Origin of the sequence: Achromobacter sp. E1 (assembly GCF_037039475.1) — a bacterium.
In the GTDB taxonomy this organism is placed as follows: domain Bacteria; phylum Pseudomonadota; class Gammaproteobacteria; order Burkholderiales; family Burkholderiaceae_B; genus Achromobacter; species Achromobacter mucicolens.
On record NZ_CP146253.1, the window covers coordinates 3,117,050 to 3,229,115 of the forward strand.

At 66.4% G+C, this 112,066-nt stretch carries 105 protein-coding genes (2 of these 105 cut by a window edge); 49 read left to right on the top strand and 56 right to left on the bottom strand.

The window, feature by feature from the left end; translation table 11 throughout:
• On the top strand, positions 1-291 hold the 3' end of the coding sequence (locus V6V88_RS14395; RefSeq protein ID WP_056318536.1) for an alpha/beta hydrolase. 546 nt of this gene lie to the left of the window's left edge; 291 of the gene's 837 nt are visible here — the last part of the coding sequence; the start codon falls outside the window, past its left edge; the stop codon is at positions 289-291.
• Between the two features lie 96 nt (positions 292-387).
• On the opposite strand, the gene V6V88_RS14400 is transcribed toward V6V88_RS14395, so the two are convergent.
• Positions 388-1,218, bottom strand: a complete 831-nt coding sequence (locus tag V6V88_RS14400) for a DUF4189 domain-containing protein (RefSeq protein WP_223575717.1) — start codon at positions 1,216-1,218, stop codon at positions 388-390.
• A gap of 300 nt (positions 1,219-1,518) precedes the next feature.
• On the opposite strand from V6V88_RS14400, the gene V6V88_RS14405 reads away from it, so the two are divergent.
• On the top strand, positions 1,519-2,085 hold the full coding sequence (locus V6V88_RS14405) for a hypothetical protein (protein WP_280000926.1): 567 nt from the start codon (positions 1,519-1,521) through the stop codon (positions 2,083-2,085).
• 26 nt (positions 2,086-2,111) lie between these two features.
• On the opposite strand, the gene V6V88_RS14410 is transcribed toward V6V88_RS14405, so the two are convergent.
• The 4 genes from V6V88_RS14410 to V6V88_RS14425 all read right to left on the bottom strand — a co-directional run bounded on the left by V6V88_RS14410 (position 2,112) and on the right by V6V88_RS14425 (position 8,255).
• Positions 2,112-3,584 carry an autotransporter outer membrane beta-barrel domain-containing protein gene (locus V6V88_RS14410; RefSeq protein ID WP_338615360.1) on the bottom strand — a complete coding sequence of 491 codons (1,473 nt, stop codon included), beginning with the start codon at positions 3,582-3,584 and terminating at the stop codon, positions 2,112-2,114.
• Between the two features lie 56 nt (positions 3,585-3,640).
• Positions 3,641-4,912, bottom strand: a complete 1,272-nt coding sequence (locus V6V88_RS14415; RefSeq protein WP_102776314.1) for an IS256 family transposase — start codon at positions 4,910-4,912, stop codon at positions 3,641-3,643.
• Between the two features lie 11 nt (positions 4,913-4,923).
• Positions 4,924-6,876, bottom strand: coding sequence for an autotransporter-associated beta strand repeat-containing protein (locus V6V88_RS14420; protein ID WP_338615361.1), 1,953 nt, complete (start codon positions 6,874-6,876; stop codon positions 4,924-4,926).
• A 482-nt stretch (positions 6,877-7,358) separates the two neighbouring features.
• Positions 7,359-8,255, bottom strand: coding sequence for a LysR family transcriptional regulator (locus tag V6V88_RS14425; RefSeq protein WP_223575722.1), 897 nt, complete (start codon positions 8,253-8,255; stop codon positions 7,359-7,361).
• 88 nt (positions 8,256-8,343) lie between these two features.
• Between V6V88_RS14425 and V6V88_RS14430 the strand changes: the two genes are divergently transcribed.
• The gene (locus tag V6V88_RS14430) at positions 8,344-9,093 is read left to right on the top strand and encodes an SDR family oxidoreductase (protein ID WP_338615363.1); all 750 of its coding nucleotides are present in this window, start codon (positions 8,344-8,346) and stop codon (positions 9,091-9,093) included.
• A 266-nt stretch (positions 9,094-9,359) separates the two neighbouring features.
• Complete coding sequence (locus tag V6V88_RS14435) at positions 9,360-10,694, top strand: MFS transporter (protein WP_338615364.1); 1,335 nt, start codon at positions 9,360-9,362, stop codon at positions 10,692-10,694.
• 12 nt (positions 10,695-10,706) lie between these two features.
• Here V6V88_RS14435 and V6V88_RS14440 read toward each other — a convergent pair whose 3' ends face one another.
• Positions 10,707-12,620 carry a radical SAM protein gene (locus V6V88_RS14440; protein ID WP_280000917.1) on the bottom strand — a complete coding sequence of 638 codons (1,914 nt, stop codon included), beginning with the start codon at positions 12,618-12,620 and terminating at the stop codon, positions 10,707-10,709.
• Positions 12,621-12,688: 68 nt separating this feature from the next.
• On the bottom strand, positions 12,689-13,894 hold the full coding sequence (locus tag V6V88_RS14445; RefSeq protein ID WP_338615365.1) for a CocE/NonD family hydrolase: 1,206 nt from the start codon (positions 13,892-13,894) through the stop codon (positions 12,689-12,691).
• 135 nt (positions 13,895-14,029) lie between these two features.
• On the opposite strand from V6V88_RS14445, the gene V6V88_RS14450 reads away from it, so the two are divergent.
• The 3 genes from V6V88_RS14450 to V6V88_RS14460 are packed head-to-tail and all read left to right on the top strand — an operon-like array spanning position 14,030 to position 16,896.
• Positions 14,030-14,683, top strand: coding sequence for a hydrolase (locus V6V88_RS14450; protein ID WP_338615366.1), 654 nt, complete (start codon positions 14,030-14,032; stop codon positions 14,681-14,683).
• 13 nt (positions 14,684-14,696) lie between these two features.
• Entirely contained in the window at positions 14,697-14,996 is a 300-nt protein-coding gene (locus V6V88_RS14455) for a XapX domain-containing protein (RefSeq protein WP_062841409.1), read from the top strand.
• Positions 14,989-16,896 carry an amidohydrolase gene (locus V6V88_RS14460; RefSeq protein WP_062841410.1) on the top strand — a complete coding sequence of 636 codons (1,908 nt, stop codon included), beginning with the start codon at positions 14,989-14,991 and terminating at the stop codon, positions 16,894-16,896. Before V6V88_RS14455 ends, V6V88_RS14460 begins: the two co-directional genes overlap by 8 nt.
• A 58-nt stretch (positions 16,897-16,954) precedes the next feature.
• On the opposite strand, the gene V6V88_RS14465 is transcribed toward V6V88_RS14460, so the two are convergent.
• The 4 genes from V6V88_RS14465 to V6V88_RS14480 form a co-directional block, all read right to left on the bottom strand.
• Positions 16,955-17,965, bottom strand: coding sequence for a tripartite tricarboxylate transporter substrate binding protein (locus V6V88_RS14465; protein ID WP_056318517.1), 1,011 nt, complete (start codon positions 17,963-17,965; stop codon positions 16,955-16,957).
• A gap of 141 nt (positions 17,966-18,106) precedes the next feature.
• A complete protein-coding gene (locus tag V6V88_RS14470) occupies positions 18,107-19,219 on the bottom strand; it encodes a cyclic nucleotide-binding domain-containing protein (RefSeq protein WP_338615367.1) in 1,113 nt (370 codons plus the stop codon).
• A gap of 147 nt (positions 19,220-19,366) precedes the next feature.
• On the bottom strand, positions 19,367-20,284 hold the full coding sequence (locus tag V6V88_RS14475; protein WP_338615368.1) for an AraC family transcriptional regulator: 918 nt from the start codon (positions 20,282-20,284) through the stop codon (positions 19,367-19,369).
• Between the two features lie 108 nt (positions 20,285-20,392).
• Entirely contained in the window at positions 20,393-21,292 is a 900-nt protein-coding gene (locus V6V88_RS14480; RefSeq protein ID WP_338615369.1) for an alpha/beta hydrolase, read from the bottom strand.
• A gap of 88 nt (positions 21,293-21,380) precedes the next feature.
• Here V6V88_RS14480 and V6V88_RS14485 point away from each other — a divergent pair, with 88 nt between their 5' ends.
• The 4 genes from V6V88_RS14485 to V6V88_RS14500 all read left to right on the top strand — a co-directional run bounded on the left by V6V88_RS14485 (position 21,381) and on the right by V6V88_RS14500 (position 25,436).
• On the top strand, positions 21,381-21,767 hold the full coding sequence (locus tag V6V88_RS14485) for a MerR family transcriptional regulator (protein WP_056318505.1): 387 nt from the start codon (positions 21,381-21,383) through the stop codon (positions 21,765-21,767).
• Positions 21,768-21,817: 50 nt separating this feature from the next.
• Entirely contained in the window at positions 21,818-23,542 is a 1,725-nt protein-coding gene (sulP, locus tag V6V88_RS14490; RefSeq protein ID WP_223575739.1) for a sulfate permease, read from the top strand.
• Positions 23,543-23,775: 233 nt separating this feature from the next.
• Positions 23,776-25,047, top strand: a complete 1,272-nt coding sequence (locus tag V6V88_RS14495) for a sulfite oxidase (RefSeq protein WP_338615373.1) — start codon at positions 23,776-23,778, stop codon at positions 25,045-25,047.
• 14 nt (positions 25,048-25,061) lie between these two features.
• Positions 25,062-25,436, top strand: coding sequence for a cytochrome c (locus V6V88_RS14500; protein ID WP_338615374.1), 375 nt, complete (start codon positions 25,062-25,064; stop codon positions 25,434-25,436).
• Between the two features lie 132 nt (positions 25,437-25,568).
• Here the strand turns inward: V6V88_RS14500 and V6V88_RS14505 are convergent, their stop codons facing one another.
• Genes V6V88_RS14505 through V6V88_RS14515 form a run of 3 tightly spaced genes read right to left on the bottom strand, consistent with a single transcriptional unit; the run spans position 25,569 to position 27,701 of the window.
• Complete coding sequence (locus tag V6V88_RS14505) at positions 25,569-25,898, bottom strand: YciI family protein (RefSeq protein WP_128829279.1); 330 nt, start codon at positions 25,896-25,898, stop codon at positions 25,569-25,571.
• Positions 25,899-25,957: 59 nt separating this feature from the next.
• Entirely contained in the window at positions 25,958-26,509 is a 552-nt protein-coding gene (locus V6V88_RS14510) for a sugar O-acetyltransferase (RefSeq protein WP_280000896.1), read from the bottom strand.
• 49 nt (positions 26,510-26,558) lie between these two features.
• Entirely contained in the window at positions 26,559-27,701 is a 1,143-nt protein-coding gene (locus tag V6V88_RS14515) for a citrate/2-methylcitrate synthase (RefSeq protein ID WP_338615381.1), read from the bottom strand.
• Positions 27,702-27,830: 129 nt separating this feature from the next.
• Here V6V88_RS14515 and V6V88_RS14520 point away from each other — a divergent pair, with 129 nt between their 5' ends.
• From V6V88_RS14520 to V6V88_RS14535, 4 genes are all read left to right on the top strand, one after another.
• Positions 27,831-28,784, top strand: a complete 954-nt coding sequence (locus tag V6V88_RS14520) for a 2-hydroxyacid dehydrogenase (RefSeq protein WP_062841473.1) — start codon at positions 27,831-27,833, stop codon at positions 28,782-28,784.
• 27 nt (positions 28,785-28,811) lie between these two features.
• A complete protein-coding gene (locus V6V88_RS14525) occupies positions 28,812-29,510 on the top strand; it encodes a fumarylacetoacetate hydrolase family protein (RefSeq protein WP_338615383.1) in 699 nt (232 codons plus the stop codon).
• Positions 29,511-29,570: 60 nt separating this feature from the next.
• A complete protein-coding gene (locus tag V6V88_RS14530; RefSeq protein WP_142055077.1) occupies positions 29,571-30,335 on the top strand; it encodes an SDR family oxidoreductase in 765 nt (254 codons plus the stop codon).
• Positions 30,336-30,428: 93 nt separating this feature from the next.
• Positions 30,429-31,403: a tripartite tricarboxylate transporter substrate binding protein gene (locus V6V88_RS14535; protein ID WP_056318489.1), complete on the top strand. Its 975-nt coding sequence runs from the start codon at positions 30,429-30,431 to the stop codon at positions 31,401-31,403.
• An 83-nt stretch (positions 31,404-31,486) separates the two neighbouring features.
• On the opposite strand, the gene V6V88_RS14540 is transcribed toward V6V88_RS14535, so the two are convergent.
• The gene (locus V6V88_RS14540) at positions 31,487-32,197 is read right to left on the bottom strand and encodes an IclR family transcriptional regulator (protein WP_338615385.1); all 711 of its coding nucleotides are present in this window, start codon (positions 32,195-32,197) and stop codon (positions 31,487-31,489) included.
• A 128-nt stretch (positions 32,198-32,325) separates the two neighbouring features.
• Here V6V88_RS14540 and V6V88_RS14545 point away from each other — a divergent pair, with 128 nt between their 5' ends.
• The 10 genes from V6V88_RS14545 (at position 32,326) to V6V88_RS14590 (ending at position 42,376) form a co-directional block, all read left to right on the top strand.
• Positions 32,326-33,294, top strand: coding sequence for a tripartite tricarboxylate transporter substrate binding protein (locus V6V88_RS14545; protein ID WP_223575750.1), 969 nt, complete (start codon positions 32,326-32,328; stop codon positions 33,292-33,294).
• Positions 33,295-33,300: 6 nt separating this feature from the next.
• On the top strand, positions 33,301-34,167 hold the full coding sequence (locus V6V88_RS14550) for an amidohydrolase family protein (protein WP_338615388.1): 867 nt from the start codon (positions 33,301-33,303) through the stop codon (positions 34,165-34,167).
• A 25-nt stretch (positions 34,168-34,192) separates the two neighbouring features.
• Positions 34,193-35,188, top strand: a complete 996-nt coding sequence (locus V6V88_RS14555; RefSeq protein WP_338615390.1) for a tripartite tricarboxylate transporter substrate binding protein — start codon at positions 34,193-34,195, stop codon at positions 35,186-35,188.
• 44 nt (positions 35,189-35,232) lie between these two features.
• Positions 35,233-35,916 carry a methyltransferase gene (locus V6V88_RS14560; RefSeq protein ID WP_062841426.1) on the top strand — a complete coding sequence of 228 codons (684 nt, stop codon included), beginning with the start codon at positions 35,233-35,235 and terminating at the stop codon, positions 35,914-35,916.
• A complete protein-coding gene (locus V6V88_RS14565) occupies positions 35,913-36,869 on the top strand; it encodes an NAD(P)-dependent oxidoreductase (RefSeq protein WP_338615391.1) in 957 nt (318 codons plus the stop codon). The genes V6V88_RS14560 and V6V88_RS14565 overlap by 4 nt, the downstream gene beginning before the upstream one ends.
• An 11-nt stretch (positions 36,870-36,880) precedes the next feature.
• The gene (locus V6V88_RS14570) at positions 36,881-37,951 is read left to right on the top strand and encodes a cyclase family protein (protein WP_062841428.1); all 1,071 of its coding nucleotides are present in this window, start codon (positions 36,881-36,883) and stop codon (positions 37,949-37,951) included.
• A 75-nt stretch (positions 37,952-38,026) separates the two neighbouring features.
• A complete protein-coding gene (locus V6V88_RS14575) occupies positions 38,027-38,986 on the top strand; it encodes a tripartite tricarboxylate transporter substrate binding protein (protein WP_081101075.1) in 960 nt (319 codons plus the stop codon).
• Between the two features lie 26 nt (positions 38,987-39,012).
• Positions 39,013-40,020: a tripartite tricarboxylate transporter substrate binding protein gene (locus V6V88_RS14580; protein WP_223575756.1), complete on the top strand. Its 1,008-nt coding sequence runs from the start codon at positions 39,013-39,015 to the stop codon at positions 40,018-40,020.
• Positions 40,021-40,036: 16 nt separating this feature from the next.
• Complete coding sequence (locus tag V6V88_RS14585; protein WP_062841429.1) at positions 40,037-40,960, top strand: SMP-30/gluconolactonase/LRE family protein; 924 nt, start codon at positions 40,037-40,039, stop codon at positions 40,958-40,960.
• A gap of 402 nt (positions 40,961-41,362) precedes the next feature.
• Positions 41,363-42,376, top strand: a complete 1,014-nt coding sequence (locus V6V88_RS14590) for a hypothetical protein (protein ID WP_223575757.1) — start codon at positions 41,363-41,365, stop codon at positions 42,374-42,376.
• Between the two features lie 21 nt (positions 42,377-42,397).
• Here V6V88_RS14590 and V6V88_RS14595 read toward each other — a convergent pair whose 3' ends face one another.
• From V6V88_RS14595 to proP, 4 genes are all read right to left on the bottom strand, one after another.
• A complete protein-coding gene (locus tag V6V88_RS14595) occupies positions 42,398-43,570 on the bottom strand; it encodes a GGDEF domain-containing protein (protein WP_062841430.1) in 1,173 nt (390 codons plus the stop codon).
• A 224-nt stretch (positions 43,571-43,794) separates the two neighbouring features.
• Positions 43,795-44,274, bottom strand: coding sequence for a VOC family protein (locus tag V6V88_RS14600; RefSeq protein WP_062841431.1), 480 nt, complete (start codon positions 44,272-44,274; stop codon positions 43,795-43,797).
• Positions 44,275-44,442: 168 nt separating this feature from the next.
• Positions 44,443-45,321 carry a PhzF family phenazine biosynthesis protein gene (locus V6V88_RS14605; RefSeq protein WP_062841432.1) on the bottom strand — a complete coding sequence of 293 codons (879 nt, stop codon included), beginning with the start codon at positions 45,319-45,321 and terminating at the stop codon, positions 44,443-44,445.
• A 102-nt stretch (positions 45,322-45,423) separates the two neighbouring features.
• A complete protein-coding gene (gene proP / locus V6V88_RS14610) occupies positions 45,424-46,956 on the bottom strand; it encodes a glycine betaine/L-proline transporter ProP (RefSeq protein WP_056318474.1) in 1,533 nt (510 codons plus the stop codon).
• Between the two features lie 24 nt (positions 46,957-46,980).
• On the opposite strand from proP, the gene V6V88_RS14615 reads away from it, so the two are divergent.
• A complete protein-coding gene (locus V6V88_RS14615) occupies positions 46,981-47,172 on the top strand; it encodes a hypothetical protein (RefSeq protein WP_230964997.1) in 192 nt (63 codons plus the stop codon).
• 20 nt (positions 47,173-47,192) lie between these two features.
• On the opposite strand, the gene V6V88_RS14620 is transcribed toward V6V88_RS14615, so the two are convergent.
• The gene (locus V6V88_RS14620) at positions 47,193-47,597 is read right to left on the bottom strand and encodes a RidA family protein (RefSeq protein WP_062841433.1); all 405 of its coding nucleotides are present in this window, start codon (positions 47,595-47,597) and stop codon (positions 47,193-47,195) included.
• 142 nt (positions 47,598-47,739) lie between these two features.
• Between V6V88_RS14620 and V6V88_RS14625 the strand changes: the two genes are divergently transcribed.
• Positions 47,740-48,657, top strand: coding sequence for a LysR family transcriptional regulator (locus V6V88_RS14625; RefSeq protein WP_280000871.1), 918 nt, complete (start codon positions 47,740-47,742; stop codon positions 48,655-48,657).
• Between the two features lie 39 nt (positions 48,658-48,696).
• On the opposite strand, the gene V6V88_RS14630 is transcribed toward V6V88_RS14625, so the two are convergent.
• From V6V88_RS14630 to V6V88_RS14640, 3 genes are read right to left on the bottom strand one after another with little or no spacing between them, the layout of a single operon-like run.
• Complete coding sequence (locus V6V88_RS14630; RefSeq protein ID WP_280000868.1) at positions 48,697-49,848, bottom strand: acyl-CoA dehydrogenase; 1,152 nt, start codon at positions 49,846-49,848, stop codon at positions 48,697-48,699.
• 41 nt (positions 49,849-49,889) lie between these two features.
• Positions 49,890-51,989 (bottom strand): acetate--CoA ligase family protein, encoded by a 2,100-nt coding sequence (locus V6V88_RS14635; protein WP_280000865.1) that lies wholly within the window; start codon positions 51,987-51,989, stop codon positions 49,890-49,892.
• Positions 51,990-52,011: 22 nt separating this feature from the next.
• Entirely contained in the window at positions 52,012-53,367 is a 1,356-nt protein-coding gene (locus V6V88_RS14640) for an MmgE/PrpD family protein (protein ID WP_280000862.1), read from the bottom strand.
• 230 nt (positions 53,368-53,597) lie between these two features.
• On the opposite strand from V6V88_RS14640, the gene V6V88_RS14645 reads away from it, so the two are divergent.
• The 7 genes from V6V88_RS14645 to V6V88_RS14675 all read left to right on the top strand — a co-directional run bounded on the left by V6V88_RS14645 (position 53,598) and on the right by V6V88_RS14675 (position 60,302).
• Complete coding sequence (locus V6V88_RS14645; protein ID WP_280000859.1) at positions 53,598-54,491, top strand: NAD(P)-dependent oxidoreductase; 894 nt, start codon at positions 53,598-53,600, stop codon at positions 54,489-54,491.
• Positions 54,492-54,537: 46 nt separating this feature from the next.
• On the top strand, positions 54,538-55,515 hold the full coding sequence (locus tag V6V88_RS14650; protein WP_280000857.1) for a tripartite tricarboxylate transporter substrate binding protein: 978 nt from the start codon (positions 54,538-54,540) through the stop codon (positions 55,513-55,515).
• Positions 55,516-56,946: an NAD-dependent succinate-semialdehyde dehydrogenase gene (locus V6V88_RS14655; RefSeq protein ID WP_338615392.1), complete on the top strand. Its 1,431-nt coding sequence runs from the start codon at positions 55,516-55,518 to the stop codon at positions 56,944-56,946. It abuts the gene before it with no gap.
• A gap of 66 nt (positions 56,947-57,012) precedes the next feature.
• Complete coding sequence (locus V6V88_RS14660; protein WP_338615393.1) at positions 57,013-58,224, top strand: ABC transporter substrate-binding protein; 1,212 nt, start codon at positions 57,013-57,015, stop codon at positions 58,222-58,224.
• The gene (locus tag V6V88_RS14665; protein WP_280000851.1) at positions 58,203-59,036 is read left to right on the top strand and encodes an N-acyl homoserine lactonase family protein; all 834 of its coding nucleotides are present in this window, start codon (positions 58,203-58,205) and stop codon (positions 59,034-59,036) included. Before V6V88_RS14660 ends, V6V88_RS14665 begins: the two co-directional genes overlap by 22 nt.
• Before the next feature lie 13 nt (positions 59,037-59,049).
• The gene (locus V6V88_RS14670; RefSeq protein ID WP_338615394.1) at positions 59,050-59,436 is read left to right on the top strand and encodes a hypothetical protein; all 387 of its coding nucleotides are present in this window, start codon (positions 59,050-59,052) and stop codon (positions 59,434-59,436) included.
• A complete protein-coding gene (locus V6V88_RS14675; protein WP_338615395.1) occupies positions 59,433-60,302 on the top strand; it encodes an alpha/beta hydrolase in 870 nt (289 codons plus the stop codon). Before V6V88_RS14670 ends, V6V88_RS14675 begins: the two co-directional genes overlap by 4 nt.
• Positions 60,303-60,356: 54 nt before the next feature.
• Here V6V88_RS14675 and V6V88_RS14680 read toward each other — a convergent pair whose 3' ends face one another.
• On the bottom strand, positions 60,357-61,247 hold the full coding sequence (locus tag V6V88_RS14680) for a LysR family transcriptional regulator (RefSeq protein WP_280000843.1): 891 nt from the start codon (positions 61,245-61,247) through the stop codon (positions 60,357-60,359).
• A gap of 57 nt (positions 61,248-61,304) precedes the next feature.
• Positions 61,305-62,189 (bottom strand): LysR family transcriptional regulator, encoded by an 885-nt coding sequence (locus V6V88_RS14685; protein ID WP_338615396.1) that lies wholly within the window; start codon positions 62,187-62,189, stop codon positions 61,305-61,307.
• A gap of 159 nt (positions 62,190-62,348) precedes the next feature.
• Between V6V88_RS14685 and V6V88_RS14690 the strand changes: the two genes are divergently transcribed.
• Complete coding sequence (locus V6V88_RS14690) at positions 62,349-63,335, top strand: tripartite tricarboxylate transporter substrate binding protein (protein WP_223575765.1); 987 nt, start codon at positions 62,349-62,351, stop codon at positions 63,333-63,335.
• 69 nt (positions 63,336-63,404) lie between these two features.
• Positions 63,405-63,737 (top strand): cupin domain-containing protein, encoded by a 333-nt coding sequence (locus V6V88_RS14695; protein WP_223575767.1) that lies wholly within the window; start codon positions 63,405-63,407, stop codon positions 63,735-63,737.
• Positions 63,738-63,788: 51 nt separating this feature from the next.
• Here V6V88_RS14695 and V6V88_RS14700 read toward each other — a convergent pair whose 3' ends face one another.
• The 4 genes from V6V88_RS14700 to V6V88_RS14715 all read right to left on the bottom strand — a co-directional run bounded on the left by V6V88_RS14700 (position 63,789) and on the right by V6V88_RS14715 (position 66,969).
• Entirely contained in the window at positions 63,789-64,355 is a 567-nt protein-coding gene (locus V6V88_RS14700; RefSeq protein WP_338615399.1) for a type 1 glutamine amidotransferase domain-containing protein, read from the bottom strand.
• A gap of 78 nt (positions 64,356-64,433) precedes the next feature.
• Positions 64,434-65,747 carry a sorbosone dehydrogenase family protein gene (locus tag V6V88_RS14705; protein WP_280000830.1) on the bottom strand — a complete coding sequence of 438 codons (1,314 nt, stop codon included), beginning with the start codon at positions 65,745-65,747 and terminating at the stop codon, positions 64,434-64,436.
• A complete protein-coding gene (locus V6V88_RS14710; protein ID WP_338615400.1) occupies positions 65,744-66,172 on the bottom strand; it encodes a DUF2231 domain-containing protein in 429 nt (142 codons plus the stop codon). The genes V6V88_RS14705 and V6V88_RS14710 overlap by 4 nt, the downstream gene beginning before the upstream one ends.
• Before the next feature lie 89 nt (positions 66,173-66,261).
• Positions 66,262-66,969, bottom strand: coding sequence for an acetoacetate decarboxylase family protein (locus V6V88_RS14715; RefSeq protein WP_338615401.1), 708 nt, complete (start codon positions 66,967-66,969; stop codon positions 66,262-66,264).
• A 142-nt stretch (positions 66,970-67,111) separates the two neighbouring features.
• On the opposite strand from V6V88_RS14715, the gene V6V88_RS14720 reads away from it, so the two are divergent.
• The 3 genes from V6V88_RS14720 (at position 67,112) to V6V88_RS14730 (ending at position 71,290) form a co-directional block, all read left to right on the top strand.
• Positions 67,112-67,516, top strand: a complete 405-nt coding sequence (locus V6V88_RS14720) for a DUF2946 family protein (protein WP_338615402.1) — start codon at positions 67,112-67,114, stop codon at positions 67,514-67,516.
• Positions 67,517-67,723: 207 nt separating this feature from the next.
• On the top strand, positions 67,724-69,730 hold the full coding sequence (locus V6V88_RS14725; RefSeq protein WP_280000970.1) for a TonB-dependent receptor: 2,007 nt from the start codon (positions 67,724-67,726) through the stop codon (positions 69,728-69,730).
• Between the two features lie 12 nt (positions 69,731-69,742).
• Positions 69,743-71,290, top strand: coding sequence for a PepSY domain-containing protein (locus tag V6V88_RS14730; RefSeq protein ID WP_338615403.1), 1,548 nt, complete (start codon positions 69,743-69,745; stop codon positions 71,288-71,290).
• 70 nt (positions 71,291-71,360) lie between these two features.
• Here the strand turns inward: V6V88_RS14730 and V6V88_RS14735 are convergent, their stop codons facing one another.
• From V6V88_RS14735 to V6V88_RS14750, 4 genes are all read right to left on the bottom strand, one after another.
• Complete coding sequence (locus V6V88_RS14735) at positions 71,361-71,558, bottom strand: hypothetical protein (RefSeq protein WP_338615404.1); 198 nt, start codon at positions 71,556-71,558, stop codon at positions 71,361-71,363.
• A complete protein-coding gene (locus V6V88_RS14740; RefSeq protein ID WP_062841443.1) occupies positions 71,555-71,815 on the bottom strand; it encodes a hypothetical protein in 261 nt (86 codons plus the stop codon). The genes V6V88_RS14735 and V6V88_RS14740 overlap by 4 nt, the downstream gene beginning before the upstream one ends.
• A gap of 102 nt (positions 71,816-71,917) precedes the next feature.
• A complete protein-coding gene (locus V6V88_RS14745; protein ID WP_338615405.1) occupies positions 71,918-72,766 on the bottom strand; it encodes a c-type cytochrome in 849 nt (282 codons plus the stop codon).
• Entirely contained in the window at positions 72,763-73,191 is a 429-nt protein-coding gene (locus V6V88_RS14750) for a c-type cytochrome (protein WP_338615406.1), read from the bottom strand. Before V6V88_RS14750 ends, V6V88_RS14745 begins: the two co-directional genes overlap by 4 nt.
• A gap of 193 nt (positions 73,192-73,384) precedes the next feature.
• Between V6V88_RS14750 and V6V88_RS14755 the strand changes: the two genes are divergently transcribed.
• The 3 genes from V6V88_RS14755 to V6V88_RS14765 are packed head-to-tail and all read left to right on the top strand — an operon-like array spanning position 73,385 to position 77,216.
• Positions 73,385-74,341, top strand: a complete 957-nt coding sequence (locus V6V88_RS14755; protein ID WP_338615407.1) for a cytochrome c oxidase subunit II — start codon at positions 73,385-73,387, stop codon at positions 74,339-74,341.
• The gene (locus V6V88_RS14760; protein WP_338615408.1) at positions 74,338-76,872 is read left to right on the top strand and encodes a cbb3-type cytochrome c oxidase subunit I; all 2,535 of its coding nucleotides are present in this window, start codon (positions 74,338-74,340) and stop codon (positions 76,870-76,872) included. Before V6V88_RS14755 ends, V6V88_RS14760 begins: the two co-directional genes overlap by 4 nt.
• A 2-nt stretch (positions 76,873-76,874) precedes the next feature.
• Positions 76,875-77,216 (top strand): hypothetical protein, encoded by a 342-nt coding sequence (locus V6V88_RS14765; protein WP_223575787.1) that lies wholly within the window; start codon positions 76,875-76,877, stop codon positions 77,214-77,216.
• A gap of 30 nt (positions 77,217-77,246) precedes the next feature.
• Here the strand turns inward: V6V88_RS14765 and V6V88_RS14770 are convergent, their stop codons facing one another.
• On the bottom strand, positions 77,247-78,200 hold the full coding sequence (locus V6V88_RS14770) for a cation transporter (protein ID WP_223575789.1): 954 nt from the start codon (positions 78,198-78,200) through the stop codon (positions 77,247-77,249).
• A 169-nt stretch (positions 78,201-78,369) separates the two neighbouring features.
• Here V6V88_RS14770 and V6V88_RS14775 point away from each other — a divergent pair, with 169 nt between their 5' ends.
• Both V6V88_RS14775 and V6V88_RS14780 read left to right on the top strand, forming a co-directional pair.
• The gene (locus V6V88_RS14775; protein ID WP_223575791.1) at positions 78,370-78,966 is read left to right on the top strand and encodes an NAD(P)H-dependent oxidoreductase; all 597 of its coding nucleotides are present in this window, start codon (positions 78,370-78,372) and stop codon (positions 78,964-78,966) included.
• Between the two features lie 23 nt (positions 78,967-78,989).
• On the top strand, positions 78,990-79,595 hold the full coding sequence (locus V6V88_RS14780) for a TetR/AcrR family transcriptional regulator (protein WP_338615409.1): 606 nt from the start codon (positions 78,990-78,992) through the stop codon (positions 79,593-79,595).
• 15 nt (positions 79,596-79,610) lie between these two features.
• On the opposite strand, the gene V6V88_RS14785 is transcribed toward V6V88_RS14780, so the two are convergent.
• From V6V88_RS14785 to araD, 4 genes are all read right to left on the bottom strand, one after another.
• Positions 79,611-80,423: a class I SAM-dependent methyltransferase gene (locus tag V6V88_RS14785; protein ID WP_223575794.1), complete on the bottom strand. Its 813-nt coding sequence runs from the start codon at positions 80,421-80,423 to the stop codon at positions 79,611-79,613.
• A 127-nt stretch (positions 80,424-80,550) separates the two neighbouring features.
• Positions 80,551-81,540 (bottom strand): tripartite tricarboxylate transporter substrate binding protein, encoded by a 990-nt coding sequence (locus V6V88_RS14790; protein WP_223575795.1) that lies wholly within the window; start codon positions 81,538-81,540, stop codon positions 80,551-80,553.
• Positions 81,541-81,605: 65 nt separating this feature from the next.
• Entirely contained in the window at positions 81,606-82,316 is a 711-nt protein-coding gene (locus tag V6V88_RS14795) for a ribonuclease activity regulator RraA (protein WP_062841452.1), read from the bottom strand.
• A 53-nt stretch (positions 82,317-82,369) separates the two neighbouring features.
• Positions 82,370-84,103, bottom strand: a complete 1,734-nt coding sequence (gene araD, locus V6V88_RS14800) for an L-arabinonate dehydratase (protein WP_056318391.1) — start codon at positions 84,101-84,103, stop codon at positions 82,370-82,372.
• Positions 84,104-84,242: 139 nt separating this feature from the next.
• Between araD and V6V88_RS14805 the strand changes: the two genes are divergently transcribed.
• Entirely contained in the window at positions 84,243-84,932 is a 690-nt protein-coding gene (locus V6V88_RS14805; RefSeq protein ID WP_223575796.1) for a GntR family transcriptional regulator, read from the top strand.
• A 27-nt stretch (positions 84,933-84,959) separates the two neighbouring features.
• On the opposite strand, the gene V6V88_RS14810 is transcribed toward V6V88_RS14805, so the two are convergent.
• Complete coding sequence (locus V6V88_RS14810; RefSeq protein WP_223575797.1) at positions 84,960-86,378, bottom strand: hypothetical protein; 1,419 nt, start codon at positions 86,376-86,378, stop codon at positions 84,960-84,962.
• Between the two features lie 148 nt (positions 86,379-86,526).
• Between V6V88_RS14810 and V6V88_RS14815 the strand changes: the two genes are divergently transcribed.
• The gene (locus V6V88_RS14815) at positions 86,527-86,988 is read left to right on the top strand and encodes a surface-adhesin E family protein (protein ID WP_223575798.1); all 462 of its coding nucleotides are present in this window, start codon (positions 86,527-86,529) and stop codon (positions 86,986-86,988) included.
• 29 nt (positions 86,989-87,017) lie between these two features.
• Here V6V88_RS14815 and V6V88_RS14820 read toward each other — a convergent pair whose 3' ends face one another.
• Together V6V88_RS14820 and V6V88_RS14825 are read right to left on the bottom strand one after the other, a co-directional pair.
• The gene (locus V6V88_RS14820; RefSeq protein WP_223575799.1) at positions 87,018-88,313 is read right to left on the bottom strand and encodes an aminotransferase class I/II-fold pyridoxal phosphate-dependent enzyme; all 1,296 of its coding nucleotides are present in this window, start codon (positions 88,311-88,313) and stop codon (positions 87,018-87,020) included.
• Positions 88,314-88,349: 36 nt separating this feature from the next.
• Positions 88,350-89,489, bottom strand: coding sequence for an aminotransferase class V-fold PLP-dependent enzyme (locus V6V88_RS14825; protein ID WP_062841480.1), 1,140 nt, complete (start codon positions 89,487-89,489; stop codon positions 88,350-88,352).
• A 168-nt stretch (positions 89,490-89,657) separates the two neighbouring features.
• On the opposite strand from V6V88_RS14825, the gene V6V88_RS14830 reads away from it, so the two are divergent.
• Together V6V88_RS14830 and V6V88_RS14835 are read left to right on the top strand one after the other, a co-directional pair.
• Entirely contained in the window at positions 89,658-90,680 is a 1,023-nt protein-coding gene (locus V6V88_RS14830; protein WP_223575800.1) for an amino acid ABC transporter substrate-binding protein, read from the top strand.
• Positions 90,681-90,826: 146 nt separating this feature from the next.
• Complete coding sequence (locus V6V88_RS14835) at positions 90,827-92,998, top strand: ABC transporter permease subunit (RefSeq protein WP_062841457.1); 2,172 nt, start codon at positions 90,827-90,829, stop codon at positions 92,996-92,998.
• Positions 92,999-93,010: 12 nt separating this feature from the next.
• Here V6V88_RS14835 and V6V88_RS14840 read toward each other — a convergent pair whose 3' ends face one another.
• From V6V88_RS14840 to V6V88_RS14910, 15 genes are all read right to left on the bottom strand, one after another.
• Positions 93,011-93,475, bottom strand: a complete 465-nt coding sequence (locus tag V6V88_RS14840; RefSeq protein WP_223575802.1) for an SCP2 sterol-binding domain-containing protein — start codon at positions 93,473-93,475, stop codon at positions 93,011-93,013.
• A complete protein-coding gene (locus V6V88_RS14845; protein ID WP_223576508.1) occupies positions 93,472-94,365 on the bottom strand; it encodes a U32 family peptidase in 894 nt (297 codons plus the stop codon). Before V6V88_RS14845 ends, V6V88_RS14840 begins: the two co-directional genes overlap by 4 nt.
• Positions 94,362-95,378, bottom strand: a complete 1,017-nt coding sequence (locus V6V88_RS14850) for a peptidase U32 family protein (protein ID WP_056318371.1) — start codon at positions 95,376-95,378, stop codon at positions 94,362-94,364. Before V6V88_RS14850 ends, V6V88_RS14845 begins: the two co-directional genes overlap by 4 nt.
• 83 nt (positions 95,379-95,461) lie before the next feature.
• Positions 95,462-96,124 (bottom strand): response regulator transcription factor, encoded by a 663-nt coding sequence (locus tag V6V88_RS14855; protein WP_056318368.1) that lies wholly within the window; start codon positions 96,122-96,124, stop codon positions 95,462-95,464.
• 14 nt (positions 96,125-96,138) lie between these two features.
• Complete coding sequence (locus tag V6V88_RS14860) at positions 96,139-98,076, bottom strand: type IV pili methyl-accepting chemotaxis transducer N-terminal domain-containing protein (protein ID WP_338615411.1); 1,938 nt, start codon at positions 98,074-98,076, stop codon at positions 96,139-96,141.
• A 92-nt stretch (positions 98,077-98,168) separates the two neighbouring features.
• Entirely contained in the window at positions 98,169-98,666 is a 498-nt protein-coding gene (mobB, locus tag V6V88_RS14865) for a molybdopterin-guanine dinucleotide biosynthesis protein B (protein WP_338615413.1), read from the bottom strand.
• A complete protein-coding gene (locus V6V88_RS14870) occupies positions 98,663-99,328 on the bottom strand; it encodes a carbonic anhydrase (RefSeq protein WP_056318361.1) in 666 nt (221 codons plus the stop codon). Before V6V88_RS14870 ends, mobB begins: the two co-directional genes overlap by 4 nt.
• 1 nt (position 99,329) lies before the next feature.
• Complete coding sequence (gene moaA / locus V6V88_RS14875; RefSeq protein ID WP_062841460.1) at positions 99,330-100,328, bottom strand: GTP 3',8-cyclase MoaA; 999 nt, start codon at positions 100,326-100,328, stop codon at positions 99,330-99,332.
• Positions 100,325-101,086 carry a peptidylprolyl isomerase gene (locus V6V88_RS14880; protein WP_062841461.1) on the bottom strand — a complete coding sequence of 254 codons (762 nt, stop codon included), beginning with the start codon at positions 101,084-101,086 and terminating at the stop codon, positions 100,325-100,327. The genes moaA and V6V88_RS14880 overlap by 4 nt, the downstream gene beginning before the upstream one ends.
• 22 nt (positions 101,087-101,108) lie before the next feature.
• A complete protein-coding gene (gene narI, locus V6V88_RS14885; protein WP_063951844.1) occupies positions 101,109-101,792 on the bottom strand; it encodes a respiratory nitrate reductase subunit gamma in 684 nt (227 codons plus the stop codon).
• 18 nt (positions 101,793-101,810) lie between these two features.
• Positions 101,811-102,458 (bottom strand): nitrate reductase molybdenum cofactor assembly chaperone, encoded by a 648-nt coding sequence (narJ, locus tag V6V88_RS14890; protein WP_056318347.1) that lies wholly within the window; start codon positions 102,456-102,458, stop codon positions 101,811-101,813.
• Positions 102,459-102,473: 15 nt separating this feature from the next.
• Complete coding sequence (gene narH / locus V6V88_RS14895) at positions 102,474-104,039, bottom strand: nitrate reductase subunit beta (RefSeq protein WP_056318344.1); 1,566 nt, start codon at positions 104,037-104,039, stop codon at positions 102,474-102,476.
• Positions 104,036-107,779 (bottom strand): nitrate reductase subunit alpha, encoded by a 3,744-nt coding sequence (locus V6V88_RS14900; RefSeq protein ID WP_338615414.1) that lies wholly within the window; start codon positions 107,777-107,779, stop codon positions 104,036-104,038. Before V6V88_RS14900 ends, narH begins: the two co-directional genes overlap by 4 nt.
• Positions 107,780-107,998: 219 nt before the next feature.
• Positions 107,999-109,384: a NarK family nitrate/nitrite MFS transporter gene (locus V6V88_RS14905; protein ID WP_056318339.1), complete on the bottom strand. Its 1,386-nt coding sequence runs from the start codon at positions 109,382-109,384 to the stop codon at positions 107,999-108,001.
• 26 nt (positions 109,385-109,410) lie between these two features.
• Positions 109,411-110,670 (bottom strand): nitrate/nitrite transporter, encoded by a 1,260-nt coding sequence (locus V6V88_RS14910; RefSeq protein WP_056318336.1) that lies wholly within the window; start codon positions 110,668-110,670, stop codon positions 109,411-109,413.
• Positions 110,671-110,912: 242 nt separating this feature from the next.
• Here V6V88_RS14910 and V6V88_RS14915 point away from each other — a divergent pair, with 242 nt between their 5' ends.
• Positions 110,913-112,066: the 5' portion of an NnrS family protein gene (locus V6V88_RS14915; RefSeq protein ID WP_223575805.1), read on the top strand. 97 nt of this gene lie beyond the right edge of the window; only the first 1,154 of its 1,251 coding nucleotides appear in the window; it begins with the start codon at positions 110,913-110,915; its stop codon lies off the right edge, out of view.

The following is a 112,066-nucleotide window of genomic DNA, read 5'->3' on the forward strand; positions in this document are numbered from 1 at the left end:
ATCAACAACTGGTGGCGCCAAGGCATGAACGGCGGCGCCAAGGCGCATTACGAAGGCATCAAGGCCTTCTCCGAGACCGACCAGACCGAAGACCTGAAGGCCATCACGGTGCCCACGCTGGTGCTGCATGGCGACGACGACCAGATCGTGCCCATCGACGACTCGTCGCGCCTGGCGGTCAAGCTGCTCAAGAATGGCACGCTGAAGGTCTATCCCGGCTTTCCGCACGGCATGCTGACGACCCACGCGGATGTGATCAACGCCGACCTCCTGGCATTCATCAAGGGCTGATCGTCCGGTGAAAACAAAAAAAGGAAGGCGCCGCCTTCCTTTTTTTTCGCCTGTCGCTTCGGGCTGCCTGGCCGCCAGCAGCCTTGGCCAAGGCGCCTAGTTCGGCTTTTCGTCCAGGCCGGCATAGCCGTCGATATACGCGCGGCCCGAACAACGCACCATGGCGACGCAGGCCGGGCTGCCGGTCTTGGCCGTGCACGTCGCGCGCGACTCGTCGCGGGCGGCCTTCGGATCGGGGTTGAGCGCCGTGAAGCTGGTGCCGCGGCCCTTGGCCCCCTTGGCCCAGGCCATCCCCACGCAGCTGTCCGTGTACGTCAGCACCTTGCGGCAGTCCTTGCAGTCTTCCCAATCCAGCAGTTTGGACAGGGCGTCCTTTTCGTTGGGATAGCCATCCGAGTACACCAGTCCGCCGGTGTCGTTTTCGGCGATGGCGCCCCAGTATTCTCGTTGGTTCAACTTCGCGGACAGACTTTCCAGCTCGGCCTTCGAGGCCCGCAGGGGCGCCCGCATGTCCGCCGCGCTGTAACCCGGGCCCACGCACAGCGGCATGGTGGTCAATCGGCACTTCCCATCGGGGCTGCCGGCCGTGCAGCGGCGCATCGCCTTCTTGGCCGCCATCTCCGGCGAAATGCTGTTGCCCGGAAACAGATCCTGGACGGAATTGCGGGCGTACACCATGCAGCTGTCGGAAAACCAGCTCAGCACCTTGCACTCCTTGCCGCCCGCCTTGCGGCATTCGGCAAGCGCGGCCGCTTCTGCCGACTTGCCCCCGGTTTCGGGCAACACCCAGTAAATCCGCGAATGCTTGCCGTCGGTGGCAATACCGCCGTAGAGCTTTTCGGCATGCGCCGTCGGTGAGGCCAGCCCCGCCACCAGGGCCAGGGCGGCAAATGCGGCGCGGATCAGGAATTGAAAGCGAGCGAGCATGATCGTCACGAAGTCCAGTGGATTGGGCGGGGACGATCTTAGCGCAGCCTGCACCGGTTCTGTCCCTGTATGCAGCGACGTTGCGGCATATTAGGTAACAAAATTCACACATGGCCTGACGAAATCCGGCCCCTTTTTTCGGTAAAAATGTCGCACTTCACGACGCGGGGGATCGATGGCTCGACCTGCGTCACCCTGCGCAGCGGGCGCCCCTTCATCGGCGCTCCGTCACGAACAGAAACAAGCGGCCCACCCCTCATCCGATCGAGGCCGGTCGGCTCGGGAACCTGGACAACACACATGAAGTCGCCTCAGCATTCCAACCGAAACCGCAGACCGATTCTCCTGTTCACGGGCATGCTTGCCGCGATGGGTCTGGCCGGCTGCGCGCCGATGCCGACAGGCGGAAGCTCCACCCTGCCCTCGCTCAGCCAGGTGTTCAAGTCCGGGCTGTCGTTCTCGCCCAGCGTGAACGTGGCCAAGAACATGGAAGGCCGCTCCATCGACGACGCGATCGCGGCGCTGGGCGAGCCCTCCAAGGTCCATGCGGTCGGTAACACCATGGAGCTGGAATGGTCCGACTTCCAGTCGGCTCCGTACACGGAATGGGTCGTGGACAGCAGCAGCCAGCAGGTCGTGGGCATGATCCCCGGCAACAGAAATGCGGCGCCCACGCCGGTGTTCCAGACCAACACCACGGGCCACTATGCCAACCGCACGCGCATCTACGAATGCAAGGTGCTGATGCGCATGAAAGACAGCGTCATCGTCGACACCAGCGTGGACGGCAATGTTTGCCCGGAATTCATTTCGGCCCTGCGCAAATGGGCCGGCGAGGCCGAAGCCAAGAATTACGTGGTGAATTAAGTTCCGGGCGTGTTGATCCTGAATCGCTAGAAAATGATCTTGATCCCGGCGTTGAGGTTGTAGCTGCTGGACTTACGGCTGCCGATACCTTGCTCGGTGCCGGCTTGAACGTTCAGGAACGTGTTTCCGCCCAGCAGGCTGTCGTATCCCAGCGTCAGACCCGCTCGCGGCCCGCCAAGTTTGTTCTTGAAGGTGATGTCCCCCTGCGTGGCGGTGGCATAGCGGCTTGACGAGTGGCCGGCGGTGGTCAGCAGATTGACCGTCGCCCACGCCGTACTGACCTTGGCGGAATCGTCGTCCCATGTCTTGGACAGACGCATGCCCAGCCGGCCGGTCAAGCTGTTCACACCGGGAAACTCCACCGCGCTTGCCACGTCCTGGCTGTCCGAGAACCTGATCCGTTGATAGATCACCTGCGCCTGGGGCTCCAGCCGGAGGTTGCTGGCTTCGTCGCCAACGGCGAACGATTTTCCAGCTTCCGCCGAGATCAGGCCGCCCCAACCCGTGGTGTTCAACTGGCCTGCGCCGGCCGCCGAGTTTGCCTTGACGTCGTAGCGGCTGACCTGCGTGACCAGATCCAGATAACCGCCCTTTCCGTCCAGCAGCGTGTAGTAGCCGCCCAGGCTGTATGCCGACTGATCGCTACGCCCCGCATCGACGGTTTCCCTGCTGACGTTCAGATAATGGTCCACGTCGGTCTTCATGGTGCTGGCAGATGCAAACACCCCCGCACTGCGGCGCGACAAGCCTTGGAAATTCACATACACGTCGATTCCAAGCTGGACGCCCGCCAGGCTGGAGCGCGTCGCGATGTCCTGCGCGGCCAGTCCGGTGCTATTGCCGCGATTGCGCCCAGTGTCGGCCAGGGCGCGCGCCCACACAAAGGGGTAAACCTTGCGGGCCAGGCTCTCGGTGGATCCCATCCGTTCGTTCAGCGTGCCGACGGTCAGTTCGCCATGGCGCGCGGCCTGATTGCCCAGTTGGGAATACAGCGAAACCTCGGGCCGCGCTTCGGTGCGCACATACCAATTATGCGGAGACGCCTGTACGCCATTGACGACACTTGATCCGTGTTGCAACCGATAAAGAAAAGCCCCTCTGCGGTTAGCGCCCGGCGTTTCCTCCCGTTGCACGAACGCGTTGTCGGTCGGGCCATTTGCCTCGACCACCATCACGCCGTCGCCCGTAAGCGCGTCCCCAACGGAGGATTCACCCATTTGCAGAACCAGATGCGTCGTTCCGACGGCGCCGCCGTTGAGCCGAATGAGATCCGTGAACCCGGTTTCCGTCGACTGCACATGCAGCTGAACGATACCGCCCTGGCCGTTCAGATTGTTGGCGACCAGCACGGTGCCGCCAGATGGGTCAATGGCCGTGCCGGGCGGCATGAAGTTGATGCGGCCGGCAAGGTTGATCTCGCCAGCGAAGCTGATTGCGGTCCCGTGACTGGTGGTCGCGTATGCGGGGTTGAATGCGGGATTGTCCGGGTCCGTGAACATGTTCCAGCGGCTGGGAGCCTGTCCGTATTTTTGTGGGCGAGGCGTTTTAAAAGTTGTTATCCCCGGGCCGCAGTAAACCGTTCGCCGAACAGGATAGCAAACTGGTTCATGGCGACTTTCCAGTCGAAGGTCGCTCTGACGGACTTGGCCAGCACGTTGCGTAGCGCCAGCCATAGGAGCTTGATGGCGGCCTCATCCGTTGGGAAGTGGCCTCGCGTCTTGATGATCTTGCGCAATTGCATGTTCAAGCTCTCGATGGCATTGGTCGTGTAGATCACGCGCCTGATGTCCGGCGGGAACACGAAGAACGGCGTGACGTTCTCCCAGGCCCGCTGCCAGGCCGCGACGATGGTGGGGTACTTGGTTCCCCAGGGCCCATCGGCGAACGCCTGTAGCGCCTGCTCGGCTGCTTGTGCGCTGGCGGCTGCGTAGATCGGGCGCAGGGCGGCGGCTACAGCCTTGCGATCCTTCCACCCCGCGTAATCCAGGCTGTTGCGGATCAGATGCACGATGCAGGTCTGCACCGTCGTGCGCGGGAAGGCCGTGCCGATGGCGTCGGCCAGGCCCTTCAGGCCGTCGACCACGGCGATCAGGATGTCCTGGCACCCTCGGGTCTTGAGTTCATTGAAGACCTTGAGCCAGAACTTGGCCCCCTCGGTTTGCTCGACCCACAGGCCCAACACATCGCGCTGGCCGTCGGCCTGCACGCCCAGCGCCAGGTACACCGCCTTGTTGCTGACGCCGCCGTCGTCTCGGATCTTGACCCGCAACGCGTCGAAGAACACCACCGGGTACATCGCCTCCAGCGGCCGGTTCTGCCAGGCGATGGTCTCGGCCATGACCTCGTCGGTGACCGAGCTGATGAAGTCCGGCGAGACCTCGGTGCCGTAGCTCTCGGCCAGGAACGCCTGGATCTCGCGCACGCTCATGCCCCGTGCGTACATGGCGATGATCCGGTCATCGAACCCGGTGAAGCGTCGCTCGTGCTTGGGGATCAGGATCGGGGCGAAGGAGCCGTCCCGGTCACGGGGAAGCTCCACGCGCACCGGGCCATGCTCGGTCAGCACCGTCTTGCCGCTGGCGCCGTTGCGCTCGTTGGCCTGGCCTTCGGGCTTGTCCTCGCCTGGCCGATAACCCAGATGCAGGTTCATCTCCGCGGCCATCGTGCGTTCGATCACCGCCTTCTGGAACGACAGGAACAGGTCTTGGACCTCGCTGGGCGTCATCGGTCCCTTGACCAGATGATCCAGCAGTTCGGCTGGGACTTCAGGCAGCGGCCCACGGGCCGCCGCCTGAGCGGCTGCGCTGCGTCTCTTCTTCATCGGCATATCCATGGTCTTTAGTCCTCATGATATGCCTCGCACACAAAATTGCGGATAGGCCCGCGGCTGGAGGCATCCACATTCAACGTGTCCGGCAAATACATCCAGCCGTTCAACTCTGCATTGCGCAAGGTCAGCGTGTGTTGCGGCGGGAACTTTGCCATGACGCCCGCCACGCTAGACATCGAGCCCAGCGTCGTACCGTCAATGGCCAGTTCGCCCTGGTACAGGTGTGTCATGCCGGTGTAAGTCAGCGGACCCGTCAGCGTCGTCGAGCCCGAGCCCGCTTGCACCACGTCCCCCGTGCCCGCGATCGCGTTGCCGATCACAACGTCATCCGTGCGGTTGAAGACCAGCCTGCCGTGGTTGATGACGGCGCCGCTTCCGATGCCGCCGCTTGTGCCGCCCGCGCCGAGTTGCAGCGTGCCGGCGTCAATCTGCGTGACCCCGTGGAAGTTGCCGTCTCCTGCGATGGCCAGGGACCCGCCGCCCGTCTTGGCAAAGCCGCTGCCGTCTCCGGTCAGCACGCCATGCAGCACCGACTGCTGTCCGTCGCCGACGCTGATCGCGCCCGTGCTGTTGACGACCACGTCATGATGGAGGACCGCATCGTCCTGGAGTTGCAGCGTTCCGCCGTCCAGCGTCACGGCATCGAGCGTGCTGCCTAGACTGTCGCCGTTGGCGATGGCCAACGTGCCGCCCGTGATGCGCCAGGGTGTACGTGCCTGCGTGGGCGCATTGATCAATTGCCAAGTGCCTTCGGAGGTTTTCTCGAAAGCAGAGAAGCCCTGGTAGACGTCGTTGGTGGCGCCAACGCCCCCTGCGCCGCCCAGCTTCGACACGTCGAAGGCCATTGACGCGCCCGTGATCGGGTCAACGCCCGCCTCGCCATCGAGCACGAGCGTGTTGTTGGTGGATCGGGTGGCGTCCACCGTGCCTTGGATTTCGCTGCCGGCCTGCAACCGCAGCACCGAATTGTGGGCCGTGTCGGCGTACAGGATCGCCACCGATTGCCCCGACCCCGTGCCCGGGACAATGCGGCCGGCGTTCGTGATCACGGTGTTGGCGCCCAGGACGTGCATGCCATAGCCGCCCAACGACGTGCCGCCAGCGCTTGACCCATTAGGTCCGCCCACAGCGCCGCCGCCTCTGCCCCCCAAGCCGCCGGGTGCGCCCCCACCGCCGCCTCCGGCGCCGGTCTGGTTCGACACCGTGTGCTCGGCGTCTTTGCCATTCAGGTTGCTGGACGCGCCGGGCTGCCCGCCGGCCGCGCCCAGGTCCGTACCGCCGCCGTCCCCGGCCGCCCCCCCGCAACCACTATCGGCGCCGGGGCCGCTTCCGCAACCAAAGGGATTGATGCTGCCTCCCGCCCCACCGCCGCCCCCGCCATACCGATAGTTGCCCGCGGTCCCATCCAACCCTGGCTGACCGCCGTTGCCACCGTCGCCTGGCAGCATGGGCACTGATACTCCTTGTTCGTTGTTCCAGGGAATATCGCCGCCACCGCCGCCGCCGCCGCCCGCGCCGCCCACGCCATCGCCGCCTCGCCCTCCTGCGGCCGACCCCCGGTTGTACGAGCTGCCGCCGCCGCCGCCTCCTCCGCCTCCGGCCCCCCCTTGCAGCAGGTCGCGGTTTGTCAGCACCGCGCCGTCCGCGGCCAGCTCGACACCATGTCCGCCCTGGCCGCCATTGCCTCCGGCTCCGCCGCTGCCGCTTACCTGGCCCCCGCCCCCGCCGCCGCCGCCGCCCCCGCCACCGGCGCCGCCGATCAGGCGTTCCGCGTTCTCGAACGGCGTGGTGTCCGTGATCACGACCGCGGTATGCCCGGCGCCGCCATCGCCGCCCCGCATGCCGGTCGCGCCGCCCAGGCCGGCCACACCGCTTTCACCGATGATGTCCGCCAGCGCCGAGACCGGCGCCAGCAACGCCACGCCGGCGATAAAACACGTTGCGCGGCGGCGCTTGAACACACTTGGGCCAGCGGTTCCGGGATCGGTGAATAGCGATGTCGTTGTCTTGACGCGGCCGATTCCGGCTGAAACCGAATGCACACCATTTTCCACAAATTCGTACCGTGAACGCATTTGCCCCCCATGCACAGATTGGCTGATAAAACTGCATCGGAATCGCGTCGAAAGCCGGGAATGAAACCGCAATGTCCGCATTCTTCGGACGTGAACGACGCAAGACGTTTGCAACAGGGGCAAATACTAGGTAGCTGTTCGAATTAAATATTGAGCACAATTACTCTTATTTAATCGAGTTACCGATAAATTCACGTTTTTGTATATGGATCTTTTGATTGGCGCGGGCCGAAAATAATAATCCGTGATAACAGGCGATCTTTTTAAGATTTTTATTAATAGCATCACGTCAATCGAAATACTCGGACGCGGCCTGGACCAACGACAGCATGGATTTAGTGCATGGCGGCATGCCGTGACGACAGCCCCTACTGCAGTGTGGAAAGCTGTTCCGCCAGGAAATCAATGAATAGCCGCGCCCGCATGGGCGCATGCCGGCCAAAGGCGTGGAGGACGGAAACCGGCACCCGGGGAAGCGGCGCGCCGGGCAGCACCTCGGTCAGCCGACCCGCCGCGATATCCTCCGCTACCGCCAGGCGCAGGATCTGAATGATGCCCAAACCACCCAACGCGGCCGCGCGCAGCGCCGTCCCGTCGTCGGTGTCGAACACCCCTTCAGGCCGCACCACCTCTCCCGATGCAAACGTTATGGGAAATGCGCTTCCGGCCAGCAGGTAGCGCACGTGGGCGTGTCGGGTCAAATCGGCAATGCTGTGAGGCGTGCCGCGCCGCGACAGATACGCGGGCGAGGCCACCAGCGTGAGCGGCAGTTGCGCCAACTCGCGCACGTTGAGTTCCGAGTCCGCGACGCGGCCTGCGCGGATCGCCAGATCAAAACCCTCGCGGATGAGGTCGACATGCCGGTCGGCCAGACTCATTTCCAGGTTCAGCGTCGGATATGCGGGCAGGAAACGATCGACGATGGGCGTCATCAGCAGGCGTCCCAGCTCGCCAGGCGCGGTGATCCGCAGGCGGCCTTGCGCCGTCGCTTCCGGTCGCATGACCTCGCTGGCGTCGTCCAGTGCGCGCAGCAGCGGCGCGATGCGCTCGTAATAGGCCGCGCCCTCCGGTGTCAGCGACAGCACCCGCGTCGACCGCTGGAACAGTCGCGCGCCGAAGCGCTGTTCCAGCCGGGCAATGGCCTTGGACACGGCCGAGGGGGATGTTCCCAGAATGCGGCCCGCGGCGCTGAAGGAACCGGCTTCGGCCGCAGTGGAAAAGGCGACCAGGGCTGCGGCATGAGGCAGTACGTTCATTGAAGACATTTAGGCACAGGTGATTGTAGAAATAGCGTCTATTTAACTCCCGTTGGAATAGCTAGAGTGAACGTTCCTTCAATTTCGTGGAAACACTATGACTTCGCTAATGGGAAAAATCGCCCTCGTGACCGGCGGCAGCAGCGGCATCGGGCTCGCGTCCGCCAGCGCGTTCGCGCAGGCCGGCGCACAGGTCGTCATCGTCGGCCGCCGTCAGGACGCGGTGGACGCCGCCGTGCGCGCCATTGGCCTTGGAGCTGTGGGCCTGACCGGCGACGTGGCTGACCTGGACATGCACGGCGGGGTCGCGGAGGAAGTCCGGCAGCGTTTCGGAGGACTGGACATCTACATGGCCAACGCGGGCGTCGCCATCCTGGAGCCCTCGCCACAGGTATCCGTGGAACACTACGATCATCAGTTCGCCACCAATACGCGTGGCATGTTCTTCGGCGTGACAAAAACCCTGCCCATTCTGAACGACGGCGCGTCCATCATCCTTGTCAGTTCGATCGCCAGTGCCAAGGTGCTGCCAGGCCACGCCGTGTACGCGGCCAGCAAGGCCGCCGTCGAGGCGCTCGCACGCAGTTGGGCGCTCGAACTGCGAGCACGGCGCATCCGCGTCAATGTCATCAGTCCAGGTCCGGTCGATACTCCCATCCTGGAGAAACTCGGACTGGACGCGGAGGCACGCGCGGGTCTTGACGATGCCATGGCCGCCGCCATTCCGCTGGGCCGCATGGGTCGCCCCGACGAACTCGCGCGCGCCGCGTTGTTTCTTGCCAGCGAGGAAAGCAGCTTTGTCACCGGCGCCAACCTGCGCGTGGACGGCGCCATGGCGCTGACCTAGTCCTGCGCGCGCCATATCGGCCTGCGCCGCAGGCGTCCTGCAGTTCACGCCCATGTGGCCAGCCGGGCGCCCGCGGGCGCCTGGCAATCGGCGCTACAATCCGCGCCGGATTCCCGCCGCGTGCGCCTTGCGCCACCCGGTCCGCGCCCAAGCGCATGGCATTGCCCCCACAGGCCAGGCGAACCATGTCGCACTTTCCCCTACCCCATTGATCGTTTGTCCGGTCGCACCGGATGCTTTGTGCTGTTCTGGAAATCGAGGATTTCATGTCTCGGCAGTTGTTGGGCTTGGTGCTCGGGCCCCTTCTTGGCTTGTTCGTTGTCTGTATCGGCAACGCCTTCATCTCTTCCCTTACGACCTTGCAGTTGGACGCGGCCGGCGAGTCGGCCACCGTCATCGGCATCATTTCGTCGTCGTACTTCATCGGCCTGACGCTGGGCGCAATCTTCAATGACCGCCTGATCCTGCGCATCGGCCATATCCGCGCCTACAGCAGCTTTGCCTCGCTCATCGCCGTGACGGTGCTGCTGCAGGGACTGATCTTCAACCGCGAAGCCTGGTTCGTGCTGCGTCTGATCAACGGCTGGGCGAGCGTGGGCGTCTTCCTGGTCGTGGAAAGCTGGCTGCTGCTGGCGGGCGACGCGAAGGTGCGCGGGCGGCTGCTGGCGCTGTACATGATCGCGCTGTATGGCTCGGGCATGTTGGGCCAGCTGGAACTGGGCGCCATCACCCAGTTGGGCCCCATGGCGCCGTTCATGGTGGCCGGCCTGCTGGCGTCGCTGTCCGTGATGCCCATGGTCATCATTCCGCGCGTCTCGCCGCTGGTGGAACGCGTCGAGCCGTTGCTGCCGCAGCATCTGGCGCGCATGACGCCCACGGGCGTGATGGGCTGCTTCGGGTCGGGCGTCGCGATTGCCGCCGTCTACACGCTGCTGCCGCTGTATCTGCAGCGTATTGGGCTGGACGTTGCCGAGGTCGGCAAGATGATGGGCGCCGTGATCCTGGGCGCCATGGTCCTTCAGTATCCGGTGGGACGCTGGTCGGACCGGCGCGACCGGCAGGTGGTGCTGATCGCGTTGGCCGTGTTCTGCGCCGTTCTCAGCGTGCTGATCCTGTTGCTGCCGTCCGCCTCGCCGCTGCTGATGCCGCTGTTGTTCCTGCTGGGCGGTGGCGTCTTCGCGATTTATCCGGTGGCCGTCAGCCATGCGGCGGATCGCGCGCCCGCCGACGCGCTGGTGCGCATGATCCAGGGCTTGCTGCTCATCAACTCGCTGGGCTCGGCGCTCAGCCCCCTGGCCATCTCGCCCGTGATGACGAAGTTCGGCGAAGCGGGTCTGTTCTGGTGCTTTGCGGTGCTCAACCTTGGGCTGGTCACCTTTTTCGTCTGGCGCCGCAACGAGCGCCCTGCGCCGGCGCCGGTGGCACCTTTTGCAGCGGCCGCGCAGATGTCGCCGGTGGGGGTGGAACTGCGCGTGACCGAAGACCTGTTCCAGGGCGCGCTGGACCACGAGATGACCGAGGACCTGACCCACGCGGTGCCCGGCGCCGAGGCGGCCGAGCCCGTGCTTTCCACGGTGCAGGAGGCCCCGCCGGCGGCCTGACCGGCGGCTGCATCAGCCGCGCTGGTTCAACGCGCGCGCAATGCGGTTCCGCGCCACCGTCGTGCGTGGCACCTTGAACGGGAACCAGCTGCGCACGTCCTCTTCCAGCCCGATGCCGTGCATGAAGTTGTAGATGGCCTTCTTCAGGCCCTTGCCCAGCGCGTCGTGATCCACGCCCGTGGGGTCATGAAAGCCCACGTCGTTCTTGGCAAACGTGACCTCGGGCAAGGGTTTGAGCTTGATGCCGTATTCGTCCGGATTCTGGCCCACCGGCGAATGCACCGTACAGGCGAAGCGGTGAAAGAACCCGCTCTGGATGCAGTCGTTTTCGAATAGCTGGCGCACGTACTCCAGCGCATCGACAGTGTCCTGCACGGTTTGCGTCGGAAAACCGTACATCAGGTAGGCGTGCACCAACACCCCGGCATCGCTGAACGCACGCGTCACGCGCGCCACCTGGTCGATCGACACGCCCTTTTTCATCAGGTTCAGCAGCCGGTCCGAGGCGACCTCCAGGCCGCCGGAAACCGCAATGCAGCCGCTATCGGCCAGCAGTTCGCACAGTTCCGGGCTGAAGGTCTTTTCGAAGCGGATGTTGCCCCACCAGGAAATCCCGGTGTTGCGTTCGATCAGCTCGGCGGCCAGGGCCTTGAGCGCCTTGGGCGGCGCGGCTTCGTCGACGAAATGAAAACCCGTCTGCCCGGTCTCGGCCACGATGGTTTCGATGCGATCGGCCAGCACGGAGGCCGACGCGCCCTCATAGCGGCCGATATAGTCCAGCCCCACGTCGCAGAAGCTGCACTTTTTCCAGTAGCAGCCGTGCGCGACGGTCAGCTTGTTCCAGCGGCCGTCGCTCCAGAGCCGGTGCATCGGGTTCAGCATGTCCAGCAGCGACAGATAGCGGTCCAGCGGCAGGCCGTCCCACGTGGGCGTGCCCACTTCGGCAAATGCGACGTCGGGCTCGACCAGGTTGATGTAGCGCACTGCGCCGCTGTCGGCATCGCGCACGAAGGTGCGCACAAGGCGCTGGCGCGACCGCTTGCCCTGCACGTGCTCCAGCAGCGCCAGCAGCGGCCGCTCGCCCGCGTCCAGCGTGACGAAATCGAAGTAATCGAACACGCGCGGGTCTTTCAGTTCGCGCAATTCGGTGTTGACAAAGCCGCCGCCCAACACGGTGACGATGCCGGGGTCCTGCGCCTTGATGGCCTGCGCGATACGGAAAGCGGCGTACACCGCGCCCGGAAACGGCACCGATAGCAGGACCATCGTCGGCGTATGGCGTGCCAGGGCGGCCTCGGTCAGTTCACGAAGCGTCTCGTCCACCAGGTTCAGCGGGGCATCCAGCGCCTCGGCCAGCGGGTCGAACGTGGGCTGGCTGCCCGCAAGCGATTCGGCATAGCGCACGAACTCGAAGCGCGGATCGATCGCGTCGCGCAGCACGTCGGCCAGGTCATTCAGGTACAGGGTGGCCAGGTGTTTGGCCCGGTCCTGCAACCCCAGCGCGCCAAACGCCCAGCCCAGCGGATCGCCGCCGTCCTCGTCCATGTACACGTCCAGCGTCGCAAAGCGCGGCCCCTCGGGCAGGTAGTTGCGCCCCGCAATGCGATGCGCCAGCGTGGGATCGCGGCCTTGCAGAAAGGCGATCACCGGGCCGATGGTCGCCAGATAACGCGCCTGCATGGCGACGAATGCCTGAATGGGCTGCGTGTGCTTTTCAAGGGGCAGCGCGTCGATGCGGCTTGCCACGGCCCGCAGGCCGTCGGCCGAGAGCAGGCGCAGCACCAGGGCCAGCGCCAGGTCTTCCTGGAACGCAGTGACGTCGCGCGACCGCAGAAAGCCGGTCAGGTAGGCGGTGGACGGATAGGGAGTGTTCAGCTGCGTCATCGGTGGAATCACCGACAGCACGCGCAATGGCAAGGTCGACATGAGGCACGGCAGGGCTGCCGTCAGAAAGCGGGGATCGGATGCAATTATAGGCAGCCCGCCTTCGCGCCCTATAAGACGCCGTCCAGCCAGTCGAGCACGCGGCGGTTCAAGAGCGACCGGTTCGCCGATTCGCAATGATCGCCGGCGCCCTCTTGCGCCGTGAAGCGCAGCAGGGTCTTGGGGCAGCGCAACTGATCGAAGAACTGCTGCGTGCCGGCTGCAAGCGGGTCGTTTTCGGCCAGTGTTACAAGGGTGGGACACGTGATGCCCTGGATACGGCCGTCCAGGGTGAATAGCTCCACCGCGCGCAGGTAGTCGCGCAGATTATCCACGCCGTGCACCCAGAAGCCGCGCTGCACCACCTTCCACGTGAGCGCTGGACTGGACAAGACGAACTGCCAAAGGCGGTCCATCACGGGCGCTTCCAGTTCACCCATGTTCGCCGCGCTTTCCGGGCTGGCGCCGAGCTCGACCGCCAGCGGCCGGAACAGGCCCGCGACGCTCCATTGCCCGGGGTCCGCAATGCAGGCCGCAAGCCGCGGTTCGCCCGACGCCGCGCGTGGCGCCAGATGCCCGCCCAGGCTCCAGCCGCTGAGGGCAATGCGGCTTGCGTCGACGATGGGCAGCGCGACGGCGCAGTCGACCACCGCACTCACCACCGTCTCCCAATCGGCACGCATGGGCACGCCCTGTTCGTAAAGCATGCCGCCCTGCCCGGGGCCGTCGAACACCAGCGCGTGGTAGCCCCGGCGCGCGGCGGCCACGGCGCTCGCGAAGTACATGTCGGTCACCGTGGCGTCATAGCCGTTGGTGAAGATGACGAGCGGCCTGATGTCGGCCTCCTGAGCCGCAGCCGGCACCAGATAGGCAGGCATGTACGCGCCGTCCAGCGCAATGCGCATCGGCCTGACCGGTTGCGCGGACAGCGCCAGTCCCCGGTCGAACGCCGCCATCTGCTTGCGAAAGGCCGCAAGCAGCCGCGCGTCCGTGGGCGCGCCGTACAAGGGCCGGTAAGCCGTCGAATAGAAGGCGCTGGCGCGCAGATGCAGTTCACGCGCGCTGGCAAGCAGGTTACGGCGTTCAGCGTCTTGCGCCTCGGCGGCCAGCCGGTCGCCCGCCGCCATCCAGGCCTCGAAGAACGCAGTGTCGTCGCCGCTACCCACCGCGCGGCCCACCGCCAGGATTTCTCCCAGATCCGCCCCGCCGTAGGACATGTAAGCGACCGGCCGCGTGCCGAAATCGTCATGCAGTTCGTTCTGGAAAGCCAGGCCCATGGGTTTCTCCTGAGTCGGGACGGCAACGCCGCCGCAATCACAATCTACAAACCGGCGGACTATCGTTCAATACGGCAGGCCGGCCGGCTGGCACATTGCGCGGGTCCTCCATTATGGCAACCGAAGGAGTCATCCATGCCCATCAATGCGACCCCCACGCCCGGCGCCAGGCTGCTGTCCCCGCACGACCACACGCTCATCATGATCGACTTCCAGTCGCAGATGGCGTTTGCCACCCATTCGATCGATGCCGTCACGCTGCGCAGCAACGCCGCGCTGGTGGCCCAAGCCGCCGCCGGCTTTGGCGTGTCCACCATCCTGACGACCGTTGCCGAGAAGCGCTTTTCCGGCCCCATGTTCGAGGAAGTCACCGTCCCGTTCCCCGGCCGGCCGCTGATGGACCGCACCTCCATGAACGCCTGGGAAGACGCCGCCGTCATCAAGCAGATTAACGAAATCGGCAAGAAGCGCATTGTGCTGGCGGGCCTGTGGACCAGCGTGTGCATCGTCGGCCCGGCCCTGTCCGCGCTGGACCAGGGCTTCGAGGTCTATGTCACAGCCGACGCCTGCGGCGACGTGTCCGCCGAAGCCCACAACCGCGCCATTGAGCGTATCGTTCAGGCAGGCGGCCAGCCCATCACGGCATTGCAATACCTGCTGGAGATGCAGCGCGACTGGGCGCGCATCGATACCTACGACATGACGACTGGCATCGCCAGCAAGTTCGGCGGCGCCTACGGCCTGGGCATCCTCTACGCCAAGTCCATGTTCAACGCCCACGAAGGCTGACAGGAGCATACCCATGAAGGTCTACCTTGTATCGTTGGGACTCGGCCTGCTGGTCGGTATCATCTATGCCCTGTTCAATGTGCGATCGCCGGCGCCGCCCGTCATCGCGCTGGTTGGCCTGCTGGGCATCCTGGCGGGGGAGCAAATTCCCCCGCTGGTCAAGCGCCTGCTGGCGGACGAGCCCGCCCGCACGTCCTTCATCCATGAACAGGTAAAACCGCATATGTTCGGCGAACTGCCAAGCTGCCCCAAACCGTCCGCCGACACTTCCCGCCAACCCGCCGACGCATGTGGAGACAAGCGCAATGGCTGATACCCTGGACCCCGCGCCTCAAGGCGCCCCCGACCTCATCCTGCATCAGGGCCGGTTCACCACCCTGGACCCCGCCAATCCCATCGCCGACGCGGTCGCCATCAAGGACGGCCGGTTCACGCGTGTGGGCGCCGCTGGCGACATTCTGCCGCTGGCCGGTCCGGCCACCCGCATCATCGCGCTGGGCGGACGCGGCGTGTTGCCCGGACTGATCGACAACCACCTGCACATCATCCGCGGCGGCCTGAACTACAACATGGAACTGCGCTGGGACGGCGTGACCAGCCTGGCCGACGCCATGGCCATGCTGCGCCGCCAGGTGGCCATCACGCCCGCGCCGCAGTGGGTGCGCGTGGTCGGCGGCTTCACCGAACACCAGTTCGCGGAAAAGCGCCTGCCCACCATTGAAGAACTGAACGCCGTGGCGCCCGATACGCCCGTGTTCATCCTGCACTTGTACGACCGGGCGCTGCTGAATGCCGCCGCCCTGCGCGCGGTCGGCTACGACAAGAACACCCCCGCGCCCCCCGGCGGCGAGATCGTACGTGACTCGGCCGGCAACCCGACCGGGCTGCTGCTTGCCAAGCCCAACGCGTCGATCCTGTACGCCACGCTGGCCAAGGGTCCCAAGCTGCCCTTCGAATACCAGCTCAATTCCACGCGCCACTTCATGCGCGACCTGAACCGCCTGGGCGTCACCGGCGCCATCGATGCGGGCGGTGGCAACCAGAACTACCCCGAGGACTATCAGGTCATCCAGCAACTGGCCGACGCCGGCCAACTGACGATCCGCCTGGCCTACAACCTGTTCACGCAAAAGCCCAAGCAGGAAAAGGAAGACTTCCTGAACTGGACGGCCACTTCGCAGTACAAGCAAGGCACCGATTATTTCCGCCACAACGGCGCGGGCGAAATGCTGGTCTTTTCCGCCGCCGACTTCGAAGACTTCCGCCAACCGCGTCCCGAGATGGGTCCCGAGATGGAAGGCGAACTCGAGGAAGTGGTGCGCATCCTGGCGCAGAACCGCTGGCCCTGGCGCATGCACGCCACCTACGACGAGACCATCTCGCGCTCGCTGGATGTATTCGAACGCGTGAACAAGGACGTGCCGCTGGCGGGGCTGAACTGGTTCTTCGACCACGCCGAGACCATCTCCGAACGCTCCATCGACCGCATTGCCGCCCTGGGCGGCGGCGTGGCCGTGCAGCATCGCATGGCCTACCAGGGCGAATACTTCGTCGAACGCTACGGCCCGGGCGCCGCCGAAGCGACGCCCCCCGTCAAGCGCATGCTCGAAAAAGGCGTCAACGTGTCGGCCGGCACCGATGCCACGCGCGTGGCTTCCTACAACCCGTGGGTGTCGCTGTCGTGGCTCATCACCGGCAAGACGGTGGGCGGCCTGCGCCTGACGCCGCAACGCAACTGCCTGGACCGCGATGCTGCCCTGCGCATGTGGACCGAGAACGTCACCTGGTTTTCCAACGAGCAAGGCAAAAAGGGCCGCATCGCCGTCGGCCAGCTGGCCGATCTGGTTGTGCCGGATCGCGACTTCTTCTCGTGCCCCGAGTCCGATATTGCGGACACCAGCAGCCTGCTCACCGTCGTGGGCGGCAAAGTGGTCTGGGGCGCAGGCGAATTCGCGGCGCACGACGAGGCCGCGCCGCCGCCCGCCATGCCCGACTGGTCGCCCACACGCCTGTTCGGCGGCTACGGCGCCTGGGGCGACAGCGAAGGCAAGCCCCTGCAGGCCACCCTGCGCGAAGCCGCGGCCGCCTGCGCTTGCGACAACGACTGCAATGTCCACGGCCACCAGCACGCTGGCGCCTGGGCCAGCAAACTGCCCGTCTCCGACCTGAAAGGATTCTGGGGCGCCCTGGGCTGCGCCTGCTGGGCGGTCTAGAGGCGCATCACGCGGCCGAGGCATCCCCCCCTCGGCCGTGCGTGTTACGCCTGAACCGTCACTTGGCGGTGATTCCCCCTTCGCGGATGACCTTTGCCCATTGCTCGATTTCGGCGTTCAGGCGCGCCTTGGAAGCATCCACATCCAGCGGGTCCGCGTAAACACCTTGCTGCAGCATCTGGGCCTTGGCGTCGTCCTTTGCCAGCGCGGTGGTCAGCGCCTTGTTGATCTTGGCCACGATGGGCGCCGGCGTGCCGGCAGGCGCCATCACCCCGAAGAGCGAACTGACGTTGAAGCCGCTGAAGCCTTGCTCTTCGGCCGTGGGAATGTCCGGCAACATCGAGATGCGCTGCGGCGTAAGCACCGCCAACGGACGCAGCTGGCCCGACTTGATGAAGGAGATCGCGGCGGGCACCGTCTCGGTCATCGTCTCGACCTGCCCACCGACCAGATCGGTCATGGCCGGCCCGCTGCCGCGATAGGCCACATGCACAATGTTGACACCGGCGATCTGCTTGAACAGCTCCATGGCCATGCGCTGCGGCGCGCCGGCGCCCGAAGAGGCAAAGTTGAGCTTGCCCGGATTGGCCTTGGCGTAGGTCACCAGTTCGGCCAGCGACTTGATGGGCAGCTTGGGATTGACCACGGCCACCAGCGGCACGAACCCCACCACCCCCGCGGGCACCAAATCCTTGCGCAGGTCGTACGCAATGCTGTCTTTCTCCAGGGTCGCCATGACCGAATGCGAGGTCAAGGCGCCCATCAGGAGCGTATAGCCGTCCGGCTGCGCGCGCGCGACCTCGGCGGCGCCGATGTTGCCGCCTGCCCCGCCCCGGTTTTCGATGACGACCTGGCCGCCGATCTCTTCGCTCAGGCGCTGGCCCACGATGCGCCCGATCACGTCGGTCGCGCCGCCCGGCGGGTAAGGGATGATCAGACGGATGGGTTTGCTGGGGTAGCTGTCGGCGGCCTGCGCGCAAGCCTGACCGGGCAAGGCGAACGCGGCAACCGCGATAAAGCCGGCCGCGACGATATGGACGCGCTTGCGCGCGGCGTGCTTACAGATCATGGTTGTCTCCCGATGCGCTCTTCTGGCTTGAAAGCTTTAAGCGCATGTTCGCAAACTACCGGCTGCGAAAAGGGAAAAATAATTATGGTCTGACTAAAAAATCCTTGCGGGTATTAGGGCTTCTGGATGAGGGACCGGCGGTCAATGCGCCGACGCATCCAGAAACCGATGCACAATCCGCACTGCGGCGGCGCCCTCTGCGATGCTTGCCAACACGTGTTTCACCGACCCCGCGCGCGCCGCGCCCACCGCAAATACGCCCGGCTGCGAACTTTCGTAATCGCGCGCCTGCATCGACCCCGCTGCGGCCAGGCCCGTATGGATATAGCCCTGGTCGTCCGTATCAAGCCACCCATCCAGCCAGGCCGTATTCGCTTGAACGCTCGTCCCTGCGCCATCGCCAGCCTGCGTTCCCGTCGCCACGATCAGGCTGCGCGCCTCGATCATCCGGCCGTCGTCCAGCCACACGCGGTAGGGATAACTCCCGCCGTCAAAGCGGCTGACGGTGCGTAGCGGCAGCAGGTGTGCGCCAAAGCGCCTGCTCTGGTCCTCGGCGCGGCGCAGCAGCGGCCCGTCGCACAATCCGGTGATCGTGCCGGGAAACCCGTTCAGTATGTCCAGCCCGGGCGCGTCGCCGCAGGACAGCGAGCCGCCCACCAACAGGGTCTGCAAGCCCTCGGACGCGGCGTAGGCCGCAGCGGCCAGGCCTGCGGGGCCGCCTCCGATCACCGCCAGATCCATCACGGGGTCTTCCTGCCCTGCCCGCGCTGTCGAGCGCAGGATCGCGCCGCCATAGGGCCGCTGGCGCAGGTAGCCGATGCGGCGCAGCACGAATGCGCGCAGGATGATTTCCGCCATCGGCCGGTCTTCCAATATCAGCGACTCGAGCGCCGCGCGACTCAGGCGCAGCAGCCGGCTTGGGGTGCTGGCGCGCACGGTGACCGAGTTCGGCCTGTCCGTGAAGAGGTCCAGGCTGCCCGTGAACTCGCCGTCACGATGCACAAGGAGACTGCGCAGGATGCCGCCCGTTTGCGCTTCCAGCACCTCGATGTACCCGTGCAGCAGGATGTAGAAGGCGGCTTCGCGGTCGCCGCTGTTGAGCAGCACGCAGCCCGGCTCGGCTGAAACCTCGTCGCCGTACGCCGCGGCGCGCTCGATCATGGCGCTGGGCAGCATGGGAAAGGCCTGTGCATGCAAGGCGGCAAGATCGGCGGGCGGCGTGGCCGGTGCGGCGCCGGCGGGAAGTCGACTCATGGGGACGCTATCGGATCATCCGGGAGAATGGGCGGGATATCGCGATGACGTTACCGCCGGGCAGTGCCCGCGTCTTGCGCACTTGCGTCCTGATTTGTATGAAAGCGCCATGCGCGTTGCATGGCCTGTCGCGGGCCGGCTAAAGGGTCAACCGCCGTGTTCCCTGCGCCAGGCGCCGGGCGCCACGCCCACCACGCTGGTGAACACGCGGGTCATGTGCGCCTGGTCGGCAAAGCCGCACAAAAGCGCGATGTCGGTGATCGACCGGCCCGGTACGCGCAGCAACGCCTGCGCTTTTTGCACCCGCTGCTCCAGGAGCCACCGATGCGGCGTGGTGCCGACCGTTTGCCGGAACGCCTTGATGAAATAGCTGCGCGACAGATTGCAGGCCTCTGCGATATCCGCAATCGACGCGTCTTCCCGCAGCGACGCCAGCAGCATGTCCTTGGCGCGCGCCTCCAGTTTGCGCGACAGCACGCGGGCGCCGCCCGACGCTGCCCATCCGCTGGTGGCCCCCGCCCCGTATTGCGCCAGCAGGTGCGTGCCAAGGGGATGCTCGACGAACAGGCTGCTGGTCTGCGCGGGATTTGCCACGACGCTCGCCAGCACCTGCGAAAGATGGCCCAGCACCGGATCGGGCTGCCCGGCGCGCGGCGTCAGACTGCTGACGCGCGTCCCGCCCTTCTCGTCGTTGATCCGCTCGATGAAGGCGCGAGACAGCTCGACCAGCAGGAAGTCGAAACCGGCCAGCATGTCGGCGCGGTAATCGTCGGTGAAGTCACGGATGTAGATCGAACCCGCATCGAAATCATGCGTGGACGCGTGCTGACCGTGCAGGATGCGACGGCGATGACCGCCCTGCAGCGCCACGCCCACGAGAAAGCCGCGATCGGACGCGGGCGTCTGCACGCTGCCGAAGTAATCGTGGTGGGTGCGCTTGCGATAGAGCGTCAGCCCGCCGCCATGAAATTCCTGGTCCAACGCCAATTGGCTGGCCGAGCAACCCAGCGTGTCGGTGGGCCGCGCCGGTTGCGAGCCGGAAATCAGGGGTTGGGTGGCGGGCATCGGATATGTCCAGATCAGGGCGAACGCGCTAACGGCCTCGAAGATAGCAGGCGATGCTGCTTCGCAACAAGCAACATTTGGCAAGCATCCCCGGCGCGCCCGGGCCCGTCAGCGGGCGACGGCGCTGTCCACAAACGCCGCCAGGTCCCGGTTGAACCTGTCCGCTTCCTCCATGAACGGCGCGTGCCCCGATGCCGCGTATACGGTGCTCGTGACGCGGGGGTTCAGTTGCCGCGCCCGCTCGATCGACGGACGAGGCTGGACCAAGGCGTCGTTTGCTCCGTAGATCAGCAGCAGAGGCTTGCGCGCCGAGCCAAGCCCGCGCGCCGCCGCGACCGTCATGCCTTGCACGGCGGCCTGCATGTCGAAGGACGCCATGGCGGCATTGGCCAGCAGCCGTTGGAATGTGACGGCGCCGGGCGGCTGCGCAAAGCACAAACCGATGAATTCGCGCTCCGCGTCCAGGTGGGTTTTCAGGTCGGGGGACACCATATCGCGGTACAGCGCAGGATGCTGCACGATCTGCTTCGGGTCCAGCTCGATCACACCACCTACATAGACGGCGCCCGCGATTCCCGCATCGCCGTACGCGGCGAGGTAGTTGGTTGTCACTGCGGCGCCAAGCGACCATCCGACAACCACGGGCTCCATGGCCCCCGTCGCCTTCATCACTGCAGCCAGATCGTCGGCCCAGCGCCGGCCGTCTGTATACGCCGCCGCGTCCGCCGGCTTGCCCGATAAGCCATGGCCGCGCAGGTCGTACGTGATCAGCCGATATCGTTGCAGCGCTGGGCTGGCAAGCTGGGCCTCCCAGTTGAGGTGGCTGCCCAGCAACCCGTGCACGAAGATGACGGGCGGGCCATCGGCATTGCCGGCCTCCTGGACGGCGAGCGTTACGCCATCGGGCGCCTTGACGGTGTATTGCCGGGGCTGCGCGTGCGCGGCCGCCGAGGCCACGATGACCAAGACCGCCGCCGCCACCCGGCGGAAAAAAGTGCTGCGTTGCATGCTGATGCATCCGAAAGATTGAAGGACGGTCAGTCTCAACCCTCACACCCATGTCAAGGTCAAGCCCCCATCTGCTAATCTTTCCCGCATGAAAACGCCCGCGCCTTCCCCCCCCATGTCGATCGGCGAGCTTGCCCGCAGAACGGGCGCAAGCCTGCGTTCGCTGCGCCACTACGACGACCAGGGTCTGCTTGTCTCGGCCCGGGCGGACAATGGCTACCGCACCTTTCCCGCAGCCGCCGTCACGCAAGTCAGGCAAATCCAGCGCCTCATCGCTGCCGGCTTCTCGTTGGCGGAAATCCGCGGGTTTCCCGATTGCATGCGGCTGATCGAGGGCGCTGCGGCATGCCCGGAGACGTCCGAGGTGCAGCGCCGGCGGCTGGCATCCGTCGAACGCCAGATCGCCGACCTGGAGCGCCGCCGCGCCCGGCTGCGCCAGATGCTGGAAGATTCCGCCCCCCCTTGCCCGCAATGAAACGGGGATAAGTCCCCAACCTGTAGCGCACGCTTTCCTACCGGAATTCCATGGCTACCGAATCGCCCCGCCGCTCCGTCCAGCATGCGCCGCGCTGGTTGCGCTGGCTGCCCGGTCTGGCGTTGTTGCAGTCCTATCAGGCGGCGTGGCTGCCCAAGGACATTGCCGCCGGCCTCGTCCTGACGACCATGCTGGTGCCGGTGGGCATCGCCTACGCCGAAGCCTCGGGCGTGCCCGGCGTGTACGGTCTGTACGCCACCATCATCCCGCTCCTGGCGTATGCGCTGTTCGGTCCAAGCCGGATCCTGGTGTTGGGACCCGATTCCGCGTTGGCGGCGCCCATCCTGGCTGTCGTGCTCAGCGTCTCCAACGGCGACCCCATGCGCGCCATCGCCGCGGCAAGCATGATGGCCGTTGTCTCGGGGCTGTTCTGCATCGTGATGGGCTTGATGCGCCTGGGGTTCATCACCGAGCTGTTGTCCAAACCCATCCGCTACGGCTACATGAACGGCATCGCGCTGACCGTGCTGGTCAGCCAGTTGCCCAAGCTGTTCGACATCTCCATCGACGACGCCGGCCCGCTGCGCGAGATGCAACAGCTGGCGCTGGCCGTGGCCGATGGCCAGGCCCATTGGCCAAGCTTGGCAGTCGGCGCGGCAAGCCTGGCCGTGATTCTCTTGCTCAAGCGCTTCGATCGCGTGCCGGGCATCCTGATTGCCGTGATCCTTGCCACGCTGGCGGTCAAGCTTTTCGGACTGGACGCCCAGGGCGTCAAGGTGCTGGGCGAGATTCCGCAAGGATTGCCAAGCTTTGCGTGGCCGTGGCTCAGCAACGCCGACCTCGTCAAGATCGTGCTGGGGGGCTGCGCGGTGGCGCTGATTGCCTTTGCCGACACCAGCGTGCTGTCGCGCACCTACGCCGCGCGCACGAACACGCGTGTGGATCCGAATCAGGAGATGGTGGGACTGGGGGTGGCGAATCTGGCAGCCGGTTTCTTCCAGGGCTTTCCGATCAGCAGCAGCGCATCGCGCACCCCGGTGGCCGAGGCGGCGGGGTCGCGCACGCAACTGACCGGCGTGGTCGGCGCGGTGGCCGTCGCCGCGCTTCTGATCGCCGCGCCGAATCTGCTGCGCCACCTGCCCAACAGCGCGCTGGCCGCGGTCGTGATCGCCGCCGCCATCGGTCTCTTCGAATTCAGGGATCTGCGGCGCATCTACCGCATCCAGCAATGGGAATTCTGGCTTTCGATGCTGTGTTTTGCGGGTGTTGCCGTCTTCGGCGCGATCCCCGGCATCTGCCTGGCGGTCGTCATCGCCGTCATCGAGTTCCTGTGGGACGGCTGGCGTCCGCACTTCGCGGTGCTGGGCCGCGTACCGAACCTGCGCGGCTATCACGACCTGAAGCGTTATCCGCATGCCACGCTGATCGACGGACTGGTCCTGTTCCGCTGGGACGCCCCGCTCTTTTTCGCCAACGCCGAACTTTTCCAGCAGCGCCTGCTTGAAGCCGTGGAGGCCTCGCCCACGCCCGTACGGCGCGTCGTGGTGGCCGCCGAACCCGTCACCAGCGTGGACGTCACCTCAGCCGACATGCTGCGCGAACTGTGCGAAACCCTGTCGCGCGAAGGGATCGCGCTGCATTTCGCGGAAATGAAGGATCCCGTGCGCGACAAGCTCAAGCGTTTCGAGCTGTCGCGGCTATTCAGCGCCGACCGCTTTCATCCGACCGTTGGCAGCGCGGTGGACGATTACCTGCAAGGCGAACACGCATCGTAGATCCGGCTCCCTTTTGCCGCGGCGCGGTACTCACGCGGATCCTGCCCCTGCCAAGACCGATGCGCAATATCCAAAACTCTTATATCTGAAATGTCCACAAACCTATAGTTCTTTAGAACCCGTTGACATAAAGAGGGGCATTGCCGATGATGCGGAAGGCCGCAAGCGCTGGGCCGCCCATAAGCACAACACCGCGCCTGTTCCGCGGGACGCGGCAACCAGAGAGGCAAGCCATGGAGACAACCCCACGCAACCCCGCACGGCGCCGCATGCTGGCCGGCAGCGCCAGCGCCCTGGCCGCGGCCGGGCTGGGCGCCGCCGGCATCGCGCGCGCCAGCGATGCGCCCGCCAAGCCCGCCGCTGCGCCCGCCGCTGCGCCCGCCGCTACCCCCGCTACCCCCGCCGCGCCCGCCGCCAAGCCGCTGCCGCCTTACGCGGCGTGGAAAGACGCCGACAGCGTCATCGTGCACAGCGCCAACACCATCGAGACCCGCCGCAGCGCGTTCGGCGACGGCGTCATCACGCCGTCGCGCCAACTGTACGTGCGCAATAACCTGCCGCCGCCCGACGCCGCGATCCTGAACGACCGCGATGCATGGAAGGTCGAGATCGAAGGCGTCAAGCAGCCCCGCACGTATACCGTGGGCGAACTGAAGACGCTGGGCATGGAAACGCTGGCGACCGTGTTGCAGTGCTCGGGCAATGGCCGCGGGTTCTTTCCCCACAAGCCCAGCGGCACGCCGTGGGAAGTGGGCGCGGCCGGCTGCGTGATGTGGACGGGCGTGCCGGTGCGCACCCTTGTCGAACACCTGGGCGGCCTGGCGGGCACGCCTGCCTTCATGACAGGCACCGGCGGCGAAGTGCTGCCCGAGGGGCTTGATCCCAAATCGCTGCTGGTGGAACGCTCGGTGCCGCGCGAGGCGATGCAGGACGCCCTGTTGGCCTGGGAGATGAACGGCGAGCCGCTGTCGCTGGCGCACGGTGGGCCGTTGCGCCTGATCGTGCCGGGCTACACCGGCGTGAACAACGTCAAGTACATCAAGCGGCTGGCGTTCACCGCCGAACAGAGCCCCGCGAAGATCCAGCAGACCGGCTATCGCCTGACGCCCATGAATGCCAAGCCCAGCCCCGACCAACCGTCGGTCTGGGCCATGGAGCCCAAATCCTGGATCAACGCGCCGGGCGCAAACGGCCAGCCGGTGAAGGCCGGGCGGGTGGTGGTGCGCGGCGTGGCCTTTGGCGGCATGCATGCGGTCAAGCGCGTGGACGTGTCCATCGACGGCGGCAAGACCTGGAAACAGGCCGCGTTGATCGGACCGGATCTCGGCAAGTACGCCTGGCGCCAGTTTGCGCTGCCGGTGGAACTGTCCGCCGGCCAGCACATGCTGGTCAGCCGCGTCGAAGACACGGAAGGCAATGTGCAAGTGGAAAACCGGTTCGAAAACGCGCCGGGCTATATCAACAGCAGTTGGCGCGACCACGGTCTGGCCATCAACGTGTCCTGATCGAGGCTGCATCGATGCACAACAGTCAAGTCATGCAGCATGCAGCAACCCGCCGCCCGATCGGGTGGCGGGCTTCCTTTGGGCTCGCGGCAGGTGTCTGGCTGCTGACGGGCGCGCAGGCGTGGGCGGCCGAACCGCCCAATGCCGAAGCGGGCCGGGCCTTGTTCCTGAAAGCGACCACCCCGGCCTGTGCCGTCTGTCACACGCTGGCCGACGCCGGCGCGGCAGGCACCATTGGTCCCAACCTGGACGAGTTCAAGCCCGATGCCAACCGCGTCACGCAGGCCGTGCGCAACGGCATCGGCGTGATGCCGGCCTTCGATGCCTTGAGCGATGAGCAGGTGCAGGCGTTGGCGAAGTACGTGTCGGGCGTGACCGGGGCACAGTAGCCGGCCCGTGCATCGCGGACAGCGTCATCATGGTAGGCTTTCCGCCAGCCGGATTGCCTATCCATCCTCACGTTCACGACGACATCGTCCGAAACCACCTGCGACATGCGCTCGGTCGACCGGTAATCCGCGCTACCGGCGCTCAAGCGGCCACACTTCCACCACGCCGTGCGCCACGGCGCAGGGCGTGCGGGACACCTTTTCGATGGCCTCGGCCATATCGGCCGCTTCGATGACGGCAAAGCCGGCAATGGGCAGCGGCGCATTCATGAACGGCCCCTTCGCCGTCACCACACCGGACGCGTCCGGATTGCGCACCTGAACCGGCGTGCCCGCGATCCCCATCAGCACGCCCGCATGCTGCAATGCCGCGTCGTGCGCATGCGCAGCCTCGCGCACGGACACCGGGGTGCTGTCGTAGCCCGCCTGATCGCCGTAGCCGATTGTGATGAACATGGGCATGGTCTTCTCCTTGAGATTGGCGCCGCGCCTTGTGGCGAGACGCGTGGCGCGCTCATGCGCTATCCGCGCACCCGCGCCGGATTGCCCACGACCTTGGCGCCCGCGGGCACGTCCCGCGTCACCACGCTGCCCGCGCCGATGATGGCGCCGTCCCCCACCGTCACACCGGGCAGGATGATCGCCCCGCCGCCGATCCACACCTGCCTGCCGATGTGCACGGGCCGCCCGAACTCCAGCATCGCGCGACGCTGCTCGGGGTCGTGCGGGTGGTCTGCCGTGTAGATCTGCACGGCCGGGCCGATCTGCGTGCCTTCGCCGATGGTGACCTGCACGACGTCCAGGATCACGCAATTGAAGTTCATGAAGACGTTGGCGCCCAACGAGATGTTGTAGCCGTAGTCGCAATGAAACGGCGGGCGGATCAGCGCGCCCTCGCCGACACTGGCCAGGCGCTCGCAAAGCAGCGCATGCCAGTGTTCGGGCGGCTCGCCCAGCAGCGCGTTGTACCGCTTCATCCAGGCGCTGGCGGCAAGCTGGTCCGCCTGGATCTCGGCGTCGGCGGCCGTGTACAGCTCTCCGGCCAACATCCTCTCTTTCTGCGTGCGTGTCATGGCAGTCTCCTGTCCGGTACGTTGCAGCATACCGAACATTGCCGTGCCGCTATGCCGCCTGCGGCAAGACCCCGACGTAACGGCCGCGCGGCCGGATGACCTGCGCCACGCTGAGTTGTTCCAGACCGTGCGCCAGAAGGCCAATGCTGCGCGCCGTGGCGAATAGCCCGAATGCCGCATCGTCCGGCAGGCCGCAATGCGCCGCCATCGCGGCCAGGGCGACGTCGATGTTGGGATGCAGACCCGTCAGTTGCGTGGCCTTGCCAATGAAGCGCGTGATGACCTCGGCCGGTTCGAAGCGCGCCAGCAATGCGGCTGCGCGCGGATCTCCGTCGGGATACAGGTGATGGCCAAAGCCCGCCAGCGGCAGGCCCGTGGACAGGTAATGCGCGATCACGTGGTCCTCACCCTGGCGCGCCACGTCGTCGAACAGCGCCTTGACGCGGCCGGACGCGTCGCCGTGAAGCGGTCCGGACAAGGTGGTGAGGCCGGACAGCAGGCACGCCGGCAGCGATGCGCCCGTTGACGCCGCGATGCGCGTGGCGAATGCCGAGCTGGTCAGTTCGTGGTCCACCAGCAGGACCATGGCGGTGCGCAAAAGCTCAGCGGATTGCGGCGATAGCTTCCACGCCTGCGCAAAACGCAGGTGCAGCGGGCGCTTGCCGTGCTGCGCGCCAAATGCATTGGCCAGTTGGCCGACAAGGCTCTGGCACTCGGTGTGCAGCACGCGCGTCATGCGGCCGCGGGTGGAATGCCCGGTGGCCGCCAGCGCGGCCAGCGACGTGAAGGCCGCGACCCGGCCGGGCGAGGACACGCGCGCGGCGCACGAAAAGTCTGCCAGCTGATCGGAATTCCACAGCAATTGGGCCACCTCCTCCAGGCTGGCCGACGCGGCCAGCGCGACGGCATCCTCCCCGCGGTAGTACAGGCGTTGCCGGTGAAAGGTGGAGATGGCCGTGGGAATGCTGGGCTCGGCGCCGAAGAGCGTGTTGGTCGCCAGGGTTTCGTGCTTGCGGCCCGCCTGCTTGCGCTTGGCCAGCCCGGCAACGTCTTCGGCACGGTACAGGCTGCGGCGCGTATCGGCTGGATCGGGCATCACTTCCAGCTTGCCGCGGCTGACGTAGGCGTAGATGGTTTGCGGCCGCACGCCAAGCTGGCTGCACGCTTCGGCCATCGATATCCAGGTGCCCATGATCTTCTGTAGCAAAGTTTATATGTTGATTTTATAGATCAATATTGCTTTACAAATCAATCATTAAATACCATGAGATCCATGTTCAACGCGGACCCGCAGCCGGTCCCCCAACAGAGCCGAACCGACATGAAGCCCCAGGTCCTGCAACTCAATCCCATCCTGATCCCGGCGGTCAACGACGAACTGGCCTCGCTGTATCAGGTGCACAAGTTCTTCGAGATTCCGGATCAGGCTGCCTGGCTGCGCGAGCACGGCGCCGGCATCGAGGCCGTCATCACCGGCGGCCACACCGGCATCTCGCGCGCCATGCTGGAACAGCTGCCGGGCGTTAAGGTGGTGGCGGTCAATGGCGTGGGCACCGACGCGGTGGACCTGGCCTATTGCCGCGGCCGCGGCCTGCCGGTCACCGCCACGCTGGGCGCGCTGACCGAGGACGTGGCCGACCTGGCGATCGGCCTCTTGATCGCCGCCTGCCGCAACCTGTGCGCGGGTGACCGTTTTGTGCGGGAAGGCCTGTGGGAACAATTCCCCTCGCCGAGCGCCATCCCGCTCGCGCGCCGCTTCAGCGGCATGCGCGTCGGCATTGTCGGCATGGGCCGTGTGGGCCGCGCCGTCGCCACGCGCGCCGCGGCCTTCGGATGCCAGATCCGCTACACCGACTTGCGCGCCATGGACGACCTGCCGCATGAATTTGTGCCCGACCTGATCGAACTGGCACGCAGCTCAGACGCGCTGGTGCTGAGCGCCGCGGCCGACAAGGCCGAGGGCATCGTCAATGCCCAGGTGCTGGATGCGCTCGGCCCGCGCGGGTTCCTGGTCAACGTAGCGCGCGGGCGTCTGGTCAACGAGGTCGACCTGACCGAGGCGCTGGTGGCCGGACGCATTGCGGGCGCGGGGCTGGACGTCTTTGTCGATGAGCCCCGCGTGCCGGCGGCCCTGCGCCAGTCGGATCGCACCACGCTGCAGGCGCACCGCGCCAGCGCCACCTGGGAGACGCGTGCCGCGATGGGCCAGATGGTGCTGGACAGCATCGCGCAGGCCTTGGCCGGCGAGCGTCCGTCGATGAGCCTGACGACCTGAGCCGCAAGGCACGCATTGAGAACTGTCATGACGGACCTGGTCTTTCCCGCGTTCGCACCCACCCTGCTTCCAACCGCCGGCAGCGCGGCCCGCTTTCCGGTCGCGCGCGTCTTCTGCATCGGACGCAACTACCGCTGGCTGCCCGACGAGCCGCGTCCAACCGACATGCCGGCGTGGTTCATGAAGCCTGCCAGCGCGGTGTTTCCGGCCAGCGGCGCGTTGCCTTATCCCGCGGACACGGCGGACTTCTGCCACGAGATCGAACTGGTCGTGGCGATTGGACGCGGCGGAAAAGACATCGAACCCAAAGACGTCGAAGCGCGGCACATCTGGGGCTATGCGGCAGGGCTGGACATGACCCGGCGCGACGCGCAGCAGCACGCCAAGCGCGCGGGCGGTCCTTGGGAGCCGGCCAAGGCCTTCGATCATTCCGCGCCTTGCACGCCGATCGTGCCGGCCACCGTGTGCGGCCATCCTCGCCGAGGCGCGGTGTGGCTTGCGGTCAATGGGCAAGACCGCCAGCGTGCTGACCTGTCCGGCCTGCTGTGGTCCGTGCCCGAACTGGTGGCAATGCTGTCGCGGTCGGTGACGCTGGCGCCCGGCGATCTCGTCTACACCGGCACGCCAGCGGGCGTTGGCCCGTTGACGCCCGGCGATATCGTCAGCGCGGGTGTGGCCGATATCGGGGCTTTGACCATGACCGTTGCCCGCCATCGCGCCGCCTGACGGCACACGCAGATTCCTTCCATCTCCAATCGCTATTCCATCCGCCCCAGGAGTCACGCTTTGAACGAAAGCACCACCCAAAAGATTGCGCTTGTCACCGGCGCCGGCAGCGGCGTCGGCCGCGTCACCGCCGTCGCGCTACTGGACGACGGCTGGACCGTCGTGCTGGCCGGCCGGCGCGCAGACCCTTTGCAGACCCTGCAGGCAGAGGCCACCGCACGCGGCCAGACCGCGCTGGCCGTGCCCACCGACGTCACCCGTCCGGAAAGCGTCGAAGCCCTGTTCAACACCATTGAAAGCCGCTTCGGCCGGCTGGACCTGCTGTTCAACAACGCCGGCGTCAACGCGCCCGCCGTGCCCATGGACGAACTGCCGCTGGAAAAGTGGTTCAACGCCATCAACACCAATGTGACGGGCGTCTACCTTTGCGCGCGCGCGGCTTTCGGGTTGATGCGACGCCAGTCGCCGCAGGGTGGCCGCATCATCAACAACGGGTCGATCTCCGCGCATACCCCGCGCCCCTTCACCGCGCCCTACACCGCCAGCAAGCATGCGGTGACGGGCCTGACCAAGTCGCTGGCCCTGGATGGCCGCGCCTTCAACATCGTGGCCGGGCAGATCGACATCGGCAACGCGATGACGGAACTGTCCGAACGCATGACGCGAGGCGTGCTGCAAGCCAATGGCACGGTCGCGCCCGAGCCCATGATGGACGCCGTGCACGTTGCAAAGGCGGTACGCCACATGGCGTCGCTGCCGCTGGACGCCAACGTCCTGACCATGACCGTCATGGCCAGCGCCATGCCCTTTACCGGGCGCGGCTAAGGCCCTGACTGCGCCCCCAACCCGCGCCCCGGGTGCAGCACGCCGGGGCGCTTCACAGAGTTGACAGAAGTTGACCACCCCGAGGAGACAAGCATGACCTTCACCACGCTGGCCAAGACCCTGGCCTTTTCGGCAGTCCTTGCCGCCGTGCCCGGCCTGGCCGCGGCGCAGAACTATCCCGCCCGTCCCATCAGCATCATCGTGCCCGCGCCGCCGGGCGGCGGCATCGACATGATTGCGCGCGTCGTCGGCGAAAAGCTGTCGCAGTCGCTAGGCCAGCCCGTCATCGTCGACAACCGGCCGGGCGCCTCCAACAACCTGGGCACCGCGCTGCTCGCCAACGCCAAGCCCGATGGCTACACCATCGGCATCGTGGGCGGCAGCCACAACATCAACAAGTACCTATTCAAGAACCTGGGCTGGGATCCGCAAAAGAGCTTCGAGCCAATCGTCTACACCCACGAAATTCCGCTGGTGTTCGCGGTCTATCCGAAGATCCCGCCCAAAACCCTGCCCGAACTCGTCGATTGGATGAAGGCGCATCCCGACGACGCCAAGGTCGCCACGTCCGGCCGCGGCAGCGCGCAGGAAATGGCGGCCGAAATGTTCCGCATGGTCAGCGGCGCGCCCATGCTGCTGATCCCGTACAAAGGTTCGTCCGCCGCGCACCCCGATCTGCTGGCGGGCCGCACGGTGCTGTACATCGACACGCTGAGCGCGATGCAGGAGCAGGTCAAGGCCGGCAATGTGCGCGCGGTCGCCGTGTCCACCGCGAATCGCACCAAGGCGCTGCCGGACGTGCCGACCGCGCAGGAACAAGGCTTGAAGGGCTACGACGCCAACACCAACGGCGGCTTCCTTGCACCAGCCGGCACGCCAAAGGAAATCGTCGCCAAGCTCAACGCCGAAATCAACGCGGTGCTCAAACAGCCGGCCGTGCGCGCCAAGCTGGAAGCCGCGGGCATCGAAGTCCAGGGCGGCACGCCGCAGGAATACGCGGCGGTGATCCAGTCGGACCTGGACAAGTGGGGAAAGGTCGTTAAAGAGGCGAAGATCGAGGCCGAGTGACCTTTGGCCGGCACGCAAGAGACTGAAGCGCCGCCGCAGCCTCTTGCACGCGCGCAGCGCGATCCGATGGAGCCCGGATCGCGCTACGCCGGCCGGCGCAAACCCATCAGCGACCGCGACAGCCGGCTGGCGGCCGCCAGCACAGGCTCCTTCAGGTCGAGCAACACGCTCTCGGTCAACCGCGAGATCGGTCCCGAAATGCAGATGGCGCCCTGCAACGTCCAGTTGATGCCGTAGACCGGCGCGGAGATGCTGGAGACCTCGGCGTCGCGCTCCCCCAGTGAAATCATGTAGCCCGCACGGCGCACGGATTCATAGGGCTCGCCAGGCTCGCCCGCGAAAGCGAGCAGCACCCGTCCCGGACTGCCCAGCTCAAGCGGCAGCGCCGCGCCCACCCGCACGTGATGGCGAATCGACTTCGGGCCTTCGACCCGCGCCATGCAGATGCGCTGCTTGCCCTCGCGCACGTAGAACGTGGCGCTTTCTCCGGTGGCGGCAGACAGCTCGCGCAGCACCGGCTGCACCACCTCCGCGATATTGAACGTGGCCTGGTAACAGGCCCCCAGCCAGCCGGCCGCCCGTGCCAGCCGCCACGTGCCGTCCTCGCGTTGCGCCAGGTAATCGTCCATGGCCAGGGTGCGCGCCAGGCGCAATACGGTAGAGCGATGGCAACCGGTGCGGCGGCTCAGTTCCGCCAGCGACAGATGCGTGTCTTCCACGCCAAAGGCCGCCAGGATGCTCATGGCGCGGCGCACGGCCACCACGCCTTCTTCGGCAGGCGCGTCTTCCGGCATGTCATCCGGGATTGGGTGCTTAGGATCGTCCATTCTACGCAACGTGTTTCGCTATACGAACCTGCATTGTATTGGGTGGAACACGGATCCACAATGTCTCCACCAAAACAACGATTCGGAGACAAACGATGAAGCCGTTCGCGCGCGTCCTCTCGGGCCTGGCCCTCGTGTGCATGACCAGCCTGAGCGCGGCTCAGGACTACCCCAACAAGCCCATCCGCCTGATCGTCCCGTTCCCGCCCGGCGGCGGCACCGACGTGCTGGCACGCGAGGCGGCGATCAAGGTGGGCGCCAATACCGGCTGGAACATCGTCACCGAGAACCGGCCAGGTTCAGGCGGCAACATTGGGGTGGACACGGTGGCCAAGGCCGCGCCGGACGGCTACACGCTGGTGCTGGGCCAGACCAGCAACCTGGCGATCAACCCGACGCTGTACGCCAAGCTGCCCTACGACCCCGAAAAAGACCTTGCCGCCATCGGCCTGGTCGCGGACGCGCCGCTGGTGATCGTCGTGCCGGCCACCTCGCCGCTCAAGTCGTTCGAGGACATGATCGCTGCCGCCAAGGCAAAGCCGGGCGCGCTTAACTTCGCAAGCTCTGGCAACGGGACCGTGGCCCACCTGGCGGCCGTGCAACTGCAGAACGCGGCCGGCATCCAGCTCACCCACATTCCGTACAAAGGGGCCGCGCAGGCCTCGAACGACCTGATCGGCGGGCAGATCGACATGTACCTGTCGTCGGTGCCCACACTGATCGGCCACGTGCGCAACGGCAAGATGCGGGCGCTGGCGGTGACGTCGGCGCAGCGCGTGCCGGACATGCCCGATGTGCCCACCATCGCCGAGCGCGGCTTTCCGGGCTTCGAGGCCGTGACCTGGTTCGGCCTGGCCGCACCCGCCGGCACGCCCGCGGACATCGTGCAGCGCCTGAACGCCGAATTCAACAAGGCGTTGCAGGCTCAGGACCTGAGCCTGAAGTATCAGGACCAAGGGGCACGCGTCTTGACCAGCACGCCGGATGCGTTCGCCAAGCTGATTCATGACGACCGCATCCGTTGGGGCAAGATCGTCAAGGACTCGGGCGCCAAGGTCGAGTGATCCGCCATGCAGGCCCGCTATCCCTATTCCAGCGGCGACGCCCGCCCCGCCATCGCGATGCCGGCCGGCGCGTGCGACTGCCACCTCCACGCCTACGACGCGCGTTACCCGGCGGTTGCCGGCGCAAAGCTGACGCCGCCGGACGCCACGATGGCGCAGTACCGCGAGATCCAGTCGCGCTTGGGCATGCAGCGGGCCGTGCTGGTGACGCCTTCCACCTATGGCGCGGATAACCGTCCCATGCTGGACGCGTTGGCGCAGTTGCGGGAACAGGCGCGCGGCGTTGCCGTGATCGATGGCAGCGAAACCGATGCGCAGCTCCAAGCCATGCACGACGCGGGCGTGCGCGGCATCCGTCTGAATCTGTCCCTGGGCGTGACCAGCTCCGCCCGTCAGATCCTGCCGCTGGCGCAGCGCGTCGCGCCGTGGGGCTGGCACCTGCAACTGCTGATGGCGCCCGACCGGCTGGCCGAATTGGCCCCGGTGCTGGCGGAATTGCCCGTGCCCGTCGTGTTCGACCACATGGCGCGGCTTGCGCCGCACGACGCTGGTGCGCATCCGGCCCACGCCCTGGTGCTGCAGTTGCTTGCGCGCGGCCGCGCCTGGGTGAAGCTGTCCGGCGGCTATCTCGTCAGCGCGCGGCAGAGCGTTGAAGACCCGGCGCTGGACGCCCTGGCCCGCAGTTTTCTGGATGCCAATCCCGAACGCATCGTGTGGGGCAGCGACTGGCCGCATGCCTCCGCCTCGACGGGCATGCAGCCCATGCCCGACGACGCCCGCCAGCTCGACCGTCTGGCCGAGTGGACCGGCCCCGACCGGCTGAACCAGGTCCTCGTGCATAACCCGGCAGCCTTGTACGGCTTTGCCGCATGAAAAACAGATCCCTCGGAGACAAACCATGCAAGACCCGCACACCCTTTCCCGCCGCAGTTTCCTGGCCGCCGCTACCGCGCTGACGGCAAGCGCCGCCTTCGGCGTGCGCGCCGCGCAAGAATGGCCGGGCGGCAAGACCATCACCTGGGTGGTGCCGTACCCCGCCGGCGGCAGCACCGACGTGCTGGGCCGCGCCATTGCGCAGCAGCTCGATGCGCTGCTGGCCACGCGCGTCATCGTGGACAACCGCCCGGGCGCCACCGGCACCATCGGCGCCGCCCGCGTGGCACGCGCCGAGCCGGACGGCCTGACCTTGCTGGGCACATCAATCGGGCCGCAGGCCATCGCGCCGCACGTGTTGGGCAAGCTGACCTATGACCCGGTGGCCGACTTCGCGCCCGTCATCCTGATCGGCACCATTCCCCACCTGCTCGTCGTGGGCAAGGCGCAGCCCTTCAAGACCGTGGCCGAACTGATCGCCGCGGCCAAGCGGGCGCCCGAGAGCCTGGCGTATGCGTCGGGCGGCACCGGCACCATCCTGCACATGCAGGGCGAACTGCTGCAACAGAAGACGGGCGCCCGCTTCCTGCACGTGCCCTACAAGGGCGACACCCCTGCCCTGCAGGACACGCTGGCAGGCCAGGTGCAGTTCGCATTCATTCCCGCCGCCGCAGCGCTGCCGCACGTGCAGACGGGCGCGCTGCGCGCCCTGGCCACCACGTCCGCGCAGCGCCTGCCCGCGCTGGCGGACGTGCCGACCATGGCCGAGGCCGGCTTTACCGATTTTGTCGTGGAGCAATGGCAGGCCGTGTTCGCCCCGGCCGCCACTCCCGCCCCCGTGATCGAACGGCTCAACGCGGACATCGGCCGCGCGCTGAAAAGCCCCGCCCTGCTTGCCCTGTCCGAACAGCTTGGCATCACGCTGGCCGGCGGCACGCCGCAGGCCCTGGACCAGACCCGCAGAGCGGACTTCGACAAGTGGGGCAAGGTCATCCGCGAGGCCGGCATCAAGCCCGCCTGACCCGCCCTTTGCATTCCCTTCACTACCTTCAGACAGGAACACTCATGGCCACTCAGGACATCATCAAGGACTTTCCGCGCGTCGGCGCCGACATCGTGCGCCGCGCCGCCGAACTGCAGCCTGCCATTCTGGCCGACGTCGCCGGACGCCGCGGCGCGCTGAACGGCCGCATCCGTCCGCTGCACCCCGGCATGAAGGTCGCCGGCGCGGCCCTCACGGTCGAGGTGCGGCCCGGCGACAACCTCATGATCCACGCCGCCATTTCCCTGGCCAAGCCGGGCGACGTGCTGGTGATCGACGGCAAGGGCGACCTCAGCTCGGCGCTGATGGGCACCATCATGATGAACGCCTGCCGCAAGCTGGGCATCGCCGGCGTGGTGATGGACGGCGCCGCGCGCGACACGGTCGAGATCATCGAAATGGATTACCCCGTGTTTGCCGCCGGCACCAATCCGAACGGCCCGACCAAGAACGTGCCCGGCCGCATCGGGCACCCCGTCTCCGTGGGCGGCGTGACCGTTCATCCGGGCGACTTCATCATCGGCGACGCCGACGGCGTGGTGGTGGTCGAGCGCGAGAAGATCGAAGGCCTGCTGCCCGCCGCAGAAAAGAAGGTGCGCGACGAAGCCGCGCGCATCGCCGCCATCCAGGCGGGCGACACCGAAGCGAAGTGGCTGAGCGCCGCCTTGCGCGCGGCGGGCGTCCTGAAGGAAGGGGAATCGCTGTGAGTGCCGCCGCGCAGGACAAGCCCAAACTGCTCGTGACCGCGGCGGACCTGGCGCCTGAGGCGCTTGCGCTGCTGCAGGACTTCGAGTTGGTCTTCGCGGGCAAGACCCCGACCGAAGACGACATCGTGGCGCTGTGCCGCGATCACAACCCCGTGGCAATCATCGTGCGCTACAGCAAGGTGGGCGCCGCGGCGATGGATGCCGCCCCTGCCCTGCGCGTGATCTCCAAGCACGGCAGCGGCACCGACACCATCGACAAGACGGCAGCCGCCGAACGCGGCATCCAGGTCGTGGCCGCCGTGGGCGTGAACGCGGCCGCCGTCGCCGAACAGGCGCTGGCGCTGATGCTGGCGTGCGCCAAGTCGGTCGTCGGATTGGACGAACGCATGCGCGCCGGCCACTGGGACAAGTCCACGCACAAGAGCCTGGAACTGGGCGGCAAGACCATTGGCCTGGTCGGCCTGGGCGCGATCGGGCGCCGCATGGCAGCCATGGCGAACGGGCTGGACATGCGGGTGATCGGGTTCGACCCGTACGCGAAGGACTTGCCCGGCTACATTCGCAGCGTGCCGCTGGATGCGATCTGGCGCGACGCCGACGTGGTGTCACTGCACTGCCCGCTCACCGACGAGAACCGCGGCATGGTCAACGCCCAGACATTGGCGCAGTGCAAGCCCGGGGTGATCCTGGTGAACACGGCGCGCGGCGGCCTGGTGGACGAGGACGCGCTGCTGGCGGCCGTGCGTTCGGGGCACGTGCGGGCCGCGGGCCTGGACAGCTTTGCGGTCGAGCCCATGACGGCCGGTCATCCGTTCCAGCAGGAACCGCGCATCATCCTCAGCCCGCATATCGGCGGCGTGACCAGCGCCGCCTACGTCAACATGGGCGTGGCCGCCGCGCAAAACGTGCTGAGCGTGCTGGACGTCCTGGCACGCGCCGGCTCGCCCGCCTGAGGAGCCGCGCCATGCCGCAACGATGGAAACACGCACCCGGCGGCAGCAACTGGGGCGAATTCGGTCCGGACGACCAGCGCGGCCGGATGAACCTGGTCGATCGCGCCAAGGTGCTGCAAGGCATCGCAGAGGTTCGCGAAGGCCTGACGTTCTGCCTGTCGCTGCCGCTGGATATGCCGGGTGGCATGGCGCTCAACCCGCGCCGCCTGCCGCCGCAGCGGTTCTCGACGCTACGCGACGGCAAGAGCGCCGGCGCGCAGGGATTTTGCTGGTCATACGCGTCCGAGGATCCGCAACTGACGGATGTGGTCTGCGACGACGTGCTGCTGATGAACACGCAGTACTCGACGCAGTGGGACAGCCTTGCGCACATGGGCAGCCGGTTCGACGCCGACGGCGACGGCCAGGCCGAGGCGGTGTTCTACAACGGCTTTCGCGCCGGCGTGGAGATCGTCGCCGCTTCGGAGGACGCTGCCGCGCCGGCGGATTGGGCGCGCTTTCCGGGTCCGTCGGCCGGCGCGCTCGGCATCGACAATCTGGCAGAGCACGGCGTGCAGGGCCGCGCGGTGCTCATCGATCTGGAAGCGCATGTCGGGCGCACGCGCACCGCGGTGGGCTATGACACGCTGATGCGAATCCTCGATGCCGATGGCGTGACCGTCGAGCCTGGCGACATGGTGTGCCTGCATACGGGTTTTGGCGACACGCTGATGGCCATGAACCGGCAACCCGACGTCGCGCGGCTTCACGCCACGGGCAGCGGCCTCGATGGCCACGACGCGCGGCTGCTGCAATGGATCGTCGACGCGCGGCTGGCCTGCCTGATCGCCGACAACCCTGCGGTCGAGCTGGTGCAGCCGGTCAGCCTGAGCGGCGCCGCGACGCCGCTGCGCCGTCCGCGCCTGCCCTTGCACGAGCACTGCCTGTTCAAGAACGGCATTCACCTCGGAGAACTCTGGTGGCTGACCCCGCTGGCGCGCTGGCTGCGCGCGAACGGGCGCCACCGGTTCCTCTTGACCGCGCCGCCGTTGCGGCTACCGGGCGCCGCGGGATCCCCCGCCACGCCCATCGCCACGGTCTGATTCCCAACCCTTCATCAATTCAACGGGCACAGCGGCCGACACAGGCCGCGCCCTTTTCCAACCCGGAGACACTTCGTGAAACCGATTCAAATCCTGCCCTTGATGCTGGCGCTGGCCGCCGGCGCGGCACACGCCGCATATCCCGATCATCCCGTGCGCGTGGTCGTCGGATTTTCGCCGGGAGGCCCGACCGACGTCGTCGCGCGCGCCTTCGCGTCGTATGCATCCCAGGCATTGGGGCAGACCTTTGTCGTGGAAAACCGCCCCGGCGCCAACACCATTCTTGCCGCCGAGGCCGTCGCCAAGGCCGCGCCCGATGGCTACACGCTGTTGATCGGCGCCACGAACCACACCATGATCCCGGCGCTGTATGCGGACCGGGTCAAGTTCGACGCGCTCAAATCCTTCACGCCGATCTGCGCCGTGGCGGTCAGCCCGACGGTGCTGGTCACGGGCCCCGCCCTGAACGTGAAGTCGCTGGACGCCTTTCTGGCGCGCGCCCGGGCCGAACCGGGGCGCCTGACCTTTGCCACGCCCGGCACCGGCAGCTCCGGCCATTTCGCGACCGAACAGTTTCTGCGGCAGACCGGCATCAAGATGAACCACATCCCTTACAAGGGAGCGGCGCAGGCCGTCTCGGACCTGATGGGCGGCCAGGTCGATAGTTCGCTGGCGACGCTAGGTTCGGTGCTGCCGCAGGTGCAGGCCGGCAAGCTGACCGCCCTGGCCGTCGCCGCACCCAAGCGCCTGGCCCAACTGCCGCAGGTGCCGACCTTCGACGAGGCCGGCGTCTCCGGGTACACGGCCGACGCCTGGTATGGCGTACTGGCGCCCGCGGGACTGCCGCAGGACGTGCGTGACCGGCTGCAAGAAGTGGCTCAAGGCTTTTCCCAGGCGGACACCACCGCCAAGAGCCTGGACGCCCTAGGCATGCAGCCGCGTCAGGTGTGCGGCGACGCGTTCGGCGCCCAGCTTTCAGAAGAAATCGATACGTACCGCAAACTGGCCCAGGACCTGGGCCTGAAAGCGGAATAATCCTTGCACCCCAAAGAGGAAGACAAATGACACAACGACTTCACACGCCTTTCCGCCTGCGCCGCGCGGCCCTGGCGCTTGCCGCCGCCCTGCCGCTGCTTGCCAGCGGTCTGGCCCAGGCCGCGGACGCCGCGGACGCCTGGCCCAGCCGCCCGGTGCGCGTCGTGGTGCCGTACGGCCCCGGCGGCGCGGTCGACGTGGCAACGCGCAAGATGGCGCAGATGCTCTCGACGCAGACGGGCCAGAGCTTCATCGTTGAGAACAAGCCCGGCGCCACCGGCACCATCGGCGTGAGCCAGGTGGCGCGCGCGGCCCCCGACGGCTACACCCTGGTCGCCAACGACACCACTTATTCGCTGCTGCCGCACATCTTCAAGCAACTGCCCTTCGATCCGGCCAAGGACCTGCAGCCGGTCTCGGCCTTTGTGTTTGCGCCGATGGCGCTGGCGGTGTCCAGCGACAGCCCCTACCGCAAGCTCGATGACCTGATCGCGCAGGCCCGCGCCAAACCCGACCTCATCACCTACGGCTCCGGCGGCCCGGGCACGACGCCGCACTTCGCGGCCGAAGGGCTGGCGCTGGCGACCCAGGTCAAGTTCATGCACGTGCCGTTCAAGGGTGCGGCAGAGGCCACGCAGGCGGTGCTGGGCAAGGTGATCGACTTCCAGTTCGCCTCCACGACCGGCGTGATGGGCGCCGTGCAAGGCGGCCAATTGCGCCTGCTGGCGGTCAGCGGCGACAAGCGGCTGGCCGTGCTGCCCGACGTGCCCACCTTTACCGAAGCTGGCGTGAAGGATTTTGGCGTGGTCAACTGGACCGGTTTGTGGGCGCCCAAGGGCACCCCGGCGGCGGTCACGCAGCGGCTGCAAAGCGAGATCGCCAAGGCCATGGCGTCCGAGGAAATGCAGACCTTCGCCACCAAGATGGGCGCCGAGCCGCGCGCGGCCGGCACCGCCGAGTTCAGCCGCATCCTGGCCGACAGCGGCGTGATGTGGGGCAACGTGGCGCGCAACATCGGCTACGACGCCAAGTAAGGGTCAAGGAGACGCCATGTTTTTTCTGCAAACGCCCCAGGTGGAATCGTTCGAGGTCTGGTCGCCCATGCCCGAGCGCTTTCGCCGCGCCAAACGCAGCGACTGGGCCGACGCCAACCGCGGCGGCGCCGTGGCCGACTCGTTCCTGGAAGGCCCGGTGTTCGACCGCGATGGCAACCTCTACGTGACCGACATCCCGTGGGGCCGCGTCTTTTGCATCGGCCCAAACCGGGAATGGTCACTGGTGGCGGAGTACGACGGCGAGCCCAACGGCATGAAGTTCCTGGACGATGGACGGCTTCTCATCACCGACTACAAGAACGGTCTGATGGCGCTGGACGTCGCCAGCGGCACGGTCACGCCCTATCTGGCGCGCCGCAACAGCGAGCGCTTCAAGGGTGTGAACGATCTGATCTTCGACGCCCAGGGCAATCTTTATTTCACGGATCAGGGCCAGAGCGGCCTGCATGATCCTTCCGGACGCCTGTACCGCCTGCGCCCGGATGGCCAGCTCGATTGCCTCTTGGACAACGTGCCCAGTCCCAACGGCGTGGCTCTTTCGCCCGACGGCAAGGTGCTCTATCTGGCCGTCACGCGCGGCAACTGCGTGTGGCGCGTGCCGCTGATGGCCGACGGCAGTGTCAGCAAGGTGAGCCAGTTCTTCACCTCGTACGGCCCGAGCGGGCCGGACGGGTTGGCCGTGGACCGCGAAGGCAATCTGCTCGTCTGCAATCCCGGCTTGGGCTATGTCTGGCTGCTCAATCACCGGGCCGAGCCGGTGACGGTGTGGCGCAGTCCCAAAGGCATGTCCACCACCAACCTCGCGTTTGGCGGCGAAGACGGGCGCAGCCTGTTCTGCACCGAGTCGGTGACCGGGACGATCCTCTCTGCCCGCGCGCCCCATCCGGGCACGGCGCTGTTCCGGCCGGTCCGCCGCTGACGTAAGCGCTCCCGCCGCACGCCCGCCTGCCTGCCGAGCGCGCGCCGCCTCCGCCGCCTTTCCGGTAACCCTGAGTATTGCCAAGGTAACAGGGCGTTAAGGGCCTTGTGCCCCTGCGTGGCGCGTCCCTTCCGTCGCGAATACCCCGCAATTCCTGGGCATACGCACGCCGGCGCCCGCCCTGGCCGCGGGCGCCGGCGGCATGCGCCGCCCTTCATGCCGCGCAAGAGTTGCCTTGACACCCTTCTCGCCCCCCTTCTATGGTCGAGCCCGCCGGTCGATTTGGCACTATTAATTCCCCATGCAGCCCGTCTTGCGGCGCCCACCCGCACCGCGACCCGATGGCGCGCGGGCGGCGACCGGCGATGGCTGCATATTGCGATAGAGAGAGAGAAGAAGGACATGGCGTCTACACGCAAGTCGGAAGGAAAGGGTTTGCGAACGGGCAACGCGGCAGCGGCCGCCCTCCTGGTGGCGGCGATCACTGCCGCATTCGCGGCGATGAGCCCGACGCCGGGCAACGCGGCGCAAGAGAAACCGGCAGCACCGGCTGCCGCAGCACCGGCTGCCGCAGTATCCGCTGGCTCGGCATCGGCTGCCGCGGAACCGGCTAACCCAGCCTCGGCCGCGTCCGCGCCCACGCCTTCCGTTGCCGCCAACGCGCAGGCTTCACTGCCCGACCCCGCATCGGTCCTCTACGCGATCCACCAGGTCGACAGCAAGGGCGCCGACTCCGCCGACGTGGCCAACGGCAGCGTGGCCACCTATTGGTTCGGCCACGCATTCGAACTGGATGGCACGCCGTACTACACGGGCTTCGTATGGGAAACCGCCGAACGCTATGGCAAGCCGGGAGAGGACGATGTCGGTCCGATGACGACGGTGAATCTTGCCGAGGCGACCTTCATCCGCGATCCCGCGTCGCCAACGAGCCCCTGGAAGTTCCGTGGCATGGAACCGACCATCGGCGAGTTCGGCGCGTACGAGCGGCCGCCGGAAGTCGACACGCGGCGCAAGCCGCGGGAATACCGCACGGCAGCCGGCAAGCTGCTGTTGGCGGTACCCACCGAGACGTTCGACAACGGCATCACGATCAGCGGCTACACGCTGCTCGTCTTCACGCCGCCGGAAAAGCGCCAGGACGAAGCCAAGGACAAGGTGTGGGCGTATGCGGGCGAGGTGATTGCCGGCGAGGACAACGGCCCGGCCTGTGCGGACGGCGACGTCATGCCGTGTACGCGCAGCGAAGGCGAACTGGTCTTTAGCGCCACCGGCACCGCCGACCTGCCGCGCGTGACCGTGCAGTTCTCCGGCAACACCATCTCCGGCCCGGGCAAGACCCGCAAGCTGGGCCCGGCCGACGCCGTCATCTACGCCTACGACGCAACGCGCAAGGCCTACGTGGCGCAGCAATGACCCCTGGGGCCTTGCCGCCAATCAAGCCGTGACCGGCGCGGGCTCGCCAGCCAGTTCCAGCCGGTTGCCGCCCATTTTCTTGGCCCGGTAGAGCGCCTGGTCCGCGATGGCCAGTGCGTCCATGATGGTGGGCGTGTCGCCCTCGAAGCGGGCCAACCCGATGCTCACCGTGGCGGCAATGCCGATGCCGTCCATCCGGTTCGAGACGGTGACCGCGAAACGCTCGGCCATGGCCTTGCCCAACGTGTGGGCGCCCTTCGCGTCATCCCCCCAGAGCAGCGCGGCAAATTCCTCGCCGCCGATGCGCGCAAGAATGGTGTCGTCACCCAGGACCTCGCGCGCGGTTTCGGCAAATGATTTCAGCACCTGATCGCCCGCCTGGTGTCCATAGCGGTCATTGACGGACTTGAAGTGATCCAGGTCGAACGCCAGCACCGCCACCGTGCCCCGCCCTTCCTTGCCGTTCAGGATGCGCGCGCCTTGTTCGACGAACCAGCGCCGGTTTCCCAACCGCGTCAGGTAATCGGTCTGCGATTCCATCAGCAGCTGGCTGTGGGTTTCGTCGCGGATGAGCTTGAGCAGCATCATCGGCAGCACCACGGAATACAGCACGCCTTCATAAATGGTGAGCTTGCCGGCCAGCGCCAGAACCTGGCCGCCGGACTCGGTTGCGAACCACGGCAGGACAAGCGCACGTGCCGCATACACGGCGGTATGCACCCCGGCAACCGCAACCACGATGTACCGCGAGCGCCGTGGCTTGAGCGCCTGGCAGCGCAACAGCTCCCAGGCCGTCAGTCCGCTGACGAGCGCAATCGGCACCGAGCTTACGTGCGTCCACATGACGTCCAGCCAGCGCACGCCGCCGATCACCCAGGTCAGCCCCATCCCGACCAGCACACAGACGGCGGTGCGCACATATCGCCGTCCGCTCAGCGCGGCAACGCCATTGAGCACCAGCAGGTAGCCACCCAGGATGACCAGATTGCTGATCGCCGCGCCGCTGACACCAGGCAGGTCGCGGCGGTACAGCGCTGCCGCGCAGCCGACAGCCAGCGTGGCGAATCCGGATGCCAGAATGCGCAGTTCCTTGCTGCGTTTGGGATTGGCCCGCTGCTCCCAGAACATCAGGCCGGCGCTGACAAGCAGTGTTCCGACTGCCAACAGGTAAAGAGTGAGAAGATCGACGTACATCTCGAAAGTCAGGAGATTTCGCCGAAATATCGCGGCGGCTGCGGGATTTTACGGGGCTTTCCCACGCGTGCAACATCCTTACCGGGGCCTGTCATCCGACCCCGGATTTTTGTTCTATCGACAGGTCATTCAGGCTGATACGGCCCCCAAAACCGGGGATTCCAATCCACGGAACTGGCCTGACGTTTCGGCGCACCCGCCGCCAGCGCTTGCAAACCGCGGCATCATCCCCGGCGCGCGGCTTCGATGGTCGCAATGTCGATCTTCTTCATCGTCATCATCGCCTCGAATGCACGCTTGGCAGCTGCCTGGTCAAGATCCGTGACTGCCGCGAGCAGCGCCCGTGGCGTGATCTGCCAGGACACGCCCCATTTGTCCTTGCACCAGCCGCAATCGCTCTCCTGACCGCCATTCGAGACGATCGCGTCCCACAGGCGGTCGGTTTCGGCCTGATCGTCGGTCGCGACCTGAAAGGAAAACGATTCGTTGTGCTGAAATGCGTCGCCGCCGTTGAGCCCCACGCAGGGAATGCCCATGACGGTGAAGTTGACCATCAGGATGTCGCCCTGCTGACCCGACGGGTAGTCGCCGGGCGCGCGATGGACGGCGCCCACCTCGCTGTCCGGAAACGTCCGGGCGTAGAAATTCGCCGCGTCCAGCGCGTCGCCGTCGTACCACAGGCAAATCGTGTTTTTGCTGGCCATCTTGCTCCTCCTTGGCAGGAAAGTGATGCGCTCAACCCTTGCTGCAATGCGCGACGTTCAAGCATAGTGCACGCGGCGCCGGCCGAAAACCGGGCACGGATCGCGCCTGAGCCGGACGCGTCAACGCCCGCCGCACCGATGCCGGCCGCCCCGCATGCCGGCGCACGTTCACAAGGCAATGCGGCCGTCGATGCACGTCACGGATTGCCCACCCACGCGAATGGCCCCGTCCGCACCGAACACGATGTTCAGCCTGCCCGACCGCCCCACCGCCGCGCCCTGCGTGCTGAGGTATTCCGTCCCAAACTGCTGCATTTGCCCCGCATCGCGGATGAACGCCGCCACCGATCCGTTGCCGCTGCCGCACACCGGGTCTTCGTTTGCGCCCAGGCTGGGCGCAAAGGCGCGCACTTCGATGGCGCTTTCCGCGCCTTCGCCGTACGCCCCATACACCACGATGCCGGCGGCCTGGTTGCGGCGGTCGAACTCGGCCATGCGGGCAAAGTCAGGGCGCAGCGTCAGCACGGCCTGCGCGCTGGGCAACTGCGCGATCGTCCACACCGGGCCCACATTGACGAGCTTGGGCGCGGGATCGTGCAGCACCGCCGAACCCAATATCCCTTCCATCTCATCGACAAGGTCCGCGCCAAGCTCGGTCAACTGGGCCGCGGGAAGCGTGAAGGCAATGCGCGGACTGCCGCCGGTGATCTCGGTAACCGACAGGTCGATCAGGCCCGCGGCGCATTCCTGCACCAGCCTGCCGCCGCGCGCCTGGACGATGCCGGCTTCCAGCAGCGCGTGCGCCGTTCCCAGCGTGGGGTGCCCCGCAAAGGGCAGCTCGGCCTGCGGCGTGAAGATCCGGACCAGATAGTCTGCCCCGGGCTGCGTTGGCGGCAGCACAAAGGTGGTTTCCGACAGATTCGTCCAGTTGGCGATGCGCCGCATCTGCTCGTCGGTCATGCCTTGCGCCTGCAGCACAACCGCGACCGGATTACCGCGATAGGGTTCGCTGGTAAATACATCCACCTGCTTGAATGGCATGCTCATGACCTGCTCCTTAACTTGAAGCGCCGCCCGGGCGCGTGCCGGGCGGCAATGGTGGTTCCGGTGATTGCCGCGTGCCGGACCGACACGGGTCCGGCACGCCGTTCATTCGATCCCTGGATGCCTGTCCGCCAGCCGTTGGCGGCGCACACGCAGCGCATCCAGCTTTTCTTCCAGCGCCGCGATCTCGGCATCGACGTCCTGCACGCTCTGTTCGATGTGCTCGTACGCCTGCTGCAACAGCACCTTGGCTTCCTTGCGGCTGGAGGCAGTCGGTGTCTCGCCCCGCAGCGGCCGGTTGGCGGTCTCGGGCAGGAAGAACGAGGTGATCAGCCCGATGAGCGACGCCGCCATCAGGTAATACGCCGGCATCATCAGGTTGTCGGTCTCTTCGACCAGCCACGCGGCCACGGTGGGCGTAAGCCCGGCGAAGATGATGGCCACATTGAACGAACTGGCCAACGCGCTGTAGCGGATGCGCGTCGGAAACAGCGCCGGCAGCGTGGAGGCCATGATGCCGATCAGGCAGTTCAGGAAAATGGCGATCAGCAGCAGTCCCAGGAAGATAAGGGCGGTGTTGTCGCTGCCGATCAGGAAGAACGACGGGATCGCGGTGACCAGGAGCCCCAGGCTGCCGACCAGCAAAAACGGCTTGCGCCCGACCTTGTCGCTGACGAAACCCACCACCGGCTGCACGAACAGCATGCCCACCATCACCACGACGATGATGAGCACCCCGTGGCCTTCGGTGTAGCCCAGGCTGCCCGACAGGTAAGTCGGCATATAGGTCAGCAGCATGTAATAGGTGATGTTGGTCACCAGCACCATGCCGATGCTGACCAGCAAGGCGCGGCGGTATTTGGCGAAGATCTCGCGGAACGACACCGACGGCTTTTCCTGCACGGCGTCGCGATCTTCCTTTTCCATCCGTTCGAGCTGCTGCGTGAAGGCCGGGGTTTCTTCGGCCGCATGCCGCAGATACAAGCCCAACAGGCCCAGCGGCCCCGCCACGAAGAACGGAATGCGCCAGCCCCAGTCCAGAAACGTCTGCTCGCCCAGCATGGTCTGGAGCAGCACGACCATGCCCGCGCCCACGACAAAGCCGGCTATCGAGCCGAAGTCCAGCCAGCTGCCCAGGAAACCGCGCTGCCTGTCCGGCGCGTACTCCGCCACGAAAACCGCCGCGCCGGTATATTCGCCCCCGACGGAAAAACCCTGCGCCAGCTTGCACAGCAGCAGCAGGATCGGCGCCCACAGGCCGATCGTGGCATATGCGGGGATGAGGCCAATGCAGAACGTGCTGATGGCCATGATGATGATGGTGAGCGACAGCACCTTCTGTCGCCCGAAGCGATCGCCCATGACGCCGAAGAACACGCCTCCCAACGGTCGCACCAGAAACGGCACGGAAAACGTACCGAGCGCGGCGATGGTTTGCACGGCAGGCGAAGCGTCCGGGAAGAACACCTTGCCCAGTGCGAACGCCACGAAACCGTAGACGCCAAAGTCAAACCATTCCATTGCATTGCCAAGCGCCGCCGCCGTGACGGCTTTCTTGAGCTTGGTGTTGTCGATGACCGTGATGTCGCCGATTTCCAGCGGACGGATCTCTTGCGACGACGTGGGGGTTTCTGCCATGGTGCGACATCCATAAAACTAGACATGCCGATTATGGACCCGATTTCAGCGATGGTCATCGATGCCAGAGCCCCCCAAGCCGCCGTGATCAGCATCACGCCATCGCGCTCCAAGCCCGATCGCGCCATCGTGGTCGTGGAATCGATCACATCGAATCAGCGCGACGAGGCGCTGCAGAAGCTGACGCGCAAGGTCGTCGTCTTCCGCAAGCCTTGATAAGACGCAGCCCCGCCCGATCAAGCAGCCGCGGCGTCGGGCACTTTGGCGATGACCTTGATCTCGAACTGGAATCCGTACAGCCAGGTGACGCCCACCGCCGTAATGTTCGGATACGGCGCCTCGCCCCAGAATTCGGGCACCACTTCCCACATGGTTTCGAACTGCGACTGCGGATCGACCATGAAGACCGTCACGTCGACGACGTCGTCAAACGACGCACCCGCCGCATGCAGGATGGCGTTCAGATTCCGGAAGGCCATCCGCACCTGCTCGCGCAGGTCGGGCTCGGGTGAGCCGTCGTCATGGCTGCCGACCTGGCCGGACACGAACAGAAAGCCGTTGGAGCGAACCGCCGGCGAATAACGGTTGCGCTCGTAGAGCGCATGGCGATCGGGAGGAAAAACAACGTCGCGTTTGGTCATGGCGTTCTCCTGGTGGTGGGCTGTCCGACAGCCCGCGTTGACATTGGGCAAACTGTAAAAGCGCCCGCCCCGCGGATAAACGGTCAACTGCAGCCATCACTATTTGTAGAATCCAAACAATCCCAATTCTCTTCGAGCAGCCATGGACAGATTCGACGCAATGACCGCGTTTGCGCGCGTGGTGGAAACCGGCAGCTTCACCAAGGCCGCCGAAACCCTGCACATGAGCAAGACGAGCGTGACGCAGCTGGTCCAGCAGCTTGAGGCACGCCTGCGGGTGCGCCTGTTGAACCGCACCACGCGCAAGGTCAATGTCACGGCCGATGGCGCGGCGTACTACGAGCGCGTGATCAAACTGCTGGCCGACATGGACGATGCCGAAACCAGCCTGTCCAGCGCCGCGGAAGCGCCGCGCGGCCGGCTGCGCGTGGACGTGCCCAGCCCGCTGGCGCGCATGGTGCTCGTGCCCGCCTTGCCGGACTTTCACGCGCGCTATCCCGACATCCAGCTCGACATGGGCGTCAGCGATCGCATCGTCGACCTGATCGGCGAAAACATCGATTGTGTCGTGCGCGGCGGCGAGCTGACCGACCAGTCCCTGATGGCCCGCCGCATTGGCGACCTGCAACTGGGTGTCTACGCCGCGCCCTCGTACCTGAAGCTGGCCGGCAAGCCCGCGCACCCGCGCGAGCTTGAAGACACCCACCACCGCATCGTGGGTTTTCTGTGGCAACGCACCGGGCGCGCGCTGCCTTATGCCATGCGGCGCGGCAAGGAGGTCGTCAATGTGCACGGCCGCTACGTGCTGGCGGTGGACGACGGCAATGCCTACCTGGCGGCGGGGCTTGCCGGCATGGGCGTGATGTGGCTGCCGGACTACATGTCCGCGCCGCACCTGGCCAAGGGTGAGCTGGTCCCGGTCTTCGAGGACTGGCGCCTGGACCCGATGCCGATGTACGTGGCGTTCCCGCCCAACCGCCACGTCAGCGCCAAGCTGCGCGCCTTCATTGACTGGATCGTCGAGGTGGTGGGCGCGTATTCGCCCGCGGGCCGAAGGTAATTCGCACCGCGCTGCTGCCTCGATCCTTCCCGCAACGCGTCAGCGCGGCGGGCGCTGCGGGAAGCTGCGCTCGAAGATTCCCTCGGCGATCCGGTTCTTCAGGATTTCGATGGATCCGCCCGCAATCATCCAGCCCCGGCATCGGCGCACGCAGTATTCGACCAGGGATTCACGGCTGTAGCCCAGCCCTCCCAGCACCTGCAGGGCGTCGTTGGCCACATCGAATCCCACCTGGTTGCAGTACGCCTTGGCGATGGCGGTCTCGGTCGCAGACGGAAAGCCGGTGTCCGCGCCGGTGGCGGCCCGATACAGCAGGAGCTGGGCCGCGTCCAGCTTGATGCGCATGTCGGCGAACTTCCACTGCAGTCCCTGGAATTCACACAACAGCCGGCCGAACTGCTTGCGTTGCATTGCCCAACTGCGCGCTTCTTCGTATGCGTAGCGGCCCAATGCAAGAGAGCGCGCCGTATTGCCGATGCGCTCGACGTTGAAGCCCGCGATCTGCTTCTTGAATCCGCCTTCGCCCAACACAACCATGTCATCCGGCACGAAAACATTGTCAAAGAAGATCTCGACCCACTCCTCGCCCGACATGAAGGCCGACCGCTTGCCGAGTTTCACGCCCTCGTCGCGCGTCCCGATCAGCACGGACCCGATGCCACCCGTGCCCGGCCCGAACCGCACATAGGCCAGGATGACACTGGCGTGCGGGCCGTGCGTCGTAAAGATCTTCGTGCCATTGATGCGCCAACCGCCCTCCGCGCGCGTCGCGCTGGTCTTCAGTTCCGTGACGGCCGATCCAGCATCGGGCTCGGTCATGCCCACGGAGATCAGCCCTTCGCCGGCCAAAAGTCCTGTCAGGTACTTCTGCTTTTGCAAGGGACTGCCATATTCGGCCAGCACGCGGATGGCACCGAAGTTGCCCGCCTGCACCACGTCCGCGCTGCGCGGGCACACGGACGCCACGGTCTCGATGGCGATGACGGCATCCATCAGCGACCCGCCGATGCCGCCATCATCCTGTGCCACGGTGATTCCCAGCAGCCCCTGCCCCGCCATCAAGCGGGCGATATCCCACGGATAGTCATCGGAATGGGCCCTTTCCACTGCGCCGGACCGCAACTCGCGGTCGGCGAAACGGCGCACGGCGGATTGGAATTCTTGTTGTTCGGGAGTGAGTTTGAAATCCATCTTGGAGTTCCTGAGGCAAGAGTTGAAATGCGGGCGGCCGATCAGCCAAGGCGGACCAGACCGTCGACGGCGATCACGCCGTCGGCGCGGACGAACAAGGGGTTGATTTCGGCTTCGTCGATGCGCACGCCTGCGCACAGCGCCAGGCGCGAAAACGCGGCGATGGCGCGGGCCAACGCCTCGCAATCGCCTTCGGGCAGGCCGCGAAAGCCGGAGATCAGGCGCGTCTGGCGGACCTCGAGAATCATGCGCCGGGCCTCGTCCACGTCGACGGGCGCCAGGCGCAACGAGTAGTCAGGCGTGAGTTCCGCGGTGATGCCCCCCGCGCCCAGCAGCACCGTCGGGCCCACCAGGGGATCGTGGCGGTAGCCCAGGATCAGCTCGATCAGGCGGTCTTCCATGGGCTGCACGAGAATGCCGTCGACATCGGCGTGCGGCGCGTGCCGCTCGACCGCTTCCAGCATCTGGCGTACGGCGGATTCCAGCGATTCGCCGTCGCGGATTCCGACGCGAACTGCACCCAATTCCGTCTTGTGCGCCAGGTCGCGCGAGCAGACCTTGGCAACGACCGGATACGGCACGCCGTGTTCGATTTTCTCCGGCGTGAGCAGGCTTGCTTGCACCACCGGGACGCCCACGGCACGAAAGAGCGTTCCGGCTTCGTACTCGTTGAGCATGCCGCTGCGGGGCAGCCCCTCGGGCCACGGCAGCGCCTCGCCCGACGCAGGCGGGCAGCCTGGCGGCGCAAAGAACACAGCCAGCGCGTCTGCGCAGGCCTCGGGACTGCGGAAGGCCGCGATGCCGCCTTCCTGCAGCAACGCCAGCGACGCAGGAGCCTCGGGCGCCAGAAACACGGCCAGCGGCTTGCCCGGCGGCTTGTCGGCCTGTAGCAGCGGTTGCACCGCCAGGCCGGGATGAAACTGCGCGGATGACCCGACGACGCTCAGCACGGCGTCGCACCAGTCGGCACGCAGCAACGCCTCGAGCAGCATCTTGTACTGGTCGCTGGTCGCCGCCAAGGTCAGGTCGATGACGGGCGTTTCACGGATCGTCAAACCGCCTTCCGCGATCTCGCGCACGAACTGGGCCGGCGGCGCAACGGCCGCCAGGCCGCGCAGCCCCAGGTTGTCGACCACGGTCGCCGCGCCGCCACCCGTGGTGGTAATGACCGCCACCCGCGCCACCGCCTCGCCCGGCGACGTGACAACAGCAGGACGGGCATGGCGCGCCACCAACGGCGCGATCTCGAACAAGGTTTCCAACTGGTGCACGCGGAGCACGCCGTGCGCCTTCAAGAATGCGTCCACCGCCACGTCGTTGCCCGCCATGGCGCCGGTATGGGATTGCGCCAGCGCATCGCCCTGTTCGGACCGGCCCAGCTTGTACGCCACGACGGGCTTGCCCGCAGCCTTTGCGCGCGCCAAGGCGCTGGCCATCGTCGGGGCGGCGCGCAGCGTTTCCAGGAACAGCAGGATGACCTGGGTCTGCCGGTCGTCCACCAGCGCGTCCACCACTTCTCCAACCGTGATATCGCTCTCATTACCCACGGATACCGATTTGGCGAAACCGAAGCCGCGCGCGGCGGCGCGCGATAGAAGCGAACCCATCATCGACCCGCTTTGCGACACCAGGCTGATGCCGCCGGACAGCAGCGTATCGGCCTCGAAGGCGGCGTTCACGGAAAGGATGCCGCCACTGTGCAGGTCCGCCAGGCCGATGCTGTTGGGCCCGAGCAGACGCAGCCCCAGCGCGCGCGCCTGGCGCACCAACTCGGCCTGGCGCGCCTGTCCGTCGGCCCCCGCTTCGCCGAAGCCGTCGGAATAGATCGTCACCACGCGTGCGCCGGCCCGCGCGCAATCGGGCAGCAAGGCCGCGACGCCATCACCCGGAATCATGATGAAGACGTGGTCCACGGGGCCCGGCAATGCGCCCAGCGAAGGATAGGCGCGCTCGCCCAGGATCTCCGCCCGGGCTGCATTGATCGGATAGATTGCGCCGGCATAGCCATGCTTGCGCATGAAGCGCAGCGGGCGCGCCGTGTTCTTGCGCGAGTCGCCCGAGGCGCCCACCAGGGCGACAGCGCGCGGGGACAGGAGCGCCTCGGCGAACGTGGAAGCAGAGCGGGAATGGGTTGGAGTCATGGAAGCAGAAGAAGGGAAAGGTTCATTGCAGGGGCATGTCGGCCGCCAGGCGCAGCGCGCGCACCGGCATGGCGTCCAGGCGCCAAATGGCGTCGCGTAGCGCATGCATGCGGGCGCTGCCCAGGACGGGCCCGGCCAGTTCGCCGAACTTGTCATTCAGGTCCGCGTCTGACAGCGGCGCTTCGGGGTCGCCCTTGCGGTACGGGCAATGGTGTTCCAGCAAATGGCCACCGCGCGAGGTGACGCGTAGCCGAGCCGCGCGCATCTTGGGAAAACCTGCCGTCAGGTCCGGGGCTGCACGCAGGTCCATGCATTGCATCAGCGCGCGCACGCGCGGATCGCGCAGCCGGCCTTCGCCGAAGGCATCCAGCCTGACGGATCCATGCACCAGCGCATGCGCCACCACGTAGGGCAGGCTGAACTTGGCTTCGAACGCCGTGGCAGGCTGGAAATTGCCCGTTACGTCGAGCGCGGTCTGGTAAGTCTCGACACGCAAGACGGCGATGTCGTCCGGCCGCAAGCCCTGCTCGCGCAACGTGAGCGCCGCGTCGATCGCTGCGAAGGTATGGCCGCAGCAACCGTGGTTCTTCTGCGTGATCGAGAGAATGTTGTAGCGCTCGCCCAGCCCCGCCAATGCCACATCCCAGTCCGGGTCGCGCGCCAGCGCGGCGCCAAATCCGACCTCGCCCTCAAGGATGTCCGGCACGCCAGTGATGCCGTGCGCTGCGCCCTGCCCGGCCCGCACGCCCACCGCGGCGGCATGGCCCGCGTGCAGCGCCTTGCTCATGGCGTCGGAGCGGAACGCCTGTTGCAGACCGCTCGCCAGCGTGCCGGCGGTGGCCAACGCGTGCAACATGACTGCCGCGTCTCCTGGCGCACACAACGCCGCGGCGGCAGCCGCGCCGCCGAAACAACCCACGGTGCCCGTGGTGTGGAAGTAGCGGTAGTGCGAGGGCTGCACCGCCGCGCCGATGCGGGTCGAGATCTCGTAGCCCACCACGATCGCCTGCAGCAGCGCGAGGCCGCTCACGTCATGCTCTTCGGCCAACGCCAAGGCGGCGGCGATAGTGGGGCAGCCCGGGTGATAGATCGCATCGCGGAAGATGTCGTCGAACTCCACCGCATGCGACACGCTGCCGTTGATCCAGGCCGCGGTGGCGGCAAACGCGGTGGTCGCGCAGCCAGGCAGGCTGGACGCGCCCGAGCCTAATTCCGCGCCATGCGCGCCCAGCAGTTGCTGGCACGGCGCGGCGCGGGTGCCGGGATACAGCGCCGACAGCCAGTCCAGGAACGCGCGCTTGGCGTAATGGATGACCTCCTCGGGCAGTCGACCTACGGCGTCTCGCGCGCCATAGCCCGCAATGGTGTCCAGCAGCATTCGTCCCTCCGCAGATTATTGCGGCGCAGCAGCCGCGCCGTTCGCTTCTGCCGATCACTCTAGGCGGCCCGGCTGCCCAAGGATTGATAAAAAGGAAAACGAGCGTTCTTGATCGGGAGGGGCCGGAATTGGTGAAAGTTGCTTTGCCAATTTTTCATACCGCCGCGCCGGCGCCGTCCGTAAGCTGCATGGCAAGACGAGAAAAACAACGCATGACCAAGGAGGAAACAATGAGCGAGACCAAAACCCCGCTGGGCTTCATCGGCCTGGGCGTGATGGGGGAACCCATGTGCGCCAACCTGGTCCGGAAGTCCGGGCATCCGGTATATGTGACCGATCTCAGCGCGGACCCCGTGGCCCGCATCGGCGCATTGGGCGCCCATGCCTGCGCGTCGGTGATTGAAGTTGCGCAGAGCGCCGAGATCGTCTTCCTGTCCTTGCCCAGCATCGTGCAGGTGGAGCAGGTTTGCACCGGGCCGGGCGGCCTGGTCGAGGCGGCCGGCCGCGTGCGCATCGTGGTGGACATGAGCACCAGCGACGTCACGCGCACCCGGCAGTTGGCCGAGGTGCTGCGCGGACACGGCATTCTGCTGATTGACGCGCCGGTGGCGCGCATGCGCGAGGCGGCCCGCCTCGGTACGCTGATGATCACCGTGGGCGCCACCCCGCAAGACTACGACACCGTGCTGCCCTACCTGTCCTGCATGGGCACCGACGTGCTCTTGTGCGGCGGCATCGGCAACGGCCAGGTGGTCAAGATCATGAACAACATGGTGGTCTTCATGACCGTGCACGCGCTGGCCGAAGCCGTGACCATCGGCCGCCGCGCGGGCGTGGACGGGGCCCTCTTGCTGGACGCGTTGAGCAAGGGCTCGGCAGACAGCTTCGTGCTGCGCAATCCAGGCCAGAAGGCGCTGGCGCCGCAGACCTTCCCGGAAAAGACCTTTCCGACCGAATACGCGATCAAGGACATCCTTCTGGCACTGGAGCTTGCGAACCAGGGCGAGGTCGATGCCCGCGCGGCCAAGCTGACGCACGACCTGCTGGAGCGCACGCGCGCCGCCGGCTACGTCAAGGAGTACTACCCGGTCATGGTCAAACTGATCGAGCGCGGCTACGCGTAATACGCCCCCGGCGCCTGGCGCCGCCCCTTTCCTACCCGAGACTCCCATGACACCCATGCTACGCAGGTGGGCCCTGCCCCTGCTCGCCGCCACGATCGGTTTCAATGCCGCCGCCGCGGACTATCCGGCCAAGCCGATCACCCTGATCATCGGCTTTACCGCCGGCGGACCCACGGATGCGGTCGGCCGCTACCTGGCGCGCCAATTGGAGGCCGAACTGGGCCAACCCGTCGTTGTCGAAAACCGTGCCGGGGCCAATGGCGTCGTGGCCGTGCAGGCGGTCAAGCGCGCGCCCGCCGACGGCTACACCCTGATGCTGGGCAGCAGCGGCACCCTTTCGATCGAACCCGTCTACAAGCAGAAGGTCGACTATCAGGTCCTCAAGGACTTCCAGCCGGTCGCCCTGGTCGCCAGCTATCCATACCTGCTGGTCGTGCCGGCGGGCTCGCCATTCGACAGCGTGCAGGCGTTGATTGCCGGCGCGCGCAGCAAGCCGGGCGCGCTGACCTTTGCGTCGGCCGGCAGCGGCGCGGTAAACCACCTGGCCGGTGAATGGTTCAAGAGCGCCACCAAGGCCGACATCACCCATGTCCCCTACAAAGGCGATTCGGCCGCGATTGCCGACCTGGTGGCAGGACGCGTGGACATGGCCTTCCTGAGCTCCATTGCCGCCATGCCGCAGGTGCAGGCCGGCAAACTGCGCGCGTTGGGGATCGCTGCCGCCCAACCGTCCTCGGTGGCGCCGGGCGTGCCCACCGTGGCACAGGCCGCGGATATCCCCGGCTTCACGGCGGAGCCCTGGAACGGGGTGCTCGCGCCAGCCGGCGTCCCGCCCGCGGTCACGCAGCGCCTGAACGCGGCGATCAACAAAGTGATGAGCGCCAGCGAAGCGCGCGACGCACTGCTCAAGCTGGGTCAGTATCCGATGACGGGCAGTCCCGAGGACTTCTCCCGACACATCAGCACGCAAACCGAACGTTGGGCGCAGGTCATGCAGGCCAGCCACATTGCAAAGGCGGACTAGATGGAATATCCCGAACTGACACTTCTCATCGGCGGACGCGCCGTCGCAGCCGGCCAGCGGCCAAGCCTGGACGTGATCGACCCCGCCACGCAAACGGTGCTCGGCCGGCAGCCGGTAGCCTCGCCCGACGATATCGACGAGGCGCTGGAGTCCGCGCAACGCAGCTTTCCCGGATGGCGCGACACGCCTGCGCTGGACCGGGCCGCGATCCTGCGCCGCACCGCCACGCTGATGCGCGAACGCACGCCGCGGCTGGCGTGGCTGATCACCCGCGAACTCGGCAAGCCCCTCGCGGAATCCGAAAAGGAAGTGGCGACAGCCGCCGAGATGTTCGAATGGGGCGCCGAAGAAGCGCGGCGCACTTATGGCCGCCTGATTCCCGGCCGCGTGGGCAGCATCCGGCAGATGGCGATCCCCGAACCCATCGGGCCGGTCGCCGCCTTCGCGGGCTGGAATGCGCCGGCCATCACCCCCTCCCGAAAGATTGCCGGCGCGCTGGCGGCGGGCTGCTCCATCGTCATCAAGCCATCCGAGGAAACACCCGCCATCGCCTTGGAGATCGGCCGTGCGCTCGCCGACGCCGGACTGCCGGCAGGCGTGCTCAGCATGGTGTTCGGCGATCCGGGGGAGATTTCCAGGCGGCTGATCGAATCGCCCGTCATCCGGATGGTGACCTTTACCGGCTCGACCGCCATCGGCCGGGAACTGGCAACGATGGCTGCGGCAGGGCTCAAGCGCGCCACGCTGGAACTGGGCGGTCACGCGCCCGTGCTGGTTTTCGGCGACGCCGATCCCATCCAGGCGGCTGACACCGTTCTGGCTGCCAAGCTGCGCAATTCTGGCCAGATCTGCACATCGCCGACGCGCATGGTCGTGCATGAAAGCGTGTATGACCGCTTTGTCGAGCGGCTGGCTGAGCGCGCGCGCGGCTGGCGCGTGGGCAACGGCCTGGAGGCCGGGGTGCAGATGGGACCGCTCGCCAACCCCCGCCGGCTCGCGGCGATGGAGACGATGGTGGCCGATGCCCTTGACCGCGGTGCGCGGCTGGCCGCCGGGGGCCAGCGCCTGGACCTGCCCGGCTGGTTCTGGGCGCCCACTGTGCTGAGCGGCGTGAGCGCGGACTGCCGCGCCGCGAACACCGAGCCGTTCGGCCCGCTGGCACTGGTGCAACCGTTCAAGAGCATGGACGAGGCGCTACACGAAGCCAACCGTTTGCCCTTCGGACTGGCGTCCTACGTATTCACCCGCGACGCCGCTACGGCGCGCATCGCGTCTGAGCGCATCGAAAGCGGCGTTGTGTGCATCAATCACTGCCAGGCCTCGCTGCCCGAGACGCCGTTTGGCGGCTTCAAGGATAGCGGGCTTGGCAAGGAAGGCGGCGTGGAAGGTCTTCAGGAATTCATGCAGGTCAAGTACGTGAGCCAGATGTAGCCCACTGCCATCACCCGAGCGGTGCGGCAACTGACCGCGCCGCCACCCCATCCAAAGGAGAACACCATGCACAAGAAGATCACAGCCGCGCTCGCGATGGCTGCCCTTGCCGGCGCGGCGCAGGCGCAGCCGGCCGACGGCATTTCCGACGGCGTCGTGCGGATCGGCGTGCTGACAGACATGTCGGGCGCCTATTCCGGCAACGTTGGACCGGGCTCGGTGCTCGCGACGCGCCTCGCCATCGAGGAATTCGGCGGCAAGGTTCGGGGCAAGCCCGTCGAAATGTTGTCCGCCGACCACCTGAACAAGACCGATGTGGCCGCCAGTCGCGCACGTGAATGGATGGACCGGGAGAAAGTCGACGTGGTCACGGAGCTGGGCAACAGCGCCGTCGCGCTGGCGGTGATGAACATTGCCCGCGAGAAAGGCCGGATGACCATGGTGACCGGCGCTGGCGCCACCCGGATCACGGGCGAGGACTGCTCGCCCAACAATGTCCAGTGGGTCTACGACACCTATGCGCTTGCAAAGGTAGGCACGCTCCCCCTCGTCGAAGCCGGCGCCAAGAAGTGGTTCTTCGTGACCGCCGACTACGCCTTCGGCCATTCGCTGGAGACCGACGGCATGCGCTTCGTGAAGGAAGGCGGCGGCACGGTGGCCGGATCGGCGCGCTACCCATTTCCAGGCAACGATTTCGCCTCGTTCCTGCTGTCGGCGCAATCCAGCAAGGCCGACGCCGTCGCCTTTGCCAGCGCCGGCGCAGACCTGCAGAACGAAATCAAGCAGGCGCGCGAGTTCGGTCTGGCGGCCAAGCAGAAGCTCGTGGCGATGCTGATGAGCATTACCGACGTGCACGGCGTGGGCCTGGACGCCGGCCAGGGCATGATCTTCGCCGAAACCTTCTATTGGGACATGGACGACGAGACACGCGCCTTTGCCCAGCGGTTCTTCAAGGCGTCCGGCAAGATGCCCACGGCGCTGCAGGCCGGCCAGTATTCGGCAGTACTCAACTATTTGCGGGCGGTCGAGAAATCGGGATCGGACAACGTTGACGTGGTCATGAAGACGCTGCGCGGCATGCCCATCCGGGACGCCTTCGCGCGCAACGCCCGCCTGCGCGAAGACGGCAAGCTCATCCACGACACCTACGTGGTGGAGGTCAAGTCGCCGGCGCAGTCCAAGGCCCCGTGGGACTACTACAAGATCATGCGCACCGTGCCGGGCGACCAGGCCTTCATGCCCTTGTCGGAAAGCCAATGCAGGCTGGTCAAGCAATGATCCCGGCGCCGCAGGCCGAAGGCGGCATGCCGGCCTACGAGGTCTACGCGATCCGCTATGCCAGCGTGACACGCCGCGCCGCCGACAACTTCCTCTCGCGCGCAGACGTGCACGACGGACCGATGCCGCTGGACTTCTATTGCTGGCTGCTGCGTGGGCCGGCGGGCAACGTGCTGGTCGACACCGGCTTCAGCGCCTGCTCCGCGCGGGCCCGCAACCGCACATTCACGCTGCAACCGGAGGCGGCGCTGGCAAGGCTCGGCGTGGCGCCGGCCGATATCGGCGACCTCATCCTCACCCACCTGCACTATGACCACGCAGGCAACGTGGAGGCGTATGCGAACGCGCGGGTGCATTTGCAGGACGCCGAGATGCAATACGCCACCGGCCGCTACATGTGCTTTGAATCGATGCGGCATTTCTTCTCGGTCGATGACGTGCAGGCGGTCGTGCGTCAGGTGTATGCCGGCCGGGTGCAGTTTCACGATGGCGATGCGCAGCTGGCGCCCGGGCTTGAGGTCTATCGCGTCGGGGGGCACACGCAGGGCCTGCAGGTCGTGCGCGTGCACACGGCGCGCGGCTGGGTCGTGCTGGCATCGGACGCCCTGCACTACTACCGCAATTACCGCGACAACAACCCGTTTCCCGCGATCTTCCATCTAGGCGATATGCTCGAGGGCTATGCGCGCATCCGGACCCTGGCGGATTCCGAGGCGCACATCGTGCCGGGCCACGATCCCGCCGTTGCCGAGCGCTATCCCCGTGCCGATGGCGACGACGGCATTTACCGCCTGGACGTCCCGCCCCTGTGACAAGGACCACGCAATGCAAGAAGACGATTTCATCCTTCACCGCCTGGCGGACGCCGTGAACCGCCAGGAGCGGCTGGTGTGGCGCGGCCGCCATCTGGACACGGTATTTCTGCTGGAATGCGGCGATGCCGCCTATCTGATCACCGTGCAGGCGGGCCGCATCGCCGCCGTGAAACGGGGCCCGTTCGTCATGCCGCGCTGGCAATTCGCGTTGCGCGCGGCGGCGGCCGACTGGGCGCAGTTCTGGCGCGCCACCCCGCCCCCAGGCTTTCACGACCTGATGGCGTTGGTGAAATTCCGCCGCCTGCGCGTCGAGGGAGACCTGTATCCCCTGATGTCCCATCTACTGTATTTCAAGGACGTGCTGGCCTGCCCGCGCGCCCAAGGAGCGCCTCTGTGAACGCCAGCCCAGCCGTCTTCGAGCCGATCGTCGGCCGCTATCTGCAGTTGCCCCTGGGCGGACGCCAGCACCGCATCTACGTCGAGGAAGCGGGCCACGGCACGCCGCTGCTGTGCCTGCACACCGCGGGCGCTGACGCACGCCAATACCGCGCGGTGATGAACGACCCGGCCATCCTGGAGTCGTTCCGGGTCATCGCCTTTGACCTGCCATGGCACGGCAAATCCTCGCCGCCCGAGGGCTGGCACGAAGAAACCTACCGCCTGACCTCGCAGGATTACACGCGCGCGATCATCGCGGTCGCCGACGCGCTGGACCTTGACCGGCCGCTGGTGATGGGTTGCTCCATCGGCGGGCGCATCGTGCTGCATCTGGCGCTGGAACACGCGGACCGCTTTGGCGGCGCCATCGGGCTGCAATCGGGCGCGCATGCCGATCCCTACTACGACCTGGAATGGCTGAACCGGCCCGACGTGCATGGCGGCGAAGTCTGCGCAGGCATCGTGTCGGGACTGATCGGACCAGGCAGCCCGGACAAGCACCGCTGGGAGACTTTGTGGCATTACATGCAGGGCGGGCCGGGCGTGTTCAAGGGCGACCTGCACTTCTACACCGCCGATGGCGACGTCCGGGACCGCGTGGCCGGCATCGACACGCAGCGCTGTCCGCTGTGGCTGCTGACCGGTGAGTACGACTATTCGTGCACGCCGCAGGACACGGAATTCCTGGCGAGCCGCATCGCCGGATCGCAGTGGCAGGTCATGAAAGGCATGGGTCACTTCCCCATGAGCGAGGATCCCGAGCGGTTCCTCGCGTATCTGCGACCGGTGCTGGCGCAGGCGGCCGAGAAGCGGCAGGCAAGGTAGCCATTGACGCGAAGCGCCCCGCGCGCCGGAATGCGCCGGGGGCTGGCGGACCGATCATTCCGCCTGCGTCAGCGCCCTGAGCAATTCCTCCACGGGCCGCGCCAATTGGTTCGTATCACGGACGCACACGTAGAACTGGCGCTCGGCCCAGTCATCGCGCAGCCGCAGCAGCGCAAGTCCCATCGACGCCAGGTAGTGGCGCGCAATGCCTTCCGGCACCACGCCGATGCCCAGCCCCTCGCGAATCATGCGGCAGCGTGTTTCGAAGTTCGACACCTGCAGCTTCACCGTGGGCGGGCGCGAGAGCGTCTGTCCCGCATACGCCAGGAACTGGTCGAGCGAATGACGCGGAAAATATCCAAGCAGGTCGTAGTCCAGCGCCTCTTCCAGGTACAACTCGGTGCGGTCCGCCAGCGCGTGCCCCACCGGCACCACCAGCCCCACGCGATCGCGCCGGAACGGAAACGAGGCCACCCCCGGCACCGGATGGTCGGCGTGATAGATGCCGATGTCCACGGAGGACTCGGCGACCAGTCGCGGAATGTCGTAGCTGTGCCCTTCGAGCAGATCGACGCTGACGTCGCTGCGCCCGGCAAGAAACCGGCCCATCACCCCCGGCAAAAATTGCAGGATGGTCGACGGATTGGACGCCAGCCGTATCTTGGCCTGGCCGTTCAGCGAATAGCCATTGATGGCCTGCTCGGTCAGTTGCACGCTGCGCAGGATGGCCTTGGCACGCTGATACAGCAAGGCGCCCGCCGACGTGGGCTCGACGCCGCGTCCATGGCGGTGCAACAGCGTGCGCCCCAGATGCCGCTCCAGTTCGGCCACGCGTTTGCTCGCGGCCGAGGTCACCAGATTCTCTCGCTCGGCCGCTCGGGACAGACTCTTTTCCTCGACGGCCGCGACGAAGATTTCCAACGCTGGGATATCTAGCTTTTTCATGGGGGCAATATACCGTGGAGCACAAGGTTGGTCGCGAGCTGTCTGGCGCTGCCGCCACTACCCTTTGGCAAGCTCCCCAGCCAGTTCCAGGGCCCGCGCCAGAAACGCCGACGCATCGTCCTTGCGATAGCTGACGATCACGGGCGACACGAAGGCATCGGCCTCGATGCGCACGTGGGCCACATCCTGGCGCTGCAGGCGCTGCACGGAGGCGGGCACCACGGTCACCCCCAAGCCCGCCGCGACCAGCCCGATCGCGGTCTGCAGTTCGTTGGCCTCTTGCACCACCTGCAGCGAGTAGCCGGCCGCGCGAAACAGGCCCAGCACATGATCCGCGTAGTTCGGGCGCGGACGCGCCGGATACAGCACGAAAGGCTCGCGCGCCAGGCGGCTGACGGCGACGCTGCCCTGGCCGGCCAGCGGATGATGCAAGGGCACCGCGGCCATCAGCGGCTCGGTCATCAACACGCGCCGCTCGATCGCGGGGTCGTCCAGCAGGATGCGGCCAATGCCCAGATCGATGCGCCCTGCCTTCAGCGCCTCGAGCTGCGGCAACGTGTTCATTTCCATCAGGCCCACTTCGACCCGCTCATCCGCGCCGCGCAGCAGCCGGATCAATTCCGGCACGAAACCGTAAAGCGTCGACGGCACGAAGCCGATGCCGAACCAGCGCCGCTCGGTCTGGCCCAACCGGCGCGTGCCTTCCAGCACTTCGTCCAGACGGGCGGTCAGCAGGCGCGATTGCTCCAGCAGGAAACGGCCCGCCTCGGTCAGGCGCAGCGCCCGCGTGGTGCGTTCGAACAGCTGCACGCCCAGCTCTTCCTCCAGCTGCTTGATCTGGCGGCTGAGCGGCGGCTGCGCAATATGCAGCCGCGAGGCTGCCAGCGTGAAACTGCCTGCGTCGGCCACCGCCTGGAAGTACCGCAAATGCCTGAGCTCCATGCCGATTAAGACCCTGAAGGTATGAATTGAAACCCATATAGTCTTGGACACTTGAAAAAAAGGCAAGCGATACTGCGCCCATCGGGCAGGCTCCGTCGATCAGAGTATTAATCGCGCGCGGACCTCGCCACCAATAAATCAAGCGTTACGGAGACAACCATGCGCATGCGCCATGTATTCAGACCCTTTGCCCGCGCATTGCTGGCCGCCTCGCTGCTGGCCGGCGCAACCGCCGCGCAGGCCGATGCCTATCCGGATCACCCGGTGAAGTGGATCGTGCCCTTCCCGCCCGGCGGCGCGATGGACAGCATCGCGCGCACGCTGGGCGAATCGATGGGCAAGCAGCTGAACACGTCCTTCATCGTCGAGAACCGCGCCGGCGCGGGCGGCAACATTGGCGCGGCGGCCGTGGCGCGCGCCAAGCCCGACGGCTACACCATCCTGATCGTCGCCAACGGCATGGCCGTCAATCCGGCGCTGTACCAGGACCTGAACTACGACCCCATCAAGGACTTCGCGCCCATCTCGCTGCTGGCGGTCGTGCCCAATGTGCTGGTCACCAATCCGGCACGTACCGGCGCGACCAGCGTCGCGGACGTGATTGCAAAGGCCAAGGCGCAGCCCAAGCACTACACGTACGCCTCCGCCGGCGTTGGCACCTCCATTCACCTGGCCGGTGAGATGTTCGTGTCGATGACCGGGGTGGACATGCTGCACGTGCCTTACAAGGGCAGCGGCCCCGCCGTCGCCGACCTGCTGGGCGGCCAGGTGGATTACATGTTCGACAGCATCACGTCCGCCAAGCCCCACATCGCGAGCGGCAAGCTGCGCGCGCTGGGCGTCACCACCACCAAGCGGTCGGCTGCCCTGCCCGACGTGCCGACGATGCAGGAGGCCGGCGTGCCCGGTTATGAACTGATGCCCTGGTTCGCTGCCTTTGCGCCCGCCGGCACGCCGCCGGAAGCGGTAGCCAAGCTGAATGAAGCCATGCGCACCGCGCTGGCCGATCCCAAGGTGAAGGCAACGCTGGATTCGATCGGCGCCGAGCCGATCGGCAGCACGCCGGACGCGCTGCGCGACCATCTGGCCAAGGAAACGGCGCAGTGGAAGGATCTGGTCAAGGAACGCGGCATCAAGATCAATTGACCGCAGGCCGCGGCGCCGCCGTGGGGATGGGGTATCGTTGACAGCTCCCCTCCCTGCGAAGGATGCATCATGGCCCTCAAACATGCGGATCCCGGGCAAGTCATCGATCTCAAGCCCTATGGCGCCGAGCTAGCGCAAAAGCAGTCGATCGCGCTTTTCAAGTCCGAAGACCTTGAGGTCATGCGCCTCGTGCTGCTCGCCGGCAAAACCATGCCCTCGCATGACGTCGCTGGCGAGATCACCCTGCAGTGCCTGGAGGGCAGCATCGAGGTCACCGCCGAAGGCGCCACGCACGTCCTCTACCCCGGCCACCTGACGTACCTGCCGGGCCGCGCGCCGCACGCGCTGTTCGCGCTGGAAAACGCGTCGGTGCTGGTGACCGTGGCGCTCAAGCGCGCGTAGCGCATGCGGCCGGGGTGAGGCGCTGACCGGCTTTGCTCGATGCGCCGGGCCCTACTTCGCCGCGCGCCCCTTGACCGCCTTGCCCAGCACCTGAACGAAGGCGTCATTGAACGCGGGAATATCGTCCGGCTTGCGGCTGGACACCAGCACGCCGTCCACGACCACTTCCTCATCCACCCACTGCACGCCCGCATTGCGCAGGTCATCCTGCAGCGACGGCCAACTGGTCATCTTGCGCCCCTTGACCACGCCGGCCGAAATCAGCAGCCAGGCGCCGTGGCAGATGACGGCCACGGGCTTGCCCGCGTCCATGCAGGCGCCCACCAGTTCCTGGGCCTTGGGCTGCATCCGGATCTCGTCGGCATTGACCACACCGCCGGGCAGCAGCAAGGCGTCAAAGACGTCCGGCTCGGACGCAGCCTGCAGAAACGTGAGATCCACGGGGAACTTGTCGCCGAGCTTGTCGTGGTGCATGCCCTGGATCGGGTCAGTGCGCGCCGATACCACCACGGTGCGGGCGCCTTCTTCGTGCAGACGGTCGCGCGGCCCCGTGAGTTCGACCTGCTCGAATCCGTCGACCGCCAGAATTGCGATGTTGATGTCTTGAAGTGTTGCCATGTTTGCTCCTGTGCGGGGCCTGCGAACACTGCGGCGCAACGCAACGCGCACGCTCGGCAGGCCCTCTGTAAATAAGATTTAAGGCCGCACCGCTGCGACCGGCTTGGGCGCCTGCGCGGGCGTGATGCGCCAGATCGTGTTCGACAGGTCGTCGGCCACGATGAGCGCGCCCTTCGGATCGACCGTCACGCCCACCGGACGGCCGCGTGTCGTGCCGTCGTCGTCGCGAAAGCCCGCGACGAAATCAACGGGCGGCCCGGACGGGCGCCCATCCGTGAAAGGCACGAAGACCACCTTGTAGCCCACCGGATCGGCGCGGTTCCAGCTGCCGTGCTCGCCGACGAACACACCGTTGGCAAACCGGTCGCCCATCGTCGCGGTCGAGAAGTCCACGCCCAGCGCCGCCACGTGCGAACCCAGGCTGTAATCCGGCGCAATGGCCGAGGCGACCTTGGCGGGATCCTGCGGCCGCACGCGTTCGTCCACGTTCTTGCCCCAATAGCTGTAAGGCCAGCCGTAGAACGCGCCCTCCTTGACGGTCGTGAGGTAGTCGGGCACCAGATCCGGACCCAGCTCATCGCGTTCGTTGACCACGGCCCACAACTGGCCCGTGTCCGGCTGAATCGTGAGCGCGGTCGGATTGCGCAGGCCCGTGGCATAGGTCTTGTATTCGCCCGTGCTGGCGTTGATGCGCCAGATACGCGCCCGATCCACTTCGGCCGTCATGCCGCGTTCGGTGATATTGCTGTTCGAACCGATGCCCACGTACAGATACTGCCCGTCGGCGCTTGCCGTCAGCGCCTTGGTCCAGTGGTGGTTGATCTCGGCGGGCAGCGGCGTGACCATTTCCGGCGGTCCGCTTGCCTTGGTCTGCCCCGGTTCGTATGCGAACCGCACCAGCGCGTCCTGATTGGCCACATACAGCTGGTTGCCGATGAGGGCCAGACCATAAGGCGCGTTAAGGTTTTCCGCAAAGACGGAGGCCTCGTAGGTGCCATCGCCCTTGGTGTCGCGCAGCAGCGTCAGCCGGTTGCCGCCCTTCACCGGACTGGTGCCCCGGGCCTTGATGATGCCCGCGATCACGTCCTTGGGTTTGAGGTCGGGCGCACTGCCGCCACGCCCCTCGGCGACCAGAATGTCGCCGTTGGGCAGCACGAGCGTCTGACGCGGAATCTTCAGGTCCGTGGCAATGGCCGAGATCTTGTAGCCCTCGGGCACCGTCGGCACTTTGTCGCCCCATTTGGCGGGCTTGGCGATCACCATGTCCGGCAACAGCCCTCGCTCGGGCTTGGGCAGATCGGGCGACGGTCCATACTGGCCTGCTGTCTGCGCACCGCACACGCCCGCCACCACCAGCATCGAAACGCCGGCAAGCAATTTCGTCTTCTTCATAGCGGCCCCCGGATGTGCGGCGTGCGAAAGCCCAGCCAGAGGGCAACGAGGGCCAGCACCGCGCCCACGACAGACAGGATCAAACCGTTGGGCATGCTGGCCCACGCGTCGCGCGCATGAACGAACGCATTGAACAGCCCCACCAGCCAAGCTGCCAGCAGCACCACGGCATAGGGAACCGCACCGCGCGCCCGCTGCGTGACCCTGAACAGGTCGACGATGGCAAACAGCAGCGCCACCGCCCCAAATATCAGCCCGCCAACGAGCAGCCAGGATGCGAAATTATTCCATTGGATGTGAAAAGTCTGCGCATACGCCGCGTCCGCGAGCGCCGCGCCAAGAAACAACGGGAACATCCCGGCAAGGAACACCGCAGGGAAGCGGCGCACGGTAAGGGCATACCGGTTTTCAATGAGTGTGGTCACGGGAATCGCCTCGTGGGTTGCGGGCACAACCTGCTGCCCGTGGTGGGCGGCGCAGCAAGTGGCATGCCTATAACGCCTTCCGGAGGGTGCTACACGCCGAACTGGACGGATAGATCCCCCAGCCACGCGCTGGCCATCGGTTGGCGCCCTGCCAGAAAGCGCAGCGGCCCATCAGGCGCGATGCGCCAACTTGCGGACCCGAAGCGCGCCATGCCCCGCAGAGCGCAACGTGTGCGGATCAGTCCCGCTTTGCCACCTTGAACCGTCCACACGGCAAGGCGCAACGGCACCGCGAGGCGCAGGCCCGGCCGAAATTCAACGCTTGCGACGGCCGTCCCGCCGGTCGCCATGGACGCCTGCTCTTCGGCGACTAAAGACGCGAACGTTCCATCTGCCGGCAAAGGCACGAAGTGGCCCATCTGTTTCGGAATGCCCCACAACTGCCTACCGCCCGCAGCAGCCGCCTCGTCGTCGACCCAGATCGGACCCACGATGCACGCCGGCGCCAGCAGCCCCGCGTGCCGCACTGCCGTAGCGAAGAGCAACTCGTTGTAGGCCAGCGTGCCGCCCGATTCGTAGGCCGTCCAGACCGTGGCGCAAATTGCGTGGCGTCCCAGAGTGACCAGGCGCGCATCGCCGGGAGGAAGCATGGGCAGGTCGGCAAGCGGCACCCGCCACATGCTGAGGAGTGCATGGCCGCTCAGTTTCCACGGCGCCTGCGGATACGAAGATGGCGCATCCGTGGGCGTTGCGTCGTCCGCCAAGCCCTGCGTCATGCCGCTCGAAGGAGGCATCATGCTGGCAATCTCCTGTTCGGAAGCGATGGTGCAAAGACAACACCGCGCACGTTGCACTCGATCTTAAACGTCCCTGCGACAGAACGCCGCACGCGATTCAGTTCGGTCAGAATGCGTGAAGTTCTGTAATAGAATCTCGCCCATGCCTACTCACCGGGACTCTGCGCAAAAGCCCTGCGGCCTGCCTTGGCGGTTTCTCGTCTGCCTGGCAATGGCCGCTTTCGTGCTGCGCGCCCTGATCCCAAGCGGCTTCATGGCGGCGCCGTCCACGACGTCGCTGATGCTCTCGTTGTGCGAAGCCGGTGGCGCGATCAGCGTGACCTTCGACCTGCCGGCCGAGCCGAAGTCCAAGCATGCGGCAAGCGATGCCTGCGCCTTCGGCGCCCTGGCCGCGCATGCAATTCTGCCGGAGACGGGTCTTGCGCCCGTGCTGACAGCGCAGGCGGCCTACGCAGCCTCAGCAATTCCCGTCCATCGTGCCACGCCGCCCCTGCCCGCGCTGGGGCCGCCCCTCGGTTCACGCGCCCCGCCTTCCCTGTCTTCCTGATCCGCCGCGCCCACGCCTAGCGCCGGGCCCGGCCGCGCCTTGCCGACCGGCTTTTCCGCGGTCGGCAGATCTTGTCGAAGACATCGAAGAAGAGGGATCCTCTTGACCATCGCTCGTTCGCACGCGTGCCTCGGCACGTCTCTGCTCCTGGCCGCTTTCAACGCCGCCGCCCAAACCTCCCCCGCCACCCTCGCCCCCATCACCGTGATGGGCGGCGCCGAAACCGCCCTGACGACCGAAGCGTCCACGGGCTCCAATCTGGGCCTGACGCCCATGCAGACGCCGGCCAGCGTCGATATCATTTCGCGGGAACAGATCGAGTCCCGCGGCGATGCCAGCGTGATCGAGGCTATCACCCGCGCGCCGGGCTTTTCGGCCGCGCCCCATCCGGGCAACGGCAACAGCGCCTTGTCGGTGCGCGGTTTCACCGACAGCACGTCGGTCATGCGCCTGTACGACGGGCTGCGACAGTACGGCGGCGTCGGTCTGACGTTTCCGTTCGATACGTGGTCGGTCGAGCGCATCGAGGTGCTGCGCGGGCCCGCGTCCGTAATCTATGGCGACGGCGCGATCGGCGGCGTCGTCAACGTGATCCCCAAGCGTCCGACGCGCGGGCCCATCCAGAACGAGGTGCAGGCCACCATCGGCACGCAGGACACGGCGCGGCTGGGCCTGGGCAGCGGCGGCGCGCTCAGCGATACGTTGTCGTATCGCCTGGACGTCAGCGGCAACTACACCGACGGCTACGTGGACCGGGGCCAGGCGGGCGATGCCACGTTCTCCGGTGCGCTGCGCTGGGACGCGACGCCGGACCTGAACATGACGCTCAGCTACGCCTACGGCTACCAGCGCCCGATGCGGTATTTCGGCACGCCGCTCATCAACGGCGAGCAGGACGACGCGGTGCGCAAGCAGAACTACAACGTGTCCGACAGCTTCATGCGCTTTCGCGATCAGTGGACGCAACTGGACACGGTCTGGACGCCCAACGACGCGACCACGGTGCGCGCGCGCCTGTACCACGTGCAAAGCGACCGCGACTGGCGCAATGCCGAGCGGTACGTGTACAACCCCGCAACCGGCCTCATCGACCGCTCGGACAACACGCAGATCACGCACGACCAGACCCAGACCGGCCTGACAACCAGCGCCGTGTTCAAGGGCCGGCTGGCCGGCCTGGACAACACGGTATCCGTGGGCTTTGACGTCAACCACGCCACCTTCAAGCACATCAACAACACGTACACCGGCAGTTCGGGCCCCGTGGATCCTTATGATCCGGCACATGGCCACTATCAGAGCACCGTGCCGTTCATCCCGCGTTACCGCAACGAGGCCGACCAGTTTGCCCTCTTCGTGGAAGACCGCCTCGCGCTGACGAGCAAGTGGTCCCTCATCGGCGGCCTGCGCTATGACCACGCGAAAGTGACGCGCGACGATCTGGTCACCGGTCAGCGCGCCCTGTCCAGCACGTATGCCGACGCGGGTTGGCGCGTGGGCACCGTGTACGACCTGACGCCGGATCTGGCTGTCTACGCACAGTACGCGGAAGCGGCCGATCCGGTCAGCGGCCTGTTGATGCTCAGCCCGGCCAACGCGGGGTTCGACATGTCGCGCGGCAAGCAGATCGAAATCGGCTTGAAGCAGAATTTTCTGGACGGCCGTGGCGAGTGGACGCTGGCGGCCTACGAGATTCGCAAGACCAACCTGTTGTCGCGCGACGCCGATGATCCCAGCTTGCGGGTGCAGGTGGGCGAGCAATCGTCTCGGGGGCTGGAGGCATCGCTGTCGCTGGCGCTGGCGCCCGGCTGGACAATCGACGCCAACGCCACCATGCTGCGGGCCAAATACGACGACTTTTCCGAGTCCGTCGGCGGCGCGGCCGTGTCGCGCGCGGGCAATGTGCCGCCCAATGTGCCGCAACGCCTGGCTAACCTGTGGCTGAGCTGGAACTTTCAACCGGGCTGGACGGCAATGGGCGGGCTGCGGTATGTGGGCAAGCGCTATGCGGACAGCGCCAACACCGTCGAGTTGCCCTCCTATACGACCACCGACCTCGCGCTGCGCTGGGACGTCAACAAGGACACCGCCATCACGGCCCGGGGTTTCAACGTCTTTGACCGCGCTTACTTCACCACCGCGTACTACACCAATACGCAGTGGTTCTACGGGCCTAGCCGCCGGTTCGAGCTGACGTTGAACCACCGGTTCTAAGGGGCGCCGACCATGGACGCCAAGGCGCGCCTGCGCAGGCTCACCTACCTGGCTCACCGCTGGCTGGGCGTGGCCGGCTGCCTGCTGATGTTTGGGTGGTTTCTCAGCGGGATTGTCATGCTGTATGTCGGCTACCCGAAGCTGACGCCTGAAGAGCGTTTCGCCAGCCTGCCCGAGCTGGCAGTGGACGCTTACCGTATGCCCGACGCGGCGCAGGCCGCGTCCGGCCCCGCCGTGCTGACGTCGGTGCGCGGCGAGGCGACGTTCATCCTGCCGACCCCGGATGGTCCGCGCGCATGGTCCGCGTCGACAGGCAATCCTGACGGGACGGTGACGGCGGACATGGCGGTAGCCGCCGCCCGCGCGTTCTGGCCGGCGGGCACCGCGCGCCATGCGGGCCTGATCGACGAGGACCGCTGGACGCATTCGCGCGGGCTGGACCGCCATCGACCGCTGCATAAGGTAAGCATGTCGGGAGATACGGCCGGCACGCTGTATGTCTCGTCGGCAACGGGCGAGGTCGTGCTGGACGCTCCGCTTGCGCAACAACGCTGGAACTACGTGGGCGCGTGGCTGCATTGGCTGTACATGGCGCGCGACCGGTCCGTGGATCCGGTCTGGAGCTGGACAGTGATCGCGCTGTCCGCCCTGTGCACCGTGCTGGCGATCAGCGGCGCGGTGGTCGGCGTGTGGCGCTGGCGCTTTCGCGGGCGCTACAAATCCGGCGCACGCACGCCGTACCGCGAGGCCTGGATGCGCTGGCACCACATCGCCGGCCTTCTATTTAGCGCGTTCGTGTGCACGTGGATCTTCAGCGGCCTCATGTCGATGAATCCCGGCGGGATTTTCTCCGCGCCCCACGCGGGGCCAGACAGGAAAGCCATGACGGGCGTGCAGCCAGGCACCGCGGCAGGCACGGCGGTAGGCACCGCGGTAGGCACGGGGGTAGGCACGGGGGTAGGCACCCCAAACATGGCGCCGTTGCCGGTGCTGCAAGCGCTGCATGACGCGGGCTTTCAAGCTGTCCAGCTCGAGTGGCGGTGGATGGCCGGGCACCCCTACGTGCTGGCGCGCGACGCATCGGCTGACAGCCGAATCATCCGCCGGCAGGACAACGCGCTCATCGTGCAGGCAGCCTGGCAGCCGCAAGCCGTCATCGATGCCGCCCGCGCGCTGTTTCCCGACGCGGCAATGCAGGCGCAGGTGCTTGACCACTACGATGCGTACTACTACGCCCGCCACGCCGAAGCCATGAACGGCGGCGCGCCGCGTGGCCTGCCCGTGCTGCAATTGGACTTCGATAACGTAGCGGGGGATCGCGTTTACGTAGACTTGCGCACCGGCGAACCCGCGCTCAGTTTGTCGCGCGCGCAGCGCGCCGGACGGTGGCTCTTTTACTTCCTGCACAGCTGGGACATGCCCGCCTTGTTGAATGCCGGCGTGGGCCGCGACCTGGCAATCATTCTATTGAGCCTGGGCGGCCTGGTTATATCCGCCACCGGCATCGTGGTGGGCGTGCGGCGGCTAAGAAACACGGTCGGTGGGAACGGCGCGCGCTGACCTCACGGCCCGACCAAGCAGGCCATGTGCAAGCGATGCGGGCAGACGGGCCATATTGACGCACCGTGCGTCAATCCGAATGTGGCTGCGGCGGGGTGTCCATCGACGCGTCGACCTCGGAGATCGTCTCGCCCGGATATGCGGCACGCGCCGCGGCCGCGGCGGCATCGCGCGTCGGATAAGCGCCCGCATTCTCCTGGACGCCCAGCAACGCAATGCCCCGGAAGCCCCACTGGCCATCCGCGCGTTGAAAGACTTCGACGATCATTGCGGTTCCTCTTCGCCGCTGGGCGCGGGTCGATTGCCGCTCCCGCCGGTCGGCGCGCCGCTGCGCGCCTCGGCTTCCTCTTGGGCAACGGCCTGATCGAAGCCCGGCTGGTCGTGGCTGCGCGCGCTCGGCGGATGGTCGATATCGGGCACGCGTTCCGGGGGGGTTGCGGGACCGGACGGGCGCAGCGCGCCCGCGTTGACATCGGGCTGGCCCGGAATGGAATCACGCGCGCTGCCGGATTTGGATTGCGTCATGGACGGCTCCTGTGCATCAAGGGTAGTGAACGGGCGAGCAAGTGCTGTTCCTGAGGGGCATGCGGCGATGGCCTGCGCGAGCAGCCCGCCCCGGCGGGCCGCTCAAGGCCCGTCGGGCAACGTGCGTAGAAACGCGGCAATGTCTCGGGCATCCTGTTCGCTGACCCCGAGGTCGGGCATCGCCGTGCCGGGCTTGACGGCGGCGGGGTCGCGCAACCAGCGCTCCATGTTTTCGGGTGTGTTGGGCAGGACACCCGCGATATACGCCCGCTCGCCCATCTGGTCCAGCGCCGGTCCTACATAGTTCCATGCCCCCGGCACGCCCGGAATCGCGTGGCACGTGACGCAAAGGTACTGCTGAATCGCGATGCGGCCCGCCATGGCGTCTGCCTCCCGGACCGGGGGCTGCGCCGATGCACGTGGCGCGGCGGCCGCTTGTGCGGCGCCGTCCCGCTGGTAGTCCTGGGCGGACATCGCGGGCAAGACGCGCAAAAATGCCACCACGTCCCAGATCTCGTCGTCGGTCAGCCGGTACTGCCACGCCGGCATGCCGGTCATCTTGATGCCTTGGCGGGTCAGCCAGAAGATCTCTGCCGCGGTACGGGTGCGTGCAGACCCCACAAGCGCGGCGGGCGCCGGATTCAAGCCCAGCGCGTACGGTTGCGGCGCGACGCCGGGCCCGCCGTGGCACTGGGCGCAATTGGCGCGATAAAGGCGCGAGCCATTCTGGATGCGCGCGGGCACGTCCAGATCGGGCGCCGTGATGTCCGCCGATCGCATCTTCACGGCCCGCGTCAGCGCGACGTCCAGTAGATGGTGCACCGGCGTGGTGTGCGGCGACGTGGCGGTCACGTCGTACGCGCCGAAATACACCACCGCGCCACCCAGCACGCCCGCAACGGCGGCAGCGACCGCAAGCGTCAGTGAGACGGTTCGCTTCCAACGCTTCATGGCGCCCTCGCGTTGCCGCGGCCGGCATCTCGCAGCAGATAGGCCGCGATCGCTTCAGCGTCCGCCTGGCGCAGGCCCGTGTCGGGCATGGCCGTCCTGGGATTGACGGCGGGCGGGTCCATCAGCCAGCGCACCATGTTCTGTGGCGTATTGGGCAACAGCCCGGCAATGTAAGCCTGCCGCGCCATGTCGCCCAGCGGCGGGCCAACGCGAGACGCCGGGCCGCTGACGCCCGGTACCGTATGACAGGCCGTGCAGCCGCGTTCGGCGATCAGCCGCCGTCCCCGGTCGGCGTCGGCCCCGCCCAGCAGCCCGTCCGCCGCACCCGGGAAAAAGAGCGGTGCGTGCCCATCCTGACAGGCGACCAGCGCAAGACTTGCCAGCAACGTGGGCAAGAGGCGGTTGGGTCGGGCAATCCGGCGCAAGGCGGTCTCCTGATTCGCGCGGAACCACGCTAAACGCGCACCCGCCAGCAAACCGCGTGCCCAGTGCCCGCATGCGCACCCGGGAATGGAAAGTGCTGATCCCGCGTCTCGCGGGGCCGGCGGTATCCCGCCCGCCGGGCCACCGCCGCGCCGGCCCGCCGGCTCGCGGCGGGGGATCATCCACCAAAAGAACATGGCGAAACTCCTTCTCTTCCTGATCGCCGGATTGCCGACCGCCGCATGGGCGCAGCCCAGCGGCGAGGACGCCGCGCGGATCGCCGACATCGGCTGGGTGCTGTACGTGGGCGCGGCGGCGATCTTCGTGGGGGTGGCCGCACTGATCGCGCTGTCGATGTTTGGCCCGGCGCCGCTGCGCCACAGGATTTCGCGTCCCGCCCTTATCGTGGGCGCGGGCATCGTGTTTCCGGTCGTGGCGCTGACCGCGTTGCTGGTCTACGTGTTGACGCCATCACCGACCGCGGCACGCGAAGCGACGTACGCGGCGCGCATCGAGGTCACGGGTGAGCTGTGGTGGTGGCGCGTGCGCTATCTGGACGCGCAAGGCGGGCTGCTCTTCGAGACGGCTAACGAGATCCGCATTCCGACCGGCAAGCCGGTGCAATTCCTGCTCAAGTCGGGCAACGTGATCCACAGCTTCTGGATCCCTGAGCTGGGCGGGAAGCTCGACATGATCCCGGGCCGCGTGAACACGATGCGCGCGCTGGCGCGCACGCCCGGCACGTTTCGGGGCCATTGCGCCGAGTATTGCGGCGCACAGCACGCCCAGATGCGGTTCGACGTGCAGGCGGTGGACGCCGCAGCGTTCGACGCGTGGGTGCAGGCGCAACGCCAGCCTGCCCGGGCCGCCGAACCAGCGCTGCGGCAAGGCGAGCGGCTATTCGTCCAGGCCTGCGCGCAATGCCACACCGTGCGCGGCACGGCGGCTGGCGGAATGCTGGGACCGGACCTCACCCATATAGGCAGCCGGCCTACCCTGGCGGCCGGCATCCTGCCCAACAACGTGGGCGCGATGGGCGGCTGGATCGCCGGCAGCCAGCAGATCAAGCCCGGCAATGCGATGCCGTCCTTTGACCGATGGCCGGGCGAGGATCTGCGCGCCGTGGCCCATTACCTGGAAAGCCTGAAGTGACGCCCCCAACCACCCCGCCTCCGCTTCCCAACGCGCTGCCGCGGCCAGCGGACGAATTCGCGCAGCTCGAGCGCGCCTGGCAGCGGCCAACGGGATGGCGATCGCTGACGGTCGTCAACAACACGTCCATCGGCCTGCTGTACATCGGCACCGCGTTGCTGTTTTTCATCCTGGCCGGCGTGCTGGGGCTGATGATGCGCACGCAGCTGGCCGCGCCCGACAGCAACCTGATCGGTCACGCGCTATACAACCAGCTCTTCACCATGCACGGCACGGTGATGATGTTTCTCTTCGCCGTGCCCGCGGTGGAAGCGGTGGCGGTGCTGCTGCTGCCCAACATGCTGGGCGCGCGCGACCTGCCGTTTCCCAGGTTGTCGGCCTACGCCTACTGGGCCTATGCCATTGGCGGACTGGTCTTTTTCTGCAGCATCTTCGTGGGGCTGGCGCCCGATGGCGGCTGGTTCATGTACCCGCCGCTGACCAGCGCGCAATACTCGCCCGCCGTGAACGCCGACCTGTGGCTGCTGGGCATTGGCTTCATCGAGATCTCCGCCATCGCCGGCGCGATCGAGCTTGCCGTGGGCATCCTGCGCACGCGCGCCCCGGGCATGACGCTGGACAAAATTCCTGTGTTCGCCTGGGTCATGTTGGTGTTCTGCGGCATGGTGATCGTCGCCTTTCCGGCCGTGATCGTCGCCACCACGCTGCTCGAACTGGAACGCGCCTTCGACATGCCGTTCTTCATCACCGGACGCGGCGGCGACCCGCTGCTCTGGCAGCATCTGTTCTGGTTTTTTGGCCATCCCGAGGTCTACATCATCTTCCTGCCCGCCGCCGGCATGGTGTCGATGATGATTCCCGCAATGACGGGCACGCCGCTGGTGGGCTACCGGCTGGTGGTGCTGGCGGTCATCTCGACGGGGTTTCTGAGCTTTGGCCTGTGGGTGCATCATATGTTCGCCACCGGCATCCCGCAGTTGTCGCTCAGCTTCGCGTCGGCCGCGAGCATGGCGGTGTCGGTGCCGACGGCGATACAGATATTTGCCTGGATCGCGACCCTTGCCGCGGCGGTGCGGTTAAGGCCGCTCAAGACGCCGATGCTGTACATCCTGGGGTTCTTCTTCGTGTTCGTCATCGGCGGCCTGACCGGCGTCATGGTCGCCGTGATCCCGTTCGACCTGCAGGCGCACGACACCTACTTCGTCGTGGCGCATCTGCATTACGTGCTGTTCGGCGGCATGGTGTTTCCGCTGTTCGCGGCCTTCTATTACTGGACACCGTTCATCAGCAAGCGGCCCCTGTCCGAGCGGCTGGGCCGCTGGGGTTTCTGGCTGATGTTCGTGGGCTTTAACGTGGCCTTCTTCCCGATGCACTTCACCGGCCTGGCCGGCATGCCGCGCCGGGTGTACACCTATGCGGAAAGCCAGGGGCTTGGCCCGCTCAACCTGCTCTCGACCGGGGGCGCGTACCTGATCGCCGCGGGCGTGCTGGTGTTCCTGATCGACCTGGCGCGCAATTTCCGGCCGACCATCGACAACAACGCGGGCAACGTCTGGCGCGCGGGCACCTTGGAATGGCTGCCCAGCGGCAGTTACGGGCTGCGCAGCGTGCCTGCGGTAACCAGCCGCGAGCCGCTGTGGGACCAACCGGGCCTGGCGCAGCAGGTGGACGACGGCCAGCATTATCTGCCCAACGCACCGGCAGGCCTGCGAACCACGCTCGTGACCAGCGCCCTGGAGGCCCGGCCCGACTACGTGCTGCCGCTGCCCGGCCCCGCCTGGTCGCCCCTGCTGGCAGCCGTGGGCACGGCCGGCTTCTTCCTGCTGCTGACCTTCAAGCTGCTGCCGCTGGCGGCGGCGTTTGGCGTGCTGGCCGTTGTCTCGCTATGGCGCTGGCTGTGGGACGCGGACACCGGCCCCGACCACCCGCCGGTGGACATTGGCGGCGGCCTGCGGCTGCCCATGATGTGCTCGGGCAGCGCGTCGCACGCGTCGTGGGCGATGGTGCTGCTGCTGATTGTCTGCACCAGCATCTTTGGATCGCTGATGTTCAGCTACCTGTTCCTGTGGACCACGAACCCGCAGGCCTGGCCCGATTCCGGCGACTTGCCCTCACCGGTCCGGCCAATGCTGTCGGCCATGATGTTGCTTGCGGCCGCCGCCCTTGCCCTGGCCGCCGGGCGGATGATGACGCAGAACCGCCAAACGGCGCTGCGCGGCTGCGTGGCCGGGGCCGCGCTGTTGCTGGCCGCCGCGCCGGCGCTCGATCTGGTCACGCATTGGCAGGCCGGACTTCGGCCGCAGGCCAGCGCCTACACCGCAGCCACCTACGCTGTCGCGGGCCTGCAGGCGTTTTTTGGCGGCCTGGCTGTGGTGATGGCCGCCTTTACCGTGGCGCGGTCGATCGCAGGGCGGCTGCGCCCCACGCGCCGCGCCGCGCTCGACGCCACGCGGGCGATGTTGCTATACGCCGCGGCGCAAGGGCTCATCGCATTGGCGCTGCTGCACGCCTTTACGCGGCTGACGGGATGACCATGAAAACGCGCTTTTCGGTCGAACTGCTGTACCTCATCGCCGGCCCGCTGATATGGCTGGCGCACTTCCTCTTCATCTACATCGTGAACGCGCTGGCCTGCGCCCGATCAGTGCTGGCCGGGTTGTGGCTGGGCCTGCCCATCTCGTCATGGATCATCGTTGCGGGCAGCGCCGCGGCGTTGGCGGCGATGGCGGTGGCTGCCTGGCGCCAGCGGGCGCGGGTGCGGGCCCGGAACGCACCGCCGTTTCACGCCTGGCTTGCCGCCACGCTATGCGGCCTGTCCGCGGTGGCGGTCGTGTGGGAAACGCTGCCGGTTTTCCTGCTGCCGGCATGCCGGTAGAAAGGCGCGCCGGTCGCCCCTGCGGCAATACTATTCCGCCCATTCCGGGTCTCCGGTAAACACCACCGTCAACCAGCGATCCGGGCTGTCGGCGCCCAGCGCGTTGCCGATCTCGTCGCGCAGACTGTCCCATGCCGCGACGGTGCGCGCGGGCATATCGGCCGGAACGATGAAATACAGTTCGATTTCCTGCGAACGCCCCACCTTGGCGACATACGCGCGATAGGACGCGAAGCGATAGCGTTCCACGAACGCCTGCGCCACCGAGTCCACGTGCTGTTTCAGGTCAGCGGGCGTGACCAGCAGCATCTCGGACAACGCCTGGCGGATGACCGACAGCGGCAAGGGGATGATCACCGCGCACACGACCGCCAGCACGGCCGGGTCGATATAGGGCGAAATCCACGCGTACCGGGTGCCCTGCACGCCGTATCCGATGCAAAAGGCCACCAGCAGCGCGGCCGTGATGCTGGCCGACATGATCCAGCCCTTCAGGTCCATGTGCAGGAATGCCGAGCGGATCCGGCGATTGGCGCGCGCCTCGGCCAGCGCAATCGCCACACAGGCGGTCAGGGTCAGCACGGCATAGATCAGCGCCAGGCCGAACTCCAGCTCGCGGCCTCCCTTGAGCAGACTGCTCACCGCGTTGATGAGGGCGTAGACGGCCACCCCGCTTAGCAGTATCCCGTTCAGCGCCAGCACCATGGGCTCCAGATGCCAGAAGCCCATCGTGAAGCGTTCGCGAAGCTTGCGCGGCAGCCCGCGGGCCGTGGCGTACGACGTGATCAGCCGCACCACCACCAGCGACAGCGCGCTCATGCTGGCGTCCACCAGCGAATAAACGCCGTCGAACACGATGGAGAACGATCCGGAAGCCACCCCGAAGCCGATACCGATGACGGCGATGCAAAGCGTGACCGCAATCGAGATCCGCAACACGCCCTGCTCCGTGCGCAGGTCGAACAATGCCGTGCCTGAGGTCATGGTTCCTCCGAGGGGACTGCCGTGGCGCTCACGATAACCGTATTGCCCCTGATTAGGGGGACAACGACGCCATGATGGGATACCCCTCGACCGCGAAGGTCTTTTACCACAACCTACTTAAGGTAAGTTACGATTGGTAGGTTACTCGCTTGCGAACAGGACTTTCACCATGCACGCCCTCATCGTCGTTGCCCATCCCGACCCCGCGTCCCTCACGCACGCCATTGCCGATCATGTCGCCCAAGGCGTTGCGGATGCAGGTCCCCAACATTCCTACGAGCTCGCGGATCTGGCAGCGGAAGGCTTCGATCCCCGGTTCTCCCAAGCCGACGCCGCCCTGCACCTGACCCAATCCAACCCGCCCGCTGACGTAGCCGCCGAACACGCGCGCATCGACCGGGCCGACGCGCTGGTGCTGGTGTATCCCGTGCATTGGTGGTCGTTTCCCGCGCTGCTCAAGGGATGGATCGACCGCGTGTTCACCAACGGCTGGGCTTACGATGCCAATCCCGACGGCAAGGTCATCAAGCGGCTGCAACGCCTGCAGGTGCACCTGATCGCGAGCGGCGGCGCGGATATGCGCACCTATGCCCGTCACGGCTACTTCGGCGCGATGAAAACCCAGATCGATCACGGGATCTTCGGCTATTGCGGCGCGCGCGTGGCAACATCCGACTTGCTGGTGGCGTCCGACGCCGGCTATCCCGAAGGGCACCTGGCCACCGCCCGGGCCATCGGCCAACGCATCTTTGCCCCGCAACCCTGAAACCGACCTCGATAGCCGCCCTGATGACGTCCCACCCTGCCCCTCCTCCCCGCCGCCGGCTGTCCAAGGACGCGCGGCAACGCCAGCTCATCGAGGTGTCCTGGGCGCTCATCCGCGACGAAGGCACGGACGCCCTGACCCTGGGCCGGCTTGCCGAGAAAGCGGGCATTTCAAAGCCCGTCGTCTACGACCACTTCGGCACCCGCAACGGGTTGCTGGCGGCGCTTTACCAGGATTTCGACCTGCGCCAGACCGCGATCATCGACAGCGCCATCGCCGCCAGCAAGCCGACCCTCGCCGGCAAGGCAGACGCCATCGCCACGCAGTATGTGGAATGCGTGTCGGTGCAGGGGCGCGAGATTCCCGGGGTGCTCGCGGCGCTGAACGGCTCGCCGGAACTGGCCGCCGTCAAACGGCAGTATCAGCACGCCTTCATCACGAAATGCCAGGCCATCCTCGCCCCGTTCGCCGGCCAGCAAGGCGTGTCCCTGGCCGGCATGTGGGGCATGCTCGGCGCGGCCGACGCGCTCTCGCAAGCTGCCGTTGCGGGCGAAATCACCCAGCAAGCCGCGCGAGCCGAGTTGTTCCGGATCATCGTGGACCTGGTCAAACGCGCTCCCGCCAGCTAGCGTCCCGATCCGGCCTTACTTTGTTGCGACGATCACGTGCGCCTGGATCCGGCCCGTGATCGGGCCCGCGCCGTAGCGGTCGGCCAACGCCTCAGCCGCCCGTTCCGTGGCCAGCTGCATGAGGCCCGCGTCGCGCGCTTCGATCTCGTTGCGCAGCGGCGTGCCCTGGCAGTAGGCGGTGGCCGCCTCCAATGGCCCCGCCGCGCGGCTGACGTCCGCACGGCTGTCCATCCGAATATCGTCAAAGCCTGCGCGGCGAAGGTCGTCGCGGATCTTTTCCACGTCGTGGTAGCCGTGCGGCGTGCGCGCCAGAAAGCGTGGCGGGTCCTGCGGAAACACGGCCGCCATCGCACGCGTCACGTCATCGGCGAAGTCATTTTCCTCGATGCGGTCCCACACGCTGAAGACGAAGCGCCCCCCGGACTTCAGCACCCGGCGCGCTTCGGCAAAGCCCGCGGCCCGGTCCGAGAAGAACATGACGCCGAACTGGCAGCACACCACGTCAAACGACGCGCAGTCGAACGGCAGATCCAGCGCATCCGCCCAGCGCCATTGCACCGCGCAACCAGCACCCTGCCGGGCGGCCGCGTAATTGAGCATCGGTTGATTCAAGTCGGTCGCCACATAACGCGCCCCGGGGTCCAGCAGAGGCGCAAGCGCCCGCGTCACTGCCCCGCTGCCTGCCGCGGTCTCCAGCACGTCCTGAGGCGCAAACCCCGCGACCAGCGCCGCCATGTGGTCGGCGTAACCCTGGAAGATCAGCGGCACCATGAGCGTGTCGTAAAGCGCCGGAATCGATCCCGCAAACACCTTGTCGAAGTCGGCCATGATGCGGCTCCTTTAACGGCGTTGCCGATGCCCGACATCAACACGAGGCGAGTCGGGCAAGGACGCACAGACGTCCACAGCCCCCAGCTTAGCGCCGACCCGCCTCGCCTACACTAGCCGCGCCCCCTCATTCCACCGACGCGCCCGACTTCTTCACGACTTCCGCCCAGCGCGGAATCTCGGTGGCCATCAGGTCGCGCAGCTGATCGGGCGTGCTGCCCACCAGCTCCATGCCCATGGTCTTGCCCAGCTTTTCCTGCACGTCGGGCTCTTTCAGGATCAGGGCGATCTCGGCGGCCAGTTTGTCCAGGATGGGCTTGGGCGTGCCCTTGGGCGCGTAAACCGCCTGCCAGGACGCCATCTGGAAGCCGGGCACGCCCGCTTCCTGCATGGTCGGCACCTCGGGCGCGAGCGCAATGCGGTCCTTGGTGGTGACGGCCAGCAGCTTGAGCTTGCCGGTCTGCAGGAGCGGCAGCGCCGCCGTCATCTGGTCGAACATGAAGGTCACCGCGCCGGACGATACGTCCACCATCGCGGGCGGCGTGCCCTTGTAGGGCACGTGCGTGAGGGGCACGCCGATCATGCCGGAAAAGAGCTCGCCGGCCAGGTGCGTCGAGGTGCCCGCCCCCGAGGACGCGAACGTGCGTTTGGTGGGGTCGCGCTTGAGCAGCGCGATCAGGTCCGCCACCGAATTGACGCCCAGGTTCGGATCCACCAGCAGCACGTTGGGCAGGAACGCGATCAGCGACACCGGCTCGAAGTCCTTGACCGGGTCGTACTTCAGGTTCTTGTAGAGGCTGGCGTTGATGGCGTGCGTGCTGATCGTGCCGCCAAACAAGGTGTAGCCGTCGGGCGGCGCCTTGGCCACGTAGGTGGCGCCGATGCCGCCCGCGGCGCCCGGCTTGTTCTCGACGATGACGTTCTGATGCAGGCGGTCGCCCAGCTTCTGCGCCAGCACCCGGCCGACCACGTCGGTCGAGCCGCCCACGGTAAACGGGACGACGTAGGAAATGGGCTTCTGCGTCGGCCAGTCGGCGGCGCTGGCGGGCAAGGCCAGCGTGCCAAGGACGGCGCCGGCCAGTAGCGCGGCAAGCGCGCCGCGTCGTTGCGTGTTCATCATGTGTCTCCTGCCTTGTTTTGTAGGTATGCGTATGGGGGTGCCGGCAGCGCCGGCGGCAAGGCTCAGCGGCCTTGTTCTTTGCGCCAGGCGGCGAACTTGTCCTTGGTGCCCGGGTCGGTCGGCGGATACAGGCCAAGAATGGAAGCGCCGCCTTGCACCTGACTGGTCACGAAGTCCTCGAAGGCCGTCATTTCCACGGCCTCGATGGCGATCTCATCGGCCAGGTGCGCAGGGATGACCACCACGCCCTCGCGGTCGCCCACGACGATATCGCCCGGCCACACCGCCACGTCGCCGCAGCCGATGGGCGCGTTGATGTCCAGCGCCTGGTGCAAGGTCAGATTGGTGGGCGCGGACGGACGCTGGTGATAGGCGGGAAAACCCATCTCGGCGATTTCGGGCGAGTCGCGAAAGCCCCCGTCCGTCACCACGCCCGCCACGCCGCGCTTCATCAGCCGGGTGACCAGGATGGAGCCCGCGGACGCGGCGCGCGCATCCTTGCGGCTGTCGATGACGAAGACCGCGCCTTCCGGGCAGGTCTCGACCGCGGCGCGCTGCGGATGCGCGCGATCCTCGAAGACCTTGATGGTGTTCAGGTCCTCGCGGGCCGGGATGTAGCGCAGCGTGAAGGCCGGGCCCACCATGTTAGGCAGATTGGCGTTCAGCGGCCGCACGTCCTGGATGAACTGGTTGCGCAGGCCGCGCTTGAAGAGCGCCGTGCACAGCGTGGCGGTGCTGACACCGGCCAGCCTGGCGCGGGTTTCGGGATTCATTTGGGACACGATGGCTCCGGGAGTTTGGGGCGGATGTTGGGTGATGAAGGGAATCAGAAGATCGCGGGCTCGGGCACGGGCGCGCCGAATTCCGTTTCCAGGAAATCGAAGTCGCAGCCGTCGTTGGCCTGCAGGATGTGCCGGGAGTACATCCAGCCGTAGCCGCGCTCGTAGCGCTTGGGCGGCGGCGTCCAGGCGGCGCGGCGCGCGGCCAGTTCCTCGTCGCTGATGTTCAGGTTGATGCTGCGGGCGGGCACATCCACGGTGATCGTGTCGCCCGTCTTCACCAGCGCCAACGGGCCGCCGATGTAGCTTTCGGGCGCGACGTGCAGGATGCAGGCGCCGTAGCTGGTGCCGCTCATGCGCGCATCGGACAGGCGCAGCATGTCGCGCACGCCCTGCTTGACCAGCTTGGTCGGGATGGGCAGCATGCCCCATTCCGGCATGCCCGGACCGCCCTGCGGGCCGGCATTGCGCAGGATCATGATGTGGTCCGCGGTCACGTCCAGGTTTTCGTCCTCGACGGCGGCCTTCATGCTGGGATAGTCGTCAAATACCAGCGCCGGGCCCGTGTGGCGCAGGTATTGCGGCGCGCACGCGCTGGGCTTGATGACGCAGCCGTCCGGCGCGATGTTGCCGCGCAGCACGGCCAGCGCGCCCTCGTCGTAGATCGCCTCGTCCAGCTTGCGGATCACGTCGTCGTTGTAGACCTCGGCGCCCGCGATGTTCTCGCCCAGCGTCTTGCCCGTGACCGTCATGGCCGACAGGTCCAGGTGATCATCCTGCAGCCGGGTCATCAGCGCGGGCAGCCCGCCCGCGTAGTAGAAATCTTCCATCAGGTAGGTGTCGCCGCTGGGCCGGATATTGGCGATCACGGGCACCTTGCGGCTCGCCGCATCGAAGTCGTCCAACCCCACCGCACAGCCCGCGCGGCGCGACATGGCGACCAGATGAACGATGGCATTGGTGGAACAGCCCATCGCCATGGCGACGTTGATGGCGTTCTTGAACGAGGCCACGCTCAGGATGCGCTGCGGCGTCAGGTCGTCCCAGACCATCTCGACCACGCGCCGGCCGCATTCGGCCGACATGCGCATGTGGTTCACATCCGCCGCCGGGATCGACGAGGCGCCAGGCAGCGTCATGCCGATGGCTTCGGCGATGGCGGTCATGGTGCTGGCCGTGCCCATCGTCATGCAGGTGCCGTAGCTGCGGGCAATGCCGCCTTCCACTTCCGTCCATTGCTCCTGCGTGATCTTGCCGGCGCGGCGTTCATCCCAGAGCTTCCAGGCATCCGATCCGGACCCCAGGATCTTGCCCTTCCAATTGCCGCGCAGCATGGGGCCCGCAGGCACGTAGACGCATGGCAGGCCGGCGCTGATGGCGCCCATGATGAGGCCCGGCGTCGTCTTGTCGCAGCCGCCCATCAGCACCGCGCCGTCCACGGGGTGGCTGCGCAGCAGCTCCTCGGTCTCCATCGCCAGGAAGTTGCGGTACAGCATGGTGGTGGGCTTGACGAAGGATTCGGACACCGAAATGGCGGGCAACTCCACCGGAAAGCCGCCGGCCTGGAACACGCCGCGCTTGACGTCTTCGACGCGCTGCTTGAAATGGCTGTGACAGGGATTCAGGTCAGACCAGGTATTGATGATGGCAATGACCGGGCGTCCGGCCCAATCGTCCGGGCCGTAGCCCATCTGCATCATGCGGGAGCGGTGGCCGAATGAACGCAGGTCGTCCTTGGCCATCCAGGCGGCGCTGCGCAAGCTTTCGTAGGTGCGTTTCATGGGAGATACGAGGGATGCGGAAGTCGGAGTGAAAGCATTTAAACACTAATACATTAGTGCGTCAGCTAGGTGAAAACCCGCTATACTGCGACATTCGTTATCAGCCTTTCCCCACGCGGGACCCCGACACGCTTACCTGATGCAAAGCCAAAAGCTCAGACTGGATCGCTCCCGCCATGCGGCCCCCCAGGTTTTCGACCATCTGCGGCGCCAGATCATCTCGCTGGAGCTCGCGCCCGGCGCGCCGCTGTCGCGCGTCACGCTGGCGGACTGCTACGGCCTGAGCCAGACGCCCATCCGCGACGCGCTCATGCGTCTGGCCGAGGAAGCGCTGGTCGAAATCTATCCGCAGCACACCACGGTGGTCAGCCGTATCGACATCGCCGCCGCGCGCCAGGCGCATTTCCTGCGCCGCTCGCTGGAGCTGGAAATCGTCCACCTGCTGGCCCAGCGGGCCGACCCGCTGCTGCTCCAGCGCCTGCAGTCTTCCATCGACCTGCAGCGCGCCGCCCATGCCAGCGGGCAATACCAGCAGTTCATCAACGCGGACCAGGCATTTCACCGCGACATGCACGAAGCCGCCGGTGTGGCCAACCTGTGGGAGATGGCGCAACGCTACAGCGGCCATCTGGACCGGTTGCGCCGGCTGCATCTGCCCGAAACCGGCAAGGCCGAACGCATCCTGGACGATCATCAGCGCCTGCTGGATGCCATCGCCGCGCAGGACCCGGCGCGGGCGCAGCAAGTGCTGCGCGAGCACCTGTCCGGCACGCTCAGCCAGGTCGCGGAAATCTGCAAGCGCTATCCCGAGTACGTGGTGGCCGACTAACCGCCGGCGCGGGACCCGCGTTTCGACTCAGTCCAGCGGATAGCGCTGGATGACGGTCTTGCCGCCGCGCTCGGCAAGCGTCAATAGCGCGTCGCCCGTCTGGTCCAGGCCCAGCAGCCCGCGCTCCTGCGCATGCGACAACTGGAACGGCCGCCAGGAGCGGCCCTTGTCGCGGCTGTAGAAGTAGGTCTTGGTGTAGTCGGCGCCCGAGAACAGATGCTCGGCATAGGTCTTGATGACCCACGCATTGCGGCCGAACCACGCCTGCCCGATCCAGGACGAGGCGCCGCGCACATCGGGCGACCGCGACCGCTTCACCCAGGCCATCCCCGGCTTGTCCAGCTGGTAGATGCTGTCGCCCTCGGTCTCGAACACGGGCTGGTCACGCGTCAAAAGCGCATGGGCATCCTGCGACGGAACCCGGGGCACCTCCGGGGTAATGCGGAACGCAGGCGAGGCGCCCTCCTGGAATTGCACCTCGAAGCGCCGCGTTTCGACCAGTTGGGGCGCCTCCTGGCCTTCGGGACGCACGCGCGTGCGCCAGCTCCAGCCCACCGCGCGCGTCTCGTCCAGCGGGTACAACGACCAGCCGTAGCCAAGCTGCTCGACGCCGTAGGCCTTGCGGTCCCGCTCCGCCGTCTCGGCAAACTTGCGTTCGAAAGCGGCCGAATCCGGCCAGACCTGTTCCTTGAGGCGCGTGGCCGCCCAACGCTTGGCGCCGTCGCAGCTATAGAGCAGGCGCACGCCGGTCTCGTGGTGCTCCAGCGCAATCGCCAGCCGGTCGGTCAGAAAGGCGGTGTGCTGCTGCGGCACGCCCAGCGTCACGTCGGGATCATAGGTCCAGGTCGCGCCCAGGTCGTCCGAACGCAGGGTGTCCCAGGCGGGCGGCTGGTCGCCTTCGCCCGAACTGCGCAGCGTGCTGGTGATGAGGTACAGCGGCTGGCCGCCCGGCGCGCCGATCAGGGTCACGCCGGTATCGCCGCTGATGGAGCCCAGCAGCTCGAACACACCCGTGCCGTGGCCCCCATAAATGAGGTTGCGGGCATCGGTGGTGGTGCGGCCGGTCTGCAGCATGGTCAGGGCCAGATCGCCCTGGCCGTGGGCCAGTGTGGTGATCGCCCCGGCCTGCGCCAGCCGGATCCGCTGCTTCTGAAGGCGTTCCTTCAGCGCCGGAACCTGCGTATCCAGCACGGGCGCCTGCGCCAGACCCTCGATGTCCTTGGCCGTGACCAGAAGTTGGCCGGTCAGCAATTGGCGCTCGCCGAAACGCTGGATGGCAACCCGCGAGTATGAAGCCAGCGCGGGCCCGTTCAGCTCTCCTACGAACTCGCTGCGCGGCAGCGGATCGCCCATTGGGATGATCTGATAGATGCCCCGGGCCAGCACGGCGGCGGTGATGACCGCTAGGCCGGCCGCCACGAGTCTGATGGTCTTGGGTCCAGGCATGCTGGGCATAATGCCAGCCCCCCGCGCCGCCAGCCATTTATCGAACGGACGAAACTATAGCGCGTTGCGCCCGGTTCTCTATACTGGCGTAACGCATGCTCACGTCTTGCCGGACGCGCGCCCCTGCCCCGACACCACGGAACCGCCCATGACCGCAAGGCCTCCCTCTGCCCTATTCGCCCTGGCCCTTTTTGTCGCGGCAAGCGGCAGCCCGATCGCGCACGGCGCCGCCGCCAACGATCCGGCCTGGGTGCCGGTCGACCCGCAGGCGATGCCGGGGGTGTTCTACGACAGCCATTCGATCCGCGCCGTGTCGGAGAATCCGGCTGTCAGGGCAGTGACCGTGGGCTGGTTCTACGCCCAGCCCCGGATTTCCGAGGCCAACGGGCAGCCCTACGGCTCGGTCACCCAGCCGGTGACCATGAACTGCAGCGCCAACACGTATACGGTCACCCAGGTCTTGCACCACGCGGGCAACGACGCCACCGGGGCGATCGTCGAATCGATTCCGGTGGCGGGCATCCGCAACGCCCCCGTCACGCGCGACCCGGTGCAGCGCCGGCTGCGCGACCTGGTCTGCGCGGCCAACGGAAAAAGCGCGCGAAAATAGCGCGCTTTTCCTGTCGAAACCGCCCGGGGTCAGACCTGCGCCAGCGCCTGGTCCAGATCGGCGATCAGGTCGTCGATGTGCTCGATCCCGATGGACAGGCGCACGGTTTCCTCGCGCACGCCGGCCTTTTTCAGTTCCTCGGCATTGAGCTGGCGGTGCGTGGTGGACGCCGGATGCGTCGCCAGCGACTTGGAATCGCCAATGTTGACCAGGCGCGTGAACAGCTGCAACGCATCCTGGAAGCGCGCGCCGGCCTCGCGGCCGCCCTTCACGCCAAACGTGAAAAGCCCCGGCACCTTGCCGCCCAGGTACTTCTTGGCGAGCGCATGGTCGGGATGGTCCGGCAGGCCCGCGTAGTTCACCCATTCCACCTTTGCATGCTCGCGCAGGTAGCTGGCGACCTTGACCGCGTTCTCCACGATGCGGTCCACGCGCAGGGCCAGGGTCTCGATCCCCTGCAGGATCTGGAACGAGTTGAACGGCGAGATCGCGGCGCCGGTGTTGCGCAGCGGCACCACCCGGGCGCGGCCGATGTACGCGGCCGGGCCGAAGGCCGCGGTGTACACCACCCCGTGGTAGCTCACATCCGGTTCGTTCAGACGCTTGAAGCGCTCCTTGTGCTCAGCCCACGGAAACTTGCCCGAGTCGATGATGGCGCCGCCCAGGCTGGTGCCGTGTCCGCCCAGATACTTGGTCAGCGACTGCACCACGATGTCGGCGCCATGCTCGATGGGACGCAGGAGGTACGGCGATGGCACGGTGTTGTCGACAATCAGCGGCAGGCCGTGGCGATGCGCCAACTCGGCCAGCGCGGCGATGTCGGTGATGTTGCCCAGCGGGTTGCCAACCGATTCCGCGAAGATGGCCTTGGTGCGGTCGTCGATCTGCGCCTCGAAGGCGGCCAGGTCGGACGGATCGGCAAAGCGCGTGGTGATGCCGTACTGCGGCAGCGTGTGCGCAAACAGGTTGTAGGTGCCGCCATACAGCGTGCTGGACGACACGATGTTGTCGCCGGCTTCGGCAATGGTCAGGATCGCGTAGGTGACGGCGGACTGGCCCGAGGCCAGCGCCAGCGCGGCGATGCCGCCTTCCAGGGCCGCCACGCGCTGCTCCAGCACGTCGGTGGTCGGATTCATGATGCGGGTGTAGATGTTGCCCGCGACCTTCAGGTCGAAGAGGTCCGCGCCGTGCTGCGTGTCGTCGAACGCGTAGGCCACCGTCTGGTAGATGGGCACGGCCACCGCGCGCGTGGTCGGATCGGGCCGGTAGCCGCCGTGGACAGCCACGGTTTCCAGGCGCCAGTTGGGCTTCTTCGCTTCAGTCATCAGTCTCTCCGGTAAATGCGTGATTGAAAATTCAGATCAGGCGGCAAACGCGCGCGCGGCGCGCAGAATGCGTTCGATGTCTTCATGGTTGTTGTAAGCGCCGACAGACAGGCGCACGTAACCATACTCCACGATGCTCGCCACGACACCTGCCTGCGCCAGGTGCGCAAGCGCCGCGGCGGGGTTGGCGACGCGCAGCGCCGTGGTAGTGCTGCGCACCTCGCCGCCCGGCGGCGACACCACCTGCGCGCCCAGACTCCGCAGTCCATCGCTCAGGGCCTGCGACAGCGCCAGCACCCAGGGTTCGATGCGCTCGGGCCGCGCCTGTTCGATAAGGTCCAGCGCGCCCGCCCAGCCCGCAAGGCCGGGATAGTTCAGGTTGCCCGTTTCCAGCCGGCGGGCATCCGTCGCGTCAGACACCGCCACCTGCCATTGCAGGCCAGACTTGTCCAGCGTGGTCACGCCGGACGGGCCGACGTAGCGCGGATCCAGCGCCGCCAGCAGCCGCGGCGACACGTGCAGCAGCCCCACCCCCAGCGGTCCCAGCATGCCCTTGTGCGCGCCGCACGCAAACGCATCGACGTGCCAGTCGTCCACCTGGGCGCGCAGCAGGCCCGCACCCTGGATGCCGTCGACCACCAGCCAGATGCCGCGTTCGGCGCAGCGGCGTCCCAGCTCCCGGATGTCGGTCCGCAGTCCGGTGCCGTACTGCACCCAGGACACCGCGATCAAACGCGTGCGGGCGTCGACGTGCTGCCACAGGTCGTCCACCGTAAAGCGATGCGCGCGCGCCTGCGCCACACGCACCTGCACGCCGCGCCGGCGCAGATTCAGCCATGGCAAGGCGTTCGACGGATGCTCCTGGTCGTCGACGATGAGGTTGTCGCCTTCCTGCCAGGCCAGTCCTTGCGCGACCGTGTTCAATCCCTCGGTGGTGTTCTTGGTGAACGCCAGCCGGCGCGCGTCGCCGCCGATCAGCCGCGCCAGCCGCACACGCAACGTGTCGGCATCGCGCAGCCATTGCGGCTTGTCGCTACGCGCATGCGTGATGCTGTCAAAGAAGCCAGCCACCGCGTCCGACACCCGCGGCGACAACGGGCTGGTATACGCAATGTTGGCGTATGCCTTGTCGCGCGTGATGGGAAACCACTGTCTGAATTCGTCATGCCAAGCCATGCGCAACCTTCGTCGCCGGACCACCCGGCATGCGGGCATTCTAGGTATCTGGCGCGCATCTGGATAAGGCTTAGTTTTCATATTGATATGCGTATTAAGTCGCTCGGCAAGCCACGCCCCACCCATAGAATTCGTGCCTCTCTTGCACACAACAACCTTGGGAACAGCATGCGTTTGATTCATCTATTCAAGGCCGCGGGCGTGGCCGCCGCGATGACGCTTGCGGGCACATCGCAAGCCGGCACGGTGGACACCATCAAGAAGCGCGGAGAATTGGTCTGCGGCGTCAGCCAGGGCTCGGCAGGCTTGTCGATCGCGGACAAGCAAGGCCGCTGGACCGGCCTTGACGCGGACCTGTGCCGCGCGCTGGCGGCGGCCGTACTGGGCGATCCGGAAAAGACCCGCTTCGTGCCACTGAGTTCGCAGCAGCGCTTTCCGGCCCTGCAGTCCGGCGAGATCGACGTGCTGAACCGCAACACCACGATCACCTCGGGCCGCGACGCGGGGTTGGGTATCGTGTCCGCCGGCATCGTGTTCTACGACGGACAGGGCTTTTTGGTGCCGCGCAAATTGGGCGTCAAGAGCGCCACCGAACTGGAAGGCGCGCAGGTTTGCGTGCAGCCGGGCACGGTGAACGAACAGAACCTGGTCGACTACTTCAAGAAAAACAAACTCACCTATCGGCCCGTCGTCATCGAGAATCTGGTCGAGCTTGAACAGGCCTTCTATGTAGGACGCTGCGACGTCTACCTGTCGGATGCGTCCACGCTGGCCGCCAGCCGCGCGGCGCGCGCCAGCCAGCCGGACGAGTTCGTCATCCTGCCCGAGCGCATCAACAAGTCGCCGCTCGGCCCCTTCGTACGCCAGGACGACCCGAACTGGGCCGCCATCGTGCGCTGGACGGTCAACGCGCTGGTCGCCGCCGAGGAGCTGGGCATCACCGCCCAGAACGCCGACAGCCAGGCGCAAAGCAGCGACGCGCAGGTGCGGCGGCTGCTGGGCGTGGATCCCGGCATTGGCAAAAGCTTTGGCCTGGACGAAACCTGGGCACGAAACGCCATCAAGGCCGTGGGCAATTATGGCCAGGTGTGGGATCGCAACCTGGGCGCTGCCACGCCGCTCAAGCTGGAGCGTGGCCTGAATGCGCAGTGGAACAAGGGCGGCCTGCTGTATTCGCCGCCGTTCCAGTGACGCGTGTCGCTTGATGCGTATCGCGCGATGCACATCGCTTGATGCATATCGCTTGATGCGCATTGCTTGATGCGCACTTCATGATGATTCGCGGGCGGGCCGCCGGGTCCGCCCTTCTTGTTCTTTCCTTTGCCGCACGACCCGCCATGACCGCCATCACGCTCCCCTATCCGTTGACTGCGCCCTGGCGCCGCTGGCTGCCTGCATTGGCGTGGGGTTTGGGACTGGGCGCAATCGCCGCCATTCTGGTGCTGCACATCGAATCGGTGCAGGCCGCACGCGGTATCCAGGGTGGGTTCGGCTTCCTGCTTCAGCCAGCGGGATTCCGCATCTCGGAAAGCCTGCTCGATGTCACACCCGAAGATCCTTACTGGATGTCCCTTGCGGCGGGACTTGTCAATACGCTGACCGTCGCCTTCGTGGCAATACCGCTGGCGACCGTCTTGGGCGCGGGCCTGGGATTCATGGGGTTGTCGTCCAACCCGATGGCGGCGCGCGTCGCCGCCCTTGTCATTGCCCCCTTGCGGAATACGCCTGTGTTGTTGCAGCTCTTCGTCTGGTACGGGTTGCTGCTGCGCCTGCCTGACTTGCGGCAGGCATGGTCGCCGCTGCCTTCCGTGCTGCTGTCCAATCGCGGGTTGGCCTTGCCCGCGCTGCATGGCTGGCTGCCTTATGCGGCCGTGGCATTGGCCACGCTGGCGCTGGGATGGCAAGCTCGCCACCGGTGGACCCATGCTGCGTTCACCGCCGCATTGACCGCAATACTGACCGCCGCCGGAACCGCATGGGCACTATTGCCGCCCATGCAGATCGACCTGCCCGTCAAGCGCGGGCTCGGCTTGCAGGGCGGCTGGCAACCCAGCATCGAGTTTGCCGCCTTGATCATCGGCCTCGTGGTGTTTCACGCCGCCTACATCGCCGACATCGTGCGCGGCGCGGTGCGCGCGGTTCCCGTTGGCCTGGTCGAAGCCGGTCAGGCCATGGGTCTCACGCCCTACAAGGTGCTGCGGCTGGTGATCGCGCCCTACGCCACGCGCGTCGCGCTGCCGCCCTATGCCAACCAATGCCTGGCGCTCGTCAAGAACAGCACGCTCGCCATCGCAATCGGCTACCAGGAGCTGATGGCCGTCATCAACACGGCCATCACGCAAACCGGACTGGCGCTGGAAGGCATAGCGCTCGCCATGGCCATTTACCTGACGTTGGCGGTCTGCCTGGGCGGCGGGCTCTCCGCCTGGAATGCGCGCAATACCCGACACGGCCCGGGCGACACGCACGGGGCGCGCCTGGGTGACAGGGCATTTTGGGATGGCGCTGGGGGCAAGACCAGGACGCTTCGACGCAACGCGATGTCGACCGTTCTGACATTGCTGCTGGCCACCGTGGCCTGGTTGCTGCTCGACTGGGCAGTGCTGCGCGCTGTGTGGTCGGGCGATCCGGCGACCTGCGCAAAGGCGGCAGGCGCCTGCTGGGCCGCCGTGGGCGAAAACCTGCCGCTGTTGTTCTACGGCACCATGTCCGAAGCGCACCGGGGGCCGGCGCTGATCGCGTGCCTGGCGCTTTTGGCTGCCATTGCCGTCTTCCTGGGCGCACGTCGCGTGCCGGCGCGCGTACGCATTGCCCTGTTGACTGCGCTGTCAGGCATTACCGTGGCAGCGCTGACGGGCTGGCCGTGGGGCGGCGACCTCATCGGCCCGCAACGCTGGGGCGGACTGCTCGTCACGTTGATCCTGGCGATAGCAGCGCTGGTTACGGCCGTGCCGCTCGCCTTCGCGCTCGCCCTGCTTCGCCGGTCGGGCAGCCCGGCCGGTTCACTGGCCGCCGCCGGTCTGATCGAAGCGGTACGCGGTGTGCCGCTGGTGACCCAGCTGCTGTTCGCGTCCTTTGTGTTGCCCATGCTGCTGGGTGGTGGCGTGTCGAAGTTCAGCATGGCGCTGGCGGCGCTGACCCTGCATACCGCTTGTGTGCTGGCCGAAGTGCTGCGCGGCGCGCTGCAGGCGATTCCGCCCGGTCAGTTGATGGCTGCACGCGCCTTGGGCATGCGGCCCGCGCTGGCCTATGCGTGCGTGATCTGGCCACAGGCCCGCCGCATCGCCTCGCCCGCCGCGCTGGGTGTGTTTGTGGGCGCGGTCAAGGACACGTCGCTGGTCAGCATTATTGGTGTGTTTGACGTGTTGGGCGCGGCCAAGGCAGTGGTGGCGGGCACCGACTGGCGCCCGTATCACGTCGAGGTTTATCTGGCCGTGGCGCTGCTGTATCTGGCCGCCAGCCTGGCGCTATCGCGCGTGGCACGCCGCATGGAAGACCGGCGTGCTTGAACAGCGGGGCGATCAGCCGCCTGCCCCGCTCGCCATGCCGCTGTTTGCGGCAGTCATGCGTTGCAGCCACGCCGGCCGGGGCGCCGCGTCCAGCCAGTTCTTGACGATCAACCCCAGTTCGGTGTCGCCGGCGATACGCAGGCGGCGCTGGAAGAACAAGGTGTCGGCATCGGTTTCTTCGCGCATGAGCGCCAGGAAGTCCGCCAGCTTCGCGCCCAGTTCAAGCTCCGCGGCGCCGGTGGACCCGCGGTTCCAGAGGGGCCGGAATGCACCATCGCGCACGACAAAGCTGCTGCGCAGACCCAGGTCTTCGACGGTGATGGCAAAGCTGCGGCCGTTCAGTTCCGCAGGCGGCTCCAGCCACTTGAGCCGGCGCGCCAGCTCAAGCCCCGCCACGAAATGCAGCGACACAAACGGGCCTGGCACGCGGCGGCCCAGCTTGGCGAACACAGGCGGCAAATTCAGGGCGGCGCTCATGCGACGGCCTCCTCGAGGCCAATGCCGGCCTTGCCGTAGTAGTAACCGTTGCAGCGGCCGATGCCCGCGGGCGGCGACACCGGCTCGGGCTTGGCGCCTTGACGCATCGCATCCAGTGCTGCAATGGCCTCAAGCGTGCCCGCCGATTGCGGGCTGACGCGCAGTACATCGACGCCCATGCCCGCCAGTTCGGGCGCTTCGGCCAGCAGGTCCAGGCAGGCGGCCGATTGAACCTGGATGCCGTTGATGCCCAGGAACTCGCGCGATTCGCGCGTGCGCATGTCCAGGCCATCGGGATGCTCGATGCAGCGAAAGCCGCAATCGTCCTTTTTCAGTCGGAAGTGGCGGGCCGTGAAGCAGCGGGCGGAGAACGCCAGCGCCATCCTGCCCCACACCATCACTTCGGCCTGCATGCCAGCGGGACGCTCTTGCAGCAGGCGTTCGAGCGTGGTGCCGTCCATTTCAAGCGGCGCGACGAAGCGCACAGCGCCGCGATTGGCCAGCCAGGTCAGCGTGCCCCCGTGGTACGCATTGATGTGCGGACCGGCAACAAAGCCGCGGCCGCTCAGGTGGCGCACCGCGCCCAACTCGCCTGCCTCGACCATGAAGTCCTGCTGGTCGCAAAGCTTCTTCAAGGCGTTGGCCTCGGCGCCCGTCTCGATCAAGGTGCGGCCAGACAGGACCACCGTCTTGCCCACTGCGCGCAGGTCGCGCGCCAGTTCAAGCCAATCGTCGGCGCGCAGTTCGTGACGCCGGCTACAGACGGTCTCGCCCACGTAGATGATGTCCGCAGGACTTTCGGCCAGCGCGGCGTAGAAATCCATGGTGCGTTGGCGCGGCCAGTAGTACAGCAAGGGGCCGACAGAAATCTGAAATCGGATGGGGGTCATTTCCATGGACGTTCGAAAGCGCCTTGTGTGACTTGGGAACCCTCGGCATGGCGCGCCAGCATGGCGTTCCACTCGGGGCGCGGAGAAAATCGCGATGCGTCCGCATGCACGCTGTCCAGCGCGGCACGCAGCGTGGACACCACCTGCGTGACATAGGCCGGGCTGCGCTGGCGCCCTTCGATCTTGATGGCCGATACGCCCATCTCCGCCAGCTTGGGCAACAGGCCGATGGCGTTCAGGCTGGTGGGTTCTTCGAGGGCGTGATCGGCTTGCCCGTCCACTTCGAAGCGCCCCTTGCACAACGTGGGATACGCGGCGGGCTCGCCCGGTTCGTAGCGGTCGATGAGAATGCCCGACAGGCGCGCATCCATGCGGCCGTCTTCTTCGACCCAGCGCACCGCGTGCGCGGGCGAACAGACACCCTTGTTGTTGGGGGAATCGCCGGTGGCGTACGACGACAAGAGGCAGCGGCCCTCGGCCATGACGCACAGGCTGCCGAAGCCGAAGACCTCGACTTCGACGCTGACGTTGGCGCAGATGCGGGCAATCTCCGTCAGCGTCAGGACGCGCGGCAGGACCACGCGGCGGATGCCGAACTGCTCTTTCATGAGTTCAATGGCGTCCGCGTGGGTGGCCGAGCCCTGCACCGACAGATGCAGCCGCAGGTCCGGATAGCGGTCGCTTGCGTAGGCCAGCAGTCCCGGGTCGGCCATGATGACGGCGTCGGCGCCCAGGTCGTGGGCGGCATCGACGGCGGCCTGCCATTCGGCCATGCGGCCTGCCTGCACAAAGGTGTTGATGGCAAAGAGCACATGCCGGTTGTGGCGATGCGCCAGTTCGACGCCGGCGCGGATGTCGGCTTCGGTGAAATTGAGCCCGGCAAAGTTGCGGGCGTTCGTGGCGTTCTTGAGCCCGAGATAGACGGTGTCGGCGCCCGCTTCGATCGCCGCTTTCAAGGCGGCCAGACTGCCTGCCGGGGCCACGAGCTCTATGGGAGAGGTTCGAGTTTGCATGACGGCCAGTCTATGGGCCGCCCGTCCCCCGGGCCTTGTCGAAAATCAAACGGCGTGGCGCGCGCGGCGCCTTTTTGTGCGGCCTATTCCTCGGTGTACAGGCCGCGCTCCACGGCATAGACAGCGACCTGCACACGGCTCGTCAGATTGAGCTTCTTCAGCACGTTCTGCACATGGATCTTCACGGTGCTTTCGCTCACGTCCAGTTCGCGCGCGATGACCTTGTTGCTGGCTCCGCGCGCCAGCCATTGCACGATCTGGGTTTCGCGCGCGGTAAGACGATGGCGCTCGGCCGAGCCGGGCGGCGGCGGCGTCTGGCTGGCCTGGCCGCGGAATTGTTCGACGAGCTTGGCCGTCATGCTGTCGGCAATGACGGCTTCGCCGTTGGCGGCGCGGCGGATGGCGGACACCAGCGCGTCCGCGTCGATGTTCTTGACGAGATAGCCGCGAGCGCCGTCGCGAAGCGCCTGGCCCAGCTCGTCGGCCTCCTCCGAGACGGTCAGGATGATGACCGCGCAATTGGGCAGGTCCTGCGTCAGCAGCTGCAGTGTTTCCAGCCCCGAAAGGCCAGGCAGGTTCAGGTCAAGCAGCACGACGTCGGGCTTGAGCTCCTTGGCGCGCTTTATGCCTTCGACGCCGTCGCCCGCCTCGGCCACGACCTCGAAGTCGGGCTGGCGCTGCAACAGCAGGCGGACACCGGAGCGGAACAGGGTGTGGTCGTCGATGAGCAGGATGCGGATGGTCATGATGGGCAAGGATGTCAGGCTGCCTGGCGTTCGGCGCCAGGCAAGGTGAGCGCCACGCGCGTGCCGGCGCCGGGCTGCGATTCGAGTTTTATCACGGCGCGCATGCGGGCGGCGCGCTCGCGCATGATGTGCAGGCCGACATGGGATTCGCCCCGTTCGGCGACGTCGGCCGGGTCGTAGCCCTGGCCGTCGTCCGAAATCAGCAAGGTGAAATCCCGGCCGTTCTCAACGGCGATCCGCACGCGGCTGGCTTCCGAGTGCTTGCGCACATTGGACAGCGCTTCCTGCAGGATGAACAGCACCTGCAACTGCTGCTCGGGCTGCAACGGCGCGCCCTCGCCCTGGGTAAACGTCAGGTCGGTGTCGATGGCGGTCTGGCGGCGAAAACGCGAAACCGTGTCCTCGATGGCGGCTTGCAGGTCGCCCTGCGACAACTTGCTGCGGAAGTTGGTCAACAGTTCGCGCACGTCTTGATAGCTTTCGTCCACGCCGGTGCGCAAGAGCGGCAGGATCTCGCTGACTTCTTCTTCGTCGCCGCGCTTGATGGCGGCATCGAGCATCTGCAATTGCAGGTTCAGGAAATTCAGGCCTTGGGCAAGGCTGTCGTGCAGGCCCTGCGCCACCAGCCCGCGCTCCTGCACGACGGCCAATTGGCGCGCCTGCGCGCTCAGGCGCCGGTTGTCCAGCGCAACGCCCAGGTGCTGGCCCAGCGTTTCCAGCAGCTGCGACTCGGACGCGGCCAGCCGGCGGTGGGAGCGGAAATGCAGCGAGTACGAACCCAGCACTTCGTCGCGCGTCACGATACGGAACACCGCCACGCTGGCAAAGCCCTCGCGCTGGCAGTTCAGATCCAGCTCGGGTGGCGACTGGCGGAAGTCCTGGATAACGATCACGCCCGCCTTGCGCGTGGCGACACCGCAATAGCAGTCGTCGACCTTCATGCAGTGTTCGGACTCGACCAATTCTTCGGACAGGCCGACGGACACCACGAGGTTGAGTTTTTCGTTGTTGGGATCCAGCGCCCGGATGCTGCCTGCTTCGGCATCGAACTGCAGCATCACGCGGCGTAGAAAGCCATCGCACATGGCTTCGATTTCATTGGGCTGGTTCAGGAACGCCGCCATGTCGTACAGCGCCCCGATGTCGCGATTCTGCGCGGCCAGCTGCGCCGTCTTCTGTTCCACCCGCTGCTCCAGGCTGGTGTACAGGTCCTGCAGTTCGTCCGCCATGCGGTTGTAGCCGCGGGCCAGCACGCCGAACTCGTCCTGGCTTTCGACCGGCAGTCGCGTGCTGAACTCGCGGTCGGCCATGCGCTGCAGGCCGTCGCGCAGGCGCAGCACCGGCGAAATGATCCACAGATACAGCAGGTAGATCATGGCAAGTGTGCCCGCGCTGGCAATTGCCGCCAACACGCCCTGCGACAGCCGCAGCGACGTGGTCTTGCCGGCGTTGTCCTGTTCGATCATCCGGACCAGTGTATCGGCGCGCGCCACGAACTCGGGCAGCGTTTCCAGGTAGCTCGATGCGTCCGGCTGGCCAATGGCGCGCAGCGCAGCCGGCTTCATGATGTCGCGCCAGTACGCGGCCACGTCGTGCCATTGGGCGCGGATCGCGTTGTCGTTGGGAATGAAGAGCGGCCGCGCGGGATTGCCCCGCGCCAGGCGCGCAATGGTGTCGTCCAGAATCGCAACCTGTTCAGTGGTGCGCACTTCGCGCCCGGCCTGCGGCCGCATCAGTTCGACGGCGACGCGATTGGCCCGCATCCGCAGGCTGCCGGTATCGTTGATGGCAGCGCCCGCGCCTTCCAGTTGCCAAGACAGCCACAGCGTCCAGCTAACCATGGACAGCACCACGACCAACGCCAGCAGCGAGCTTGCCACGATGCGCGTGGACAGCCGGTGCCGGGGCGACGGCAGCACGTCGGAGGGAGTGGCAGTATTCGAGGACTTCATGGGTGTCGGGGCGAAAAGCGCGGATCGGGTATCAGTGTAGTCGCTTCCCGCCCGCCTTCCGGCGGGATTGCGCGCGTTTTAGCCCCATGCGATCAGGCCAAACCGAGGGTGCGGCACAGAAAATCCGCAACCTGGGCGGGGTCGTTCATCGGCAGGCAGGGCAAGGCGATTTCAAGCGGCGCATCCGTCACGACGGCCAGGAATGAAGGATCTTCGGTGTGCAGCGGCGGCTTGCCAAGCGCGGGACGGTAGACCTCGATACGCGGAATCGCGGCCTGCTTGAAGCCCTCGACCAGCACCAGATCGGCGGGCGACAAGCGCGCCAGTTGCGCCTCAAGCGTGGGTTCCGGCGTGTCGCGCAGTTCATGCACGATGGCATACCGGTATGGCGAGGCAATCATGACTTCCTGCGCGCCCGCGGTCCGAAAGCGCGCGCTGTCCTTGCCGGGGGGCTCCATCTGAAAATCATGATGGCTGTGTTTGATGACGTTCACCCGCAGGCCGCGCGCGCCAAGCAGCGGCAGCATGGCCTCGATCAGGGTGGTCTTGCCGCTGCCGGAGCGGCCGGCGATACCGAATACGGGAGTCATACGAGTGCGGGTTCCGTCAGCAAGGGGCATACGATGGGCAAAAACGTGTCCGCCCGCGGGGAGTATGCCAGCAAAGCGCCCGCCACCAGGTCGAAATACCACCCATGCAGGGACAGGCTTCCCGCGTCGACCGCCCGCCGCACGAACGGCAGGTCCTCCAGGTTGCGCAGCGAGATCAGGATGGAAGCCTGTTCGCAGGCGCGCCGGCGCTCTTCCTTGGTGGCATCCGGCATCTGCCGCAGCACCTGTTCGCGCGCGGGTTCGGCGATGTCCATCCAGCGCCCAAGATAGTCGGTCTCGCCGTCGCGGCGGATGCCGCGCTCCATCAGTGCGCGGATTCCGCCGCACTGGGCGTGTCCCAGCACGATGATGCGGCTGACCTGCAATTGTTCGACGGCAAACTGGATTGCCGCCAGGACGCCTTGAAGGCCGCGGTCCTTGCTGCACGGCGGCACCAGATTGGCCACATTGCGCACGGTAAAGATGTCGCCGGGATCACAACCGAGCAGCATGGCCGGGTCCACGCGGGAATCGCAACAGCCGATCAGCAATGTGCTGGGATGCTGGCCGTCGCGCAGGTTGCGATACAGCGACGGCGCGTCTTCGTAATACTGTTGCTGAAAGCGCTGGAAGCCGCCCACCAGTCGTTCAAGATCCTGCATGTCAGCCTCCCGTTTGCGACATGAAGCGCACGATGCGTTCGGGCCGGGCGTTGAATTCGTGGCGCTCCGGCTTGGCGGCGATGCCCGCCCGGATGGCCTGGATGAGATCGGCGTCGCTGGCGCCCGCGCGCAGCAAGCGTCCGAGCGGCACCTGGTCTTCCTGGCCAAGGCACAGATACAAGGTGCCATCCACGCCCAGCCGCACGCGGTTGCAGGTGGCGCAGAAATGACGCGACATGGGGGTGATGACGCCCAGCACGGGCGCGCCCTGCCCGCTGGTCCAGTAGCGCGCCGGGCCGTTGCGTGATTCGGCCAGCGACGGCACCAGCCCGGCGTCGGCGGCCAGGCGCGCGCCCATCGCGTTCAGGTCGGTGTGCGTAAAGCCGCGGCCGCACTCGCCCATCGGCATCGGTTCGATCAGCCGCAGCACGAAGCCCTGTTCCACCGCATAGGACAGCAGGCGGCGAACTTCGGATTCCGGCGTGGCCGCATGCACCACGCTGTTGAGCTTGATGGGGGAAAAGCCAGCCTGCCGCGCGGCCGACAATCCGGCCAGCACGGCGTCCAGGCAATCGCGTCCCGTGATCTGCGAGAACGCTGCCGCGTCCAGCGTGTCCAGGCTGATGTTCAGACGGTCCACCCCCGCTGCCCGCAGCGACTGCGCATGGCGCGATAGCTGCGTGGCGTTGGTGGACACGGACAGGTCGCGCAGCCCGGGCATGGCGGCGATGGTGGCGGCCAGCCCGGCAACGCCCTTGCGCAGCAGCGGCTCGCCGCCCGTAAGCCTGACCTTGGCCACGCCCAGGCGCACGAACAGCCCGACCAGCCGGGCCATTTCGTCGTGGGTCATCCAGTTAGCCGGCATTTCGAAACCCTTGAAATCCTTGGGCAGGCAGTAGCTGCACCGCAGGTCGCAACGGTCGGTGACCGAAACGCGCAGATAGTCGATGCGGCGGCCGAAGCCGTCCGCCAAAACAGCGGGGGCTGGCTCGTCCATCATGCGGCGCTCCCGGCGAAGACCCGTTCGGGTTCGCCGTCGTCCAGATCGATGCCCGAGATCTTGGCGCGCCCGACCAGCAGCTTGGTGTACTGCCGCCAGGCGGTATCGCGGCTCATGGACGTGAGCGCCGTGGCAATCTGCTTGGCCACGTGCTCGTAGGGCAAGAGCCGCCCTTCGACACGCCGCACGACGCGCACAATGTGCAGGCCGTGCCGCGTCTGCAGCAGCTGCGGCAGCAACCCGCCCGAAGGCAGCGCGAACACCGCGCGTTCGAATTCCGGCACGGTGTCGCCGCGCCCCAGTTGACCCAGGTTGCCGCCGACGGCCGCGGACGGGCAATTGGATTGTTCGCGGGCCACCTCGGCGAACCGGGACGGGTCGGCCAGCAGCTCGGCCAGCACCACGTTGGCATGCGCCTTCAGCATGTCCAGGTTCACGTCGGGCGTGACCTGGAACAGGATGTGGTCGGCCTCGACCAGTTCACCCACCATGAAGCGCTCGGGGTGCATCTGGTAGAAGCGCCGGCAAGCGGCGTCGTCGGCTTCGGGCGCCGGGGCCTGACTGGCGAGCAAGGCGCCGATGGCGCTTTCCTCGTCGGACACATCCAGGCCCTGCCGGCCGGCCTCGTCCAGCAGGACGCGCCGCAGCACCAGGGCCGTGACGGCCTCGCGCATGGGATTGCCCGCTTCTGCGTGCAAGGGCAGTTCACGTTCCAGATCCGCGTCGTTCAGTTCGACGCCGTTGACGATGACAGGCATGTTCGGCTCCTAAGACAGGGAATCAGCGCGGACGGACCAGCTGCCAGGCGCGGCCCAGGTAGCCCACCGACGCGAAACCGCTCCAGACGTGCACCAGACGGGTGAACGGGAAGATCACGAAAAGCGTGAGGCCCATGAAGAGGTGCGCCTTGAACAGCAGCGGCACGCCGGCGATGTAGCTGGCGGCGTCGCCCTGGAACGTGACGATGTGCTGCGCCCAGGTCATCAGGTGCACCATCATTTCGCCGTCCATGTGGCCAGCCGACAGTACGATCGTGGACAGCCCAAGCAGCAGCGTCACCAGGATCCACAGCAGCAGGATCTTGTCGCCGGGCCGCGTGGCGTGGGCGATGCGGGGGTCGGTCAGGCGGCGGTGGATCAGGATCAAGAGGCCGATCAGGCACAGCCCGCCCATCACGCCACCCGCCACCATCGCAACCATCTGCTTGAGCGAGTGCGAAACGCCCAGCGTGTCCCACACGATGACGGGGGTGAGCAGGCCGACCAGATGCCCGAAGAACAGGCCCAGGATGCCGATGTGGAACAGGATGTTCCCCAGCCGCAACTGGCCGCGATGCAGCAGTTGCGAGCTGTCGGATTTCCAGGTGTATTGCTCGCGCTCAAAACGCGCCAGGCTGCCGAGCAGAAAGATCGTCAGTGCGATGTACGGATAGATGCCGAAAAGAAACTGGTTCAGGGAGTTCATGATGCGTCGTCCTGGGCATTAATGAGTCGCGGCGGAACGGGGGTGGAAGTGCACGGTCTGCACCCCGCCTCCCGCAAACGGCCGCAGCAGCGGTTCCACGCCGTCGGGGCCGGCCCCGAAGGCCTCCATCGCCTCGTCCATGTCGCGCACCGGCGCCTCGGTCTGCACGCGCGGAATCACGCGGGACTGGGCGCGCAGCACGGCAAAGACGCAGGCGTAGGAGCTTTCGCTTTTGGCCAGGCGCGCGCCGATGGCCGCCAGCACGTGGATGGCTTCGTCCAGCAGCTCCTGGGCCGTGTCGGGGTCGATGACTCCCAGGAATTCCAGGAACAGCGGCACGTGGTCCGGCAGTTCCGACACCATCGGCTCGAAGCCGTGCGCGCGGTAGGTTTCCAGCAGGTCCACCATCGCCTGGCCACGGTCGCGGCTTTCGCCGTGGACGTGTTCGAACAGGTGCAGCGAGTGCGAGCGGTTGCGGTCAAAGGTGGCGACGTAGTTCTCTTGCAGGGGAATCAGGTCGTTCGAGGCCAGGTAGCTGACCAGGGGTTGCAGGGTTTCCTCGGCGTCCGGATAGGCCGCCAGGGCCTCTTCCAGTTCGCCCAGGTAGTCCAGCAGCTCCGGCTCGGGGTAGCACAGCATGGCGGAAAGCAGTCGGTACAGGCTCATGTTGTTCTCCTTTCCTCAGGCCGAAACGGCCTTCTTGCGCGACTTGGGCATTTCGATGAAGATCTCGCTGCCCTGCGGCTTGCGGCCGAACAGGGTGCCTTCCGACACGCCGCCCGAGCAGCCGTTGCCAAAGGTGAAGCCGCAGCTTCCCTTCTCGTTGAAGCTGTCTTCGACCACTTCCTTGTGGCTGCTGGGCACGACGAAGCGGTCTTCGTAGTTGGCGATGGCCATGATGCGGTACATGTCCTGCACCGTTTCCTCGGTCAGGCCAACCTGGTCCAGCAGGGCCGTGTCGCGTTCGCCGTGGACGGTCTCGGACCGCTTGAACGCGCGCATGGCCAGCATGCGTTCCAGGGCTTGCAGCACCGGCGCTTCCTTGCCGGCGGTCAGCAGGTTGGCCAGGTAGCGCACGGGGATGCGCAGCGTCGACACGTCGGGGATCATGCCGCTCTTGCCCACGGTGCGCTGGGGCATCTTGCCGGACTCGGCGGCCGTCTGGATGGGCGACAGCGGCGGGATGTACCAGACCATCGGCAGCGTGCGGTATTCCGGGTGCAGCGGGAAGGCCACCTTCCATTCGACGGCCATCTTGTAGACGGGCGAATTGCGCGCGGCTTCCAGCCACGATTCCGGGATGCCCTGCTCGCGCGCCGCGGCGATCACTTCGGGCGAATGCGGGTCCAGGAACAGGTCGAGCTGCGACTGATACAGATCCTGCTCGTTCGCGGTGGCGGCGGCATTTTCAATCTGGTCGGCGTCATACAGCAGCACGCCCAGGTAGCGGATGCGGCCCACGCAGGTTTCCGAGCACACGGTCGGCTGGCCGGCCTCGATGCGCGGATAGCAGAACGTGCACTTTTCGGCCTTGCCGCTGTTCCAGTTGTAGTAGATCTTCTTGTAGGGGCAGCCCGAGATGCACATGCGCCATCCGCGGCACTTGTCCTGATCGACCAGGACGATGCCGTCGTCTTCGCGCTTGTAGATGGAACCGGACGGGCAGCTGGCGACACAGGCCGGGTTCAGGCAGTGTTCGCACAAGCGCGGCAGGTACATCATGAAGGTGTTCTCGAACGTCGAGTACATCTCTTTCTGGACGCCTTCGAAGAGCGCATCGCGGCTGCGCGAGCTGAACTCGCCGCCCAGGTCGTCTTCCCAGTTCGGGCCCCAATGGATCTTGTCCATCTTCTTGCCCGTCAGCACCGACACCGGGCGCGCGGTGGGCGGCGTCTGCGACAGCGGCGCGTTCTTCAGGTGCTCGTAGTCGTAGGTGAACGGCTCGTAGTAGTCGTCGATGGCGGGCAGGTTCGGGTTGGCGAACAGGTTGGCCAGGATGCGCAGCTTGCCGCCTTGGCGCGGTTCCAGCTTGCCGGCGGCCGTGCGGCTCCAGCCGCCCTTCCACTTTTCCTGGTTTTCCCATTCCTTCGGATAGCCGATGCCGGGCTTGGTTTCAACGTTGTTGAACCATGCGTACTCGACACCGTCGCGGCTGGTCCAGACGTTCTTGCAGGTGACCGAGCAAGTGTGGCAGCCAATGCACTTGTCCAGGTTCAGCACCATGCCGATTTGGGCGCGTATCCTCATGATTGCTTCTCTTCTTGTTGCAGTTCTTCGACGAGCGGGCCTTCCAGCCAGTCCACCTTCTTCATCTTGCGCACGACCACGAACTCGTCGCGGTTGGCGCCCACGGTGCCGTAGTAGTTGAAACCGTAGGCCTGCTGCGCGTATCCGCCGATCATGTGCGTGGGCTTGAGCACCGTGCGCGTGACCGAGTTATGGATGCCGCCGCGCTTGCCGCTGGTTTCAGCGCCCGGCACGTTCACGATCTTTTCCTGTGCGTGGTACATCAGGCACATGCCAACCGGCACGCGCTGGCTCACCACCACCCGGGCGGTCAGCGTGCCGTTCACGTTGAACACTTCCACCCAGTCGTTGTCGACCAGTCCGGCCTGCTTGGCCTCGGCTTCGGACACCCACACGTGGGGGCCGCCGCGGCTGAGGGTCAGCATGCGCAGGTTGTCCGAGTACGTGCTGTGGATGCCCCACTTCTGGTGCGGCGTGATCCAGTTCAGGACCAGTTCCTTTTCGCCATTCGGGTACTTGCCCAGCATGGGCGCAACCGTCTTGGTGTCGATGGCGGGCTTGTACACGCAGGAGCCTTCGCCAAAGTCCAGCATCCAGCGGTGATCCTGGTAGAACTGCTGGCGGCCGGTCAGGGTGCGCCATGGGATCAGTTCATGGACGTTGGTATAGCCGGCGTTGTAGCTGACCTCTTCGCTTTCCAGACCGGACCAGGTAGGCGCCGAAATGATCTTGCGCGGCTGCGCCTGGATGTCGCGGAAGCGGATCTTGTCGTGTTCGCGTCCGACCGCCAGGTGCGTGTGGTCGCGTCCGGTGATCTTGCCCAGCGCTTCCCAGGCCTTGACCGACACATGGCCGTTGGTCTCTGGTGCGAAGGTCAGGATCATCTCGGCCGCGTCGATCGCCGTGTCCAGACGCGGACGGCCCTGGCTGACGCCGGTTTCGGTGACGCTGTCGTTGATGCCGGCCAGCTCGTGGACCTCGTGCTGGGTGTTCCAGTTGATGCCCTTTCCGCCGTTGCCCAGCTTGTCCAGCAGCGGACCCACCGACGTGAACTTGCGGTAGATGTCGTTGTAGTCGCGTTCGACCACCGTCATGGACGGCGCCGTCTTGCCCGGAATCAGGTCGCATTCGCCGAGCTTCCAGTCCTTGGGTTCGAAGGCCTGGCCCAGTTCTCCCGGGGTGTCGTGCATCAGCGGGGTCAGCACCAGGTCGCGGCGCTTGCCCAGGTACGGACCGCCGATTTCGCTGAATTTCTTGGCCAGCAGCTTGTAGATTTCCCAGTCGGTCTTGCTTTCCCAGAGCGGCTGCACGGCTTCGCTGAGCGGGTGGATGAAGGGGTGCATGTCGGACGTGTTGAGGTCGTCCTTTTCGTACCAGGTGGCCGTGGGCAGCACGATGTCGCCGTACAGGCACGTGGTGCTCATGCGGAAGTCCAGCACGGTCAGGAGGTCCAGCTTGCCTTCGGCGGCGTCGTCCTCAAAGGTGACTTCGGACGGCTTGATGGCGTCGGCTTCGTCGCCGAACACGGCGTTCTGGGTGCCCAGGAGGTACTTCAGGAAGTACTCGTGGCCCTTGCCGCTGGAGCCCAGGATGTTGGAGCGCCACACGAACATGTTGCGCGGGAAATTGGCGGGATCGTCCGGGTTTTCGCAGGACATGCGCAACTCGCCCGACTTCATCTGTTCGACGGCGTGTGCGACGGGATCCTTGCCCAGGCTGTCGGCCTGCGCCACGACGTCCAGCGGATTGGTGCGAAGCTGCGGCGCCGACGGCAGCCAGCCCATGCGCTCGGCGCGGGCGTTCAGATCGATCATGCTGAGTTCGCTGTACTTGGCGCGGTCGGCGGTGGGGCCGAGCACTTCCTGCACGTTCAGCTTTTCGTGGCGCCATTGGCTGGTGTGGGCGTAGAAGAACGAGGTGCCGTTCATCTGGCGCGGCGGGCGCACCCAGTCGGCGGCAAACGCCAGCGGGGCCCAGCCGAACTGCGGGCGCAGCTTTTCCTGGCCCACATAGTGCGCCCAGCCGCCGCCGCTCTTGCCCACGCAACCGCACATCATCAGCATGTTGATGATGCCGCGGTAGATCATGTCCATGTGGTACCAGTGGTTCAGACCGGCGCCGACGATGACCATGGACTTGCCTTCGGTGTCGTGCGCGTTCTGGGCGAACTCGCGCGCCACCTGGATGACCTGCGCGCGCGGCACGCTGGTGTGCTTTTCCTGCCAGGCGGGCGTATAGGGAACGTCGTCATCGTAAGAGGACGCGACGTTGCCGCCGCCCAGGCCGCGGTCCAGGCCGTAGTTGGCCATCTGCAGGTCATACACGGTGGCGACCAGCGCGTCGGTGCCGTCAGCCAGGCGGATGCGGCGGGCGGGCACGTTGCGCACCAGCAGCTCATCGTGTTCGCTGCCGAAGTACGGGAAGCCCACGCCGACCACGTCGTCGGACTTGCCCAGAAGGCTGAGCGTGGGGAGGATTTCGCGGCCCGAGCCGCCATCCTTGGATTCGAGGTTCCAGCGGCCGACCTTTTCGCCGCCGTTGACGGCGCCCTCGCCCCAGCGAAAGCCGATGCTGCCGTTGGGCGCCACCAGATCGCCGGTGGACTCGTCCAGCACCAGCGTCTTCCAGTCGGGGTTGTTCTGCTCGCCAAGCGCGTTGTCCAGCTGCGAGGCGCGCAGGAAGTGGTCAGGGGCGTAGAAGCCGTCGCGTTCCTTGAGCTGCACCAGCATCGGCATGTCGGTGTAGCGGCGCACGTAATCCGTGAAGTAGGCCGACTTGCCCGACAGGTGGAATTCCTTGAGGATGACGTGGCCCATGGCCATGGCGAGCGCGGCGTCGGTGCCCTGCTTGGGCGCCAGCCAGATGTCGCCGAACTTGACCATTTCGCCGAAGTCGCTGGACACGGCCACGGTCTTGGTGCCCTTGTAGCGGACTTCGGTGTAGAAGTGCGCGTCCGGGGTGCGGGTCTGCGGGACGTTCGAGCCCCAGACCATCAGGTAGGTGGAGTTGTACCAGTCGGCCGATTCGGGCACGTCGGTCTGTTCGCCCCAGATCTGGGGGCTGGCGGGGGGAAGATCGCAGTACCAGTCGTAGAAGCTGAGGCAGGCGCCGCCCAAAAGGCTAAGGTAGCGGGCGCCGGCGGCGTAGCTGACCATCGACATGGCGGGAATCGGCGAGAACCCGATCACGCGGTCCGGGCCGTACTTCTTGATGGTGAGCGCGTTGGCCGCGGCAATGATCTCCGTGGCGGTGTCCCAATCGGCGCGGACGAAGCCGCCCAGGCCGCGCACCGACTTGTAGCGCTTGGCGCGCTTGGGATCCTGGCTGATCCATTCCCAGGCCGCGATCGGGTCCATCGTCTTGCGGGCGTCGCGCCACATTTCGATCAGGCGGCCGCGGATCATGGGGTACTTCACGCGCTGCGCCGAATACACATACCAGCTGTACGACGCGCCACGAGGACAGCCGCGGGGCTCGTGGTTGGGCAGGTCGGGACGGGTGCGGGGGTAGTCGGTCTGCTGGGTTTCCCAGGTGATCAGGCCGTTCTTGACATACACCTTCCAGGAGCAGGAGCCGGTGCAGTTCACGCCGTGGGTGGAACGCACCACCTTGTCGTGCTGCCAGCGGGCGCGGTAGGCGTTCTCCCACTTGCGGTCCTCGTTGACGGTTTCGCCGTGACCGTTCGCGAAGGTGGACTTCACCCGCGACATGAACTTCAACCGGTCCAGAAAATGACTCATTGTGTTTCTCCAAGAACGCCGGCCTGGCCGGCGCGTACTGCGATCAATGCTGATGAAACAACTTTAGGGCTGGGCTGTCTGGCCGACCATTCGCCGGTGGCACAACCCGGGTTCGGCAGAGTGACTAGTTACCCGGGTAGACCGAACTAGTCGGGCCGCGCAAGGCCGCCGGGGCCCGGCCACGCAACGTGTGCGCGACCGGGCCCCGGCGAACGCTCCTTAGCAGGGAATGGGCGCGTTGCGGCGTGCGTAGTACCACCATGTGATCAGCATGCAGGTGGCATAGAAGCCGATGAAGCAGAACAGCGCGGTCTGGACGCTGCCCGTCATTTCGAGCGACGTGCCGAAGCTGCGCGGGATGAAAAAGCCGCCGTAGGCCCCGATGGCGCCGGAAAAGCCCAGCACCGCGGCCGATTCCTTGGCTGCCTCGGACATGGCCTGCTTTTGCGCGGCCGGACCCTTGCCCTGCGCCGCCTGCGTGCGTTCGCGCAGGAAGATCACCGGAATCATGCGGAACGTGGAACCGTTGCCCAGGCCGGTCAGCGCGAAGAGCACGATGAACATGGCCAAGAAGCCGTTGAAGTCGCCCAGGCGGCCCTCACCCGGCAGGAACGTCACGACGCCGGCCACCGCGGCGATCATGGCCGCGAAGGTGAAGAGCGTGACCCGGGCGCCGCCCAGCTTGTCGGAGATCCAGCCGCCCACGGGACGCGTCAGCGATCCGACCAGCGGCCCCAGGAATGCGTATGCCATGGGATTGACGGTGGGAAACAGCGTCTTGGTCAGCATTGCGAAGCCCGCCGAGAAGCCGATGAACGACCCGAACGTGCCCACGTACAGCCAGCACATCAGCCAGTTGTGCTTGCGCTTGAAGATGACCGCCTGGTCGGCGAACGAGGCGCGCGCATCGGCGATGTCGTTCATGCCGAACCATGCGGCGATGGACGCCAGCGCGATGGGAATCACCCAGATGAAGCCCGCGTTCTGCAGCCACAGATTTTGCTGCGCGCCATTGGCGTTGATGACTTGAGGTTCGCCGCCGGCAACGCCGAAGACGCCCATGGTGATGACGACCGGCACGACGAACTGCACCAGCGACACACCCAGGTTGCCAATGCCGGCGTTCAGGCCCGTTGCCAGCCCCTTCTTTTCCTTGGGAAAGAAAAAGCTGATATTGGCCATGCTGGAGCTGAAGTTGCCGCCGCCCAGGCCGCACAGCAGCGCCAGCACCAGAAGGGTCGGAAACGAGGTGGTGGGGTCGCGCAGCGCGAAACCCATGCCCAGCGCCGGAATCAGCAGCGAGGCGGTGGAGATGGCCGTCCATTTGCGCCCGCCGAAGACGGGCACGAGGAACGAGTAGAAGATGCGCAGCGTCGCGCCCGACAGCGCGGGCAGCGCCGTCAGCCAGAAGAGCTGGTTCTTGGACAGCATGAAGCCGGCGCGGTCAAGGTTGACGACGACCACGCTCCAGAGCATCCAGATGCTGAACGCCAGCATCAGCGCCGGGATCGAGATCCACAGATTGCGGTTGGCGACGCGCGCGCCCGTCTGTTTCCAGAAACCGGGATTATCCGGCTCCCAGCGCGCAAGGACTTGAGTGGACATGAGGTTCTCTCAGGATGGTGGGTGGGTCAGGCGGCTTGCTGCCGGGCGATGGCCGCGCTTTCGGGCCGGAAACTGAAGTGCATGAAGATCAGCGAGACGCAGACCGTGCCGTACAGCAGCATGAAGGCGCTGGAGCGGATGCCGGTCAGGTCGAGCAGGACGCCGAACATGATGGGAAGCACGAAGCCGCCCAGGCCGCCAGCCAGTCCGACGATGCCGGACACGGCGCCGATGTTGTCGCTGAATTCATCGGAGATGAACTTGAAGACCGAGGCCTTGCCGATCGCCATGGCGATGCCGACGACGAACAGCAGGATGGTGAAGGTGACCGGGCCGAGCGCGATGCCGAAGGAACGCGGGCCGCCGGCGGTCATGACGGTGAATTCGGTTTGCGGATAGCTCAGGAGGAAGAACGCAACCCAGCACACCCACATCACCCACCACGTGGTCTTGTAGGCTCCGTAGCGGTCGGAGATCCAGCCGCCGACGGCGCGCAGCACGCCGCCGGGCAACGAGAAGCACGCGGCCAGCAGCGCGGCCAGCTTCATGTCGAAGCCGTATTCGCCGATGTAGTACTTGGTCATCCACAGGGCCAGCGCCACATAGCCGCCGAACACGACCGAGTAATACTGGCAGTAGCGCCACACACGCGGATCCTTCAGCATGGCGAACTGGGCCGACAACGAGGCGCCGCCCGCGACGCGGTGAGACGGATCGGACGACGAGAACATCCAGAACAGGATGGCGGTGACCAGCAGCGCCACGGCGTAGACCTGCGGCACGATGACCCAGGCGCCGCCGGCAGCCGCGATGAGCGCGGGGGCCACGAACTTGGTGATGGCCGAACCCGAGTTGCCGGCGCCGAAGACGCCCATGGCCAGGCCTTGCTTGTTGCGCGGGAACCAGCGGGCGACATAGGGCGTGCCCACGGAGAACGAGCCGCCGGTCAGGCCGACGAACAGCGCCAGCACCAGGAACTGCCAATATTCCGTGGCGTAGGACAGCAGCCAGATCGGCACCACCGCCAGCAGCATCAGCACGAAGAACACGGGACGGCCGCCGTAGCGATCGGTCCAGATGCCGAGCGGCACGCGCACGAGGGAGCCGGTCAGGACCGGCATGGCGGCCAGCAGGCCGAATTGCGTTTCGGACAGGCCGAGCTGCGCCTTGATTGGGATCCCCAGCACGGCAAAGATCATCCACACCGCAAAACAGATGGTGAAGGCAAACGTGCTGGATATCAGGACCCGCATCGGCGCACCGGCCGAGGATTGATGTGCTGCCATGGTTAGTCTCGCTTTTTGCTGACAAATACGTATGTCGGTAGCCTAAGCAGCCCTCCCGTTTGCAACCATTCCCCAGCCGACCAAAGGGCTATTTCCGAAGTGCCTAGTCATGCGGGTGTTCCGGACAGCCTTGCGCTGGATCAAGTGCCCGGATCGCGTCCCGATGCGGCCAGATGTAATATGTATTTCAAATACACGTTCAAAACCGCAACGGCGCGCGCCCCGCGCGCACGGGCCACACCATGACCACCCTGCTTTCCATCGACGAACCCGCAAAGAAGCCGCGCCCCGCCCCGCCCGAGTGGGGCGCGTTCACTGAAATGGGTTTCCGCCCGCTGTATCTGGCGGGCTGCTTCTGGGCGCTTTTCTCGGTGTTGCTATGGGTGCACGCGCCCGCGCGGCTGACTGGCGTGCTGAACGGCATGTTCTGGCATGCGCATGAAATGCTGTGGGGCTTCGTGGCCACGATCGCCGTGGGCTTCCTGCTGACGGCGGGCGCCAACTGGACGGGCAAGAATCCCCTGAAAGGCAATCCGCTTGCCGCGCTGTGCGGGCTGTGGATCGTGGCGCGTGTGGGGTATCTGGTCCCCGGGCGCACTGCCTTCGTCGTCGCGGCGGCGGCGGACCTGCTGTTTTTGCTGTGGGCGGCCGGGGCACTGGGACGCGCCGTCGTGGTCACCCGGAACCAGCGCAACTATGGCGTCCCGTTCCTTCTGCTGGCGCTGGGCGCAACCAACGGGCTGTACCTGTGGGCGACGGTCCAGGGCGACTACGTGACGCTGATGCGCTATTTCAATGCCGGGCTGCTGTCGATGGCCGTGCTGACCTTGCTGATCGCCCGGCGGGTCATGCCCTTCTTCGCCAAGCGCGCCGTTGCGGGCCTGGACATTCCTCCCCATACCAAGAGCGGTCATTGGCAGCTTGGCTTTGGCGTCGTCGCCATCGCCTGCCTGCTTGCCGGCGTGCAGCAGGCCGCCGCGCTGGCGCTTGCGGCAAGCGGCGCGATTGCGCTGGTGCAGTGGGTGTCCTGGAAGCCGTGGGCCGTGCGGCGCGTGCCGCTCCTGTGGATTCTCTATGCGGGGTATCTGGGTCTGGGGATCGGCCTGCTGGTGGGCGCGGCGCAACTGGCGGGCATTGTGGTCCGGCAGGCTTGGCCCGCGCACGTCATCGGCGTGGCCGGGTTCTCGGTGTTGATTTTGGGCATGGTGACCCGCACCGCACTCGGCCATCTGGGCCGTCCGCTGTACACGGACCGCAGCATGGTCCTGAGCTACGCGCTGATGATCCTGGCGGCGTTGCTGCGGTTGGCGGCCCTGCTGCCAACCGCGGCAACGCTGGGCCTGCTGCATGCGTCGGCCACCGCGTGGGCGCTGGCGCTGGGACTGTACCTGTGGCG

Coding starts and splice junctions, on each gene's coding strand:
- V6V88_RS14900 (WP_338615414.1), bottom strand. CDS start 107,779: ATGAGTCATTTTCTGGACCGGTTGAAGTTCATGTCGCGGGTGAAGTCC.
- V6V88_RS14615 (WP_230964997.1), top strand. CDS start 46,981: ATGCCGATTATGGACCCGATTTCAGCGATGGTCATCGATGCCAGAGCC.
- V6V88_RS14725 (WP_280000970.1), top strand. CDS start 67,724: ATGGGCGGCGCCGAAACCGCCCTGACGACCGAAGCGTCCACGGGCTCC.
- V6V88_RS14415 (WP_102776314.1), bottom strand. CDS start 4,912: ATGCCGATGAAGAAGAGACGCAGCGCAGCCGCTCAGGCGGCGGCCCGT.
- V6V88_RS14870 (WP_056318361.1), bottom strand. CDS start 99,328: ATGCAGGATCTTGAACGACTGGTGGGCGGCTTCCAGCGCTTTCAGCAA.
- narJ (WP_056318347.1), bottom strand. CDS start 102,458: ATGAGCCTGTACCGACTGCTTTCCGCCATGCTGTGCTACCCCGAGCCG.
- V6V88_RS14520 (WP_062841473.1), top strand. CDS start 27,831: ATGAAGCCCCAGGTCCTGCAACTCAATCCCATCCTGATCCCGGCGGTC.
- V6V88_RS14430 (WP_338615363.1), top strand. CDS start 8,344: ATGACTTCGCTAATGGGAAAAATCGCCCTCGTGACCGGCGGCAGCAGC.
- V6V88_RS14905 (WP_056318339.1), bottom strand. CDS start 109,384: ATGTCCACTCAAGTCCTTGCGCGCTGGGAGCCGGATAATCCCGGTTTC.
- V6V88_RS14535 (WP_056318489.1), top strand. CDS start 30,429: ATGACCTTCACCACGCTGGCCAAGACCCTGGCCTTTTCGGCAGTCCTT.
- V6V88_RS14450 (WP_338615366.1), top strand. CDS start 14,030: ATGCCCATCAATGCGACCCCCACGCCCGGCGCCAGGCTGCTGTCCCCG.
- V6V88_RS14855 (WP_056318368.1), bottom strand. CDS start 96,124: ATGACCATCCGCATCCTGCTCATCGACGACCACACCCTGTTCCGCTCC.
- V6V88_RS14755 (WP_338615407.1), top strand. CDS start 73,385: ATGGCGAAACTCCTTCTCTTCCTGATCGCCGGATTGCCGACCGCCGCA.
- proP (WP_056318474.1), bottom strand. CDS start 46,956: ATGGCAGAAACCCCCACGTCGTCGCAAGAGATCCGTCCGCTGGAAATC.
- V6V88_RS14570 (WP_062841428.1), top strand. CDS start 36,881: ATGCCGCAACGATGGAAACACGCACCCGGCGGCAGCAACTGGGGCGAA.
- V6V88_RS14640 (WP_280000862.1), bottom strand. CDS start 53,367: ATGCTGCTGGACACCATTGCGGGCTATGGCGCGCGAGACGCCGTAGGT.
- V6V88_RS14780 (WP_338615409.1), top strand. CDS start 78,990: ATGACGTCCCACCCTGCCCCTCCTCCCCGCCGCCGGCTGTCCAAGGAC.
- V6V88_RS14845 (WP_223576508.1), bottom strand. CDS start 94,365: ATGACCCCCATCCGATTTCAGATTTCTGTCGGCCCCTTGCTGTACTAC.
- V6V88_RS14850 (WP_056318371.1), bottom strand. CDS start 95,378: ATGCAAACTCGAACCTCTCCCATAGAGCTCGTGGCCCCGGCAGGCAGT.
- V6V88_RS14445 (WP_338615365.1), bottom strand. CDS start 13,894: ATGGGCCTGGCTTTCCAGAACGAACTGCATGACGATTTCGGCACGCGG.
- V6V88_RS14410 (WP_338615360.1), bottom strand. CDS start 3,584: ATGTTCACGGACCCGGACAATCCCGCATTCAACCCCGCATACGCGACC.
- V6V88_RS14635 (WP_280000865.1), bottom strand. CDS start 51,989: ATGACTCCAACCCATTCCCGCTCTGCTTCCACGTTCGCCGAGGCGCTC.
- V6V88_RS14835 (WP_062841457.1), top strand. CDS start 90,827: ATGACCGCCATCACGCTCCCCTATCCGTTGACTGCGCCCTGGCGCCGC.
- V6V88_RS14645 (WP_280000859.1), top strand. CDS start 53,598: ATGAGCGAGACCAAAACCCCGCTGGGCTTCATCGGCCTGGGCGTGATG.
- V6V88_RS14665 (WP_280000851.1), top strand. CDS start 58,203: ATGCAGGCTGGTCAAGCAATGATCCCGGCGCCGCAGGCCGAAGGCGGC.
- V6V88_RS14695 (WP_223575767.1), top strand. CDS start 63,405: ATGGCCCTCAAACATGCGGATCCCGGGCAAGTCATCGATCTCAAGCCC.
- V6V88_RS14820 (WP_223575799.1), bottom strand. CDS start 88,313: ATGACTGAAGCGAAGAAGCCCAACTGGCGCCTGGAAACCGTGGCTGTC.
- V6V88_RS14810 (WP_223575797.1), bottom strand. CDS start 86,378: ATGCCTGGACCCAAGACCATCAGACTCGTGGCGGCCGGCCTAGCGGTC.
- V6V88_RS14460 (WP_062841410.1), top strand. CDS start 14,989: ATGGCTGATACCCTGGACCCCGCGCCTCAAGGCGCCCCCGACCTCATC.
- V6V88_RS14600 (WP_062841431.1), bottom strand. CDS start 44,274: ATGGCCAGCAAAAACACGATTTGCCTGTGGTACGACGGCGACGCGCTG.
- V6V88_RS14545 (WP_223575750.1), top strand. CDS start 32,326: ATGAAGCCGTTCGCGCGCGTCCTCTCGGGCCTGGCCCTCGTGTGCATG.
- V6V88_RS14860 (WP_338615411.1), bottom strand. CDS start 98,076: ATGAAGTCCTCGAATACTGCCACTCCCTCCGACGTGCTGCCGTCGCCC.
- sulP (WP_223575739.1), top strand. CDS start 21,818: ATGGCTACCGAATCGCCCCGCCGCTCCGTCCAGCATGCGCCGCGCTGG.
- V6V88_RS14620 (WP_062841433.1), bottom strand. CDS start 47,597: ATGACCAAACGCGACGTTGTTTTTCCTCCCGATCGCCATGCGCTCTAC.
- V6V88_RS14435 (WP_338615364.1), top strand. CDS start 9,360: ATGTCTCGGCAGTTGTTGGGCTTGGTGCTCGGGCCCCTTCTTGGCTTG.
- V6V88_RS14815 (WP_223575798.1), top strand. CDS start 86,527: ATGACCGCAAGGCCTCCCTCTGCCCTATTCGCCCTGGCCCTTTTTGTC.
- V6V88_RS14560 (WP_062841426.1), top strand. CDS start 35,233: ATGGCCACTCAGGACATCATCAAGGACTTTCCGCGCGTCGGCGCCGAC.
- mobB (WP_338615413.1), bottom strand. CDS start 98,666: ATGACTCCCGTATTCGGTATCGCCGGCCGCTCCGGCAGCGGCAAGACC.
- V6V88_RS14440 (WP_280000917.1), bottom strand. CDS start 12,620: ATGTCGACCTTGCCATTGCGCGTGCTGTCGGTGATTCCACCGATGACG.
- V6V88_RS14700 (WP_338615399.1), bottom strand. CDS start 64,355: ATGGCAACACTTCAAGACATCAACATCGCAATTCTGGCGGTCGACGGA.
- V6V88_RS14840 (WP_223575802.1), bottom strand. CDS start 93,475: ATGAGCGCCGCCCTGAATTTGCCGCCTGTGTTCGCCAAGCTGGGCCGC.
- V6V88_RS14550 (WP_338615388.1), top strand. CDS start 33,301: ATGCAGGCCCGCTATCCCTATTCCAGCGGCGACGCCCGCCCCGCCATC.
- V6V88_RS14650 (WP_280000857.1), top strand. CDS start 54,538: ATGACACCCATGCTACGCAGGTGGGCCCTGCCCCTGCTCGCCGCCACG.
- V6V88_RS14830 (WP_223575800.1), top strand. CDS start 89,658: ATGCGTTTGATTCATCTATTCAAGGCCGCGGGCGTGGCCGCCGCGATG.
- V6V88_RS14705 (WP_280000830.1), bottom strand. CDS start 65,747: ATGAAGAAGACGAAATTGCTTGCCGGCGTTTCGATGCTGGTGGTGGCG.
- V6V88_RS14625 (WP_280000871.1), top strand. CDS start 47,740: ATGGACAGATTCGACGCAATGACCGCGTTTGCGCGCGTGGTGGAAACC.
- V6V88_RS14770 (WP_223575789.1), bottom strand. CDS start 78,200: ATGACCTCAGGCACGGCATTGTTCGACCTGCGCACGGAGCAGGGCGTG.
- V6V88_RS14805 (WP_223575796.1), top strand. CDS start 84,243: ATGCAAAGCCAAAAGCTCAGACTGGATCGCTCCCGCCATGCGGCCCCC.
- V6V88_RS14465 (WP_056318517.1), bottom strand. CDS start 17,965: ATGATCTGTAAGCACGCCGCGCGCAAGCGCGTCCATATCGTCGCGGCC.
- V6V88_RS14595 (WP_062841430.1), bottom strand. CDS start 43,570: ATGTACGTCGATCTTCTCACTCTTTACCTGTTGGCAGTCGGAACACTG.
- V6V88_RS14515 (WP_338615381.1), bottom strand. CDS start 27,701: ATGGGCACCTGGATATCGATGGCCGAAGCGTGCAGCCAGCTTGGCGTG.
- V6V88_RS14510 (WP_280000896.1), bottom strand. CDS start 26,509: ATGACACGCACGCAGAAAGAGAGGATGTTGGCCGGAGAGCTGTACACG.
- V6V88_RS14880 (WP_062841461.1), bottom strand. CDS start 101,086: ATGCCTGTCATCGTCAACGGCGTCGAACTGAACGACGCGGATCTGGAA.
- V6V88_RS14735 (WP_338615404.1), bottom strand. CDS start 71,558: ATGATCGTCGAAGTCTTTCAACGCGCGGATGGCCAGTGGGGCTTCCGG.
- V6V88_RS14425 (WP_223575722.1), bottom strand. CDS start 8,255: ATGTCTTCAATGAACGTACTGCCTCATGCCGCAGCCCTGGTCGCCTTT.
- V6V88_RS14505 (WP_128829279.1), bottom strand. CDS start 25,898: ATGCCCATGTTCATCACAATCGGCTACGGCGATCAGGCGGGCTACGAC.
- V6V88_RS14470 (WP_338615367.1), bottom strand. CDS start 19,219: ATGAGTCGACTTCCCGCCGGCGCCGCACCGGCCACGCCGCCCGCCGAT.
- V6V88_RS14455 (WP_062841409.1), top strand. CDS start 14,697: ATGAAGGTCTACCTTGTATCGTTGGGACTCGGCCTGCTGGTCGGTATC.
- V6V88_RS14495 (WP_338615373.1), top strand. CDS start 23,776: ATGGAGACAACCCCACGCAACCCCGCACGGCGCCGCATGCTGGCCGGC.
- V6V88_RS14525 (WP_338615383.1), top strand. CDS start 28,812: ATGACGGACCTGGTCTTTCCCGCGTTCGCACCCACCCTGCTTCCAACC.
- V6V88_RS14910 (WP_056318336.1), bottom strand. CDS start 110,670: ATGGCAGCACATCAATCCTCGGCCGGTGCGCCGATGCGGGTCCTGATA.
- V6V88_RS14585 (WP_062841429.1), top strand. CDS start 40,037: ATGTTTTTTCTGCAAACGCCCCAGGTGGAATCGTTCGAGGTCTGGTCG.
- V6V88_RS14825 (WP_062841480.1), bottom strand. CDS start 89,489: ATGGCTTGGCATGACGAATTCAGACAGTGGTTTCCCATCACGCGCGAC.
- V6V88_RS14680 (WP_280000843.1), bottom strand. CDS start 61,247: ATGAAAAAGCTAGATATCCCAGCGTTGGAAATCTTCGTCGCGGCCGTC.
- V6V88_RS14720 (WP_338615402.1), top strand. CDS start 67,112: ATGCCTACTCACCGGGACTCTGCGCAAAAGCCCTGCGGCCTGCCTTGG.
- V6V88_RS14400 (WP_223575717.1), bottom strand. CDS start 1,218: ATGCTCGCTCGCTTTCAATTCCTGATCCGCGCCGCATTTGCCGCCCTG.
- V6V88_RS14540 (WP_338615385.1), bottom strand. CDS start 32,197: ATGCCGGAAGACGCGCCTGCCGAAGAAGGCGTGGTGGCCGTGCGCCGC.
- moaA (WP_062841460.1), bottom strand. CDS start 100,328: ATGATGGACGAGCCAGCCCCCGCTGTTTTGGCGGACGGCTTCGGCCGC.
- V6V88_RS14580 (WP_223575756.1), top strand. CDS start 39,013: ATGACACAACGACTTCACACGCCTTTCCGCCTGCGCCGCGCGGCCCTG.
- V6V88_RS14785 (WP_223575794.1), bottom strand. CDS start 80,423: ATGGCCGACTTCGACAAGGTGTTTGCGGGATCGATTCCGGCGCTTTAC.
- V6V88_RS14655 (WP_338615392.1), top strand. CDS start 55,516: ATGGAATATCCCGAACTGACACTTCTCATCGGCGGACGCGCCGTCGCA.
- narH (WP_056318344.1), bottom strand. CDS start 104,039: ATGAGGATACGCGCCCAAATCGGCATGGTGCTGAACCTGGACAAGTGC.
- V6V88_RS14715 (WP_338615401.1), bottom strand. CDS start 66,969: ATGATGCCTCCTTCGAGCGGCATGACGCAGGGCTTGGCGGACGACGCA.
- V6V88_RS14775 (WP_223575791.1), top strand. CDS start 78,370: ATGCACGCCCTCATCGTCGTTGCCCATCCCGACCCCGCGTCCCTCACG.
- V6V88_RS14480 (WP_338615369.1), bottom strand. CDS start 21,292: ATGCAACGCAGCACTTTTTTCCGCCGGGTGGCGGCGGCGGTCTTGGTC.
- V6V88_RS14690 (WP_223575765.1), top strand. CDS start 62,349: ATGCGCATGCGCCATGTATTCAGACCCTTTGCCCGCGCATTGCTGGCC.
- V6V88_RS14605 (WP_062841432.1), bottom strand. CDS start 45,321: ATGAGCATGCCATTCAAGCAGGTGGATGTATTTACCAGCGAACCCTAT.
- narI (WP_063951844.1), bottom strand. CDS start 101,792: ATGAACTCCCTGAACCAGTTTCTTTTCGGCATCTATCCGTACATCGCA.
- V6V88_RS14660 (WP_338615393.1), top strand. CDS start 57,013: ATGCACAAGAAGATCACAGCCGCGCTCGCGATGGCTGCCCTTGCCGGC.
- V6V88_RS14630 (WP_280000868.1), bottom strand. CDS start 49,848: ATGGATTTCAAACTCACTCCCGAACAACAAGAATTCCAATCCGCCGTG.
- V6V88_RS14790 (WP_223575795.1), bottom strand. CDS start 81,540: ATGAACACGCAACGACGCGGCGCGCTTGCCGCGCTACTGGCCGGCGCC.
- V6V88_RS14475 (WP_338615368.1), bottom strand. CDS start 20,284: ATGCCCGCCACCCAACCCCTGATTTCCGGCTCGCAACCGGCGCGGCCC.
- V6V88_RS14485 (WP_056318505.1), top strand. CDS start 21,381: ATGAAAACGCCCGCGCCTTCCCCCCCCATGTCGATCGGCGAGCTTGCC.
- V6V88_RS14500 (WP_338615374.1), top strand. CDS start 25,062: ATGCACAACAGTCAAGTCATGCAGCATGCAGCAACCCGCCGCCCGATC.
- V6V88_RS14740 (WP_062841443.1), bottom strand. CDS start 71,815: ATGACGCAATCCAAATCCGGCAGCGCGCGTGATTCCATTCCGGGCCAG.
- V6V88_RS14745 (WP_338615405.1), bottom strand. CDS start 72,766: ATGAAGCGTTGGAAGCGAACCGTCTCACTGACGCTTGCGGTCGCTGCC.
- araD (WP_056318391.1), bottom strand. CDS start 84,103: ATGAAACGCACCTACGAAAGCTTGCGCAGCGCCGCCTGGATGGCCAAG.
- V6V88_RS14670 (WP_338615394.1), top strand. CDS start 59,050: ATGCAAGAAGACGATTTCATCCTTCACCGCCTGGCGGACGCCGTGAAC.
- V6V88_RS14555 (WP_338615390.1), top strand. CDS start 34,193: ATGCAAGACCCGCACACCCTTTCCCGCCGCAGTTTCCTGGCCGCCGCT.
- V6V88_RS14405 (WP_280000926.1), top strand. CDS start 1,519: ATGAAGTCGCCTCAGCATTCCAACCGAAACCGCAGACCGATTCTCCTG.
- V6V88_RS14730 (WP_338615403.1), top strand. CDS start 69,743: ATGGACGCCAAGGCGCGCCTGCGCAGGCTCACCTACCTGGCTCACCGC.
- V6V88_RS14795 (WP_062841452.1), bottom strand. CDS start 82,316: ATGAATCCCGAAACCCGCGCCAGGCTGGCCGGTGTCAGCACCGCCACG.
- V6V88_RS14590 (WP_223575757.1), top strand. CDS start 41,363: ATGGCGTCTACACGCAAGTCGGAAGGAAAGGGTTTGCGAACGGGCAAC.
- V6V88_RS14765 (WP_223575787.1), top strand. CDS start 76,875: ATGAAAACGCGCTTTTCGGTCGAACTGCTGTACCTCATCGCCGGCCCG.
- V6V88_RS14685 (WP_338615396.1), bottom strand. CDS start 62,189: ATGGAGCTCAGGCATTTGCGGTACTTCCAGGCGGTGGCCGACGCAGGC.